We start from the raw sequence: 115,343 nt of genomic DNA, 5'->3' as shown, positions 1-115,343 counted from the left end.
TCGGCGCGCAGCGCGGCTTTCCCGCCTTCGGTTCCCTCGCCGTTGAGCAGCCCGCGCAGCAGGCCGAGATGCATGGCGCAGCTGACTTCCGGGTGGGATCGCGCCAGGTCGCGGACCGGGCAGGTGTGTAGCCGGATCGCGCATTCGCGCCGGCCCTCGCCGGTGTCGGTCGCTTCGACGACCTCCGGGCCGAAGCCCATGCGCTCGAAGATTGAGGCGATCCGGTCGGCGGAGCCGTCGACGCCGGGTTCGGCCGCCGTCCCGGCCGGCTCGAGGGAATCGGAGGCTCCGGCGTCGGCCAAGATTCTGTCGGCCCAGCGTCGGCCGGCCCGTTCGGCGCGCTGCCGGCGCTCGGCGGCGGTGTCGCCGAGTTCCATCGCGAGGATCTCGGCGAGGCTGCGGTAATCCAAGCGTTCGCGCACGGCGACATAGCCGGTGCGGGGGCGTCCGACGCCGTCGCGCTTGATCCGGGTGCGAGCGACGGAACCGTCCTCGCACAGTGCGTCGAGGTGGAAGCGCACCGTGGTGACATGCAAGCCCATCTGTGCGGCGATCTCGCTGGCGTCCACCGCGGCGGCGGCGCAGCTGACCAGCCGCAGCACCCGATCCCGCTGCTCGTTACGTGGCAACCGCTGACTGCGGTTGGCACCGCGCCGCGGGCCGGACGGGACGTGCATCGGTGTGCCTCTCTTTGCGAAGTTATCTGCAAATTTAATGGAACGAATTCATTGATACCACCCATGGCGGTTCAAAATTGCTCGGCCGATAGGCTGCGGCCGCCCGGGTGAGTAACCGGTAACGTCCCTCGGGTGCTGCTGACCTCGCTGGACACCGATACCGACGATATCGCCGATGCGGTGCGCATCGACAACACCGTGCTTAGCCGAGCCGACCTGAGGGCTGCCTCGGCCGCGGTGCTCGAAGACCTCGGCGGGGTGGGGCGGATCGCGGTGCTGGCCACCCCGACGGCGGCGACGGTGCTCGCGGTCGCCGGCTGCATGCTCGCCGGGGTGCCGGTGGTGCCGGTCCCCGCCGACGTCGGCGTCGCCGAACGCGCCCACATCCTGCGTGACTCGGGCGCGCAGGCCTGGTTGGGGGAGCGGCCCGACGATCCCGCCGGACTACCGCACGTTCCCACCCGGCACGGCGCCGGATCGTCGAGCCTCGCTGAACCGCCGGACGAAGACGACACCGCATTGGTGATCTACACCTCCGGCACCACCGGGCCGCCCAAGGGCGTGCAGTTGAGCCGGCGTGCGCTGGCGGCGGACCTCGACGCGCTGGCGCAGGCCTGGCAGTGGACTCCCGAGGACGTGCTGGTGCACGGCCTGCCGATGTATCACGTGCACGGTCTGGTGCTGGGCCTGCTGGGATCGCTGCGGGTCGGCAACCGGTTCGTGCACACCGGCAAGCCGACCCCGCAGGGCTACGCGGCCGCCGGCGGTTCGCTGTATTTCGGGGTGCCAACCGTGTGGTCGCGGGTGGTGGCCGACCCCGCCTCCGCCGGCGCGCTGCGGCCGGCCCGGCTGCTGGTGTCGGGCAGCGCGGCGCTCCCGGTTCCGGTGTTCGAGCGACTGCACGCGCTCACCGGCCACGCACCCATCGAACGGTACGGCAGCACCGAATCGCTGATCACGCTGAGCACCCGCGTCGACGGTGAGCGCAGGCCCGGCTGGGTGGGCCTGCCGCTGCAGGGGGTGCAGACCCGGCTCGTCGGCGAGGACGGCGGACCGGTGCCGCACGACGGAGAGACCATCGGGCGACTCGCGGTGCGTGGACCGACCCTGTTCGACGGGTACCTCAACCTGCCGGAGGCGACCGCGGCGGCCTTCGACGCCGACGGCTGGTACCGGACCGGGGATGTCGCGGTCGTCGACGCCGACGGAATGCACCGGATCGTCGGCCGCGAATCGGTCGACCTGATCAAGTCCGGAGGCTTCCGGGTCGGCGCCGGCGAGATCGAGACCGCCCTGCTCGGCCATCCCGGGGTGGCCGAGGTGGCCGTCGTCGGAGTGCCCGATGACGACCTGGGCCAGCGCATCGTCGCGTATGTGGTCGCCTCCCCGGACGGCGGGGCGCAACCCGATGACCTGATCGAGTATGTGGCCCAACAGCTCTCGGCGCACAAGCGGCCGCGCGAGGTGCGGATGGTGGATGCGCTGCCGCGCAACGCATTGGGAAAGGTACTCAAGAAAGCATTGCTGACGTAGGCTCGCGCTTGCGCGAACCGAGACCAGAAGGGTGGGCTGTGATTGTGAAGCCTGTGCGGCGATTCAGTCTCGCGGTAGTCGGCGTCCCTGCCGCGGTCCTCGTTGCGGGGATGTTGCTGCTCGGCGGGTGTTCGTCCGTCAGTCAGGTCATCAACAAGGGGGGTGACACCACCTGCGGAGAGTTCAACAGCCACAACGAGGAGAAGCAGCGCTCGGAAGTCTCCAAGATGCTCAAGGACAAGAAGGGCAATGAGCCGTCCAACATGGAGCTTTCGGCGACGCGGGTGGCGGTCAGCGCCTACTGCAAGACCATCGGCAAAGACAGCGACAAGATCAGCAACGCGATGCTGTAGCGCGCCCTAATTGGCGTGCAGGTCCTCGTTGAGCGCGATGCCCTGACCGTCGCGGGCGACCACCTCGACCGCACCGGTCTGCGAGTTGCGGCGGAACAGCAGGTTGTTGCCGCCGGCCAGGTCGCGGGCCTTGGCCGTGCTGCCGTCGGGCAGGGTGACCTTGGTGCCGGCGGTCACATAGAGCCCGGCCTCGATCACGCAGTCGTCGCCCAGCGGAATGCCCAGCCCGGCGTTCGCCCCCAGCAGGCAGCGCTTGCCGATCGAAATCACCTGGGTCCCACCGCCGGACAACGTACCCATGATGGATGCGCCGCCACCGACGTCGGAGCCGTCGCCGACGACCACCCCGGCCGAGATGCGGCCCTCGACCATCGAGGCGCCCAGTGTGCCGGCGTTGAAGTTGACGAATCCCTCGTGCATCACCGTGGTGCCCGGCGCCAGGTGGGCGCCGAGTCGCACCCGGTCGGCGTCGGCGATGCGCACGCCCGAGGGCAACACGTAGTCGACCATGCGCGGGAACTTGTCCACCCCGTAGACGGTCACCGGGCCACGCCGGCGCAACCGGGCCCGCGTCGACTCGAATCCCTCGACGGCGCACGGGCCGTAACTGGTCCACACCACGTTGGTCAGCACCCCGAACAGGCCGTCGGCGTTGAGTCCGTGCGGTGCGACCAGGCGGTGGGAGAGCAGGTGCAGCCGCAGGTAGGCGTCGTAGGCGTCGACGGCCTTGTCGGCGAGCGAACCGATCACGGTGTGCACCGCCACCGTCTCGGTGCCGCGGTCCTCGTCACGCCCGAGCAACCCGGCCAGTTCGGCGGGCACGTCGTCCCCGGCGAGGCGGGTAGTTCCGGGTTCGCCCGAGCCGCCCAACCCCGGTGCGGGAAACCAGGTGTCGAGCACCGATCCGTCTGCGGCCAGCGTCGCCACTCCGACGCCCGAAGCTCCAGTCACGCCGGTCAGGCTACTTTCCCCCCGCGAGCAGACGCAAAGTCGCGTGCTCACGTCCCCGGCGGTGCGACTCTGTGTCTGCTCGGCGTGGGAAAGGCACCCACTAGGCTGGGTCCGTGCTGGACCTGCGCTCCGACCCGATCGCGCTGACCGCGGCGCTGGTCGACATCCCCAGCGAGTCGCGGCACGAAGCGCGGATCGCCGACGAGGTGGAGGCCGCGCTGCGGGGGCAGACCTCCGGGTTCGAGATCGTCCGCGACGGCGACGCGGTGCTGGCCCGAACCCGGCTGGGGCGACCCACCCGGGTCCTGCTGGCCGGCCACCTGGACACCGTGCCGGCGGCCGGCAACCTGCCCAGCCGGCGCTCGACCGGGCCCGAAGGCGACGTGCTGCACGGCTGCGGCACCGTCGACATGAAATCCGGCGTCGCGGTCTTCCTGCACCTGGCCGCCACCGTCACCGCGCCGGCCCACGATCTGACCTGCGTCTTCTACGACTGCGAGGAGATCGACGCGGCGGCCAACGGGCTGGGCCGCATCGAACGCAACCTGCCGGACTGGCTGGCGGCCGACCTCGCCATCCTGGGTGAGCCCACCGGCGGCTACATCGAGGCCGGCTGTCAGGGCACGCTGCGGGTCGTCATCGCCGCGGCGGGCACCCGAGCGCATTCGGCGCGGTCCTGGCTGGGCGACAACGCCATCCACAAACTGGGGGCGGTGCTGGACCGGCTCGCAACCTACCGGCCGCGCGACGTCGACATCGACGGCTGCGTCTACCGCGAGGGACTCTCGGCGGTGCGCATCGACGGCGGAGTGGCCGGCAATGTGATTCCCGACGCCGCCGGCGTCACGGTGAACTTCCGCTTCGCGCCGGACCGCACACCCGAGGAGGCGCTGGCCCACGTGCGGGACGTGTTCGACGGCCTGGACGTGACGATCGAGCAGACCGACGGCGCCGCCGGCGCCCTGCCGGGGCTCACCGCGCCCGCGGCGGCAGCGCTGGTGGCGGCCGCCGGGGGACAGGTGCGGGCCAAGTACGGCTGGACCGACGTCTCACGGTTCGCCGCCCGCGGCATTCCCGCGGTCAACTACGGCCCCGGTGACCCCAATCTGGCGCACTGCGTCGACGAGCGGGTGCCGGTCGAGCAGATCAGCAGGGTGACCGAGTTGCTGCGCGGCTTCCTCAGCCCCTGAGCCGGTCCAGCGCGGTTCGGCCGAAAGCGCAGTCGACCTCGCCGCACAGCCGGCTCAACGGGTCGACGGCCCGGGCGTCGCCGAGTTGGGCGGCCACGTCCCACGCCTGCAGTGCCACCGCCGACTGGCCGGTGCGCTCGGCCATCCGGGCGGCCTCTCGGGCTGCGGCGATCGCCCCATGCTGATCGCGCATGCCGGCCCGCTGCCAGGCCCGCGCCATACCCAGCTCCGGAGCGAACAGCGCGGATTTGGTTCCGTGTCGGGACTCGGCGCGGCTCAATGCTTTTGCCGCGCCGGCGATGTCGGACTGACGAGACAGCGCGGTGGCCAGCAGTGTCAGCGACAGTGGGCCCCACGAATACCCGGTGCGCTCCAGGGTGGCCGCGGCAGGTCCCAGTAGCCGTGTCGCGGCGTCGAATTCGCCGGCCGCGATCAACGCCTTCGCCACCAGCACCTCACCGATCGCCCGCCCGGGCTGGGCCAGTTCGGCGAAATCGGTGAACTGGTGGGCGAGTTCGCGCGCCTCGGTGAGCTGTCCGGTCATCAGCAGCACGGTGATCTCGGCCAGCCCGATGGTGAACCGGAGCAGCCCGGGATGCTCGGCGTCCAGTGCGCGGCGCGCCAGCGGGCCGACGGCATCGAATCGTCCGGCCCGCGCCGCGCACAGCGCCGCGGCGCTGCCGGCCCAGGCCACCGCCATGTCGTCGGCGGCCGGATCGGCCAGCACCGCGGCGGCGGCCTCCGCGGCCCGGCCGATATTGCCGGCGTTCATCGCGAAGGTCGCGCCGAGCGCGTCCAGGGTGATGCGCGGGCTTGCGCCGGTGAGGCGGCCCCGGGTGGCGGCCAGGAACGCGGTGGCGCGTTCGGGTTCGCCCAGCATGAAGAACTGATTGGCGGCCCGCGGCAGCGCCCAGGCCATCAGCTCCGGTTCGGTCAACCCGGCCGGGTCGACCGCCGACAGCACGGCGTCGGCGTCTCGCCCGCGGCCCTGCCAGGCCAGCGCATGCGCCAGCGCCAGCCGGGCCGGCAGGCCGCCGGAGCGCTCCAAGGCGCTGCGGGCCAGCCGCTCACCCAGTTCCAGGTCGCCGAGCCGCAGCGCCTGTTGTGCCGCGTCCACCACCTGCTCGGCGGGCTGCGGCGCGTCGCTGTCGGCGGCCAGCGCCGCCAGCCGCAGCTGCTCGCCGACGTGTTCGCACGGCCGGTCCGCCAGGACGGTGACCACTTCGGTCCGCACCCGGCGGGCGGCGGGGCCGTCGCGGCCGCCAAGGGCCTGGAGGGCCCGCTCGGCGAACAGCGGGTGGGCGGTGTAGACCACCGGGTCGGGCCCGTGGCCACCGCGGCTGCGGGTCTCCAGCACGCCCAGCTCCTCGGCCTGGGCGATCGCGTCGGCGCCGGCCAGCCGGGTCAGCTCGGTCAACGCCAGCGGCTCCAGGACGGCGAGGTAGTCCAGTGCCGACCGGGCGGGGGCCGGCAACGCGGCCAGGAAGGCTTCGATATCAGCGACGTCGTGGCCGCCTTGGGTCGCCTCGTCCGGCGCGGTGATGTCGATACGGTCCAGCAGCTCGTCGCCCCACAGCGCGACGATGGGCGGCGGGGCCGCCGGCGACGCGTCGGCGCGCCCGGTGATGATCATGCGCGCCGCACCGGCCAGCGCCAGCTGGTAGACCAGCGTCGCCGAGAGGATGTCGAGCTGATGCGCGTCGTCGACGACCAGCAGCAATTCGCCCCCGTCAGGGCCCGCCCCGGCCAGTGAGTCCCGCGCCGCTCGCAGCAGCGCGGCCGGCTTGCCGATGTCGGCGACCCGGATCAGATGGCTCAGCGCGCCGAACGGCACCGTGCGTTCGGCCGGGGTGCCGATCACCCAGCGGGTCTGCGTCGCCGGGTGCCGGCGCACGCGCTCCTCGGCGGCCAGCCGGGCCAGCGTGGACTTGCCGCAGCCGTCCGGGCCGAGCACCACCGCGCCCGCGCGCGTGCCGTCCGCGTCAAGCGCTTCGGTCAGCCGGTGCAGGGCGGCCGAGTGCTCGGGGACGTTCCACCGGATCGGCATCGCGGAGATTTTACGGTCTGGGCCACTTGCCGGATAGCCTTTCGGATGTGCGGTGCAGCGAATGGGCGGTCTGTGTCTACTGCGCCTCCGGCCCGACCGACCCGGCCCTGCTGGCGCTGGCCGCCAAGGTCGGTGCGGCGATCGCCGAACGGGGCTGGACGCTGGTGTGGGGCGGCGGCAACATCTCGGCGATGGGCGCGCTGGCGGTGGCCGTCCGTCAGCACGGCGGCCGCACCGTCGGGGTGATCCCCAAGGCGCTGCTGCACCGCGAGGTGGCCGACGTGGAATCCGACGAGCTGATCGTCACCGACACCATGCGGGAGCGCAAGCAGGTCATGGACGACCGCGCCGACGCGTTCCTGACCCTGCCCGGCGGGATCGGCACGCTGGAGGAACTGTTCGAAACCTGGACCGGCCGGTATCTGGGCCTGCACGACAAACCGGTGGTCCTGCTGGATCCCGACGGCCACTACGACGGGCTGTGGAACTGGCTGTCCGGGCTGATCGACGCGGGCTTCGTGTCCCGGCGCGCGATGGACCGGTTGCTGGTGGTCGACGACCTGGAGGCGGCGCTGGCCGCCTGCTCACCCGGTACCGCCGGTGTCGATTAGGCTGTGCTGTCGCAGGGCGACCCGCTGTGCCCCGCCCCGCCGCGCTTGCGATCGCCCTGGGTAGTCGCGAGGCGGCCCCGTCCACCGATTTCAGCGAGGCAAGGGGATAGCGTGTCCGATCACAACGCCGGCGCGGCCACCCGGGTGGGGCTCACCGACATCGTGACCCGGTTGCCGGGGCTGGTCGCCGACGCGCCGGCGATCCTGCGCGGGGTGCGGACCGGGCTGCTGGCCCGGCCCACCTCCAAGGCGTCGATCGGCAAGGTATTCCAGGAGCGCGCCGCGAAGTTCGGCGACCGAATCTTCATCCGGTTCGGCGACCAGCGGCTGACCTACCGCGAGGCCAACGAGACCGTCAACCGCTATGCCGCGGTACTGGCCGCCCGCGGCGTCGGCCACGGCGACGTCGTCGGGATCATGCTGCGCAACTCGCCCAACGCGGTGTTGATGATGCTGGCCGTCGCCAAATGCGGTGCGGTCGCCGGCATGGTCAACTACCACCAGCGTGGCGACGTGTTGGCGCACAGCCTGGGCCTGCTGGGCGCCAAGCTGCTGGTCTCGGAGTCGGATCTTGTCGATGCCGTGCACGACAGCGGCGCGCCGGATCAGCCGGAGACCATCGAGGAGCTCGAGCGGCTGGCCGCCACCGCACCCGCCGGCAACCCGGCGTCGGTGTCGGCGGTGCTGGCCAAGGACACCGCGTTCTACATCTTCACCTCGGGCACCACCGGCTATCCCAAGGCCAGCGTGATGACCCACTACCGGTGGCTGCGGGCGCTGGCCGCGTTCGGCGGACTCGGGCTGCGGCTGCGCGGCAGCGACACCCTGTACTGCTGCCTGCCGCTGTACCACAACAATGCACTGACGGTCGCGGTCTCATCGGTGCTCAACGCCGGGGCGACCCTGGCGCTGGGCCGCTCGTTCTCGGCGTCGCGGTTCTGGGACGAGGTGATCGAGTACCAGGCGACGGCCTTCGTCTACATCGGCGAGGTCTGCCGCTACCTGCTCAACCAGCCGGCCAAGCCCACCGACCGGACCCACCGGGTGCGGGTGATCTGCGGCAACGGCCTGCGGCCGGAGATCTGGGACGAGTTCGCCCGCCGGTTCGGGATCAAACGGATCTGCGAGTTCTACGCCGCCAGCGAGGGCAACACCGCGTTCCTCAACGTGCTCAACGTGCCGCGCAGTGTCGGGCTCTACCCGATGCCGCTGGCCTACGTCGAATACGACCCCGACACCGGCCGGCCGCTGCGCGGTGACGACGGCTGGGTGCGGCGGGTCCCGTCCGGGCAGCCCGGCCTGCTGCTCTCCCCGGTGAACAGGCTGTCCCCGTTCGACGGCTACACCGACCCGGAGGCCACCGAGAAGAAGCTGGTGCGCAACGCATTCAAGGACGGTGACTGCTGGTTCAACACCGGCGACCTGATGAGCCCGCAGGGCATGGGGCACGCCGCGTTCGCCGACCGGCTCGGCGACACGTTCCGGTGGAAGGGCGAGAACGTGGCCACCACTCAGGTCGAAGCCGCCCTGAGCGCCGACCAGTCGGTCGAGGAATGCGCGGTCTACGGGGTCGAGGTGCGAGACACCGGTGGCCGGGCCGGGATGGCCGCGATCAAACTGCGCGACGGGGCGAGCTTCGACGGCCGCTCTCTGGCTGAGGTGGTCTGTGACCGGTTGCCGCTGTACGCGGTACCGCTGTTCGTGCGGCTGGTGGAGTCGATGGAGCACACCACGACGTTCAAGAGCCGCAAGGTGGAGTTGCGCGAGCAGGGATACGGCGCCGGCGGCAGCGGCATCGAGGACCCGCTGTATGTGCTGGCCGGCTGCGACGAGGGCTATGTGCCCTTCTACGACGACTATCCCGCTGAAGTGGCGGCGGGCAAGCGACCGCGGAGCTGACGCGGCAGCCCGGCCACGCGGGCGGTGAACAGGGGCGCATCATCACCGGGCACGATAGAGCAGTGCAGTCCACCCTCTGCGGTCGTCCGGTGGCGGCCGATCGCGCGCTGATCATGGCGATCGTCAACCGCACCCCGGACTCCTTCTACGACGCGGGCGCCACCTTCAGCGACGAGGCGGCCAAGTCCGCCGTGCACCGGGCGGTGGCCGACGGTGCCGACGTCATCGACGTCGGCGGGGTCAAAGCCGGGCCGGGAGAGTCCGTCGATGCCGACGCCGAGACCGCCCGGGTGGTTCCCTTCATCGAGTGGCTGCGCAGCGCCTACCCGGATCAGCTGATCAGCGTCGACACCTGGCGTTCGGAGGTGGCCAAACGCGCTTGCGCCGCCGGTGCCGACCTGATCAACGACACCTGGGGCGGAGTCGACCCGGCGCTGCCGGCGATCGCCGCGGAGTTCGGAACCGGCCTGGTGTGTTCGCACACCGGCGGCGCCGCACCCCGTACCCGCCCGTTCCGGGTGGCCTACGGCACCTCCGTCGACGGGGTGGTGGACGCGGTGATCGCGGAGGTCACCGGGGCCGCCGAGCGGGCGGTCGCGGAGGGAGTGGCGCCCGAGCGGATCCTGATCGACCCCACCCATGATTTCGGCAAGAACACCTTCCACGGGCTAGCGTTGTTGCGACACACGGAGAAGCTGGTCGCTACCGGGTGGCCGGTACTGATGGCGCTCTCCAACAAAGACTTCATCGGGGAGACTCTCGGTGTGGGTCTGACCGAACGGCTGGAGGGAACGCTGGCGGCCACCGCGCTGGCGGCGGCCGCCGGAGCCCGGATGTTTCGGGTACACGAGGTCGGGCCGACCCGGCGCGTGCTGGAGATGGTGGCTTCGATCCAGGGCGTGCGGGCCCCGACCCGCACAGTAAGGGGACTCGCATGACCGACCTGGCCGACCAGGGTCTGGACTCCCTGCTGGGCGGGACCCGGCTGGCGGAGCGCACCTGGAGCCGTCCGGACTGGACGGTCGCCGAACTGGTCGCCGCCAAGGCCGGCCGCACCATCTCGGTGGTGCTGCCCGCGTTGAACGAGCAGGCGACCATCGAATCGGTCATCGACAGCATCACCGGCCTCGTCGACAACCTGGTCGACGAACTGATCGTGCTGGACTCCGGTTCCACCGACGACACCGAGATCCGGTCCATCGCCGCCGGCGCCCGTGTCGTCAGCCGCGAACAGGCGGTTCCGGAGGTGCCGCCGCAGCCCGGCAAGGGCGAAGCCCTGTGGCGGTCCCTGGCCGCGACCAGCGGCGACATCGTGGTGTTCGTGGACTCCGACCTCATCGACCCCGACCCGATGTTCGTCCCGAACCTGGTCGGGCCCCTGCTCATCGGTGACGGCATCCACCTGGTCAAGGGTTTCTACCGGCGGCCGCTGAAGGTCAACGGCACCGAGGACGCCACCGGCGGTGGCCGGGTCACCGAGCTGGTCGCCCGCCCGCTGCTGACCGCGCTGCGACCCGAGCTGGGAACCGTGCTGCAGCCGTTGGGCGGCGAGTACGCCGGCAGCCGCGAACTGTTGGCGTCGGTGCCGTTCGCGCCCGGTTACGGGGTGGAGATCGGGCTGCTGATCGACACCTACGACCGGTTGGGGATCGACGCGATCGCGCAGGTCAATCTGGGCGTGCGGGCCCACCGCAACCGACCGCTGGCCGAGCTGGCCGTGATGAGCCGCCAGGTCGTGGCAACCCTGCTGTCGCGGTGCGGCGTCCCCGACTCCGGCGTCGGGCTCACCCAGTTCTTCGCCGACGGCCCGGACGGCATGGACTACGTGCCGCACACCACGCCGCTGTCGCTGGTGGACCGGCCGCCGATGAACACGCTGCGCCAGCGCTGACCCGCTCGTGCCGGCAGGCGCGAACCCGCGGAATGAGGCACCATCGATGCCGTGACATTGGTGTTGCTCTATCTCGTCGTGCTCGTCCTCACCGCACTGCTGCTGTTCGGGGTGGCCAGCGTGCTGTTCGGCCGGGGTGAGCAGTTGCCGCCGCTGCCCCGGGCGACGACGGCGACCATGCTGCCCGCCTCCGGGGTCACCGGCGCCGACGTCGAGGCGGTCAAGTTCTCCCAGGTGCTGCGCGGCTATAACACCGGCGAGGTCGATTGGGTGCTGGAGCGGCTCGGCGCCGAGCTCGACCAGCTGCGCGGGGAGCTCGCCGCGGCACAGGCCCACGCCGGGAACCCGTCGGGGTCGACGTGAGCAGCCCGTCCGAGGACGGCCTGGTCCGCTGCGGCTGGTCCGACGGCTCGGCGCTGTACCGCGACTACCACGACCGGGAGTGGGGGCGTCCGGTGCGCGAGACGACCGCGCTGTTCGAGCGGATCAGCCTGGAAGCCTTCCAGAGCGGGCTTTCGTGGCTGGTGATCCTGCGCAAGCGGGAGAACTTCCGGCGCGCGTTCGCCGATTTCGACGTCGAGACCGTCGCGCGCTACACCGACACCGACGTGGCCCGGCTGATGGACGACGCCGGCATCGTGCGCAACCGGGCCAAGATCGAGGCGACGATCGCCAACGCGCGGGCGACGATCGGCCTGGGATCCACCGATTTGGCGGAGCTGTTGTGGTCATTCGCGCCGCCGCCGCGTCCCCGCCCGGTGGATCTATCGGCAATTCCGGCCGTCACGCCGGAATCGACGGCGATGGCGCGCGAATTGAAACGGCGCGGGTTTCGATTCGTCGGACCCACGACCGCGTACGCGTTGATGCAGGCCACGGGCATGGTTGACGACCATCTCGAGACGTGTTGGGTGCGGCCGGCGACGGAAAAAATCCACTAAAATTCGGCTCCGGAAACGGGTCTTGTGCACGCGGCGTCGCCGATAGGGGAGAATGGCGGAGTGAATTTGCAGTTCGATGCCGGACGCTGCGACCGCGGTGCACTGCCGGCGCAGATCAAAGGCACGGCCGGTGGGCTGGTACCTGGAGGGAGCACTCGATGGCGGCGATGAAGCCCCGGACCGGTGACGGTCCGCTGGAAGCGACCAAAGAGGGGCGCGGCATCGTGATGCGGGTACCACTTGAAGGTGGCGGACGGCTGGTCGTCGAGTTGACTCCGGACGAGGCCGCCGCGCTCGGCGACGAACTCAAGGCCGTCACCAGCTGACCCGGGTTCGGCTAGCCGCCCACCTGGCGATAGATCGCCAGGGTCTGCTCGGCCACCCGGGCCCACGAGAAGATCTCGACGCACCGGAGTCTGCCGGCGTCGCCGTAACGCCGTGCCCGGCCCGGGTCGCTGATCAGCGCGTTGACCGCCTCGGCGAGGCCGGCGCGAAAACCTTCCGGGTCAGTGGCGTCGTAGTGCACCAGCGAACCGGTGACGCCGTCGGTCACCACCTCCGGTATGCCACCGACGTCGGACGCCACCACCGCGGTAGCGCAGGCCATCGCCTCGAGGTTCACTATGCCCAGCGGTTCGTACACCGATGGGCAGACGAACACTGTTGCCGCCGAAAGTAATTCGCGGATCTGGCGCGCCGGCAGGGTTTCCTGGATCCAGAACACGCCGCTGCGGTTAGCGGCCAGGTCGGCGACCGCGGTGCTCACCTCGGCGGCGATCTCGGGTGTGTCGGGAGCGCCGGCACACAGCACCAGCTGGGCATCGGGGTGGAACCGGCGCGCGGCGGCCACCAGATGGGCCACCCCCTTCTGCCGGGTGATCCGCCCGACGAAGGCCACCATCGGCCGGTCCGGGTCGACGCCGAGGTCGGCCAGCATCGACGACTCGGAGCCGGCCGGCTGCGGACACCACACATCGGTGTCGATGCCGCTGTGGATGATGTGCACGCGGTCGGGCCGCAGGTCCGGATAGACCCGCAGCAGGTCGTCGCGCATCGCCGAACTGACCGCGATCACGGCGTCGGCGCCCGTGGTCCCGAGCTGCTCCGCCCAGGCCGACACCCGATAGCCGCCGCCGAGCTGCTCGGCCTTCCAGGGCCGCAGCGGTTCCAACGAATGCGCGGTCAGCACATGCGGGATGTCGTAGAGGAGGGCCGCCAGGCGGCCGGCCAGGGCGGTGTACCAGGTGTGCGAGTGCGCCACGTCGGCCGTGCCGACGGCGTCGGCCATCGTCAGGTCGGCCGACAGTGTGCCCAGTGCCGGATTCGCGTCTCGCAGCGCCGGATCCGGCTGGTGCGCCTGCGCGCCCGGTCGGGGCGCCCCCATGCAATGCACGTCGACGTGACACAGCCGCCGCAGCGCTTCGACCAGGTTCGTGACATGGACGCCCGCGCCACCGTAGATCTCCGGGGGGTATTCCCGGGTCAGCATCGCCACCCGCATAACCCGCACGGTAGCGGTCGCGGGCCGCCGGGTGCGCGGCGGATGACCCGGCAAGCTGTGGAGAACTTTTCAATCATGCGTTCCGGCTGGCAGGGTGCCGAAGCGGCCGATAGGTTTGGGGCTATGAGGGAATTGCCGCACGTGCTGGGCATCGTCCTGGCCGGTGGGGAGGGCAAGCGGCTGCACCCGCTGACCGCGGACCGGGCCAAGCCGGCGGTTCCCTTCGGGGGCGCCTACCGGTTGATCGATTTCGTGTTGTCGAATCTGGTCAACGCGCGCTACCTGCGGATCTGTGTTCTGACGCAGTACAAGTCGCATTCGCTGGACCGGCACATCTCGCAGAACTGGCGACTGAGCGGCCTGGCCGGGGAGTACATCACCCCGGTGCCGGCGCAGCAGCGGCTCGGGCCGCGCTGGTACACCGGGTCCGCCGACGCCATCTATCAGTCGCTGAACCTGATCTTCGACGAAGACCCGGACTACATCGTGGTTTTCGGGGCCGACCACGTGTACCGGATGGACCCCGAACAGATGGTGCGCTTCCACATCGACAGCGGGGCCGGCGCGACGGTCGCCGGCATCCGGGTGCCGCGCGCCGAGGCGTCGTCGTTCGGCTGCATCGACGCCGACGACTCCGGACGGATCCGCCAATTTCTGGAGAAGCCGGCGAATCCGCCCGGTACGCCCGACGATCCGGACAGCGCGTTCGTGTCGATGGGCAACTACATCTTCACCACCAAGGTGCTGATCGACGCGATCCGCGCCGACGCCGACGACGACCACTCCGACCACGACATGGGGGGCGACATCATTCCCCGCCTGGTCACCGACGGGATGGCCGCCGTCTACGACTTCTCCGACAACGAGGTGCCGGGAGCCACCGAGCGTGACCGCGGTTACTGGCGCGACGTGGGAACCCTCGACGCGTTCTATGACGCCCACATGGACCTGGTGTCGGCGCACCCGATCTTCAATCTGTACAACAAGCGCTGGCCGATCCACGGCGCGACGGAGAACCTGGCGCCGGCGAAGTTCGTCAACGGCGGATCGGCGCAGGAGTCGGTGGTGGGCGCGGGCAGTGTCATCTCGGCCGGCTCGGTGCGCAACTCGGTGTTGTCGTCGAACGTCGTGATCGACGACGGCGCGATCGTGGAGGACAGCGTCATCATGCCCGGCACCCGGGTCGGGCGCGGGGCGGTGGTGCGGCACGCGATCCTGGACAAGAACGTCGTGGTCGGCCCCGGCGAGATGATCGGCGTCGATCTGGAGAAGGACCGCGAGCGGTTCTCGATCAGTGCCGGCGGAGTGGTCGCGGTCGGCAAGGGCGTGTGGATCTAGCGGGTCGCTGCCCCGGGGCTAGAACGGTTCCTCGGCGCCGCCGGGATTGCAGCCGTTGGCCAACAGGCTCAGGGTGCTGACCACCGGGCGCCACGGCTCCAGATTCCAACTGGTCTTGCCGGGCTGGATGAACTCGGCGAACTGCCAGTGGCACAGGAACTGTTCGCGCATGCCCGATGTGTTGGCGTCGGGGTTACGCTTCACCACTTCCGACCAGGCTTGCTCGCCCTGGCGCAGGGTGCCGGGCTCGCCGGCCTCGGTCCGGCCGGTGTCGGTCGGATAGACCCGCAGGCTGGTCCCGTCTTCGTAGGTCACCCACTGGGTGTGCTCGACGTAGGGCGACGCGCTGATGCCCGCGGCGCCCAGCCAGCCACCCGAGCCGCCGAGTCCGCCGGTACCGCCCTCGCCGCCGATACCGCCGTCGCCGCCGCGGCCGAACAACAGCCCGCCCGCACCGCCGCCGCCCCCGGAGCCTCCATCGCCCGCCGGGGCGTCCGCAGCACCGGCCCCGCCGTCGCCGCCGGCACCGCCCGCACCGCCGGCGCCCATGAACCAGCCGCCGGCACCACCGGTGCCGCCGTCGCCGCCGTCGAGCCCGATAGCGCCCACGCCGCCGGTCCCGCCGGTTCCGCCGGTGCCCATGAACCAGCCGCCGGCACCGCCGTCGCCGCCGGCCGCGCCGGCCGCGCCCAGGCCACCCGCCCCGCCGTGGCCGAGGAACCCTGCGTCGCCGCCGACACCGCCCGCCCCGTCGACACCGGCGAGGCCGGCTCCGCCGTTGCCGAACAGGAACCCGCCGTCGCCGGCGTCGCCGAACCACCCCCACTGCCCGAACAGGCTGGTGTTGACGCCGTCGAAGCCGTCGATGCCGTCGCCGATCAGGTCCCGGCCGAACAGCGCGACGAACGGTGCATTGATCAAACCGGTGCTCAGCTCCCCGAACGGACTGGTGATCCACTCGTGCAGCGGGCCGTAGATCAGCTGGTCCAGCCACGCGGCGGCGTCGAGGGATTGGTTGGGCCCCGGCAATGCCAAGACCGCGTCGATGCCGGCGGAGAGCAGGCCGCTCGTGCCCGGATCGAGCTGCGCCACCCAGGCCTGCGCCAGCTCCATCAAACCGCCCAACTCGATTCCCGCCGGCGTGCTGACGGCTGCCATCGGCTCGGCCAGGTCGAACCCCCAGTCCCAGTCCGCCTGCGCGGCGGGGGCACTCATCCCCGGCGCGACGGCGAGCAGGGCGGCGGTGCCCAGCACGGCCGGGGACAGCGTCGGGATACCGTGGCCTCGCCGGGGTGCGCGCATGGCTCGACCAGCCTCCCTAAGTCACATCGACCGGCCATAATTTGACAGCCTGTGCTCAGGGAACTGTAAGCCAATCGTGCCGAAAGTGGAATTCTGTCCACCGATTACCAGAGATGGGGCACCAAACGGTAGCGAATCCGCTGGGTGTACTCGCGGTAGCCGCTGAGCTCTTCGGTGAGCAACCGCTCCTCGTCGCGGATGCGCAGCACCAGCGCGGCCACTCCCGGCAGCAGGAAGATCAGCCCCCAGTAGGAACCGAGAGCCAGCGGGGTCCCGACCATCATGATGACGTTGCCGGTGTACATCGGGTGTCGCACCAGCCCGTACAAACCCGTCGAGACCAGCGTCTGGCCGGATTCCACGGTGACGTTGGCGGCCGCGTAGCCGTTCTGGATGATCACCAACATGGCGATGCCCAGCCCGATCGCCACCAGGAGGTCGCCGAGCAGACACACCGCCGTCGGCACCGGAGACCATCCGAAGCGGTGATCCATCGCGCTGAGCACGAACATCGCCGGGAAGCAGATGAATAGGGCGGTGATGACGATCCGTTGCAACGTCCGGGCCTCGGCCATCGGCCCGGCGCGCAGCCGCCGATCCAGCGCGGCCGGATTGGTGCGCATCAGGTAGACGCTGGGAATCCAGGTGGACACCGCGAACACCACGAGGAATACCCAGGCCTGCCAGTAGTTCAGGGTCCCGGCGGGTACGAACAGCAGGGCACCGAATGCGATCAATCCCAAAAAGGCTGAAATGGCTCCTTTGCCAACAGTTTTCACCTTCGCCTCCTCATATCTGCAGGTCTCTGCGACGGAATGCCAGGCCGCCCAGGCCGATCAGCGCGGCATCGATCGCCACCAGCACCACCAGCGGCACGACGCTGAAGCCGCCGGCACCGACCAGCGGGATGTGGGTGAACGGCTCGAGGTCGAGGACCCACTGCGGCAGCCCGGAGATCGTGCCGAGCAGATACAGCGCGACGAACCCGATCAGCACCGCCCACGCGGCGGGCGCGAATCGGGGGGCGAGACCGAACAGCGCCACCGCCACGGCCGCAGGCAACCAGATCGCCGGCAACTGCACGGCGGCACTGCCGACCACGGTGGCCCACGGTCCGCCGACGTCGCCGACCGCAACGCCGTAGACCGTGCCAGCCACCACGCCGGCGGCCAGGATCGCGATCGCCGATCCGGCCAGCGCGATCACCAGATGGCTTGCCAGCCAACGGTCTCGGCCCAGCGCACCCGCGAGCAGGGTCTCGGCGCGCCCGGCAGCCTCCTCCTGCTGCAGCCGCAGCACCAGCGACACCGCGAAAGCGGCCGCCACCATCCCCAGCATGCTGAACGCCACCGCGACGAACGCCTGCTCCAGAGCCTCCGTTCCGCCCAGCCGGACGACGATGTCACGCGCGCTGTCGCTGCCGACCTCGGCGCCGATGCCGTGTACCACGCTGCCGACCAGCACCCCGTAGAGCACCAGGGCGGTCGTCCACAGCAGCAGCGAACCGCGATCGAGCCGCCAGGCCAATCCGAACGCCCCGGCCAGCGTCGGCGCCGCACGGCGCGGCCCCGGGCGGTCGGGCAGCAGCCCCGCGCCGACATCCCGGCGGGCGGCCAGCCGGTAGGCCAGCCAGGTGAGCGCCGCCGTGGCGGTCAGGTGTAGCAGCAGCACCCACCAGCGGTCACCGGCGTAAGGACGTACCTGTAGCGACCAGCCGAGCGGTGAGAGCCAGGACAGCGAGCCGGACCCGGCGTCCCCGACCGCCCGCAGCGTGAAGGCGGCGGCAAGCACGCCGAACGCGGCGCCCCGGGCGAACCGGGCGCCGGGCGACAGCTGCGCCGCCACCGCGGCCACCGCGGTGAACACCAGCCCGGAGCAGGCCAGCGCGGCCCCGAACGCCCACGACCCGGCCGCCGGAACGTCGGTGGTGAGCAGGCCTGCCGCACCGATGGCACCGGTGGCCGCCGATGCCCCGAAGGCCAGCAGCAGCGCACCGGTCAGTCCGGCGTGGCGGCCCACCGCGGTCGAGTCGAGCAGCTCGGTGCGCCCGGTCTCCTCGTCGGCGCGGGTGTGCCGGATGACGGTCAGGATCACCGCCACCGCGATGAGCAGATGGAAGATCCCGGCCTTCCAGACCCCCACCGCGCCGAGGGTGTCGTTGTAGACCTGGCCGTACACCGCTCGCTGCGCCGGACTGGCCATGATGGTCGCGGCCAAACCGGCGCGGTCGGCGGGGGTGGGGTAGATGGCCTCGATGCTGGCGATGTAGACGCCGGCCAGCGGCAGCGACAGCAGCAACACCCAGAGCGGCAAAACGACCCGGTCGCGGCGCAGATAGAGCCGAAGCATGCCCAGGGTGCCCGACAGCTCCGAGCTGCGCCCAAACGGCCGGGAGGCCGGATTCGCTTGATGGACAACGGTGTTGGTCATGTCCGCACCGTGTCATAGTGCCGCAGGAACAGCTCTTCGAGCGTCGGTGGGCGGCTGGTGAGACTGCGCACTCCGGCCGCACCGAGCACGGCGATGAGCTCACCGAGGCTGGCGCTGTCGACCTGCGCGTGCAGGACGGTGCCGTTGTAGTGCACGTCGGCCACCCCCGGTATGCGGGTGAGATCGCCGGGATCGCGCATCAGGTCGGCTTGGATCGAGGTGCGGTGCAGGTGGCGCAGTGAATCCAGTGAGCCGCTCTCGACGACGCGGCCGCCCCGGATGATCGTCACCCGCTGGCACAGTGCCTCGGTCTCGGCCAGGATATGGCTGGACAGCAGGACGGTGGCCCCGCGCCGGCTTGCCTCGGCGACGCATTGCTGGAATACGTTCTCCATCAACGGGTCCAGGCCGCTGCTGGGCTCGTCGAGCAGCAGCAGCCGGGCGTGCGAGGAGAACGCTGAGATCAGGGAGACCTTCTGGCGGTTGCCCTTCGAATACGTGCGGGCCTTCTTGCTCGGGTCCAGGTCGAAGCGTTCGATCAACTCGTCGCGCCGCCGTTCGTCGATTCCGCCACGCATCCGGGCGAGCAGGTCGATGATCTCGCCACCGGACAGCGATGGCCACAGCGTGACATCGCCTGGCACATAGGCGATCTCACGGTGAAGATCGACCGCGTCGGTCCACGGGTCGCCGCCGAGCAGGCGGACCGTTCCGCCGTCGGCCCTGATCAGGCCGAGCAGGATGCGGATGGTGGTCGACTTGCCGGCGCCGTTCGGGCCGAGGAAGCCGTGGACCTCGCCGCCGTGCACCGTCAGGTCCAACCCGTCTAGCGCCTTGACCTGACCGAAATGCTTTTCCAGTCCGCGGATTTCGATGGCCGGCCAGTGGTTGTCAGGTCGCATTCGTTCCCCCGTGTTCGGCTTCTTCTCGGAAGGCGTCGTACATGGTGCGGTCGGTCAGCAGTCCCTCGGTGTACAGCTCGAGTGCGGGCAGGACCATGTCGCGGGCGTAGTCGCGCAACACGGCGCGCAGGTCCATCGGGTTGTCGTGCATCTGCAGGTACAGCAGGAATCCGCCGCCACCGGTGATGGCCATGTATTTCGCCCTGGCCCTGGGGTCGCGGCTGGGTTTGAGGGTGCCGGCACGTACGCCCTCGTCGAGGTAGCCCTCGGCGTTGTCGACCATCCGGCGCCACAGCGTGTTGGCCAGTTCGCCGCCGGACTGCATGGTGCGGACCAGGTAGGCCATCAGCGATGCGTAGGACTCGATCTCGGCCATCGCGGCGAACCAGGTGGCCGGATCCGCCGAGCGCATCGCCTCGGACTTGCTGCTGCGGATCTCCTCGGCGACGAACTCGTCGCAGGCCCGGCGCAGTCCTTCTTTGGAGCCGAAGTGGTGGATGACCAGCGCGGCGCTGACTCCGGCGGCTTCGGCGATCGCCCGGATGCTCACACCGAAGCCGTGCCGGCCGAATTGCTCGATCGCCGCGTCACGGATCTTCGCGCTGGCCGTCAGGTCGACTGAACGCATGTTCAAGATGCTAAACACGCGTTCAGTCGTCGTCAAGCGTTTCGCCCCACCACCGCGAGCGCCCCCTACCGCGAGAGGGCGTGTTTGTGCGTCAGATCGCGGCGTGTCGCGTACCACCGCGCACGCTCGCGAATCGGGACGGTCAGTCGCGGACGGCGGCCAGCAGCCCATCGCCCAGCGGGATCAGCGCCGGGGTCAGGCGCTCGTCCTCGGCGATCAACCGGGCCGCCTCACGCACCGCGACCACCTCGGCGTCGTTGGCCGTCGGGTCTCCCGCTCGGCCGCCCAGGGCCGCCCGGTGCAGCACGACCACCCCGCCGGGCCGTAGCAGGCGCACCGCCTCCGCCACGTATTCGGGCTGGTCGATCGGGTCGGCGTCGACGAAAACCAGGTCGTAGGACTCGTCGGCGAGACGGGTCAGCACCTCCTGGGCTCGGCCGCTGATGAACCGGGTCCGCGACGGGCCGATGCCGGCGTCGCCGAATGCCTGCTTGGCGGTGCGCTGGTGTTCGGGCTCGATGTCGATAGTGGTCAGGACACCGTCTTCGCCCATGCCCGACAGCAGCCAGAGTCCGCTGACGCCGGCACCGGTCCCGACCTCGACCACCGCCTTGCCGCCGCTGAGCTTGGTCAGCAGGCTCAGCAACGCGCCGACCGCCGCGCTGATCGATGCGACGCCGATCTCACCGGCCCGGTCGCGGGCGGCGGTCAGAACCGCGTCTTCGGACATCGAGCCCTCGGCGTGCGCCACGAGGGCATCCGCCCGGCTGTGCGGCGGCTGCGGCCCGGAAGTGTCGTCGGTGCTGGCCATGTGCGCAGCGTAGGACAAAGCCGCGGACGGCGGTGTGGAGGCTCGCCCGCGCGACACGCCCGGGACGCAGCCCGTGTCCGAACCGTTATGCGGATCCAACGCCGCACCGTGCGGCGCATTCGAACACAAGTTCACAGTCGACGTTCAGGGCCGACACAGAGCTGGCACACCGCGATACGTAACGGTAGCGGCATGGAACGAGGTAGGAACCGGCCTCGAGACGCTCGGAATACGAGGGGCCCGGCGCACGTTGACCGCGATATCACGCTGTCGTCGCCTGACGGCTGCCCGGATACGGAGGACGTCACCATAACCACCTTGCTGCCCCCGGTCGCCATGTCGCACCCGACCACGCACTCGGACCGCTACTCCGACACCGAATGGGTCGAGCCGTCCGACGAGCCGCAGGGCACCGCGGTGTTCGACGCCACCGGGGACGTGGCGGCGATGCCGTCGTGGGACGAGCTGGTGCGCCAGCACGCCGACCGGGTGTACCGGCTGGCCTACCGCCTGTCCGGAAACCAGCAGGACGCCGAGGATCTGACCCAGGAGACCTTCATCCGGGTGTTCCGTTCACTGCACAACTATCAGCCCGGGACCTTCGAGGGCTGGCTGCACCGGATCACCACCAACCTGTTCCTGGACATGGTGCGCCGGCGTGGCCGGGTTCGGGTGGAGGCCCTGCCGGAGGACTACGACCGGGTGCCGGCCGACGAGCCCGACCCCGAGCAGATCTACCACGACGCACGGCTCGATCCCGACCTGCAGGCGGCGTTGGACTCGTTGGCGCCGGAGTTCCGGGCGGCCGTCGTGCTGTGTGACATCGAGGGCCTGTCGTACGAGGAGGTCGGCGCCACCCTCGGGGTGAAGCTGGGCACCGTGCGCAGCCGTATCCACCGGGGTCGCCAGGCGCTGCGCGAGTACCTCGCCGACCGCGCCGGCCAGCGTGATCGTGCCGCCTTCGGCGGTGTCGCGGCCGGCTGAGTCCGCTCGCCGACCCCCGGTTGCCGCGTGCGCGCCTCACATCGCGCTACATTCTTATAAGGACGATTCTTATTAGGCATGTTTGCGGTGTAGCCGCCAGGCGCGTGCCCGTGTGACGGAAGGGGTCCGGTGGTGACGGAACGAGGAGGTGTCTTCCGTCGCGCATTCTCCTGGCTTCCCGCGCAGTTCGCCTCGCAGAGTGACGCGCCGGTCGGTGCCCCTCGCCAGTTCGGGTCCACCGAGCACCTCTGCAGCGAAGCGATCGCCGCCTACGTCGACGGCGAGTTGCGGATGAACGCCCACCTGCGCGCCGCCCACCACCTGTCGTTGTGTCCCGACTGCGCCGCCGAAGTGGAGTATCAGGGCCGGGCCCGCTCGGCGCTGCGGGATTCGCATCCGATCCGGATCCCCTCCGCCCTGCTCGGCCTGCTGGCCCAGATCCCCGACTGTCCGGCCGACTGCCCACCCGATGAGCCCACCACGCAGCTGCCCGCCCGGTTCGCCGACCGCAAACCGCAGGATCGCCGCAAACGTCGGTAAGGTGGATGCGATGCGGCGCCAGCGCCGGAGTTGCGGCGCCTGGAAGCCGATGCGGGACCGGAAGAGGAATAGGTGAGCTCCAACAACGAGAACGCCGGCGGTAACCGCCTGGCGCCGCGGCCTGTCTACCGGCCCCCCGTGGACAACGCCTCCCAGAAGGCCTTCGGCCGGCCCGACGGCGTGCCGGGATCGTTCATCCCGGCCGAGGTGCGGCCCAAGAAATACCGCGAGCAGGGCGAGTACACCCCGCGCGACCTACCACCCGACCCGGTGCTCAGGGAGGCGTTCGGCCGTCCCTTCGGTGCCGGCCCCTCGCTGCAGCGCCATCCCGCCGATGCCGGCGCGATGGAGCGCAACGGCAAGCCGGACGGGTTCACCGAGACCGACGACCCGTGGCGTGACCCGGCCGCGGGCGCCGCGCTGGGTGCGCCCGCCGTCGTCCCGCCGCCGCCGCGGGCCCCCGGTGACGTGGGCGGCCGGCTCGGCGTGCGTGAGGTGCTGTTCGGTGACCGGGTCTCCTACCGCGCACTGGCCACACTGGCCGCGATCGCGCTGGCCATCGGCATAGTCGGCGGCTGGGTCGGGCGAACCACCGCGCAGGTCGTCGAGGCGTTCACCACCTCGAAGGTGACACTGTCCACCAAGGGCAACGCCGAGGAGCCGGCCGGGCGGTTCGCCAAGGTCGCCGAGGCGGTCGCCAATTCGGTGGTGACCATCGAGTCCGTCAGCGACGACCAGGGCATGCAGGGCTCCGGCGTGGTCATCGACGGCAAGGGCTACATCGTCACCAACAACCACGTCATCTCCGAAGCGGCCAACAATCCCAGCAAGTTCAAGACCACCGTGGTGTTCAACGACGGCAAAGAGGTGCTGGCCAACCTGGTGGGACGCGACCCGAAGACCGACCTGGCCGTGCTCAAGGTCGACAACGTCGACAACCTGAGCGTGGCCCGTCTCGGCGACTCCGACAAGATCCGGGTCGGCGACGAGGTGATCGCGGCGGGAGCCCCGCTGGGGCTGCGCAGCACGGTGACCCACGGCATCATCAGCGCCGTGCACCGGCCGGTTCCGCTGTCCGGCGAGGACTCCGACACCGACACCGTCATCGACGCGGTGCAGACCGACGCCTCGATCAACCACGGCAACTCCGGGGGCCCGCTGATCGACATGGACTCCCAGGTCGTCGGGATCAACACGGCCGGAAAATCCTTGTCCGACAGCGCCAGTGGTCTCGGTTTCGCGATTCCGGTCAACGAGATGAAGACGGTGGCCGAAGCGCTGATCAAAGACGGCAAGATCGTCCACGCCACGCTGGGCGTGAGCGCCCGCTCGGTCAGCAACGCCATCGCCTCGGGCGCGCAGATCGCCAACGTCAAGGTGGGCAGCCCCGCGGAGAAGGGCGGCATCCTGGAGAACGACGTGGTGGTCAAGATCGGTGACCGCACCGTCGCCAACGCCGACGAATTCGTCGTGGCGGTGCGCCAGTTGACCATCGGCAAGGAAGCGCCCGTCGAGGTGGTCCGCGACGGCCGCCACGTCACGCTGAACGTGACCCCCACCGGCGACGGCTAGCTGCTCGGCTGATGTTCGCCAATGTCGGCTGGGGGGAGATGCTGGTCCTCGTGGTGGTCGGGTTGGTGATCCTGGGCCCGGAGCGGTTGCCCGGGGCGATCCGATGGACCGCGAACGCGTTGCGGCAGGCCCGCGAATACGTCACCAACGCCACCGATCAGCTGCGCGACGAGATCGGTCCGGAGTTCGACGACTTGCGCGCGCCGCTGAGCGAATTGCAGAAGCTCCGCGGGATGACGCCGCGGGCCGCGCTGACCAAGCACCTGCTCGACGGGGATGATTCGTTGTTCACCGCGGTCGGTTCACTGGCCCAGGATCCGCGCTCCGCTCCGGCCGCGGCCCTCAAGCCGGTTCCCAAGCTCATGCCCGGGGCGCCCGCTCCGTTCGACGCCGACGCGACCTGACCCGCTTAGCTCAGCGCTGGGTGTTGCCGGTGTTCAGGCCCAGCGACATCCCGACCAGCCCACGTCCCCGGGTGGCCAGCTGATCGGCGACCCGGCGCAGCTCCTTGCCGGCCACGGAGTCGGGCGTGAGCACCACCGGCGCCCCGGAGTCCCCGCCGGTCACCATCTCGCTGTCGATCGGCACCTGACCCAGCAGCGGCACGTCACGGCCCATCGCGCGGGTCAGCCGCTCGGCGACCCGCGCACCGCCGCCCTCGCCGAACAGGTGCATGGTGGACCCGTCGGGCATGGCCAGCCCGGCCATGTTCTCCACCACGCCGACAACCTGCTGGCGGGTCTGCAGGGCGATCGCGCCGGCACGCTCGGCCACCTCCGCGGCCGCCTGCTGCGGGGTGGTCACCACCAAAATCTCGGCCGGGGGCACCAACTGGGCCACCGAAATGGCGATGTCGCCCGTTCCCGGCGGCAGGTCGAGCAGCAGCACATCCAGGTCGCCCCAGTAGACGTCGGCGAGGAACTGCTGCAACGCCCGGTGCAGCATCGGGCCGCGCCAGACCACCGGTGTGTTGCCCTTGGTGAACATCGCGATCGAGATCACCTTCACGCCGTATCCGATCGGCGGCATGATCATCGAGTCGACCTGCGTGGGCAGCGCGGTGACACCCATCATCCGCGGCACCGAGTGGCCGTAGATGTCGGCGTCGAGCACCCCCACCGACATGCCGCGTTCGGCCAGTGCGACGGCGAGATTGACTGTGACACTGGACTTTCCGACACCGCCCTTGCCCGAGGCGATCGCGTACACCTTGGTCAGCGAGCCCGGTTGGGCGAACGGGATGACCGGCTCCTTGGCGTCGCCGCGCAGCTGTTTGCGCAGTTCGGCGCGCTGTTCGTCGCTGAAGACGTCCAGGGTCACCTTGACCGGTCCGGTGCCAGGCACATCGTTGACCGCCCGGGTCACCATGTTGGTGATCTCGGTCTTCATCGGACAGCCGGAGATGGTCAGGTAGATCGTGACGTGCACGCTGTGGTCGTCGGCGATCTCGATGCTCTTGACCATGCCGAGCTCGGTGATCGGACGCTGAATGTCGGGGTCCAACACGGTGCCCAGCGCGGCGTAGATCGCGTCGTGCAGGGCTGCGGTGTCGTCTTGTGTCTTGGACATCAAGGACGAGTCTAAGGCAGTGCGCGGCAGCACCCGACCGCGCGCTCGGTCAGGCCGGCGGCGCCTCCGGCGGCGCGGCTGTGGGGGCCTGAGCCGGTGCCGGGGCGGGGGCCGCAGGCGCCAGGGGCGCCGACTCATCCGCGGGCGGCGCGTTGGGGGCGGGTGGGGTCTCCGGCGGAGCGACCGGGGCCTCAGCCGGCGGAACGGCATTGGGTGGCGCGGCGGGGGCGGACCCGGCCTGGGGCTCGAGGCAGATCATCCGACAGGCGGCCGAGGGACGCGGTAGCTGCGGTTCGGAGGAGTTCATCCACGACGGGGCCCAGGGCATATTGGCCAGCTGGGATTCCATGCTCGACTGCCCCAGATCTATCAGCGCGGAGCCGGCGGTCCGCTGGACCGGGGGAGACATCCCGTGCAGACTCAGCGATTCCGGCCCGAGGCCCTCCGGATGCTCCAAATGCTCGAGGTGCAGGTCGGCGATCGGCGGTGCCGGCCCGATGATCGGTGGCAGATCCACCGGAGCCACCCCGGTGGCGTAGGCCGCCGCCCAGCCCATCACGTTCTCGGCGTAGGCCATCGAGTTGTTGTAGCGCAGGATCGCGGTCAGGACCTGCGACTGCTCTCGCAGGTTGAGCCCGCCGCTGCACAGGTAGCGCGCCGCCGCCAGCGTCGCGTCGTAGACGTTCTGCGGGTCCGCCCTGCCGTCGCCGTCGCCGTCGGCGGCGTAGCGCGACCAGGTTCCGGGCAGAAACTGCATCGGCCCGATGGCGCGGGCGTAGACCACCCGCCCGGGGGCACTGCTGGCCACGATGACTTCGTTGCCCGGAAGCGAACCGTCCAGCGTCGGCCCGTAGATCGGCTGCAGCACGGTGCCGCGCGCGTCGGTGGCGCCGCCGTTGGCGTGCGCCGATTCGATCCGGCCGATGCCGGCCAGCAGATTCCAGCTGATCCCGCATTCGGGGGCGGCGACCGCCATCTGATGTTCGGCGTTGCGGTAGGCCGCCAGCGCCGTCTTGGGGATGCCCAACGTGCCCGGCGCGTAGACGACGGCTGCCGGCGGCGCCGACGGGGCGCCCGCCGCCACGTGCAGGTTCGGTTGCGCACGCGGCACCGCGACGACGGAGGGGCCCGAGGAGCCGGTGTTCACCGCGGCCGCCAGCGGGGTCACTGCGGCGCTGCGCAGCGGAAGCGAGGTCGACGGCGAGCGTGGCGTTGCGCCCACGGCGCCGGCGAACACCAGCGGGGTGATGAACGTCAGGCCGAACGCGGGTCGTAGCGCAGCGCGGACTGCCCGCCGGCATCTGGCCGCGCGGGACAGGTGCTCGGCTGCGCCGCCCCCTGTAGGCACTCGACCGCCCCTTGTCCGCCTAGCTACAGCAGTGGTAGAGCCTTGGTGAAGCCGCGTCGGCTTCGTGAACTAGGTCACCATACCCAACACCGGCCGCGCGGGTGCCGGTTATGCGCGCCCGTCGCGGGGCAATACCGGTCGGCCGGTGGCGGACTCCGAGGCGGCGGGGTCGGGCTCGGCGCGCAGGTCCTCGAGCAGCTCCCGGACCCGCTCGAGTTCGTGGTGCAGGTAGTCGCGGGTGGCGACCTCGCCGACCGCCAACCGCAGCGACGCCAGTTCCCGGGCCAGATACTCGGTGTCGGCCTTGGTCTGCGCGGCCCGGCGGCGGTCTTCGTCGAGGCTGACCCGGTCGCGGTTCTCCTGCCGGTTCTGGGCCAGCAGGATCAACGGGGCGGCGTAGGCGGCCTGGGTGGAGAACGCCAGGTTGAGCAGGATGAACGGGTACGGGTCCCAGCGCAGGCTGACCGCGTAGACGTTCAGCACGATCCACCCCACCACCAGCAGGGTCTGGATGGCCAGGTAGCGCCCGGTGCCGAAGAACCGCGCCACCGACTCGGTGAACCGGCCCAGGGCGTCGGGATCCATCCGCAGGCCGGGGAGCCGTGAGGTGCGCGGCGTGGAGAGCCGCTGCGATGACGAGCGGTCGGTCACGACGGCCTCCCGGCGAGTTTCGGCCCCAGGTCCGGCTCGGGGGTTTCGCGCCAGTCATGGGGTAGCAGGTGATCCAGCACGTCGTCGACGGTGACCGCCCCCAGCAGGTGATTCTGCTCGTCGAGCACCGGACCGCAGACCAGGTTGTAGGCCGCGAAATAGCGGGTCAGCTCCGCCAGTGACACTTCCGGGTTCAGCGCCGGCAGGTCGGAGTCGACGATCCCGCCGATGAGCTCGGCCGGCGGCACCCGCAGCAGCCGCTGCAGCGGCACGCAGCCCAGGTAATGGCCGGTCGGGGTGGCGGTCGGGGGGCGTGTGACGAACACCAGCGACGCCAACGCGGGGGTCAGGTCGGGGTCGCGAACCCGGGCCAGCGCCTCGGCGACGGAGGTGTCGGCGGTCAGCACCACCGGGTTGGAGGTCATCAACCCGCCGGCGGTGTCGGGGGAGTGCTCCAGCAGCCGGCGGACCGGATCGGAATCGTCGGGGTCCATCCGCGCCAGCAGCAGCTCTGCGTCGCTGGGATTCATCGCACCCAGCAGGTCGGCGGCGTCGTCGGGATCCATCTCCTCCAGCACGTCGGCCGCGCGTTCGGTGCCCAGCTGGCCCAGCACCGTGGCCTGCCGCTCCTCCGGCAGCTCCTGCAGGATGTCGGCCAGCCGCGCGTTGTCCAGCGCGTGGATCACCTCATAGCGGCGCTTGGGCGGCAGCTCGCGGATGGCGTCGGCCACTTCGATCGGACGCCAGCCCTCGAACTGCTGCAGCAACTGCGCCACGCCCTGTCCGGGCATGGCCAGTGCGGACGGGGTCAGGCCCTGCACGTTGTGCCAGTCCACGATGTGTACGGCGGCGCGCCGGCCCAGTCGCCGGGAGTGCCGCACCGCGATTCGCGTCACCAGCCAGTCGCGGGTGCGGCTCTGCTCGAGGGCAAGGTCGGTGATCGTCACGTCGACGCCGGCCAGCTCCGGCAGCTCGGGATCGGTGACCCGGACCTTGGTGTCGAGGACCTGCCCCAGCGCCAATACCTCGCCGGGCCGCTGGTCGAACTTGCGCAGCGACACCGTTCCGGTGTTGAGGGTGACCGCGTTGGGCTCGATCGACGCGACCCGCAGGATCGGCACGAAGATACGTCTGCGGGTGGGCAGTTCGACGACGAGTCCCAGGACACGCGGCTGCTGACGCACGATGCTGAGACTGAGCACGACGTCGCGAACCCGTCCGACGGATTCACCGAAAGGGCCCAGCACCAGCATCCGCGCGAGCCGCGCTGCGTAAACCCTGTTGCTCGACGCCATGGTTGAAAGGGTAGGAGTGTTTAGGTGACCAACGCATATCGCCCCCGCCGTACCTGCCTGTCGGTACCGGGCAGCAGCCAGAAGATGATCGACAAGGCCAAGGGCCTGCCCGCCGACGAGGTCTTCCTCGATTTGGAGGATGCCGTCGCCCCGGCCGCCAAGGAGCAGGCCCGGGCCCGGGTGGCCGAAGCGCTCACGGCACCGGATTGGACGGCGCCGCTGCTGGGCGTGCGGGTCAACGACTGGACCACGCCGTGGACTCATGCCGACCTGATCGAGGTGATCTCGGCCGTCGGGGCAGCCGGTGCCCGGCTCGACGTCGTCGTGCTGCCGAAGGTGTCGGACGCCTCGCATGTGCAGGCGCTCGATCTGCTGCTCACCCAACTGGAGACCGTCCACGGGCTGCCGGCCGGACAGATCGGCATCGACGCGCAGATCGAGGACGCCCGCGGCCTGACCAACATCACTGCGATCGCCGCCGCACCCCGGGTGCAGGCGCTGGTGCTGGGACCGGCCGATCTGATGGCCAGCCTCAACACCCGCACCCTGGAGGTCGGTGAGCAGCCCGAGGGTTACACCGAGGGCGACGCCTACCACCACGTGCTGATGACGATCCTGGTGGCCGCACGCGCCCACGGGATCGCCGCCGTCGACGGGCCCTACCTGAAGGTTCGCGACGTCGAGGCGTTCCGGCGGGTGGCCGGGCGCTCCGCGGCGCTCGGGTACGACGGCAAATGGGTGCTGCACCCCGACCAGATCGCGGCCGGCAACGAGATCTTCAGCCCGAGGCAGGACGAGTACGACCACGCGGAGTTGATCCTGGAGGCCTACGCCTGGCACACCTCGCATGCCGGCGGCGCCCGCGGTGCGGTGATGCTCGGTGACGAGATGCTCGACGAGGCCAGCCGCAAGATGGCGTTGGTGGTGGCCGGCAAGGGCCGGGCGGCCGGCATGCGCCGTGCGGCGCCGCCGTTCGAGCCGCCGGCCTAGGCGATCGCCGGCGCGGGCCGGATCAGTGCAGGGCGACCATCGCGAGGATGAACGAGAGAACCACCGCGGCAGCGCCGACGGCGGTACCGGCCACCGCGATGCCATGGCCGGCCTCACCGGTGCGTTTGATCTGGCTCAGCGCAACGACACCCAGCACGGCGCCGACCAGCGCCAGCGGCCAGAACAGCAGGCCGAGCAGTGCGACCACCAGGGAGCTGACCGCCAAGACGTTGGTCTTCTGCGGCTGGCCCGGATTGAAGTAGCCGCCCGGATACGGCGTGCCGTAGCCGTTGCCCGGTGCGTAGCCCGGTGGGGGGCCGTAGCCGGGCGGGTAACCGGGTGGTGCGCTGTAGCCCGGGTACTCACCCGGTGCGCCGTAGCCCGGGGGCGGCGGATAGCCGCCGGAGGGTGCGTCGAATCGGGGCGGATAACCGCCTGCCGATGGGGGCGGGGGGAATCCGGCCGGTGGCGGGGGCGGTGGATATCCGCCCTGCGGGTAACCGGGTGAGGGAGGATAACCATCGAAGCCCGACGGATAGGGCCAGCCGCCCTGTTCAGGCCCGGACGCGCCCGGGCCGGCCCAGGGGTGATCGGCATTGGCTCGTGGATTCTCGCCAGAATCCTCGCCGGGAGCTGTCATGCTGTTCAACCTAGCGGATGCGTCGTGACCCGAGACCTGCCCGCGGTGCCTGTCGGCCATCCCGGAGGCTCCCGGAGCGAGGAGAGAGAAACCCCATGACTAGCCCCTTTCAGTCCGGACCGACTCCCGATCCGCTCGGCGCGGCGGCGGCAGCCCCGGGTCGGCGCGACGTGGGCCGGCTGCCCACGCCGCCCAAAGGCTGGCCGATCGGGTCCTATCCGACCTACGCCGAGGCGCAGCGCGCGGTGGACTACCTGTCGGATCAACAGTTCCCGGTGCACCAGGTGACGATCGTCGGGGTCGACCTGATGCAGGTCGAACGGGTCACCGGTCGGCTCACCTGGCCCAAGGTGCTCGGCGGCGGGGTGCTGACCGGGGCCTGGCTGGGCCTGTTCATCGGCCTGGTGTTGGGGATCTTCAGCGCCAATCCGACTCAGGCGCTGGTGACCGGCCTGATCGCCGGGGTGTTCTTCGGATTGATCACGTCGTCGGTCCCCTATGCGATGGCCCGTGGCACAAGGGATTTCAGCTCCACCATGCAATTGGTCGCGGGTCGCTACGACGTGCTGTGTGATCCGCAGAGTGCCGAGCAGGGCCGAGACCTGTTGGCGAAGCTGACGCTCTGAGGGCCTTGTTGCGCAGCCCGGTCGGACGGCCTTACCGTTTTGGCACCAAGCGGCAACGGGAGGCGGGTGGCGTGGCGAGTCGGCGCGGTCGCGTACGGCGGCTGGGGGCGGCTGCGCTGGCGGTGCTGACCGCCGTTTCGGCCGGAGCGTCCTGCGGCTCGGCCGGGCAGGCCGGCGACGGCCTGGTGATCAGCGTGTACACCCCGGCCAACGACACCGCCACGTTCCGTGCCATCGCCCGGCGCTGCACCGAACAGGCCGGTGGCCGTTACCGAGTCGAGCAGTTCAGCCTGCCGCGGGCCGCCGACGACCAGCGTCTGCAACTGGCCCGCCGGCTCACCGGCAACGACCGCAGCCTGGACGTGATGGGGCTGGATGTGGTGTGGACCGCCGAGTTCGCCGAGGCCGGCTGGGCGTTGCCGCTGTCGGCCGATCCGGCCGGTCAGGCCGAGGCCGACGCCGAGGCCGACACTTTGCCGGGTCCGCTGGCGACAGCCCGCTGGCGAGGGCGGCTCTATGCGGCCCCGGTCATCACCAACACTCAATTGCTTTGGTATCGACCGGATTTGATGAGCACTGCGCCCTCGACCTGGGACGGGATGGTTGCCGAGGCGGCGCGGCTGCACGCCGCCGGCGAGCCGAGCTGGATCGCGGTGCAGGCCAAGCAGTACGAGGGCCTGGTGGTGTGGTTCAACACCCTGCTGGCCAGCGCCGGGGGGCGCGTGCTCGCCGACGACGGCAAGACGGTCACCTTGACCGACACCGCCGAGCACCGGGCCGCCACCGTCGCGGCACTGCGGATCATGCAGGCGGTGGCGTCCGCCCCGGGTGCTGATCCATCGATCACCCAGAGCGACGAGGGCACCGCCCGGCTGGCCTTTGAGCAGGGCAGGGCGGCCCTGGAGGTCAACTGGCCGTTCGTGCTGCCGTCCATGCTGGAGAACGCGGTCAAGGGCGGGGTCGGGTTCCTGCCGCTGGACCGGCGTCCGGATCTGGCCGGCAGCATCGACGGTGTCGGTTCGTTCGCGCCCAGCGACGAGCAGTACCGGATCGCCTACGAGGCCAGCCGCACGGTGCTCGGGTTCGCGCCGTACCCGGCGGTGATGCCGGGCCACCCGGCCAAGGTGACCCTCGGCGGGCTGAACCTGGCGGTGGCCAGGACCACCCGGCACCGCGCGGAGGCGTTCGAAGCGGTGCGGTGCCTGCGCGACGCGGCCAACCAGAAGTACGTCGCGATCGAAGGAGGCCTGCCCGCCGTGCGCGCCTCGGTGTACTCCGATCCGCAGTTCCAGCAGAAATACCCGCACCACAACCTGATTCGCGACCAACTCACCAACGCCGCGGTGCGTCCGGCGACACCGGTCTATCAGGCGGTGTCGACCCGGATATCGGCGACGCTGGCGCCCATCACCGCCATCGACCCGGAGCGCACCGCCGACGAACTGGCCGTGCAGGTGCGCAAAGCCATCGACGGCAAGGGGCTCATCCCGTGACTTCCGGCATGGATGACGTCAGGTCGCAGCGGCGACTGGCCGTGGCGCTCGTCGCCCCGGCGGTGATCCTGATGCTGGCGGTGACGGCCTATCCGATCGGCTACGCGCTCTGGCTGAGCCTGCTGCGCTACAACCTGGCCACTCCAAACGACACCGCGTTCGTCGGCCTGGCCAACTACCAGACCACCCTGACCGACTCCTACTGGTGGACCGCCTTCGCGGTGACGCTGGGCATCACGGTGATCTCGGTGGCCATCGAGTTCGTGCTGGGTCTGGCGCTGGCACTGGTGATGCACCGCAGCATGTTCGCCAAGGGGATGGTGCGCACCGCGGTGCTGGTGCCCTACGGCATCGTGACGGTGGCCGCCGCCTACAGCTGGTACTACGCCTGGACGCCGGGCACCGGCTACCTGGCGAACCTGTTGCCGGCCGGCAGCGCGCCGCTGACCCACCAGCTGCCTTCGCTGGGGATCGTGGTGCTCGCCGAGGTGTGGAAGACGACGCCGTTCATGGCGCTGCTGCTGCTGGCCGGATTGGCCCTGGTCCCCGAGGATTTGCTCAAGGCGGCGCAGGTCGACGGCGCCGGCGCCTGGCGGCGGCTGGTCATGGTGATCCTGCCGATGATGAAACCCGCCATTCTGGTGGCCCTGTTGTTCCGCACGCTGGACGCGTTCCGGATCTTCGACAACATCTACGTGCTGACCAACGGCTCCAATAACACCGGCTCGGTCTCGATCCTGGGCTATGACAACCTGTTCAAGGGCTTCAACGTGGGGTTGGGCTCGGCGATCTCGGTGCTGATCTTCGTCTGTGTGGCACTGATCGCCTTCGTGTTCGTCAAGGTGTTCGGGGCCGCGGCGCCGGGATCGGGTCAGAAATGACTGATGTTCGCCGCCGCGCGGCCTGGCTGATCATCGACCTGGCGGTGGTGGTCTACGCGCTGGTGCCGGTGCTGTGGATCCTGTCGCTGTCACTGAAGCCGACGTCGACGGTCAAGGACGGCAAGCTGATTCCGTCGTCGGTGACCTTGGACAACTATCGCGGCATCTTCGCCGGGGACGTGTTCGGCTCGGCGCTGGTCAACTCCGTCGGCATCGGGCTGATCACCACGGTGATCGCGGTGGTGATCGGCGCGATGGCCGCCTACGCGGTGGCGAGGCTGGACTTCGGGGGCAAGCGGCTGCTGGTCGGCGCGGCGCTGCTGATCGCGATGTTCCCCCAGATATCGCTGGTGACACCGATTTTCAACATCGAGCGGGCGACCGGCTTGTTCGACACCTGGCCGGGCCTGATCATCCCCTACATCACCTTTGCGCTGCCGCTGGCGATCTACACGCTCTCGGCGTTCTTCTCCGAGATTCCCTGGGATCTGGAGAAGGCCGCCAAGATGGACGGGGCGACCCCCGGCCAGGCGTTCCGCAAGGTGATCGCGCCGCTGGCGGCGCCGGGAATCGTCACCGCGGCGATCCTGGTGTTCATCTTCGCCTGGAACGACCTGCTGTTGGCGTTGTCGCTGACGGCGACCAAAGCCTCGGTAACCGCGCCGGTGGCGATCGCCAACTTCACCGGCAGTTCGCAATTCGAGGAGCCGACCGGGTCTATCGCCGCGGGTGCGATGGTGATCACGGTGCCGATCATCATCTTTGTTCTAATCTTCCAACGACGGATCGTGGCGGGACTGACTTCCGGCGCGGTGAAGGGATAGGCCGATGGCTGAGATCGAACTTCTCCACATCACCAAGAGCTACCCCGATGGCGCGGTTGCCGTGAAGGACCTGTCTTTGAGCATCGCCGACGGGGAGTTCATCATCCTGGTGGGGCCGTCGGGCTGCGGAAAATCCACCACGCTGAACATGATCGCGGGTCTGGAGGAGATCACCTCGGGGGAGTTGCGCATCGGCGGCGAACGGGTCAACGAGCGCGCGCCCAAGGACCGCGACATCGCGATGGTGTTCCAGTCCTACGCCCTCTACCCGCACATGACGGTGCGGGGAAACATCGCGTTCCCGCTGACCCTGGCCAAGATGAAGAAAGCGCAGATCGCCGAGAAAGTAGCCGAGGTCGCCAAAATCCTTGACCTGACCGACTTTCTGGACCGTAAGCCATCGCAGTTGTCGGGCGGGCAGCGTCAGCGGGTGGCCATGGGGCGTGCGATCGTGCGGCACCCCAAGGCTTTCCTGATGGACGAGCCGCTGTCGAACCTGGACGCCAAGCTGCGAGTGCAGATGCGCAGCGAGATCGCCCGGTTGCAGCGGCGGCTGGGCACCACCACCGTCTACGTCACCCACGACCAGACCGAGGCGATGACGCTCGGCGACCGGGTGGTGGTGATGCACGGCGGGATCGCGCAGCAGATCGGCACCCCCGACGAGCTCTACGAGCGGCCCGCGAACCTGTTCGTCGCAGGATTCGTCGGCTCGCCGGCGATGAACTTCTTTCCCGGCACACTGACCCCGACCGGCGCGCGACTGCCGATCGGTGAGGTCCCGCTGACCGCGGAGGTCCGTGAGGCGATCGGCCGGCACCGGCAGCCGCACGGCAACGACGTCGTCATCGGGGTGCGCCCCGAGCATCTCGGTGACGCCGGGCTGCTCGACGACGCCCAGCGTCGCCGGGCGGTGACATTCGGGGCCCGCGTCGACCTGGTCGAATCTCTCGGCGCCGACAAGTACCTGTACTTCACGCCGAACGAGCCGGCCGATACGTCGGCCGAAACCGAGCTGGTGGCCAGGGTTCCCGCCGCGTCGAAGGCGGCCGGAGGGCAGCCGATCGAGCTGGCTCTGGACCCCACCCAAGTGGTGGTGTTCGACGCCGAGTCCGGGGTGAACCTCAGCGTCGCCCCGGCCGGCCGGTGACCCGCCGGTGAGTGACGATCTGGACCGGGTGCGGCAACACCTGCGGGCGCACTTCACCGGGGCGGGCGTCGCCTCCGAGCCCGATGCCGCGCGCGTGACGTTCCTGGGTGTCGAGCCCATCGAGGTGTTGCGGTTCGGTCCCGGCCCCGACCGGTTGGTGCACTACGTCTCGGTGGGTTGCTCGCGGCATCCGATGGGGGATCCCGGCCAGATTCTGGCCGATCCGGTGCACGGTCCCCGCGGGGAAGTGGTTCTGCGTCTGCGTATTTCGGGCTCCGATACCGGGCTGGCCCGCAGTCTCGCCGCGGTGGCGGCCGCGCCCGCGGTGGAGGGGGTGGTGTTGGCGCCCGACGCGCTGATGGACCTCGGCGGGCCGCTGTGGAGCCGGCAGTCGGGGGCGGTGCCGTTCACCGCGATGCTGCTGAGTCAGAGTGACATCGCCGAGTTGCCCCTGGAGCAGCCGCGTGAGCCGGTGCAATTCTTCTCGGCCACCCCGATCACCGCGACCGAGGCGGCCTGGGTGCGGCTCAAGGGGGCTGATGCGATGCGGGAGGCCTGGCGGGCCGACGGGGTGGACGTGTTCGACCCCGACCGTCCCGCCTCCCAGCCCCGCTGAGCCTTCTCGGCGAGCAGACACAGAATCGCACTGTAGGGAGCCATTTCGTGCGATTCTGCGTCTGCTCGCGGCTAAAAGGACCCGCTCAGAGCCAGCCGTTGCGGCGGAACGCTCGGTAGAGCAGCATGCTGATCGCGCCCATGGCCGCCAGCACCGCCGGGTAACTGAAGGTCCAGTGCAGTGCCGGCATGTGGTCGAAGTTCATCCCGTAGATCCCGGCGATCATGGTGGGGACGGCGATGATGCCCGCCCAGGCCGACATCTTGCGCATGTCGGTGTTCTGCTGCATGCCCACCCGCGCGAGCGCCGCCTGCACCAGCGAGCTGAGCATCTCGTCGTAGCTGGCGATCTGCTCGGCGGCGCGGGTCTGGTGGTCGCCGACGTCGCGCAGATAGCGCCGCACCTCCTTGGAGATCAGGTCCTTGTAGTCGGTCTGCATCCGCTGGAACGGAACCGACAGTGGTGCGACCGCGCGCCGCAGCTCGACGACTTCGCGTTTGATCTGGTAGATCGGTTCGACGTCGGTGCGGGTGCCGGGGGCGAACGCCACCTCCTCGATGGTGTCGATGTCGCTTTCCATGAGGTTGGTCACCTCGACGTAGCGGTCGACCACGTAGTCGGCGATGGCGTGCATCACCGCGTACGGGCCCAATCGCAGATGCTCGGGGTCGGCGTCCATGCGTTTGCGGACATCGGACAGGCCGCCGTGTTCGCCGTGGCGGACGGTGATGACGAAGTTCTTGCCGACGAAGATCATGATCTCGCCGGTCTCGACGATCTGGCGCGGCAGCACCACCGATTCGTGCGGGACGTAGTTGACGGTTTTGAGCACCAGGAACAGGGTCTCGTCATAGCGCTCCAGCTTGGGCCGCTGGTGGGCGTGTACGGCGTCCTCGACCGTCAGTTCGTGCAGGTCGAAGGTGGCCGCCACCGCCTGCATCTGGCGCTCGTCGGGCTCGTGCAGGCCCACCCAGACGAAGGCGTCGCGGCCATTCGCCGCGATCTCGCGCACCTTGGCCATCGCCCCGGCCGGGGTGAACTCGCCGGGGACCCGGTCGCCCTCGGCGTAGACGCCGCAGTCGACCAATACCCGGGGAACCGGGTCGCGCAACGCCGTCATGGCGCCTCCCTCCCGGCACACGTGCCGGTGAAATGCTACGCGCCCGGGCCCAAAATGACCGGTCAGCGCGGTTCGGCCGGGGTCCGGAGTTTTCGTGCCGTCGACGGTGCGCTAGTTTCGACCCGGACCAAACCCAGACCAAGCCGAACCCGTTCGAGGAGCACTTGACGTGAGCAAAACCCCACTCAAGGTGGCCGTCACCGGCGCCGCCGGCCAGATCGGCTACAGCCTGCTGTTCCGCCTGGCCAGTGGCTCGCTGCTGGGCCCCGACCGGCCGATCGAACTGCGGTTGCTGGAGATCGAGCCCGCACTCAAGGCGCTCGAGGGCGTGGTCATGGAGCTCGACGACTGCGCGTTCCCGCTGCTGTCCGGGGTGCAGATCGGCTCGGACGCGAACAAGATCTTCGACGGCGCCAACCTGGCGCTGCTGGTCGGCGCCCGCCCGCGTGGCCCGGGTATGGAGCGCAGCGACCTGCTGGAGGCCAACGGTGCGATCTTCACCGCGCAGGGCAAGGCGCTCAACGCGGTTGCGGCCTCCGACATCCGCATCGGGGTGACCGGTAACCCGGCCAACACCAACGCGCTGATCGCGATGAGCAACGCCCCCGACATCCCCAAGGAGCGCTTCTCGGCGCTGACCCGCCTGGACCACAACAGGGCCATCTCCCAGCTGGCCGCAAAGACCGGCGCCAAGGTCACCGACGTCAAGAAGATGACGATCTGGGGCAACCACTCGGCCAGCCAGTACCCGGACATCTTCCACGCCGAGGTCGGTGGGCGTAACGCCGCCGAGGTCGTCGGTGACCAGGCCTGGATCGAGAACGACTTCATCCCCACCGTCGCCAAGCGCGGTGCGGCGATCATCGACGCGCGTGGTGCTTCGTCGGCCGCTTCGGCGGCCTCGGCCACCGTCGACGCCGCCCGGGACTGGCTGCTGGGCAGCGCCGACGGGGACTGGGTGTCGATGGCGGTGGTCTCCGACGGCTCCTACGGGGTTCCGGAGGGCCTGATCTCCTCGTTCCCGGTCACCACGAAGAACGGCGACTGGAGCATCGTGGGTGGCCTGGAGATCGACGACTTCTCCCGCGGCCGGATCGACGCCTCGACCGCGGAGCTGGCCGAGGAACGCGAGGCGGTCACCGGGCTGGGGCTGATCTAGCCGCGTTAGGCCCGGCGGGCGACCTCCTGGGCGAGCTGTAGTCGGGAGGTCAGCCCGAGCTTGGTGTAGACGTGCGTGAGGTGCGTCTGCACGGTGCGTGGGGAGACGAACAGCCGGGCGGCAATGTCTTTGTTCGGCAGTCCTTCACTGACCAGCCGGGCCACATCGAGCTCGGACGGGGTGAGCGAGGCCCAGCCGCTGCTGGGGCGTTTGCGTTCACCGCGCCCACGCAGGGCGTAGCCGATGGCCTCCGCGGTGGACAGCGCGGCGCCCTCGGCCCAGGCGGCGTCAAAATCGTTGTCGTCCATCGACTCCCGCAGCGCGGTCAGCCAGGCATCGCAATCGGCGTCATGGATTGTGAATCGGACGGCGCCGGTGCGTTGCCGGATGCCTTCCGCGGCGCCGAACAGCCGGGCAGCCTCTCTGCGGCTGTCGGCGCGAGAGGCGGTGGCGGCGGCCAGACACTCGAAGACTTCGGGGACCCCGATTTCCGCCTTGATCTCGGCGGCGATCGCGAGTGCTTCATAGAGGTCGCGTTCGGCCCGCTCGGGTTCACTTTCGGCGATCGCAACACGCGCGCGGGGAACGAGTCCCATGAGCCGGTACCACCCGGTCGTTGCGGCGATGCCGTCGTCGGCCCACTGCCGCGCCGCAGGCAGGTCGCCTAGCGCCAAAGCCGTTTCGGCTCTGCACCAGCGGAAGATGGCCGCAATCTGGTGGTAGGTGCCGATGTGATGCCACATCCGCTCTTGCGCGGTGGTAGCTGCCGCTGCGTCACCACTGGCCAGCGCCGCGAGTCCCGTTGCCATATGGGCGACTCCCTCGTGCACGGGACTGAGCTCGGCGCCGGTCCCAACGAGCGCGTTCAGCGCGTCTAGGGTTTGGCTCGCCTCGCCGCGGAATATCGACGCCAGGGCCAAGTCCTGCAGGCCGAGGAACCGGTTGAGCAGGTCGCCGGCGCGGTCCGCTTCCACGATCATTTGGTGACAGCGCGCGATCTCCCCGGCCAGGTTGCCCTGCAGGTAGCTCGCCATCCCTTGCCAGTTGCGGCAGTACCGCGAGTTAAACTGGTCGCCAATGGAATCCGCCAGTGTGCGGCCCTCCTCACCGCTCGCGTAGGCCGCGACCAGGTCACCGCCCACGGCGGCTGCGTATGTCTGCCACCCCAGGATTTGACTCAGCCTCCACAAGTCGCCCACCGCGCGGGCAAGCTCGACCGCTTCGGCGAAATACGGTCGCGCCACCTCCGCGTTGTAGGCGGCAATAGCGACGCAGGCGGTGAGCGCTCTGGCGAGCAGCGCCGGATCCCCGATCTCCCGGGCGATCGCCACCGCCTCCTCGGCTTGCTCAGGGTGGTCCAACGTAAGGCCCCACGCGTTGAGAAGTGCGTCATCGGCCAGCGCACGCGCGCGCACCGGGCGGGCCACCTCAGCGCCATCGGCGTCATGTGGCCCAAGGACGGCGTCGAACCAGGCTCCGCCTTCCACGATGCGGCCGCGGGTGAGCCACAGCGGTAGCAGCGAGGACGCCAGGGCCAACGCCTGCTCGACTTCACCGCTCTCGTGGCTCCACGCGAAGGCGGCGCGGAGGTTGTCGATTTCGGCCTCGGTCTGCTCGAGCAGCTGATCGTGGCCCCCGCGGCTCGGATGGTCGAGCCCCGCAGCAATTGCCGTGTAATGGTCGCGGTGACGGGTGCGTACGGCATCGGCCTCGCCGGACTCGGCGAGCTTTCCCAGCGCGTATTGGCGCACCATTTCCAGCAGCCGGTACCGCGTTCGGCCCGTTGTGTTTTCGGCGACTACGAGTGATTTGTCAACCAGCAGGGCAAGCAGGTCGAGGATCTGGTGGGCCTTCAGGTCATCGTCGGCGGCCACGCTCTGCGCGGCGGTGAGGTCGAAGCCACTCATGAAGACGGCCAATCGCCGGAACAATACGCGCTCGGGCTCGGTGAGCAGGGTGTGTGACCAGTCGACCGAGGCGTGCAGCGTCTGCTGGCGTCGGACAGCCCGCCGGGAGCCGCCGGTCAGCAGCCGGAAACGATCGTGCAAGCCGTCCAGGATCTCGTCGAGTGATAGCGACCGTACCCGCGCCGCGGCCAGTTCGATGGCCAGTGGCATGCCGTCGAGGCGACGGCAGATCTCTACGACCGTGCCGGTGTTGTCGTCGCTGAGGTCCACATCTGGCCGGGCGCGTCGCGCCCGGTCGGCAAACAGCTCGATGGCCTCATCGGTCAGTGACAGAGACGGGACCCGCCAGATCAACTCGCCGTCCACACCGATCGGCTCCCGGCTGGTCGCCAGCAGCGTCAGCGCGGGACAAGTGCCGAGCAAGTCGACGATAAGTGCTGCGCAGGCGTCCAGGAGGTGTTCGCAGTTGTCCAGCACCACCAGCGTGTGCCGCTCGCCGATGAACCGGATGAGCGTGTCCATGGTGGACCGGCCCGGTTGGTCGGGCAGACCCAGCGAACGAGCCGCCACAACAGGCACCAGATCCGGTTCGGTGATCGGCGCGAGGTCGACATACCAGGCCCCGTCGCCGAACGTGTCGGCTAGTTGGGACGCGACGTGGATCGCCAGTCGCGTTTTGCCGGCCCCGCCCGCGCCGGTCAACGTGACGAGCCGGTTGGCGGCGAGTAGCCCACACACGTCGGTGATTTGCGCCGCCCGTCCGATGAATGCCGTTAGCTGCATCGGAAGATGCTGTGTGCTAACGGGTTTCGCTACTCGCAGCGGCGGGAACTCGTTGCATATGTCGGGGTGACAGAGCTGCACCACCCGTTCCGGGCGGGGTACGCCACGCAGCGGATAGCAGCCCAGCTCGATCAGCCAGGCATCGGCGGGAAGCCAGTCGAGCACCAGCGCTTCGGCAGCTCCGGAAAGAACGGTCTGGCCGCCGTGCGCCAGATCGCGGATACGCGCGGTGCGGTTGATGGTGGGGCCGACGTAATTGCCCTCGCCGCGGAGCTGTATCTCACCGCTGTGCAGGCCGACGCGCAGCCGGATCGGCGCCAACGGCGCCCGCTGCAGATCCAGCGCGCACCCGACCGCGTCGCTGGCCCGGGCGAACGCCAGCACGAAGCTATCGCCCTCGCCCTGCTCCACCGGTCGGACGCCCTGGTAGGTGGCAACCAGTTCCGCCAGGGCGCGATCCAGCCGTGCCACCGCCGCCGTCATCTCATCTGGCTGGGATTCCCACAACCGCGTGGAGCCTTCGACGTCGGCCAAAAGCAACGTCACCGTTCCGGTCGGCAGTTCGCTCACGCCCACCTCGCTCCACTTCATCAGCGGCGTGTCAACGCGTTCGCTCATGTTAGCCAGCATGCGGTCACCGGGAACGGCAAAACATCAGCACAAATGCGTAGATTCGGCGAATCTACGACCCCGCGCCCGGAGATCTACGCGTCCTGACCGATGGTTTTGCCTTCGGAGCCTCCGATAGTCGATTTCACCCCAATCGAAGGAGGCCATCATGTCCGCTACCGCCTACGCGGGCCACCGCCCCGGCGTCTTCGACGCCGACCTGCCAGTGCTGGCCTATGACCACCTGCACGACCCCGACGAGGCGCACAGGCTCATCGCTCAGGCTCGTCGGCAAGCGCCACTCGCGGTCGGGCCGCATGGCCCCGAGATCCTCAGCTATGAGCTGGTGCACACAGTGCTGCGCGACCCTCGGTTTGCCACCGCCCGCGGGCTGGGCTTGGACCTGCAGGGCATCACGTCGGGACCACTGTGGGACCGGGCAGTTCGAAACATCCTGAGCCTCGACGGTGAGCAGCATCACCGTCTGCGCCGGTTGGTGTCCAAGGCTTTCTCGCCACGCTCCGCCGCGCGACTGCGGTCGCTGATCACCGATGTCATCACCGACTTGGTTGAACTGCTTGCCGATAGTGGCCGCTGCGACGTGGTCGCCGACATCGCCCGGCGATACCCGACACCGATCATTTGCGCGCTGCTGGGCGCCCCGCGCGAGGACTGGCAACTGTTCTCAAACTGGATCGATGACATCAAGAAGATCTTCGACTGGAATGTCGGAAACGATGCTCCGGACATCCTGGCGGCCTGGGAGAACCTCGATACCTATCTCGAGAAGATGGTCGTCGCGCGGCGGGCGAACCTGACCGATGACCTGATCTCCGACCTGATCCGGGTAGAAGACGACGGCGACCGACTCGCTCACGCCGAATTGGTGATGCTCGCGGCGACCCTGTTGGGCGCAGGCACCGACACCACGCGCAACCAGTTGGCTGCCGCCGTCCAGGCCCTGTGTGATCACCCCGATCAATGGGCAGAACTTGCCGAACGCCCCGAACTGGCCCCGCACGCCGTCGAGGAACTCATGCGTTACTACCCCGTGGTCTTTGGCACCGTGCGCAGGGCCGTTGACGACGTCGAACTCGGCGGGGTCATCATTCCCGCCGGCACCCTCGTCGTCGCGAACATCGCAGCCGCCAACCGGGACCCGGAGGTGTACACCGAACCCAGCCGGCTGGACCTCGCCCGCAGTGACGCGCCGGTGATACTGACCTTCGGCGGCGGTGTGCACTACTGCCTCGGGGCCCATCTGTCCCGTCTGGAACTGACGGAGGCGCTGCGCGTCATCACCCGTTATATGCCAAACCCACGGCGGACCGGCCCAGCGCCCTGGAAAGCCATCACCGGAATCACCGGACCGACCACCCTGCCTATCGAATTCGGCCCCGGACGTTGAGCTGTCCGGTGGCCCAGCCCGGCCGACCAGAGGGGTTGAGACCGAGCACAGTACCCTGGACTATCGATGTCTGAGAACTCGCCTGCCACGCAGAACGCCCCGATCGTCATCGGAGACGAAGAGATCTTCGAAGCCCACCAGGGTGGAAAGATCTCCGTCGAGCTGAAGGCGCCGTTGGACAGCCAGCGCGCCCTGTCGATCGCCTACACGCCCGGGGTGGCGCAGGTCAGTCGCGCCATCGCGGCCGACCACACGCTGGCGGCCCGCTACACCTGGGCGCACCGGCTGGTGGCGGTGGTCAGCGATGGCACCTCGGTGCTCGGGTTGGGTGACCTCGGGCCGTCGGCATCGCTGCCGGTGATGGAGGGCAAGGCCGCGCTGTTCAAGACGTTCGCCGGCCTGGACTCCATTCCCATTGTGCTGGACACCAAGGACCCCGACGAGATCGTGGAGACGCTGGTGCGCCTGCGTCCGTCGTTCGGGGCGGTCAACCTGGAGGACATCTCCGCCCCGCGCTGCTTCGAGATCGAGCGCCGGGTGATCGAAGCCCTGGACTGCCCGGTGATGCACGACGATCAGCACGGCACGGCGATCGTGGCGCTGGCGGCGCTGATGGGTGCGGCCAAGGTGCTCGGTCGGGACATCTCGTCGCTTCGGGTGGTGGTCTCCGGTGCCGGCGCGGCCGGGGTGGCCTGCGCCAACATCCTGCTGTCGGTGGGCATCTCGGAGATGATCGTGCTGGATTCACAGGGTGTACTGCACCAGGACCGCACCGATATGAACATCGTCAAGGCCGAGCTGGCCCAGCGCACCAACCCCGGCGGCCGCACCGGCGGCCTGGCCGAGGCTCTCGCCGGCGCCGACGTGTTCCTGGGGGCCTCCGGAGGAGTGGTGCCCGAGGAGCTGATCGCGTCGATGAACCCCGGCGGTGTGGTGTTCGCGCTGTCCAACCCCGACCCGGAGATCCACCCCGACCTGGCCGCCAAGTACGCGGCGGTGGTGGCGACCGGCCGCAGCGATTTCCCCAATCAGATCAACAACGTGCTGGCCTTCCCCGGGGTGTTCCGCGGTGCACTGGACGCCGGTGCGCAGCGGATCACCGAGGCGATGAAATTGGCTGCCGCCGAGGCGATTTACTCCGTTGTCGCCGACGACCTGGCACCGGACCGTATCGTGCCCAGTCCGCTGGATCCCCGGGTCGAGCCGGCCGTAGCGGCCGCTGTCGCGGCGGCCGCCGACTCCGCGTCGTAGAGCGCACGGTGCCCCGGCGACATCACCTGCGCCGCCTGGCGCTTGGATGGGCGGCCGTGCTGATCGCCGGTTGCGCTGCCCACCAGGGGCCGTCGCCGCTGAGTGTGGGGACATCGCCGGACCCGCAGTCGCAGGTTCTCGCCCACCTGTACGCGAGTGCCCTGCGTGGCGCCGGCACCGCGGTGCGTATCGCACCCCTGGCCGACCCGGTCGCCGGACTCGACGCCGGGGAGTTCACCGTCGTTCCCGGTTTCACCGGCCGCTTCCTGGCGATGTTCGCCCGCGATTCTGCGGCCCGCTCCGACCGGAGTGTCTATTGGGCGTTGGCCGGCGCGCTGCCGGAGGGCCTCGCGGTCGGTGACTACGCCATGAGCGCCGAGGACAAGCCCACGCTGGCCGTCACGAAGGCGACGGCGACCGCGTGGGGCGGCACCGACCTGCGCGCGCTGGTCCGCCACTGCGCCGGGCTGGCCGTGGGCGGTGTCGCCGGTGGGCACGCCCCCACGGCAATCGGCCGGTGCGTCCTGCCGAAACCGCGCGAATTCCCCGATGAGGCAGCGATGTTCGCGGCACTGCACAGCCGTCAGATCACAGCGGCGTGGACCAGCACCGCCGATCCCGACGTGCCCGATGGTGCCGTGTTGCTCACCGATACCCGCCCGGCACTGGTGCGCGCCGAGAATGTGGTGCCGCTGTATCGCCGGAATGAGCTGAGCGAAGCCCAACTGCTGGCGATCAACCAGGTGGCCGGGGTGCTGGACACCGAGGCCCTGATCGACATGCGCCGCCAAGTCGAGGGCGGCGCCGACCCGCAGGTGGTCGTGGACGCCTTCTTAGACGAACATCCGCTCGGGAGATAGCGCGGTCACCGGGGCCCGAGCCTGGGGATGACGAAGGCGAACAGCCGCTGGTATCCCGAGCCCAAGACGCGCACGAGCAGGTCGAGGACCTTGGCGTCCTTGCCGATGAGCACGCGAGCCCGGTTCTTGCTGACCCCTTCGAGGATCACTCGGGCGGCTTCTTCGGCGGTGGTGGCGGCCAACTTCCGGTCGAAGAACTCGGCCAACGCGGCGGCGTCCAGCCCCTCGGCGACGGTGGCGTTGCGGGCGATCGCGGTCTTGATGCCACCCGGGTGCACGGTGGTGACCTTGACCGGGTGACCGGAGATGGCCATCTCCTGACGCAGTGCCTCGGTGAAGCCGCGGACGGCGAATTTCGCCGCGTTGTAGGCGCCCTGGCCCGGAGTCGACAGCAGCCCGAACAAGCTCGAGATGTTGATGACGTGGCCGTCGCCGGAGGCGATCAGGTGCGGCAGGAAGGCCTTCGTGCCGTTGACCACGCCCCAGAAGTCGACGTCCATCACCCGCTCGATGTCCTTGAACTGGCTGACCTCGATATTGCCGCTGTAGGCGATACCGGCGTTGTTGTAGATCTGGTTGACCTTGCCGAAGTGGTCCTTGACCTCATCGGCGTAGGCCAGGAACGCCTCCCGCTCGGTGACGTCGAGGCGGTCGGCCTTGACCCGCACGCCCAGCGCGGTCACACGTCGCTCGGTCTGGGCCAGACCCTCGGTGTCGACGTCGCTGATGGCCAGCTGCGCGCCCGCGCGGGCCAGCTCGACGGCCAGCGCCTGGCCGATACCCGAACCGGCACCGGTGACGACGGTGACTTTCCCGGCAAATCCCTGCATGTGCTCTCCCCGCGCTCGGTTACCACTCGAGCCTATCCGGTACCGCCGGTACTGCCTTCAGGGGCCGGGTGCACCGCCCCGCGAGCGTGCACAGTTGTACGTCGTAACCGGCGTGTCGCCGTACAGACACGCACGCTCGCGGAAAGGGCGGGGGAGGGGGCGCTCAGCCGAACGCCTCGTCGATGATCTCCTGCTGCTCGACGGCGTGCACCTTCGACGAACCCGACGACGGCGCCGACATCGCCCGCCGCGAGATGCGCTTGATCCCGGTCAGCTTGTCGGGCAACAATTCCGGCAGCTCCAGACCGAACCGTGGCCACGCCCCCTGGTTGGCCGGCTCCTCCTGCACCCAGAAGAACTGCTTCGCATTCGGGTAGCGGTCCAGCGTCGCGCCCAGCCTTCGCTTGGGCAGCGGGGCCAGCTGCTCGACCCGCACGATCGCCACGTCGTCGCGTCCGTCCTTGGCCTTGCGGGCGGCCAGCTCGTAGTAGAGCTTTCCGCTGGTCAGCAGGATCCGGGTGACGTTGCCGCGGTCGCCCTCGCCGTCGCCGTAGGTGGGCTCTTCGAGCACCGACCGGAACTTGACGTCGGTGAAGTCCTTGATGTCGCTGATCACCGCCTTGTTGCGCAGCATCGACTTCGGGGTGAACACGATCAGCGGCCGCTGGATCCCGTCGAGGGCGTGCCGACGCAGCAGGTGGAAGTAGTTCGACGGGGTCGAGGGTATCGCGATGGTCATCGAACCCTCGGCCCACAACTGCAGGAAACGCTCGATGCGCCCGGAGGTGTGGTCGGGGCCCTGACCCTCATGGCCGTGCGGCAGCAGCAGCACCACGTTGGACAGTTGGCCCCACTTGGCCTCACCGGAGCTGATGAACTCGTCGATGATCGACTGTGCCCCGTTGACGAAGTCGCCGAACTGCGCCTCCCACAGCACCAGGGCCTCGGGGTTGCCGACGGTGTAGCCGTACTCGAAGCCGACCGCGGCGAACTCCGACAACGGCGAGTCGTAGACCAGGAACTTGCCCCCGCTGGGGGCGCCGTCGGGGGTGGTGGCCAGCAGCTGCAACGGGCTGAACTCCGCGCCGTTGGTGTGGTCGAAGATCACCGAGTGCCGCTGGGAGAAGGTGCCGCGGCGGGTGTCCTGCCCGGACAGCCGGACCAGTTTGCCCTCGGCCACCAGCGAACCCAGCGCCAGCAGTTCGGCGAAGGCCCAGTCGACCTTGCCCTCGTAGGCCATCTCCCGGCGGCGCTCCAACACCGGAAGCACCCGGGGGTGCACGGTGAAGCCGTCGGGGATCGCCATGAACGCGTCACCGATGCGCGACAGCATCGCCTTGTCCACCGCGGTGTTCAGCCCGCGGGGCACCTGCTGTTCGGACTCCACCGACTCGCTGGGCAGCGCGGCGTGCTTCTCCAGTTCGCGGATCTCGTTGAACACCCGCTCCAGCTGACCGTGGTAGTCGCGCAGCGCGTCCTCGGCCTCCTTCATCGAGATGTCGCCGCGGCCGATGAGGTCTTCGGTGTAGCTCTTGCGGACCCCGCGCTTGGTGCCGATCACGTCGTACATGTAGGGGTTGGTCATCGAGGGGTCGTCGCCCTCGTTGTGCCCCCGGCGGCGGTAGCACAGCATGTCGATGACGACGTCCTTGTGGAACTTCTGCCGGAAGTCCACCGCCAACCGGGCCACCCAGTCGCAGGCCTCCGGGTCGTCGCCGTTGACGTGGAAGATCGGTGCGCCGATCATCTTGGCGACATCGGTGCAGTATTCGCTGGACCGGGAGTGGTCCGGCGCGGTGGTGAACCCGATCTGGTTGTTGACGATGATGTGGATGGTGCCGCCGACCCGGTAGCCGGGCAGCAGCGCCATATTCAGCGTCTCGGCCACCACGCCCTGGCCGGCGAACGCGGCGTCACCGTGCAGCATCATCGGCACCACCGAGAAGCCGGCGTCGGCGGTGCCCTTGTCCAGCAGGTCCTGACGGGCCCGGACCAGTCCTTCCAGCACCGGGTCGACGGCCTCCAGGTGCGACGGGTTGGCGGTCAGCGACACCTGAATGTCGTTGTCGCCGAACATCTGCAGGTACACCCCGGTGGCGCCGAGGTGATATTTGACGTCGCCGGATCCGTGCGCCTCAGCCGGGTTGAGGTTGCCCTCGAATTCGGTGAAGATCTGCGAGTAGGGCTTGCCGACGATGTTGGCCAGCACGTTGAGCCGGCCGCGGTGCGGCATACCGATGACGACCTCGTCGAGCCCGTGTTCGGCGCACTGGTCGATTGCCGCATCCATCATCGGGATGACGGTCTCGGCGCCCTCCAGCGAGAAGCGCTTCTGCCCGACGTACTTGGTCTGCAGGAAGCTCTCGAACGCCTCAGCGGCGTTGAGCTTGCTCAGAATGTATTTCTGCTGCGCCACAGTCGGTTTGATGTGCTTGACCTCGATGCGCTCCTGCAGCCACTGCTGCTGTTCGGGCTCGAGGATGTGGGTGTACTCCACGCCGACGTGACGGCAATAGGCGTCGCGCAGCACCGAGAGGATCTCGCGCAGCCGGCGGAAATCGCCGCCGGGCAGACCCTCGACCTTGAATTCCCGATCCAGGTCCCACAGCGTCAGGCCGTGGGTCAGCACGTCCAGGTCGGGGTGGCTGCGGAAGCGGGTGTTGTCCAGCCGCAGCGGGTCGATGTCGGCCATCAGGTGGCCGCGGTTGCGGTAGGCGGCGATCAGCTCGACGACGCGGGCGTTCTTGTCGACGATCGTGTCCGGGTTGTCGGTGCGCCACCGGATGGGCTCATAGGGGATGGACAGTTCGAAGAAGATCTCGTCCCAGAAGGCGTCGGAGAGCAGCATCTCGTGCACGGTCCGCAGGAAGTCGCCCGATTCGGCGCCCTGGATGATGCGGTGGTCATACGTCGAGGTCAAGGTGATCAGCTTGCCCACACCGAGTTCGGCGATGCGCTGCTCGCTCGCCCCCTGGAATTCGGCGGGGTACTCCATGGCCCCGACGCCGATGATCGCGCCCTGGCCGGCCATCAGCCGGGGCACCGAATGCACGGTGCCGATGGTTCCGGGGTTGGTCAGCGAGATCGTCACGCCGGCGAAGTCCTCGGCGGTCAGCTTGCCGTCCCGGGCACGGCGCACGATGTCTTCGTAGGCGGCGACGAACTGCGCGAAGCGCAGGGATTCGGCGCCCTTGATGGCAGCCACCACGAGCGAGCGCTTGCCGCCGGCGCCCTGCAGGTCGATGGCCAGCCCCAGGTTGGTGTGAGCCGGGGTGACCGAGCTGGGCTTGCCGTCGACCTCGGCGAAGTGGCGGTTCATGTTGGGGAACTGCTTGACCGCCTGCACGATCGCGTAGCCCAGCAGGTGGGTGAACGAGATCTTGCCGCCACGGGTCCGCTTGAGCTGATTGTTGATGACGACGCGGTTGTCGATCATCAGCTTGGCCGGCACGGCGCGCACGCTGGTTGCCGTCGGCACCGCCAGCGAGCTGGACATGTTCTTGACTACCGCTGCGGCCGCCCCGCGCAACACCTGCACCTCGGAGTCGGCGGCCGGAGCCGGGCCCGCGGACTGGGCGGGCTTGGCCGCCGTGGCGGGTGCAGCCTTCGCCGGGGCGGGCTGCGCCTGGGCTGCTGGGGCTGGGGTGGGCGGGGCAGGGGGTGTTGGTGCAGCCGGCGGGGGTGCGGGCGTGGGCGAAGGCGAGCCTCCGTCGAGGCTCGCTGAACCGCCGGGCTTGTAGTCGACCAGGAAGTCGTGCCAGCTCGGATCCACCGACGACGGATCGTCGCGGAACTTGCGGTACATCTCCTCGACTAGCCATTCGTTCTGACCGAAGGGTGAACTCACACCGCTCACGACTGCTTCTCGCCTCGATTCCTGGTCGTCCGGCGAGGCATGTGCGCCGCGCCCGCCTGCCTCATAAAGGCTATCCCCTCCCGGTTATTCCGCCAGGCTCGCCGCCGAATGTCCTACGGCCCTGATCAGGCCGAGGGTTGCGCGGGGCTGGCCGGAGAGTCAGGGTTGTCATGCAGCGCCGGGAGTAGATGCAAGGTGACCGGCCAGCGGTCGGCGGCCGGGCCGAACGCCTTGCGGGCGTTGCCGACGATCTTCTTGCCCATCATGCGGTTGCCCAGGGCCCCGATCACCGCGCCCAGGCCCACCGGCAACAACTTGCCGAACGCCAGGGCCCCGCGCCGCAGGGTGAAACGCTTGACGAAGTACCGCAGCAACCGCGAGTTCAGCTCCGACACCGCCGGCAGCGGCACCGCGGCGGTGCCCTCGGTGAGCCACGCGCCGCTGGTGCGGCCCGCGCCGAGCAACTCGGCCATCGCACCCTTGCCCTTGTCACCGACCAGTACCGCCAGCACCAGGGCGCGGCGTCGTTCCCGGTTGTCGACCGGAATACCGTGCACCTCGGCAACGGAGAGCACGAAGAACGCGGTTGCCTCCAGGAAGACGGCGGTCTCCCCGGCGATCGCCGACAGCGCGAGCAGCGTGCCGATCGCCGGCACCGCGGCGGTGGCGCCCACCGCGGCACCGCTGGCCGTCGCCGCCGCCAGGTACCGCTTCTCCAGCTTCGTCACCACCTGCGCGGGGCTGGTGCCGGGCTCGCTGTGGCGCAGGCGCTCCACGTAGGCGCGCACGGCCGGGCCCTGCACCCGCTCACTGCGCTCGATGACCCGGGACAGCGCCCGGGCCACCATGCTCGGCTTCTCACCGCCGGGAGCCGGCAACAGTTCCTGCGCCGGCCGCCGCCGTCGAAAGATGCCCATGGTTGCCTCCGTTCCGGTCGCTGTTGTTCAGGCTAACGCCCCGACGGGGGTTTACCCGCTTCAACGGCGCAGCAGCCGTCCGGCAGCGAATCACCGCGTCGGCGCTGCGAAGTTGTTCAAGACAAAATCTGTCCGTAGCGTCGCACCAAGTGGCTTCACACCCGGAACCGCAGAGCGCAGCGAGGGGAGGGTCGGCGCTTGTGAGCACCGCGAGCAGCCGGACTCGAACCGGCGACGACGCGAGACGCGCCGGCCCTGAGCGCCTCGCGGCCGGGCGGTCGGCCGGTCCGGTGGATTCGACCAATCCGTGGAACGCGCTGTGGGCGATGATGCTCGGTTTCTTCGTGATCCTGGTGGATTCCACGATCGTGGCCGTCGCCAATCCCAGCATCATGGCGGCGCTCGACGTCGGCTACGACACGGTGATCTGGGTGACCAGTGCCTACCTGCTGGGCTACGCGGTGCCGCTGCTGGTCGCCGGACGGCTCGGCGACCGGTTCGGCCCGAAGAATCTCTACCTGATCGGGCTGGCGGTGTTCACCGGCGCCTCGCTGTGGTGCGGTCTGGCCGGCGGCATCGCGATGCTGATCGTCGCGCGCGCGGTGCAGGGCGTCGGCGCCGCGCTGCTGACGCCGCAGACCCTGTCGGTGATCACCCGGACGTTCCCCGCCGACCGGCGCGGCGTGGCGATGAGCGTGTGGGGTGCGACTGCCGGTGTCGCGACGCTGGTCGGACCGCTGGCCGGTGGGGTGCTGGTGGACCGGCTCGGCTGGGAGTGGATCTTCTTCGTCAACGTTCCGATCGGTGTCCTCGGCCTGGTCCTGGCGTTCCTGCTGATCCCCGAGCTGCCCGTCCACCGGCATCGGTTCGACCTGCTCGGGGTGGCGCTGTCGGGGATCGGGATGTTCCTCGTCGTGTTCGCCCTGCAGGAAGGCGAGTCGCAGGGGTGGGCGCCGTGGATCTGGGCGGTGATCGTCGGGGGCGTCGGCTGCCTGGCGCTCTTCGTCTACTGGCAGGCGGTCACCGCCGGCGAGCCGTTGGTCCCCCTGCACATCTTCCGTGACCTCGACTTCGGCCTGGCCAACGTCGGGGTGGCCGTGATCGGCTGCGCGGCCACCGCGATGGTGCTGCCGGTGATGTTCTACGCACAGGCGGTGTGCGGGATGTCACCGACCCGGTCGGCGTTGCTGACCGCGCCGATGGCGATCGCGACCGGCGTGCTCGCCCCGTTGGTCGGCAGGATCGTCGACCGGGCCCACCCCCGCTCGGTGGTCGGGTTCGGCTTCGCGGTGCTGGCGATCGCGTTGACCTGGCTGTCGATCGAGATGACGCCCACCACCGCGGTTTGGCGACTCCTGCTGCCGTTCGCGGGGGTCGGCGTCGGGATGGCGTTCATCTGGTCGCCGCTGGCGGCAACCGCCACCCGTAACCTCCCGCCGCACCTGGCCGGCGCCGGCTCGGGGGTCTACAACGCGACCCGCCAGATCGGAGCCGTGCTGGGCAGCGCCGGGATGGCCGCGTTCATGACGTCGCGGATCTCCGCCAACCTGCCACCGCTGCCGGGTGGCTCGCACCCCGGGGCGCGACAGCTGCCCGAGTTCCTGCACGAGCCGTTCGCCGCGGCGATGTCGGAGGCGACGCTGCTGCCCGCCTTCGTCGCCCTGTTCGGCGTGGCCGCCGCGCTGTTCATGGTCGGCATCGTCATCCCTCCGGCCCGCCGGGCACCGCGGCTGATCGACCGCCCCGACGACCCGGACGATTTCAACGACCTCGACGAACTCGACGACGGGGGCCGGGTCGCTGGTGCGCTTGTGCTGGAACGCGTCAGCCTGCCCCGCCACTTCGGAGCGCTGCGCGCGCCCCGCCAAGTCGACGACGACGAGCCTACCGAGCTGATCCCGATCGTCGCCCCGAGCGAGCCGGAAGCCCGCCCTCAGCCTCGCCGGCTGGTCCGGCGTGACGATCCCGTCACCGAGCCGCTGACCGTCGAATTGCCGCCGGTGACGGCCGGGGAGCCGGAACGGGAGCTGCGACCGGTGAGCCGCAACGGCTTTCACGTCGATGCCGGTCATCACTTCCGTCCGATCGCCGACGGGAAGCCGGTGCCCGACGTGCTGGCCAAGTTCGGCATCACCGGTAAGGGCCCGGCGCGCCGCAACCGGCACTACCGGGAGGACCCCGACGACACCGATCCCCTCGGGCGGCGCCCCCACCGCGACAATTAGTGCCGGGTCGCGGCTAGCGGGTGGTGGTGCCGATGATCTCCACCCCGGTGCCGTTCCAACGGAACTTGACCAGGCCGCTCAACCCGGCGATGCCGCTGGCGTTCTTCAGAGCCACCGTGTCCGCGGTGCAGTGGGCGAGGTCGATCCCGCTGAACCCGTAGGTGTCGCGCACGGATTGGGGAACGAACACTCCGCGATGGAACAGCACCGCGCGGGTGCCGGGGCGTTCGGCGTTGGTGTTGGCCTTGACGATCACCGCCGACAGGTCGGAACACTCGCTGTAATTGCCGGCGACCGGTTCCGGGCTCCACGGCTGGCCGCTGCGCGGGTCTGGGGGCAGCTCCGAGACGGCCTTGGCGATCGCCGGGGCGGCCAGGTTGACCGCGCACGGGTCAGCGGGCCCCGGGCTGGTGCCCGTCGGCGACGCGGTCGTGGTGGGAGCACCGCCGGTTGCGGCGGGAGGAATGGTGTTCTGCGGTGTCTTGGCGACGGTGGAATCGCCCGAACTGCAACCGGCCAGCAGCGCCACGGACAGCGCGCCGACCACGGCCAACGGTCTAGCGGCGGCGAACACACCGGGCACCGTACCGTCGCACCGGCGACAACTCCGGGAGGCGCGGCCGACCACCCATGCCGGTTGTCTCGAGGATGGTTCCTGCTTCGGGGGCGCTCCTCGCCCGGATTCGGGCCTCAATCGTCACGATCCACTGCGGCAATAGGTAGGCCTGGTTGCCCGTAGACTGCTAGACGCCATGAGCTCCCCTGATACCCCTCCCGGGTCCGATTCCCACCCACCCGCCGCGACCTTTGCTGACCTGCAGATCCACCCTTCGGTGCTGCAGGCCGTCGCCGACGTCGGCTACGAGACGCCCTCGGCGATTCAGGCCGCCACCATCCCGGCGTTGCTGGCCGGCTCCGACGTGGTCGGCTTGGCCCAGACCGGTACCGGCAAGACCGCGGCGTTCGCCATTCCGATCCTGTCCCGCATCGACACCGCCAGCAAGGCCACCCAGGCGCTGGTGCTCGCACCCACCCGGGAGCTGGCCCTACAGGTCGCCGAGGCGTTCGGGCGTTACGGCGCGCATCTGCCGCGGGTCAACGTTCTGCCGATCTACGGTGGCGCGTCCTACACGGTGCAGCTGTCCGGGCTCAAACGCGGCGCCCAGGTGGTGGTCGGCACCCCGGGCCGGGTCATCGACCATCTGGAACGCGGCAGCCTGGACCTGTCGCACCTGGACTATCTGGTGCTCGACGAGGCCGACGAGATGCTGGCCATGGGTTTCGCCGAGGATGTCGAGCGCATTCTGGCCGACACCCCGGAATACAAGCAGGTGGCGCTGTTCTCGGCGACGATGCCGTCGGCGATTCGCCGGATCACCACCCGCTACCTGCATGACCCGGTCGAAGTCACCGTCGAGGCGAAAACCACCACGGCGGAGAACATCTCCCAGCGTTACATCGAGGTCGCCGGTCCCCGCAAGATGGATGCCCTGACCCGGGTGCTCGAAGTCGAGTCCTTCGAGGCGATGATCGTGTTCGTCCGCACCAAGCAGGCCACCGAGGAGGTCGCCGAAAAGCTGCGCTCCCGAGGGTTTTCCGCGTCGGCGATCAACGGCGACATCGCCCAGGTGCAGCGCGAGCGGACCATCGCCGCGCTGAAGAACGGCAACGTCGACATCCTGGTGGCCACCGATGTCGCGGCCCGCGGCCTGGATGTCGAGCGCATCTCACACGTGGTCAACTACGACATCCCGCACGACACCGAGGCTTACGTGCACCGCATCGGCCGCACCGGGCGGGCCGGGCGGTCGGGGGCCGCGCTGCTGTTCGTCAGCCCCCGGGAACGCCACCTGCTCAAGGCGATCGAGAGGGCGACCCGCCAGAAGCTCACCGAGTCGGCGTTGCCCACGGTCGAGGACGTCAACGCCCAGCGGGTGGCGAAGTTCGCCGACTCGATCACCGCCACCGTCAGCGCACCCGGCACCGATGTGTTCCGCAGCCTGGTCGAGGAGTACAGCCGCGAACACAACGTTCCGATGGCCGACATCGCCGCCGCCCTGGCGTTGCAGGCCCGCGACGGCGAGGCGTTCCTGATGGAACCCGAACCGCCTGCGGCCGAACGTCGTTCGCGGGAGAAGTTCGACCGGCCCGATCGCAAGGATGGCCGCAAGGGCGCTCCGAAAGAGGGATTCGCCACCTACCGGATCGCGGTCGGCAAGCGGCACAAGGTCGCCCCGGGCGCGATCGTCGGGGCACTGGCCAACGAGGGCGGCCTGCACCGCAGCGACTTCGGCAACATCAGCATCAGGGTGGACCACTCGCTGGTGGAACTGCCCGCCAAGCTGTCGGGCAAAACGCTCAAGGCGCTGGAACACACCCGCATCCAGGGCCAGTTGATCAATCTGCGCCGCGAGCGCCCGTCCGGCAGGCCCGACCGCCACGGCGACGGGGGGACGCACCGGAAACGGATGGGATGACGCTGCCGTCCGAGGAGGTCGCCCAGGGCGGGCTGGAGCAGGTCGCCCACGTCGATCGGGTCGCCTCGCTGACCGGTGTGCGCGCGGTGGCCGCGATCCTGGTCGTCGGCACCCACGCGGCCTACACCACCGGCAAGTACACCCACGGCTACGCCGGTCTGCTGGGTTCCCGGATGGAGATCGGGGTACCGATCTTCTTCGTGCTCTCCGGTTTTCTGTTGTTCCGGCCCTGGGTGCGCGCCACCGCTTTTCGCCGCCCGGCGCCCTCGGTGCGCCGCTACGCCTGGCACCGGGTGCGGCGCATCATGCCCGCCTACGTCGTCACCGTGGCGCTGGCCTACCTGATCTACCACTTCCGCACCGCCGGCCCGAACCCCGGCCACAACTGGATCGGGTTGCTGCGCAACCTGACCCTGACCCAGATCTACACCGACAACTACATGTTCGGCTATCTGCACCAGGGCCTCACCCAGATGTGGAGCCTCGCGGTGGAGGTCGCCTTCTACGTGGTGCTGCCGGGGCTGGCCTATCTCACGCTGGTCTGGCTGTGCCGGCGACAGTGGCGACCGGTGCGCCTGCTGGCCGGGTTGGCGGCGGTGGCGGCGATCACCCCGGCCTGGCTGATTCTGGTGCACGCAGGCGACTTTCTGCCCGACGGCGCCCGGCTGTGGCTGCCGACCTACCTGGTCTGGTTCGTCGGGGGAATGGTCCTGGCGGTGCTGCAGGCGATGGGGGTGCGCTGCTACGGCTTCGTGGCCGTTCCGCTGGCGCTGATCTGTTATGTCATCGCGTCCACGCCGATCGCCGGGGAACCCACCACCTCACCGGCCAAACTCTCCGAGGCACTGGTCAAGGCGGGCTTCTATGCCGTCATCGCCGCACTGGCGGTGGCGCCGCTGGCGCTGGGCAACGAGGGCTGGTACGCGCGACTGCTGGCCAGCAGGCCGATGGTGTGGCTGGGGGAGATCTCCTACGAGATCTTCCTGGTCCACCTGGTGCTGATGGAGGTGGTGATGGTGGAGGTACTGCGCGCACCGGTCTACACCGGTTCGATGCTCAACCTGTTCGTCGTCACCATGGTGGTCACCATCCCGGTGTCCTGGCTGCTGCACCGGTTCACCCGGGTCCGGTGATACCGGGTGAGCGGACGCCGGACGGTGTGACGACCGGGACCACGAACTGCATCAGCATCGCCCGCTCGTCGTCGGCGTCGTGGCCCGGAAAGCTCAGCAGTGACGTCATCACCCGCACCACCCAGCGGGCGCGCTGCTGTACCGCCTCGGTGTCGCCGGTCTCCAGCGCCGACAGGAACGTGGTGACCATCGCGGTGATGAGCTCGGAGCGCTCGGCCATCGCCGCACCGATCGGCGGCCCGGTCTCGGCGAACCACGACGCCAGTGCCGGGTTGCTCCGCACCAGCGCCAGCGACTCGGTGATCCCGGTGACCAGCCGCTGGGCCGGATCGTCGACACCGGCCAGCCGCTGGGTCAACTCGTGATAGAGCGTGTTGGCCCAGCGGTGTACGTAGGCGGTGTAGAGCGCGTCGCGGCTGTCGAAGTAGCGGTACAGCGTGGCGCGCGAACACCCCGCGGTGCGGGCGATTTCATGCATGCCGACCGAGCCGGGGTCATGCTGGGCGAACAGCTTCTCGGCCGCGTCGAGGATCTTCTCGGCCGCCAGCTCGCCGCGCTGATCCGACAGCCAGGCCCGCCCGGCCATCATGACCCGATGGTGAAGGGCACCGACAGCGGCCGGCGCACGTAACCGCCGCCGGCCCAGCGGATCCCGGCCTCGTCGACCGTGTAGTTCGGGCAGCGGGCAAGCAGTTCCTCCAGCGCCACCCGCGCCTGCATGCGTGCGGCCTGGTTGCCGATGCAGTGATGCGCGCCGTAGCTGAAGGTGAGGATCTGGTGCGGCTTGCGCAACACGTTCAGTTCTGCGGCGTCGGGCCCGAAGTGTCGTTCGTCGCGGTTGGCCGAACCGTAGAGCAGCAATACCTTGCGGCCCGCCGGAATGGTGGTGTCGCCGATGGTCACGTCGCGGGTGGTGGTGCGGGCCAGCCCCTGCACCGGCGAGGTCAACCGCAGCAGCTCCTCGACGGCGTCGCGGATCAACTCCGGCTTGTCCACCAGCAACTGACGCTGGTCGGGGGACCGTTGCAGCAATTGCACTGAGCCGCCCAGCATTCCGGTTGTGGTGTCGTTGCCGCCGGTGACCATGGTGAAAGTGAATGCCAGCACCGACAGCAGCCCTTTGATGTCGCCGTCGTCACCCACCCCGGCGGCTACCAGGTGCGAGACTGTGTCGTCGCCGGGTTCGGTGCGACGGCGTTCGATGAGCTCGGTGAAGTAGCCCATCATCTGCCCGATCGCGTCACCGGCCGAGGCGACGCCGTCTTGGCTGACGGTGGCCGCGACGATCGCGTCGGTCCAGCCGTCGAACTGGGCCCGGTCCTGCTCGGGCACCCCCAGGTAGTGTGCGACGACCATCGACGGCAGCGGCTTGAACAGGTCGACGACGATATCCCCGGTGCCGCCCTCGGCCTCCAGCCGCTCGAGGCATTGCACCACGAACTCGCGCACCTTCGGCTCCAGCAACTCCACCTGCCGCGGCATGAAGCCGCGGGCCACGAGCTTGCGGAACTCGGTGTGCACCGGCGGATCCTGCATCACCATCGGCGGGTTGTCGGCCAGGCCGATCATCTCCAGCTCGCCGTAGTTGACGGTCAGTCCCTGCGCCGAGGAGAAGGTCTCGTGGTCGGCGGCGGCCGCCCAGATGTCGGCATGCCGGGACAGCACGTAGTAGTCCTGGCCGGGGGCGTTCGCCGGGACCACGTGATGGACCGGGTCGTGATCGCGCAGCGCGGAGTACATCGGCCAGGGGTTGGGCCAGGTGTCGGCGTTGCACAGCTCGAACTTCGGATGAGACACAGCAGTCGTCATGTCTCATTGATATGACACAACGTACCGACTGTCAATCCCCGGGGCGTCGGCAGGTTCCCGGCCCGGGGGGCGTGGCGACGCCGGTCAGATCCCCGCACCCGGATTCAGAATGTTCAGCGGGTCCAGCGCCGCCTTGACCCGTTGGTTCAGCGCCATCGCCTCGGGGCCCAGCTGCTCGGCCAGCCACGGCCGCTTCAGCCGCCCGACCCCGTGCTCGCCGGTGATGGTGCCGCCCAGGGCGATCGCCAGATTCATGATCTCGCCGTAGGCGGCCTCGGCGCGGCGGACCTCGTCGGGATCGTTCGGGTCGTGCACGATCAGCGGGTGGGTGTTGCCGTCACCGGCGTGGGCGATCACCGCGATCATCACCCGGTGATCGGCGGCGATCTTCTCGATCCCGGTGATCAGCTCGCCCAGCTGTGGCAGCGGCACGCCCACGTCCTCGAGCAGTAGCGGCCCCTTGGCCTCGACGGCCGGGATGCAGAACCGCCGGGCCGCCACGAAGCCTTCGGCCTCGACCGGGTCGTCGGTGGAGAACACGTCCTTGGCGCCGTGCTCGGTGAACACCCGGGCCATCAGCTCGATGTCGTCCGCGCCGGCGTGGCCCCGCTCATCGGAGGCCGCCACCAGCATGGCGGCGGCGTCGCGGTCGAGCCCCATCCGCAGTTGGTCCTCGACGGCGTTGATCGCCGCGGCGTCCATGAACTCCAGCATCGACGGGCGCAGCCGCCCGGAGACGTCGAGCACCGCCTCGGCTGCGGCGGCCACCGAGTCGAAGGTGGCCACCACCACCGCGGACTTGGGCTGGGCCGGCAGCAGTCGCAAGGTCACCTCGGTGATCACCCCGAGGGTGCCCTCGCTGCCGACGAACAGCTTGGTCAACGACAGTCCGGCAACGTCTTTCAGGCGCGGCCCGCCCAGGCGCACCGCGGTGCCGTCGGCCAGCACCACCTGCAGGCCCAGCACGTAGTCGGTGGTGACGCCGTATTTGACACAGCACAGCCCGCCGGCGTTGGTGGCGATGTTGCCGCCGATGCTGCAGATCTCGAACGACGACGGGTCCGGGGGATACCACAGCCCGTGTTCGGCGACGGCCTTCTTCACCTCGGCGTTGAACAGGCCGGGCTGGCAGACCGCGGTGCGGGTGACGGGGTCGACGGTGATGTCGCGCATCTTCTCGGTGCTCAGCACGATCCCGCCGTCGATCGCGGTGGCGCCACCGGAAAGTCCGGTGCCCGCGCCCCGGGTCACCACCGGCACCCGGTGCTCGGCGGCCCAGCGCAGGACCGTCTGCACTTCCTCGGTGCGCAGCGGACGCACCACCGCCAGCGGTTGGCCCGCCAGCGGATCCAGCGCGTTGTCCTGGCGGTAGCCCGCGGTGATCGTCGGATCGGTGACCACCATCCCGTCGGGCAGGTCGGCGATCAACTGGGCCAGGGCATCGGAATCCACGCACGCGATCCTACGGAGCTGCGGCGGCCTGCCGCGTCGCTACGGGTCGACGGTGAACTGCTGCTCGCCGTGGGCTGAGCCGCTCGGCTCGCCCTGCAGGTCGACGATGTAGGTGTAGGTGCCGGGTTTAGTGAGCTGAAAATTCCAGCCGCCGCCCCCGTCGCAGGTCGCCAGTCGCTGCTTTCGCGCCAGCACGACGCCGCCACCGCTGTCGAGGACCTTCGTCTGCTCGGTGCAGTACGAAAACAGGCCCTTTCCGTCAGCGGTCTTCCAGCGCAAGCCCAAATCGACCCAGAAAGTGCCGTCGTGCTTGGTCTTGCTGAGCTGGAAATGGTTGGGCGCCAACTCAACTCCGGTATCACCGGGGTTGGTGCGCGAGTGGAACACGCTCAACTGCAAGGTGCCTGTACTCGGGGCCGGAGCGGTGGGGCCCTGGCCGTTGAGAGTGAACTGCAGGTGGTTCTTGCCGGTCACCTCGCCGATCGCTCCGGCGATGTTGGCGAAGAACTGGTCAGGCAGGGTGGTCACCAGCGACAGTGCCACACCGGTCCGGTGCACCACATCGCCCAGATACCCAGGATCGGCGCCCGCTGCGCCGCTGATAGGCCTGCCGGCGGCTCCGATCCCGGCCAGCAGGCATTGGGCGACGTTGCCGTACTGATCGCGGGCTTGGTAGGCGTCTTTGGGGAGCTGCAGGGCGTTCATCGCGGTCAGCGCGCAGTCCCAGGCCGACCGGCTGTTCTGGAACACCGTGACCAGTTGGTCGCCATCGATACCCAGCATCCCGAGTCCGGTCAGGATCGAATTCAATTGCAGCGCCACCGGATTGACATCGGCGTTGATGGTGGCGCTGGTGGTGCCGACCGGAAGTGCGAGCTGGCCGCCGGCGCGGGGTGTGAGCAGCCCGTTCTTGTCGCTGAACAGCCACACCGCGAGCTGGTCGTTGCTGTTCAAGGGTGTCGGATTGGTGAAGGCTCCGGGAGGCGAGGACGTGATCCCGTAGAACTGGCTACTGCTGTTGACGAAGTCGACGCCGACGCCGCCGTCGCTGGGGTCGCGCAGGCAGCCGGTCACCGGCGCGTCGGCGCTGGACGCGCTGAGCGTGTAGGAGATCGATCCGATGGTCAGTTGGCTGCCACCCGCACAGGCCGGGCTGGAGTTGGTGCCGGGCAGCAGCACACCCCGGATGGTGTCGACCACCTTGCCCAGGTCCGCGGCGACGACCTGAAAAAACGACAGGTGGTCGGTGGTCGCGCTCACCGTGCGGGTCGCCGGATCCCAGGTAGCCGGTATCAGGTCGATCACCGACCCGTCGGCGCCGGAGCCCGAGTGGATGACCGGTTTCACCGAATTGCTGAACGCCCCGGCAAGCTCCGGATGGGCGGACAGGTCGAACCGCAGCTCGATCGGCTGCTTGGGCTGCAGCCCTGAGCCCAGCGTGATCGACGCAGGTGCACTGGCGGCCACCGCGGCCGCAAATGGTTTGCCCTCGGTGTCTGGGCCACCCGAGATCGTCAGCGGCACACCGGGATCACTGACACCGGCCGGTGCGGTTGCGGTAACCCGCATCCCGTTCAGGGTGATCTCGACGCTCGCCCCGTCGGGGCCGATCACCGCCGACGGCGACACCGTCGGCGAGGGGGACGATGAAACGGTCGGCGTCGCCATCGACTCGGCCACCCGGTTCCCCGACGAGCAACCGGTCAGCCCGGAGGCAAGCAACACGACTGTCAGCGCGACATGACCGCTGTACCTGCGCATTCCGGGAGTGTAATGGCGGCGCTGGGATTTCAGCGGCGGATCAGCCGGCGTCGAACAGTGACGTGGCACCCTGCGCGATCAGCTCGGACATGTTCGCCCACTGCTGGGCGGCCTGCTCACCCAGCTCCGTCGGCCAGGCGTTGGTGGCGGTCAGGATCGTGGTGGCCAGGTCGTCGCGGGCATTGAGCAGGCCGGCGATGATGCCGCTGTTCGGGTCGAGCAGTGCGTCGCTCAGCAGCGAGCCGGACGTCCCGGGAAGCAGCAGCGACAGCAGCGATTGTGCTGCGGCCAGCTGGAACGGCAGGCTGACATCGCTCCACAGCAGCGGCAGGTTGTTGGCCACCGCGGTCAGGCTGCCGAACGGATCGCTCGTGATCCCGTGCCAGACGGCGTCCCAGTCCGGGCTCAGTGCGTCGGTGAACCGCAGCGCCAGCGGTGTGACCGGCTCCTCGCCGAAGACCGACGCGAAGTTGTCGTCACCGATGAGCCCCTTGAGCCCGGAGAACAGCACTTCCTGGATCAGCCAGCTGGGTTGGGCGTGCATCCGGGACACGTCCAGGGCGTAGTCATAGGACAGCACCCGCTGGGTCATGTCGGCGGCGTACTCGGCCGCGCTGACGGTCGGGGTGTCACCGGGCAGGTATTGGGCCACGTCGGCCACCGGCACCACCTGGGTGGTCACCTCCAGACCGGTCGGATCGGTTCCGGCGGCGAGGTTCTCGAACCGGGCGAAGATCTCCCCGTTGGGGATGCCTCCGGTGTCCAGCCAATTCGCCACGCCGGGATTGGTGGCGCTGATCACGTAGTAGGTGTAGCCGTCAGCGGCTTGAAACGCCGTGGTGTTGTTCAGGGTGGTCTGGGCCAGCGTGAACGGCAGTGCCGCGCCGTAGACGTTCATCAGCTCGATGCCGCTGTAGGCGGAGTCCACCTCCGGCACCTTCACGATCAGCGCCTCGCCGGCGTCCAAGTCGAAGTTCCCCGCGGAGACGTCCGCGCTTGGCAGACCCGTGGCGAACAGGCTCGTCTCGGTGGCCAGCGGGCTCATGGTGTTGGCGGGCTGCTCGATCCCGGCGATCTGGGCCAGTCCCATGTTCTGGGTGTTGAACGGCCCGGCGATCTTGGCGAAGGCACTGAACAGCAGGGTCAGCGCGTCGTCGATCGAGCTGATCTTCGGTGGCGTCACCGTGTCGTCACTGGGAAAGAATCCGCCCTCGGGGATGGCGAAGAACGGCGGGCAATCGGCCACGCAGTGGATGCTGATATTGCTGGGCCCTTTCGCCCAGTCTCCCAACACATCCCGGACCAGCAGCGAGGCGGCCCCCTGGATGGTGGCGCTGTCGTCGTCGATGAAGTTGACCGCACCGCTGGGCGCGTCGGGCCCGATGTAGACGGTGAACGTGCCGTCGGGGTTGACCACCAGATTGGTGCCGAGTTCCAGGCTCTCCTTGCTGACGGCCTGCGAACCGGTGATCTGCTCGGTGGCGATCGCGAACGCCTCGGTGCCACCGCCGAGCGTGCCGGTGAGCTCATAGGTCGCGCCCGGGGCCAGGCCCGCGGTCGCGTGGTAGTAGATGTCGGGGGTGAAGAACTGGAAGTACTGCCGCGGATTGGCGGCGTCACCGGCCATCACTTCGGGCGACTGGAAAAACCATCCGTCGAACAGCTCGGTCACCCGTGAGACCCCGGCCATGAGCAATTCGTAGTTCGTGTTCTGCAGCCCCGTCATCAGCATGGCGACGCCGTCGGGTGTCGCGAAGGGCAGTGCCGCGTCGTCGGCGGCGGCCTGCTTCATCACGTCGAGCAGGGCATCGATCGCCTGTTGCACCTCGGCCGAGACCGATGTCAACGCCACCGGCAATGAGCGTGCCAGGCGGGCCGGCTGGATCGGGCTCGCCGCGGTGCCGACGACCACCGCCGTCGCCAGCCCGGCCGCACACAGCGCACGGCTACACCGGTCCCCCCGGGGTACTTCACGTCGTCCGGCGGCCATGACCGGCTCCTCTCCGGCAATATGACAATTATTTGCCATATGAACGACAACTGAAAATACGATGAGACGGGACGCTACCGCTGGCCGAACGTCAGCGCAAGGGTCCGGGCCGGCGCCGTACGATCGGTGATTTCCCGCGAAGCCAGGGATAAGGAGGGCGATGGGCGGCCGAGATGACGACCAGCGGGTGGGCTCGCCGCCTACCGATCGGGTCGTCGCCGTCGTGGGGTTATTGGCTGCTCAGTCACAGCCCAGTTCGGTCGCCTCGATCGCCTCGCGGTTGGAGTTGAACCGTGCCACGGTGACGTCGATCCTGCTGGCACTGGAGCGGGCGGGATGGGCGGCCCGCCGCGATGATCGCAAGTACACCCTGGGCCCCGGGCTGATCGGCATCGCCGACACGGTCCGTCGACTCTGGCCGCTGTCGACCGAGAGCGCGCACGTGATCGAGCAGATGGCGGAGCGGGCCGGCTGCGGAGCGGGGCTCGCGCTGGTGGGGGCCGCCGAGCTGAGTTTTCTGACCCTGGTGCGCGGCCGCGGCCGCATCCCGGCCGGGGTCGGGGTCGGCGTCCGGCTGCCGCTGATCGCTCCCGTCGGCGCCACCGTCATCGCCCACCGCGATGCGCAGGCGCGACAGGCGTGGCTGGCCTCGGCACATGGGGTCGGCCCCGACCTGCTCGACGACGTGCTGGCCCAGGTACGGCAGAACGGCGTCGTGGTGTTCGGCCTGGGCGGTCCGGGCCTGGAGGCGCTCGACGTGCTGGCCGAGGTGGTCGATCTGCTGGCGGAGCATCCCCGCCGGGTCGCGCTGCGGCAGCGGGTCTTCGAGCTGCTCACAGGTGTGAACGGAAACCCCTATACCGCAGAACAACTCGCCACCACGCAGCCGTTGTCGGTGAGCTATCTGGCCGCGCCGGTGTTCGACAAGGGCGAGCCCACTTACGAATTGCAGCTGGGCCCGCTGCGACGAGACGTGAGCGCCGCCGAACGGGACCGCTACATCCGCGAGATCCGGTCGACAGCCCAACAGCTCTCGACGTAGTCGTTTCTCATCGCGCGGCACCCGGCAGGATGGTGCCATGCTCAACCACCCGCGCACCGGTCAGCCGTTCGCCTCCCCGGTGCCGCCCGGCACCGGCTGGCCCGGTGACCCGGCCACCCGGGAGACCCCGCAGGCGCCGGACGCCGCCCGGGTGACGCACTTGGCCGGCCAAGCCGGCTCGATCCCCGAACTGGACGCGTTGATCAGCGTCTGCCGGGCCTGCCCGCGGTTGGTGACCTGGCGCGAAGAGGTGGCCGTCACCAAACGGAAATCCTTTGCCGACCAACCCTATTGGGGACGTCCGGTGCCCGGCTGGGGCTCGCCGACGCCGAAGATCGTCGTGGTCGGGTTGGCGCCCGCCGCCAACGGCGCCAACCGGACCGGTCGGATGTTCACCGGCGACCGCTCCGGTGACCAGCTCTACGCCGCATTGCACCGGGCCGGCCTGGTCAACCAGCCGACCAGCGTCGACGCCGCCGATGGGTTGCAGACGAACACGATCCGGATCATCGCCCCGGTCCGCTGCGCCCCGCCGGACAATTCGCCGACGACGGTCGAGCGCAACACCTGCGCGCCGTGGATCGACGCCGAATGGCGGTTGATCGCCCCGCACGTCCGGGTGGTCGTGGCACTCGGCGGCTTCGCCTGGCAGATAGCGCTGCGGGTGGCCACCGATCAGCCGCCCAAGCCCAAGCCGAAGTTCGGCCACGGCGCTCTGGCCGAACTGAGCCCCACGTTGCGACTGCTGGGCTGCTATCACCCCAGCCAGCAGAACATGTTCACCGGACGGCTGACGCCGGCGATGCTCGACGACATCTTCGGCCGGGCGGCGGAGCTGGCGGGACTATCCGGCTGAGTGGCCGCGTTGACTATCGACGTGCGCCTATCCGTTCTTGATCTCGTGCCCGTCCGTACCGACCAGACCAGCGCCGACGCGCTGGCCGCCACGGTGCGGCTGGCCCAGACCGCCGACCGGCTCGGTTTCACCCGCTACTGGGTGGCCGAGCACCACAACATGCCCTCGGTCGGGGCCACCAGCCCGCCGGTGCTGCTCGCCTACCTGGCCGCCCAGACCGCTCGGGTGCGGCTCGGGTCCGGCGGGGTGATGCTGCCCAACCACGCCCCGCTGGCCGTCGCCGAACAGTTCGCGCTGCTGGAGGCCGCCGCGCCGGGGCGGATCGACCTGGGCATCGGCCGGGCGCCCGGTTCGGATCCGGTCACCTCGTTCATGCTGCGCGGCGGCAGGGAAGGCGCGGCCGAGCGAGAAATCCAAAATTTCCCCGACTATCTCGATCAGGTGCGGGCGATGATGAGCAGTCGCGGCGTGCAGGTCCAGCTACGCGACGGGGACTACCTGCTCAAGGCCACCCCGGCCGCGGTCGGCGAGCCGCGGCTGTGGCTGTTGGGGTCGAGCATGTATTCGGCGCGGCTGGCCGCGGCCAAGGGCCTGCCCTACGTCTTCGCCCATCACTTCTCCGGCCACGGCACCGAAGAGGCATTGGCCTACTATCGGGAGCATTTCACCCCGAGCGAGGTGTGCTCCGAACCGACGACGTTCCTCACAGTCAACGCGTCGGTCGCCGAAACCCGTGATGAGGCAACGGCATTGATGCTGCCGAATCTGCAGATGATGGCCCGGCTGCGGACCGGGCGACCGCTGGGAGCGGTCGACCTCGTCGAGGACGCCCAGGCGGCCCGGGTGTCCGATCAGGAGCAGCGCATCATCGACAGCGGGCTGCAGCGCGCGGTGGTCGGCGCGCCCGCCGAAGCGGCCGAGGCGCTCAAGGCGCTGGCCGAGGACTTCGACGTCGACGAGGTGATGGTCAACCCGGTGGCGTCGGCGCGGCGCGGCACCGACCCGGCGACCGCGCCCGGGCGCGAGCGGACCCTGGAACTGCTCGCCAAGGAACTGTTCTAGCGGTCGAAGATCGTCGACCCGAAACCGCTGGGGCGGTAATCGATGTAGATCGGGTTCTCCGAGAACGGGAAGTAGCCGCTGTTCATCGAGGTGTTCGACCAGACCCACGGGCTGTTCGTCGAGGTGGTCGTGTAGGAGTACAGCAGAGTCTGACCATCGGACGTGTACACCGAGATCTGGGTGCCGACCGGCAGTTGCGAGCCGATCCCGGCGCTGGGAACCAGCCACTGCGGGACGCTGCCGAACATGCCGCCGGAGTCGATCGACGTGGAAACCGCCTGCGGCACACCGCCGTTGATCGACACCATGGTGTCCACGAACGGGGAGCCCGGAAGTGACAGCTCCGGGTCGAGCTGGTTGGGGCCGAACACCACCTCGCCTCGGGTGGCGTCGACGAGCACACCCTGGTTGAGCGCGCCGGGCAACGCCGAGATGATCGTCGAGGTTCCCGAGAAACCGTTGTTCGGCCCGATGCCCAGCACCCCGACGATGCCGTACTGGTTGAAGTAGCTGGTCATCAGAGCGGTCGATGCCGGGTCGACGATATTGACCGCGGTGGGGTCGGTGACCAGACCATCGGGGCAGACGCCCGCCTTGTCGCAGAAGCCGACCGTGGTGTCGTAGGTGTGGTAGCCGTAGGACTGATTGCCCAGTCCGGCGTAGCTCGCACTGCCGGAAAAGACCGAGTCTCCCAGGCCCTGGCTGTTGCCCAGGATCGTCAACCCGGTGGAACCGGTGTCGATCTGCACCGCGACCGGTGGGCCGCCGTTGAGGGAGATGTAGACGATCGGGCTGATCCCGCCGCTTTGCAGATACAGCGGGATGGACGCGTTGACCAGGCCGTCCGGGCCGCCGGTGGCCCCATCGGCAGCCGACCCCGAGCCGTCACCGCCGGCACCCCCGGCGCCGTTGGCCCCGGTGCTGCCGACCGTCCCGCCGTAGCCGCCCACTCCGCCGTCGCCGCCGTCGCCGCCCTTGGCCCCGGCGCCGCCGGCGGCCACGTTGCCCGCGGCACCTCCGGCGCCGCCGTCGCCGGCCGCGCCGCCGTGCACGTTCGTCGAGGCCAGGGTGGCGGTGCCTCCGTTACCTCCGTCGCCGCCGTGGCCGCCCGCACCGGCGTTGCCGCCGGCGCCAGCACCGGCACCCGAACCGCCCGCTCCGCCGACACCGGCGTTGCCGCCGTCGCCTCCGGAGCCGCCGTTGCCGCCGCTGGAGCCCTGCGAGTAGAAGCTGCCGCTGCCGTCTCCGCCGTCTCCGCCGGAACCTCCCACACCACCGTTCCCGCCGGCGCCGCCGGTGAATCCGGCCGCACCGATCCCGCCGGAACCACCGGCTCCCGCACCGCCGCCCTCGCCGCCGGCGCCGCCGATCCCGACCGGTGCCTTGTTGATTCCGGGTTGGGCGAAAGCGCCGGTGCCGGGGGCTCCGCCGTCTCCGGCCGTCCCGCCGTTGCCGCCGTTGCCGCCGGTGCCGCCCGCACTGGCCAGCCCGGTGCCGCCGGTGCCACCACCGCCGCCGGTCCCGCCGCCACCACCGGCGCCGCCGTCGCCGTTGGTGCCGAAACGCCCGTGCTCGCCCAGGGCGGCGTTGCCCTGGTAGGACAAGCCACCGGCGCCGCCCTGGCCGCCGCTGCCGCCGCTGCCGCCGTCGAAGCCGGCGTTGGGGCCCGCGGCGCCGTGGTCACCGAGGCCGCCGTTGCCGCCGACGCCACCCGCCCCGCCGTCGCCGCCGCTGCCGTATTGCACGTTGTTGGGCGCGTCCACGGTGGCGATGCCATTGCCGCCGCCGTTACCGCCGGCCCCGCCCGTGCCGCCCGCGCCGCCGTTACCGGTGCCGGCGCCGTGCGCGCTGGCACTGCTGCCGCCGGCCCCACCGGCCCCGCCCAGCCCACCGTTGCCGCCGCTGCCGGGCAGGGTGGCGCCGGCGGGCTGGCCCGATTGGTCCAGGCCGCGGCCGCCGTTGCCGGCCGCGCCGCCGTTGCCGCCGTCGCCGCCGTTGCCGTCGCCGAGGGAGTTGCCGCCGGCGCCGCCGGCCCCGCCGTTGCCGCCATCACCGGCGTTGCCGCCGAAGAGGCCGGCGACGCCGTTCCTGCCGGTCGCCCCGTTGCCGCCGTTGCCGCCGTTGCCGCCGTTGCCGTGGGCGCTGCCGGTCCCGCCGTCGCCGCCCTTGCCGCCGCTGGCGCCGGCGGTGGTGGGGCTGTAGCCGTTGCCGCCGTTGCCGCCGTCACCGGCATGGCCGGTCGGGGCCGCCCCGGCCGCACCCGTCGCCCCGGCGGTCGAACCCGCCCGCCGGTACCACCGGAGCCGCCGGCCCCGGCGTTGCCGCCGTTGCCGCCCCGGCCGCCGTCGACGTGGGAGGCGCTGCCGTTGCCGCCTCGGCCGCCGGCGCCCGGATCGCCGCCGGTGCCGCCGGTGCCGCCGGTTCCGCCCGCGCCCTGCTGGCCCACGGTTCCGTGGGTGGCGGTGCCTCCCGCGCCGCCGGTCCCGCCGGTGCCGCCGGTGCCGCCGCGGCCACCGTCACCGCCGTTGCCGCCGGCGCCGCCGGCCACGCCGCTGGCCGTACCGTCGGTTCCGTTGCCGCCGGTCCCGCCGGTCCCGCCGACGCCGCCCGTCCCGCCGCGCCCGCCGTTGCCGCCGAGCGCTCCACCGGCCCCGCCGGTTCCGCCCGCGCCGCCGCTGCCGCCCTGGCCACCGTCCTGCCCGGTGGCACCGGTCCCGGAGGCGTCGCTGCCGTCGGCCCCGAGCCCGCCCTGGCCGCCCGCGCCGCCGTTGCCGCCGTCGCCGTACGCGCCGCCGTTGCCGCCGTGACCGCCGGCCCCGCCGGCTCCGGTAGCGGCGTCAAAGCCGGCTCCGCCGTTGCCGCCGTTGCCGCCGCTGTGGGCGGCCAAGCCGGCGGCCCCGGCAACGCCGTCCACACCGGTCCCGGCCAGCCCGCCGACCCCTGCCGCGCCGCCCGCGCCGCCGCCTCCGGCCAGACCCGGGTCGCCGCCATTGCCACCGGCCCCGCCGTCGGGGTGGACGGCCGTGCCGGCCGCCCCGACTCCGCCGGTTCCGCCCAGGCCGGCGGCACCGCCGCGACCGCCGTCCCCGCCGCTGCCGTTCTCACCCGCCGTGCCGTGCGCCGATGCGCCGCCGGCTCCACCGGCGCCGCCCACGCCGCCGGATCCGCCGTTGCCGCCATCGCCGGCGTCGCCGCCGGTGCCTGCGTTGCTCGCGAAGTCCCCGGCCTGCCCGTCGGCGCCGGCCTGGCCCGCTCCGCCGGTCCCGCCGGACCCGCCGGCGCCGCCACGCCCGCCATCACCGAATTGCGCTGAGAGGCTGGCTCCGCCGGCCCCGCCGGCACCACCCATACCGCCGGTGGCGCCCACGGCTCCGGAGCCGCCGGCGCCGCCGGCACCGCCGGCCCCGCCACTGCCGAAGAACCAGGCCAGCGCGTCGCCGCCGTCTCCGCCGGCGCCGCCGGCACCGCCCAGCACACCCTCGCCGCCGGCACCTCCGGCGCCGCCGTTGCCCATGAACCAGCCGCCGGCCCCGCCGATGCCTCCTGCGGCACCGGCTCCGCCGTCACCGCCGGCCCCGCCGTCACCGAACATTCCGGCCGCGCCGCCGTTGCCGCCGGCGAGACCGGCCAGGGTTTGGTCATATCCGTCGCCGCCGTCACCGAACCACAGGCCGCCGGCGCCGCCGTGGGGGTTGTCCGCGGTCCCGTCGATCCCGTTGCCGATGAGATACGACCCGGCGAGCTGGTTGATGGTGGTGTCGATCTGAATGCCCAGCGGGCTGGTGATCCAGGTCTGAACCTGGTCGTGCAGCGCGGTGTAGAGGTCCATGCCGAACAGGTCGGAGGCGTCGAGCGGCTCCGCGCCGGCGGCCAGGCCCGCGGTCGGGGCGAACAGCTCGACCAGCCAGTCCAGGTCTACGTCGGCGTGCGCCGGTGGCGCCGGGGAAAGGGGGCTGAGTCCGAATGCTCCGCCGATGGCTCCGGCGGCGACGAAGGCCCCGACCGCGGCGCGTGCCCCGCGCCGGCGAGTCGAGCGCGGATTACGTCGTCGGCTCATCGCCCCACCTTGTCTGGATCGAGGGCGAACCCTGCTCGGCAGCCCACGCGCAGAAGCGTGGTCAAGCCAAAGTACTACCTAAGCAGGCGCTTAACAACGGACAAGTGGTTTCCGCAGGAAGAAAGTCGACCGGTTAAGTGGACGCCGCGGGTGTGAGCACCACGACCGGGATCGGCCGAGCAGTGCGTCGCTGGTAGGCCTCGTAGCGATCCGCATTGTTGGCGTTGACGATCCGCCACATCCGGGCGTAGTCCGGGTCGTCGGGCAGCACCGCCCGCGCGGAGACGGGCAACCGTTTGGGCCCGACGTTGATCTCGACGTCGGGGTGTGGCTTGAGGTTGTGATACCAGCCGGGGGAGCGGGGCGCACCGCCCATCGACGCGACGATCAGGTAGTCGTCGCCATCGCGGGCGTAGGACAGGGTCGAGGTGCGGGCCCGACCGGTCTTGGCGCCGACGGTGTGCAACATCAAGCTGGGAGGCAGGCCCGGCAGCCGGTGGCCGACGCGGCCGTTGGTCCAGCGGTAGATCAGGTCGTGGAGGCCGAGCACGCGGACGCCCACTTTTTCGATCAACGGGAGATGGTCCATTGCTTCAGTCTGACGGCGCGGTGCCGGCATCCGCCAGTGCCGCCCGCAAGATCTGCCCGGTCTGCTCCCGATCCGGGTCGCGGCGCACCAGCATCCCCTTGGCGAACGACAGCTTGTCCCCGCTGCGGCGCGGTACCACGTGCAGGTGGATGTGGAACACGCTCTGAAAGGCCGCCCGCCCGTCGTTGATCGCCAAGTTGTTGCCGTCGGCGTGCAGTCCGGAGGCCCGCGCCGCGCGGGCGATCCGCTGGCCGACCGCGAGCATGCCGGCCAGTGTCTCGGCCGGGGTGTCGGTCAGGTCCACGCTGTGCCGCTTGGGGATCACCAGCGTGTGGCCGCGGGTGAACGGCCGGATGTCGAGGAACGCCAGGTAGTCGTCGTCTTCGTAGATCCGGACGGCCGGGGCGGCACCGGCAACCACAGCACAGAACACACAAGACACCCCCGCCACGTTAGCCGTTTAGCGCCACCGTCATCGTCTCGATCGCCCGGTCCAGGATCGCCCGGGTGGTGCCGAAGTTCAGCCGGGCGAATCCCGGGCCGCCACCGAACGGGATGCCCGGGCTCAGCGCTACCCGCGCGTGGCCCAGCAGGTACTCGGCCGGTTCGGCGGGCAATCCCAGCGCCCGGAAGTCCAGCCACGCCAGGTAGGTGGCCTGCGGGTGGCTGACCCGAACCCCCGGCACCGCCTCCGGAAGCACACGGCTGAGGTGATCGCGGTTGGCCCGCAGGTAGACCAGCAGACGGTCCAGCCAGTCGCCGCCGTCGGTGTAGGCGGCGATGTTGGCCCGGATGCCGACGGTGGAGGCGCCCATGGTGTGCATCATGTTGATCCGGTCCCAGGCGTCGGCGTCGCGCTGGTTGGACAACATCACCTGGGCGCACATCAGGCCGGGCAGGTTCCAGCCCTTGGACGCCGACATCAGCGTGACGACGGTGTCGGCGGCGACGTCGGACACCGAGGCGGCCGCGACGTGCGGGCGGTCGTAGACCAGCGGGGCGTGGATCTCGTCGGCGATCACCCGGGCGCCGTGGTGGGCGGCGATCTCCACGATCGCGCGCAGCTCCTCGGCGGTGAACGCGGTGCCCAGCGGATTGTTCGGGTTGCACAGGATCAGCGACCCCGCACCGGCGCTGAACGCCGCGTCCAGCGCATCCAGATCGATCAGGTAGCGACCGGAATCATCTTGTGTCATCGGGATTTCCACCCGCTGACGGCCGGAGACCAGCAGCAGGTCGAAGAACGGCATGTAGGCCGGGACCGGCAGCACCACCGGGCTCTCCGGGCGGGTGAGGAAACCGATGACCACCTCCATGCCCTTGAGCACGTCGGGCACCACCCGCACCCATTCCGGGCGGGCGGCCCAGCCGTAGCGCCGCTCGCACCAGCGTGCCGCCGCCACCGGCAGCGCATCGGACCCGAACGCCGGGTAGCCGAACTCCTCGGCGGCCACGCAGGCGCGTATACCGTCCAGCACCGCCGGCGCGGTGGGGAAATCCATCTCGGCGATCCACAGCGGCAACACGTCCGGCTCGAAGTGGTTCCACTTGATCGTCCCGCGGGCGCGGAGTTGGTCGTCGGTCAGCGCATCGAAGACTTCAGCCACCCCGACAGTCTGCCGGGAGATACGTTTGCGTCGTGGCTGATCCCAAGATCGAGGAATTGCTCGACGGGCTGGATGGCGCCGCGCGCGCCGAACGCGCCGAATTGATCGAATGGCTGCTAGGACAGGGCATCACCACTGATGAGATTCGTGGGAACGTCTCGCCGATGCTGTTGGCGTCGCGACGACTGGTCGGCGACGACGGCATGTACGTGTCGGCCCGCGAGATCAGCGAATCCACCGGGGTCGATCTCGAGCAGTTGCAGCGGCTGCAGCGGGCGGTCGGGCTGCCCTGGGTCGAGGATCCGGACGCCCCGGTGCAGATGCGTGCCGACGCCAGCATCGCCGTGCATGCGCGCCGCTTCATCGAGGCCGGTATCGGCCCCGAGCAGGCGCTGCAGACCGCACGCGTGCTGGCCGACGGTCTGGCGCACACCGCCGAGTTCATGCGCTTCACCGTGTTGTCGGCGATCGGCGAGCCGGGCGTCACCGAGCTGCAGATCGCGCAGCGGTCGCGGGACCTGGTGGCGGGGCTGGCGCCGATGCTGGGCCCCTTCGTCCAGGACATGCTGATGATGCAGCTGCGCCATCAGCTCGACATCGACGCCGTGACCGCCGTGGAGCGCATGGCCGGCGCACCGCTGCCGGGGGCGCGGCAGATCACCGTGGCGTTTGCCGACCTGGTCGGGTTCACCCGACTCGGGGAGATGGTGCCGCCCGAGGAGCTGGTCCAGCTCGCCGAACGTCTGACTGTGCTGGGCCGTGAGATCGCCGTCCCGCCGGTGCGATTCATCAAGACCATCGGCGACGCGGTGATGTTCGTCTGCCCGGAGCCGGCGCCCATGGTCGATGCGGTGCTGCGGCTGATCGAGGCCGCCGAGGCCGACGGCGAGCTGCCGCGGCTGCGCGCCGGTATCGCCGCGGGGGAGGCGGTGAGCCGGGTCGGGGACTGGTTCGGCAGCCCGGTGAATCTCGCCAGTCGGGTGACCGGGGTGGCGCGGCCCGGCACGGTGCTGGTCGCCGGGCCGGTGCAGGCCGCGCTCGCCGACGACGATGCGTTCCGCTGGTCGTTCGCGGGAGCGCGGCACCTCAAGGGCATCAAGGGTGAGGTGAGCGTGTACCGGGTCCGGCACCGCGGCGAGGGTTCCGAGAGCTGACGGTCCAATGCCGACCGTCCCGGGGACTAACGGCCCTGTCGAGCGGGCCGCCCCCCGGGGAACCTGTGAGGTGAGGTGGAGGTGAGTCATGGTGGACACATTGGTGAAGCCCGAAGTAGTGGCCGAAGCGGTGCGATTGGCATGCCGCGCGCCGTCGCTGCACAACAGCCAGCCCTGGCGGTGGGTGGCTGAGCCCGGCCGGCTGGACCTGTTCCTGGATCCGAACCGCGCGGTGCACGGCGATCAATCCGCGCGTGAGGCGCTGATCAGTTGCGGGGCGGTGCTTGATCACCTGCGGGTGGCGATGGACGTAGCCGGATGGACGGCCGAGGTGCAGCGGTTCCCGGATCCGCAGCGACCCGAGCATCTGGCCTCGATGGGCTTCACCGCTGCCGAGCGGGTCAGCGATATCCAGCGATACCGCGCCAACGCGATCCTGATGCGACGTACCGACCGGTTGCCGTTCTTTGCCCCGAGTGCCTGGGAGCCGTTCGAGGCCGTGCTGCACAGCAGTGTCGACGATCCGGTGCGGTTGTGCGTGCTGGCCGACGACGTGCGTTCCCAACTCGCGGAGACCTCTCAGGTCACCGAGGCGCTGAGGCTCTATGACTCGTCGTATCACGCCGAAATAAGCTGGTGGACAGCACCGTTCGAGGTCTCGGACGGGATTCCGCAGAGCGCGCTGGTCTCGGCCGCGGAGAGCGACCGGGTCGACATCGGCCGGAGCTTCCCGGTCACCCACAACCGGGAGCGGCGTATCGAGGTCGGTGACGACCACTCGAAGATCGTGCTGCTGTCCACCGCCAGCGACGCGCCGGAAGATGCGCTGGCCTGCGGTGAGGCACTCTCGACCGTGCTGCTGGAGTGCACGATGGCCGGTCTGGCCAGCTGCCCGGTCACGCATCTGACGGAGGTGCCGGCCGGGCGGGCGATGCTCGCCGGGCTGGCCGGGCGTGATGACCTGCCGCAGGTGCTGATCCGGGTCGGTGGCGCACCGGCGCTGGAGCAGGTGCCGCCGCCGACGCCGCGACGTCCGCTGGCCGATGTGCTGCAGCTGAAATATTGAGCGGCGGAACACAATGGGGCAGGCCCGGCTGACGTGGGGAGCGTCTTACACTTCCTGCGCGGCTGGCTTTCATCCACTGGGCCAGCTCTTCGGTTCGGTCAGTTCCGGGCCTGCTTCGCGGTCGAATCTACGCCGGTGACCACCGGTCAGCAATGGCTGATTCGGACCTAATTCTTCGGGTCCGTTGGTCACGGTATTCACTTGTGTCACTGTGGTTTTGCTTGTGGATGGATTCGGTGGGTTGTCGGGGTGCGCCGCTATGATTAGCACATGTGTTCGAACAGTCGGGACGAGGTCGTCGAGGTCTTCGACGCGCTGACCGCCGGGCTGGACCGGGCGCTGGAACTGGACTTCGAGGTGTTGACGCCGCGGGAGTGCGTGGCGTTGTTGCGGCGTTGCGAGGTGCTGCGGCGCCGGCTGCCCGCCGTGGAGCACCCTCTGGTGAATCGGCTGGCGGCGGCCGATCCCGACGAGCTGGGCGGCAAGGCACGCTGGGTGCTCGCCGACGAACTGCATCTGACTCGCGGGGAGGCTGGGCGGCGCATCACCGAAGCCGCCGAACTCGGGCCGCGACGCAGCCTGACCGGTGAGCCGCTGGACCCGGTGCGCCCGGTGGTGGCCACCGCCCAACGGAACGGGGAGATCGGGGCCGCGCATATCGCGGTGATCCGCTCCTTTTTCACCTACCTGCCCGACGACATCGACACCACCACCCTGGCCCGCGCCGAAGCAGAACTGACCGAGCTGGCCGCCGGCTACCGGCCCGATCAACTGGCCACCCTGGCCCACCGCATGGCCGATCACCTACACCCCGACGGCAACTACACCGACGAGCAACGCGCCAAACGCCGCAGCCTGGTGTTGGGCCCCCAAGACCGCGACGGCATGAGCCCGATCAGTGGCTACCTGGACCCGCACGCGCGTGCCACCCTCGATGCGGTGCTGGCCCGCTGGGCCGCCCCGGGCATGTGCAACCCCGACGACCCCACCCCCTGCGTAGCCGGCACGCCGACCCAGGCCCAGATCGACGCCGATGCCCGCAGCGCACCGCAACGCAACCACGACGCCCTGACCGCCATGGCACGTGCCCTGCTGGCCTCCGGAGACCTCGGCCAGCACAATGGGCTGCCGGCCACCATCATCGTCTCGACCACTTTGGCTGATCTGCAGGCCGGTACCGGTAAAGCCCACACCGGCGGCGGCACCTGGCTACCCATACGCGACGTCATCGCGATGGCCTCCCACGCCCATCACTACCTACGCATCTATGACGGCGCCACAGAACTCGCGTTGTTCCACACCAAACGCCTGGCCTCACCCGGGCAGCGCATCGTGCTCTATGCCAAAGAACGAGGTTGTAGCCACCCCGGCTGCCCCATCGGGGGCTACTACTGCGAAGTCCACCACGACACCGACTACGCGCGCACCGGGCGCACCAACATCAACGAACTGAGCCTGCGCTGCGGCCCCCACCACCAACTCATCACCTCACACGGCTGGAAAACCCGCAAAACCCACAACGGCACCACCGAAACCCTGCCCCCACCCCACCTCGACCACGGCCAACCCCGCACCAACCACTACCACCACCCCGAAAAACTACTGCGCGACAACGACTCCAGCGAAGACGACGACGAAGATCCGTAACCCGAGGATCACAGATCAATTGCCCTCGGCCATCGCCCAGTACGCCCCCCGGCGGCCAGCAACTCGGTGTGGGTGCCCTGCTCGACGATGCGGCCGGCCTGCATCACCAGGATCAGGTCCGCGTCGCGGATCGTCGAAAGTCGGTGGGCGATGATGAAGCTGGTGCGGTCCCTGCGCAATTCGCGCGTCGCCCGCTGAATGAGCAGTTCGGTGCGGGTGTCCACCGAGCTGGTCGCCTCGTCGAGGATCAGTAGTTGCGGGCGGGCCAGGAACGCCCGGGCGATCGTGATCAGCTGCTTCTCTCCGGCACTGATCCCCGCCCCGTCGTCGCTGACCCTGGTGGCGTAACCGTCCGGAAGCGCCTCGGCGAACCGGTCGACGTGCGCGGCGCGGGCGGCCGCCAGCACCTCGTCTTCCGATGCGTCGGGCCGTCCGTAGCCGATGTTGTCGGCGATCGTCCCGGTGAACAGCCAGGTGTCCTGCAACACCATCCCGATCGAGGAGCGCAGCGCCGAGCGGTCCACCGAGGTGATGTCGACGCCGTCGATCAGGATCTGCCCACGCTCCACGTCGTAGAACCGCATCAGCAGGTTGACCAAGGTGGTCTTGCCCGCCCCGGTCGGCCCGACGATCGCCACCGTGGTGCCCGGCTCGACGGTCAGCGACAGGTCCTCGATCACCGGAACCCCGGGCCGGTAGCCGAAACTGACGTCGCGGAACTCGACTCGCCCGCGCGGCCCGGAACCATTGAGCGACAGTGGTACCGCGGGGGCCGGTGGCTCCTCGGGCTCGTCGAGGAAGGCGAAGACCCGCTCGGCGCTGGCCGCCCCGGACTGCAGCGTGTTGTACATCGCCGCGAGGTTGCCCAACGGCTGGTTGAACTGGCGGACGTAGGCGATGAACGCCTGGATGCTGCCCAGGGTGATCTGACCGGTGGCTACTTGGAAACCGCCGATCACCGCAACCGCGACATAGCCCAGGTTGGCGATCACCCCGGTCGCCGGTGCCACCAGGCCGGAGAGGAACTGGGCGCCGAACCCGGCCCGGTACAGCTCGTCGTTGCACTCGTCGAAGCGCTGCTGCGCCCAGTCCCGGTGACCGAAGGTGCGGATCAGGGTGAAGCCGCTGTAGGTCTCCTCCAGGTGGGCGTTGAGCCGTCCGGTGGCCGCCCACTGCGCGGCGAACAGTCGCTGCGAGCGCCGGGTGATCGCCCGTACCGCCAGCAGCGACACCGGAACGCCGAGCAGCGTGATCGCGGCCAGCAGCGGCGAGATGGACAGCATCATCGCCAGCACCACCAGCACGGTCAGCACCGAGGAGAACAGTTGGCTGATCGTCATCGACACCGACGTCGCGGTGTTGTCGACGTCGTTGGTGACCCGGCTCAGCAGTTCGCCGCGGCGCTGGGTGTCGAAGTAGCGCAGCGGCAGCCGGTGCAACTTGTCCTCGACGTCGCGGCGCAGCGTGCGCAGGGTGCGTTGCAGGATCACGTTGAGCAGCCGCGCCTGGGTCCAGACCATCAGCGCGGCAACCAGATACAAACTCATCGCCAGGGCCAGCGTGCGCGCGACCGCGGCGAAGTCGACGCCGGCGCCCGGCACCACGGCCATCCCGGACAGCATGTCGGCATAGGTGCCCCGACCCGCGGCGCGGGCGGCCTCGACGGCCTGCTGCTTGGTCATGCCCGACGGCAGGCCGCGGCCGATCACCCCGTTGAAAATCAGATCGGTGGCATGGCCGAGGATCCGCGGGCCGGCCACCCCGATCGCGATGCCGCCCAGCGACAGCGCGATCACCGCGGCGATCAACCGACGCTGCGGGCCCATCCGCCGCACCAGCCGCATCGCGGTCACCGAGAAGTCGGTGGGCCGCGCGGTCGAATCCATCACCGGGGCCGTCACGGCAGCCCTCCGGCCATCACTGACTGGGATTCGGCGAACTCGGCGTAGGTAGGACACTCGGCCAGCAACTGCTGATGGGTGCCCGCACCGACCACCTGCCCGTCATCGATGACGATCACCTGATCGGCCTGCACCACCGTCGAGATCCGCTGCGCCACAATGATCACCGTCGCATCGGCGGCCACCTCGCGCAGTGCCGCCCGCACCGCGGCGTCGGTGCGGGTGTCCAGTGCGGAGAACGCGTCGTCGAACAGATAGATCGACGGCCGGCGGATCACGGCCCGGGCGATCGCCAGCCGTTGCCGCTGCCCACCGGACAGGTTGATCCCGCCCTGGGCCACCGGCATCGCCAGCCCGTCGGGGTGCGCGGTCACGAAATCGTCGGCGGCCGCCACCCGCAACGCCTCCCACATCTGCTCGTCGCTGACCTCGGCGCCCGCCGGGGCGCCGTAGCGCAGGTTGTCGGCGACGGTCCCGGAGAACAGGTAGCCGCGTTGCGGCACCAGCCCGATACCCGACCACAGCTCTTCGGGGTCGCGGTCGCGCACGTCGACGCCGTCGATGAGCACCGCGCCGTCGGTCACGTCGCGCAGCCGGCAGATCAGCGACACCAGGGTGGACTTTCCCGACCCGGTGGAGCCGACCACCGCGGTGGTGGAGCCGGGCCGGGCGGTCAGCGACACGTCCTGCAGCACCGCCCGGTCGGCGCCGGGATAGGCGAAGCCGACCCCGGCCAGCCGGACCTCGCCGGTGGCGGCCGACGGTGTCACCGGGTTCACCGGGGTGCTCAGCGCCGGCTCGGTGGACAGCACCTCGGTGATCCGCTCGGCGCATACCGCGGCGCGCGGCAGGATCGCCACGACCATGGTGGCCATCAACACCGCCATCAGGATCTGCATGAAATAGGACAGGAACGCGATCAGTGAACCGACCTGCATCTGCCCGGCGTCGATGCGCAGCCCGCCGAACCAGATCAGCGCGACGCTGGAGGCGTTGATGATCAGCGTGGTGGCCGGCAGCATCAGCGCCTGCAGGTTGCCGACGGTCATCGAGGTGTCCGACAGTGCCGTGTTGGCGCGGGCGAACCGGTCCTGCTCGTGGGTTTCCCGGGCGAAGGCGCGGATGACCCGGATCCCGGTGAGCTGATCACGCAGCACCCGGTTGATGTTGTCGATCAGCATCTGCATCCGGCGGAACAACGGCAGCATCCGCACCACGATCGCGTAGTTGGCCCCCGCCAGTACCGGTACGGCCACCGCCAGCAGCCAGGACAGTCCGACATCCTGGTGCAGCGCCATCAGCAGCCCACCGATGCTCATGATCGGCGCGGCGACCAGCACCGTCGTCCCCAGTTGCACCACCAGCTGGATCTGGCGGACGTCGTTGGTGGTGCGGGTCAGCAGCGTCGGCGTGCCGAATCGGGTGGTCTCGCGCTCGGAGAAGCCGATCACCCGGTTAAACACCGCCCGGCGCAGATCCCGGCCGAAGCCGGTCCCGGTCCGCGCGCCGAAGTAGACCGCCGCGATTGCGCACAGCACCTGCAGGCCGGTGACCGCCAGCATCACCGCACCCAGCCGGGTGATGACGGCGGTGTCGCCGCGCACCACCCCGTCGTCGATGATCGAGGCGTTGACGGTCGGCAGGTACAACGAGGACAGGGTGCTGATCAGCTGCAGGGTCATCACCGCCGCGACCGGCCAGCGGTACGGCCTGAGGTAGCAGCGCAGCAGCGCCAGGAGCATGGGCTTACTGTCGCACATCCGTGCGGGCCGCATGCGGTGGTGACAGTGCCGGGGCGACACAAACCGACTGGTCACCCGGTGTGTCGTGGTTGCCCGGCGGTGGTGCCGCTACAGTGCATCGTGTGCGGCTCAAACTGACGGTCCCGGCCCTGGCGGTCGCTACCGTGATTCCGATGCTCGCCGGGTGTTCCGACTCCGGCTCGACCGAAGCCCAGTCCGGCGAGTCCTCGGCGACCAAGTCCGACCAGAGCACTCACGGGCCGTCCTTCCCGCAGTGCGGGGGCATCAGCGACGAGACCGTCACCAACCTGACCCGGGTGTCGGGGCTGGTCAACACCGCGCAGAACTCGGTGGGCTGCCAGTGGCTGGCCCGCGGCGGGATCATGGGACCGCACTTCTCCTTCTCCTGGTATCGCGGCAGCCCGATCGGGCGCGAGCGCAAGACCGAGGAGGTGTCGCGCACGTCGGTGGAGGACATCAACATCGACGGCCACAGTGGCTTCATCGCGATCGGCACCGCCCCGACCATGGGCGACAACCTGTGCGAGATCGGCATCCAGTTCAAGGACGACTTCATCGAGTGGTCGGTGAGTTTCGCCCAGAAGCCGTTCCCGGACCCGTGCGACGTCGCCAAAGAGCTGACCCGCCAGTCGATTGCGAACTCCAAATGACCCGCCGGATTCTGGCCGTTCTCGGGGCGCTGGCCGTGCTGATCGCGCCAACCGCCTGCTCCCGTGAGGTGGGCGGCACCGCGGTCAAGGCGGGCTCCGGGGATACCCAGCGCAACAACAACTCCGAGCGGCAGTACCCCAATCTGCTCAAGGAGTGCGAGGTGCTGACCACCGACATCCTGGCCAAGACGGTGGGGGCGGACCCGCTGGACATCCAGAGCACCTTCGTCGGCGCGATCTGCCGCTGGCAGGCGGCCAACCCGGCCGGGCTGATCGACATCACCCGGTTCTGGTTCGAGCAGGGCAGCTTGGACAACGAGCGCAAGGTCGCCGAGTTCCTGCAGTATCAGATCGAGAACAAGACGATCGTGGGCGTGCCGTCGATCGTGATGCGCCCCGCGGACCCGAACGGCTCGTGCGGAGTCGCTAGCGACGCCGCCGGCGTGGTCGGCTGGTGGGTGAACCCGCAGGCTCCGGGGATCGACGCGTGCGAGCAGGCGATCAAGCTGATGGAATTGACGCTCGCGACGAACTCGTAGCGGGACAGGGCGGACCTCAGCCAGGGATGCCGACGCTTTCGCTTTGAACCAGGTGGTTCGAAGTGATGGTTCCTATTGCGGCCCAGACTATCTCGCTGACCAGCGGGATTCACAAGGGGCGGTCGTTGCCGAAGGGTGTTCGCGCACCCACGGATCGGCGAGTGGGCGAGACAAGCGAGCAACGCACCGGGCAACCGTTTCCGGGTTTGAACGGGCGGTTACCGCATCCCCATACCGATTCCAGGACAACGGGCCTGCTGGCGGCTAGAGTCACCGTCTGGTAGCTGTCAGATTCACTGTCGTTGCGCAGGTTTGACTCCCAAGGAGAGGGCAAGGATGATGCGTCACCGTCTTCTGATCGCCATCGTCGTGAGTGCGGCGACTGCCGGTGTGGCAGTCGCCCCGGTGGCCATGGCCGACCCGCCCTACAAGAATTGCTCCGAAGCCCACGCGGATGGCCGGTACAACATCACCCAAGACGATCCCGCCTATTCGTCGAAGCTCGACCGCGACGGTGACGGGCTCGCCTGCGAACCAAAGCGCTGAGTCCGGCCCCGAGCGCCACATGCGCGGGGCCGATCAGCGCGGCACGTGAAAGTCCACCAGGGCTGCTGTCCCGAGTTCCAAGTCCGCCCAACCGCCGTTGACGTGCAGCACGGCGATCCCCGAGGTCGGGAATTTCTCTGAGATCTGCTGGGCAACAGCGGCATCGGTTCCCGGTGCGCCGGCCAACCCGAGGGCGACGCTCGACATGGCCGGTTCGTGGCCGATCACCAGCAGGGTGTGCACGTCGTCGCCGACGGTGTTGATCGTCGCGATCACGGTTCCGGGCGCGGCCTCGTAGAGGTCGTCGAGATAGCGCACCGGTGCGCTTACCCCGGTCTGCTCGAGGGTCTGCCGGGTGCGAGTCGCCGTCGAACACAGCACCGCGTCGATCTCGGGGTTCCGGGCGCGCAACCAGTCGCCGGCCAGCCCGGCCTCCCGGATTCCGCGCTTGGCCAGCGGGCGTTCATGGTCGGCCGCCCCGGGCGGATAGTCCGACTTGGCGTGCCGAAGCAGGATCAAGGTGCGGGTGCTCACCGGTCCCAGGGTAGGGGCCGTCGTATCCCGGCATCCCTGCTGATGCTGAAGTGCCGGGTGAGACGTGCGGGATGGGGTTGTCCGCCGGGCGTTGAGACCTGCCGAGCAAGGTCCGCGGGCTTGTCGGTGACCGGCCATACACTCGCGATGCCCGGCCGACAGCCGGCGGAAAGGGACGGGACCGACATGCGATTCGTGCACACCGCCGACTGGCAGCTCGGCATGACCCGGCACTTCCTGGCCGGCGACGCCCAGCCGCGCTACTCGGCGGCCCGGCGCGACGCGGTGGCCGGCCTCGGCGCGCTGGCGGCCGAGACCGGAGCGGAGTTCGTCGTCGTCGCCGGGGACGTGTTCGAAGACAATCAACTCGCCCCCGAGGTCATCAGCCAGTCCCTGGAAGCCATGCGCACCATCGGAATCCCGGTCTACCTCTTACCCGGAAACCACGATCCGCTGGATGCCGCATCGGTCTACACCAGCGCGTTGTTCACCGCAGAGTGCCCCGACAACGTCGTCGTGCTCGACACCGCGGGCGTGCATCGGGTGCGCCCCGGTCTGGAGATCGTCGCCGCGCCGTGGCGATCCAAACGGCCCACCACCGACCTGGCGAGCGCCGTGCTTGACGGCCTGCCCGCCGACGGCACCATCCGGGTCCTGGTTGCCCACGGCGGCGTCGACGCGCTGGACCCCGACCCGAACAACCCCGCGCTGATTCGGCTGGCGGCCCTGCAGGACGCCCTGGACCGCGGCGCGATCCACTATGTCGCGCTGGGGGACAAGCACTCCCGCACCCAGGTGGGGGCAACCGGACGCATCTGGTATTCCGGATCGCCGGAGCCGACCAACTTCGACGACATCGAATCCGATCCCGGCCACGTGCTGGTGGTCGATATCGACGAGACCGACGGCGCCGTGAGCGTCGACTCCCGACACGTCGGCCGGTGGCGTTTCCTGACACTGCACCGCCAGCTCGACACCGGCCGTGACGTCACCGACCTGGACATCAACCTCGACCAGTTGCCGGACAAGGAACGCACGGTGGTCCAGCTGGCCCTGACGGGTTCGCTCAGCGTCACCGACCGGGCCGCTCTCGATGTCTGCCTGGACCGCTATTCGCGGCTGTTCGCCTGGGTGGGCACCTGGAAGCGTCATACCCACCTGGTGGTGGTTCCCGCCGACGGCGAATTCTCCGATTTGGGAATCGGCGGTTTCGCCGCCGACGCGGTCGAGGAACTGGTCGCCGCCGCGCGCGCGGACGACACCGGCGCTGCCGAGGATGCCCAAGCCGCGCTGGCGCTGCTGCTGCGCCTGGTCGATCGGGGGGTGGCATGAGACTGCACCGGTTGGCGCTGACCAACTACCGCGGCGTGGCGCATCGGGAGATCGACTTCCCCGACCACGGCGTGGTGGTGGTGTGCGGCGCCAACGAGATCGGCAAGTCCTCGATGATCGAGGCGCTGGACCTGTTGCTGGAGTCCAAGGACCGCTCCGCCAAAAAAGACGTCAAACAGGTCAAGCCGACTCACGCTGACGTCGGCGCCGAGGTCACCGCGGAGATCAGCACCGGCCCGTACCGTTTCGTCTATCACAAACGCTTCCACAAGGCGCCCCGGACGCAATTGACCATTCTGGAGCCGCGCCGCGAGCAGCTCACCGGCGACGAGGCCCACGAACGAGTCCGCGCGATGCTGGACGAGACCATGGACACCGGCCTGTGGCAGGCGCAGCGAGTGCTGCAGGCGGCCTCGACCGTGGCGGTGGACTTGTCCGGATGCGATGCGCTGTCGAGGGCGCTGGACGTCGCCGCCGGTGACACCGCGAGCCCCAGCGGAACCGAGCCGCTGCTGATCGAGCGGATCGATGCCGAGTACGCGCGCTACTTCACCGCGACCGGACGCCCCACCGGCGAGTGGGCGAGCGCCATCGCCGCACTGGCCGACGCCGACGCCGAGGTGGCGCGGTGCGCCGAGCTGCTCGCCGAAGTGGACGAGCGGGTGCACCGGCATGCCGAGCTGTCCGAGCAGTTGGCGAGGTTGACCGAGGAGCAGGCCGCCGCCGATGCCCGGCACAGCGCCGCGCAGGCCGCCGGCGCGGCGATCGCCGACTTGCGCAGCCGGCTTCGCGATGCGCAGTTGGTGGCTACCGCGGCCGAAGCGACCGGCTCCGCGACCGGCTCCGCTCAGGCCGAGCGGCAGCGGCTGCGCGACGACCTCGAATCCCGCGCGGCCGCGATAGCCCTGTTGGACACCGAGATCGGCGACGCCGCCCAGGCGCAGGCCACCGTCGAGGCCGAAGCCACCGCGGCAGAGGCCGCCGCGGCCGGCGCCGCACACGCGCTGGCCGCCGCCACCGAACGCGCTGTTTCCGCCCGCCGGGTCGTCGACCAACTCGCCGCCCGCGACGAGGCGGACCGGCTGGCCGCCCGGCTCGAGCGCCTCGACGCCACCGAGGACCAGCTTGCCCAGGTGGCGGCGGAGCTGGCGCAGATCGTGGTGACCGAGCCGATGCTGCGCCGGGTCGAAGACGCGGTCGCGGCCTGCGACCGCACCGAGGCGTCGCTGGCCGCGATCTCGGCGACCCTGGAATTCACCGCGGTCGCCGACATCGATCTGGTGATCGCCGGCGAGCACACCCCGCTGTCCGCCGGCCAGAGCTGGTCGGCCACTGTCACCGACGGCATTGAGGTCGGCCTGCCCGGCCTGCTCAGCGTGCGTGTTCGGCCCGGCGACAGTGCACGGGAGGCCAGCACCAAACATGCTGCGGCACAGGCCGAGCTGGCCAACGCTCTGGCAGCAGCGGGAGTGACCGAGCTGGCGCAGGCACGTCACGCCGATCAGCGGCGCCGCGAACTAGAGGGCAGCCGCGACCAATTGATCGCCGCGCAGGCAGCGTTGCGCGGCGACGACGACGTCGCAGAACTGCGCGCCCGGCTAGCGCGGCTGCGCGGCGAGCACGGCGAGATCCCCGCCGGGATCACACCCGAACAGGCCCGCGCCGACCGTGACGCGGCCGAGGCGCTGCGGGTGCAGGCCGACACCGACTGCGAAGTCGTGCGCCAAGCAGCTCAGGAGGCTGCTGCGCGTCGCACGGAGGCGGCCACCCGGCTGACGCTGCTGCGTGGCAAAGTGGCGACGCAGCGTGGCGAGCTGGAGACGGTCAGCCAGCGTCTTGCCGCGCAGCGGGCAACGGTCAGCGATGACGACCTGGCAGCCGGCGCCGAGGCCGACATGCAGGCCGTGCGCACCGCGCAGCAGCGGGTGGCCGAGTTGACCGAACAGTTGGGCGCCGCGGCGCCCGACGCGGTCGACGCCGAACTCGCCGCTGCGCAGACCGCGGCCCAGGAACTTGATGCCCGGCACACTGAGACCGCCCGCGCGCTGCACGAGGTGGAGGTCGAACTCGCGGTGTTCGGGACCCAGGGTCGCCGGGGTCAGCTCGACGCCGCACGGACCGCGCGGGAACACGTCGCGGCCGAACATGATCGGATCGGCCGGCGGGCGCGCGCGGCGGCCCTGCTGCGGTCTACGATGAACCGCCACCGAGACGACACCCGCCGCCGCTACGTCGAACCGTTCCGCGCCGAGATCCAGCGGCTCGGCGCGAAGGTGTTCGGCGACGACTTCGAAGTCGACGTCGACACCGACCTGAAGATCTGCACGCGCACCCTCGACGGTCGCACCGTGCCCTACGAGTCACTGTCCGGTGGCGCCAAGGAACAGCTGGGCATCCTGACCCGACTGGCCGGGGCGGCGCTGGTGGCCAAGGAGGACAGCGTCCCGGTGGTGATCGACGACGCGCTGGGCTTCACCGACCCGGACCGGCTGGAGAAGATGGGTGCGGTGTTCGACGCGGTCGGTTCGCACGGCCAGGTTATCGTGTTGACCTGCAGCCCGGACCGCTACGGCAGCGTCAAGGATGCCCACCGCATCGACTTGAGTGCGTGACCATTTCGGCACGCTGTGACCGCGGTGCCATTGTGCGCCGAACGTGTACCCAGTGCGAAAAAATCGCGGGATCGTCGCTGTCAGTACACGTTCGGCAAAGAAGAAGACCGCGTCAGTCCTTCATGAAGCCGATCACCGTGTAGTCCAGATCCGCCAGGCCCGGCGCGCCGAAGTTCGCCAGCGAACTGCGCACCGCCACATTGCCGGTGGTCTGGATCAGCGGCAGGCTGAACCCCTCGGCCCACAGCAGCGCGTCGACCTCGTTGGCCCTGGCGCGGGCCACCGCCGGGTCCAGCGCCTCCAGGGTCTCCTCGATCTTCGCGTCGATCTCCGGGCTGCCGATCTTGCCGAAGTTGGCCTCCCCGTAGGACGCCGAGATCTGCGTCAGCCCGGCCAGCGGGAAAGCATCACCCACCCAACTGAACTGGGCGATGTCGAAGTCGCCGACATTGACGTAGTCGGTGAAGAAGCCGCCGCCGGCCTTGGAGTCGAGCTGCAGCTTGACCCCGATCTGGGCCAGATTGTGCTGGGCCACCTGAGCGAACTGCCGGGTGCTCGACGCGTCGTAGAACAGGTGCCGGATCACCAGCGGGCGCCCGTCCTTCTCCCGGAACTTCCCGTGCAGTTTCCAACCCAGTTCGTCGAGCTCGCGCGCGGCGCGCTGCGGGTCGTAGGCCACCACCGCGGAGTTGTCCTGGTAGCCCTCCTGGCCGGCGACGTAGATGTGGTTGTTCAGCGGCACCGGGTCGGCGGTCAGCCCGCGCTGGGTCACCTTGGCAATCGTGGTCCGGTCGATACCGCGCATGACCGCCAGCCGCAGCGCCTTGTCGGACAGGATCGCCCCCGGCGCCCCGTTGAAGGTGAAGTGATTCCAGGCCGGCGTCGGTGCCCGGCGGATCGCGATCCCCTCGGTGCGCCGCGCGATCGTCAGCTGGTCCAGGGTGGCCACCCCGGTGGCGTCGATGGTGTGGTTCTGCAGCGCCGGCATCCGCGCGGACTCGTCGAGCACCAGGTAGGTGATGGTGTCCAGCTTCGGGCGCTTGCCCCACCAGGCAGGATTGCGCACCAACGTGATTCGCTGGCTGGTGCGGTCCAGCGACGAGAGCATGAACGGCCCCGCCGACGGCCCCGGCCGGCTCAGCTGTGCCTTGTTGAAGGTGTCCGGGTCGGCGGTCATGCTCTTGGGCAGCAGCATCGAGTTGCCGGCGAACATGCCCCGCCACTCCGCGTAGGGCTTGGCGAACCGCACCACGGCCTGGCGGTCGTCGACGCCGCGGGTCACCGAGGCGACCCGTTCGGCGCCGTTGGTGGTCGCGATCGCATAGCCGGGATCGTCGCCGCTGGTGGCATGGATCTGGCTGGCGATGTCGGTCCAGGACAGCGGGGTCCCGTCGCTCCACTTGGCTTTCGGGTTGATGGTGTAGGTGACTACCTGCGGGTTGGTGCCGGTCAGCTCCACGCTGGTGAAGTAATCGGGGTCCACCGTCGCCGAGCCGTCGGGTCCGATGATGAAGGCCCGCGGCATGGTGGCCTTGAGCATGGCGGCGTTCTCGGCGAGGTTGCCGTCGATGTGCAGCGGGTTGAAATTCGGCGGGAACTGGCTCATCGACAACCGCAGGTTGCCGCCGTCGCGCAGGCTGGCCGGGTCCTGCGGGTTGATGTCGCTGGCGGTGCCGACCGCGGAGATGCCTTCCGGGGCGGTGATGTCGACCGCCGCGCACCCGCTCAGGGCCAGCCCGACAGCGATTACCAACGCCGCCACCCCGTTGACTCTGCGCCCACCAGGCGTTCTTCTCGCACAACTCCCTGGTGAGCGCAGAGTCAACGTCGGATTCATGAGTTCACCACCGGTTGCGGCACGGCGGTCAACAAGCGGCGCGTGTAGTCGTGCTGCGGGTCACCGAAAACCTGATCCGCCTCGCCCTGTTCAACGATTTCCCCGCCGAACATCACCGCCACGTGGTGCGCCAGATGCTTGACCACCGACAGGTCGTGTGACACGAACAGATACGACAGCCCGAACTGCTGCTGCAGGTCCAGCAGCAGGTTGATGATGCCGGCCTGGATCGACACATCCAGCGCGGACACCGGTTCGTCGAGCGCGAGGATCTTCGGCTGCAATGCCAGCGCGCGGGCGATACCGATCCGCTGCTTCTGGCCGCCGGAGAACTCCGACGGATACCGTGCGGCGTCGCTGCGTCGCAGCCCGACCAGCTCCAGCAGCTCAGCCACCCGGGCATGCGTCGTTGACTTGTCGGAGCCGTTGGCGCGCAAGGGCTCCGCGAGCACCTCGAAGACCGGCAGCCGCGGGTCCAGCGAGGCGACCGGATCCTGGAACACCACCTGCAGATCCCGCCGTAGGGCGCGGCGGCCCTCGCGCTTGAGGGTGGCGACGTCGGTGCCGAGCACCTCGATCGAACCTGACTGCGGCGCCGACAGTTCCAGGATCTGATGCAGCGTAGTGGATTTACCGGATCCGGACTCGCCGACGATCGCCAACGTGCGGCCTTGCTCCAATGTGAAGCTCACGCCGGAGACCGCGCGGACCTCGCCGACGTTGCGGCGCAGCACGCCCTTGGTCAGCGGGTAGGTCTTGACCAGGTCACGCACCCGCACCACGGTGGGGGAATCACCGGGCTCGGATACGGCAACAGCGGTGCGAACGCCATAGATGTCAGCGGCGCTGCGCTCGCCCACCTGATCGGTGTGGATGCAGGCGGCGGAATGCTCAGGCCCGACCATCAGCAGCGCCGGCTCCTGTGCCCGGCACTCGTCGGTGACCAGCGGGCAGCGCGGCGCGAACGGGCAGCCGGGCTCGACACCGGCCGAAGACGGCGGTGCGCCCGGAATCGGCACCAGCCGGGTGCCCTGCGGTGCGTCCAGGCGCGGCACCGAACCCAACAGCCCCACCGTGTAAGGCATTTTGCGTCGGCGGTACAGCGCTTCGACCGGCGCGGCTTCCACCACCCGCCCGGCGTACATCACCAGTGCCCGGTCGGCGAACTCGGCGACCACCCCGAGGTCGTGGGTGATGATCAGCACCCCGGCGCCGGTCACGTCGCGTGCGGTCTTGAGCACCTCAAGGATCTGGGCCTGCACGGTGACATCCAGCGCGGTGGTGGGCTCGTCGCAGATCAGCAGGTCGGGGTCACACGAGATGGCGATCGCGATCACCACCCGCTGGCGTTCCCCGCCGGACAGCTCATGGGGGAACGCCCGCGCCCGCTCCTGTGGCCGGGAGATCCCGACCAGCTCCAGCAGTTCCACGGCACGCCGCCGGGCTGCGGCCCGACCAATCCGGGGATTGTGCACCTCGATGGCCTCGGCGATCTGATCCCCGACGGTGTAGACGGGCGTCAACGCCGACATCGGGTCCTGGAACACCATTCCGATCGAGGCGCCGCGGAACTTCGACATCGCCGTGTCGCCCAGGCCGATCAGCTCGGTGCCCGAAAGGCGCACCGACCCGGACACCCGGGCGTGCTCGGGCAGCAACCCCATCACCGCCATGGCCGCCGCGGACTTGCCGGAGCCGGACTCGCCGACCATCGCCACCACTTCACCCGGGGCGACCCGATAGCTGATACCGCGCACCGCGTGCACCGCCTCGGCGCCGGCGCCGAACGTCACGGTCAGGTCGGTCACTTCCAACAGGGCACTCATCCGCGGCCCCGCAAACTCGCGGCGTCGGGGTCCAGGGCGTCGCGCAGGCCATCCCCAGCGAGGTTGGCGCAGACCAGGATCGTGATCAGCACCCCGGCCGGAAACAGGAACACCCACGGAAAGGTGATCGCCGAGGCGGTGCCGTCGGCGATCAAGGTGCCCAGTGAGACGTCCGGCGGTTGAATGCCGAAACCCAGGTAGCTCAAGCCGGTTTCGGCCAGGATCGCCACCGCGACGTTGAGTGCGGTGTCGATGATCAGGATCGACGCCACGTTCGGCACGATGTGGTCGATGATGATGCGCCGGCTGGAGACGCCCATATACCGTGCGGCCCGGATGAATTCACGTTCGCGCAGGCTCATCGTCAGCCCGCGCACCATCCGGGCGCTGATCATCCAGCTGAATCCGGCCAGCAGCAGCACCAGTAGCGCGATGTTGCCGCTGTTCTTGGTGCGCGGGGTGATGATCGCGATCAGGATGAACGCCGGCACCACCAGCAGCAGGTCCACCAGCCACATCAGCATCCGGTCTCGCCAGCCGCCGAAATACCCCGAGATCGCCCCCACCGTCGCGGCGATCACCGTAGAGATCAGCGCCACGCACACCCCGATCAGCATGGACTTCTGCATGCCGCGCAAAATCTGGGCCAGCAGATCTTGGCCCAAAGCGTTGGTGCCCAGCCAATGTCGAGCCCCCGGCGGAACCAGCAGCGCGTCGTAGTCCAGGTCGGTGTAGGAGTAGGGCAGCAGGCCCGGCAGCGCGTAGCAGCCGACGAACATCACCGCCAGCAGCGCCAGCGCACCCACCGCGGTACGGCTGCGCAGGAAGCGGCGCAGCACCAGGGTGCGCCGGGAGGCGAACTCGATCTCGGCGGTCATGACACTCGCACCCGGGGATCGAGCAGCGCATAGATCACGTCGGAGAGCAGCCCGGCGGCCAACACCACCGCACCGGAGAACACTGTGATCGCCGCGACGATATTGGTGTCCTGGGTCGCCACGCCCTGGACCACCCATTCGCCCATGCCGTGCCAGCCGAAGATCTTCTCCACGAACACCGCCCCGGTGACCAGCCCGGCCACCCCGTAGGCGAACAGTGTCGCCATCGGAATCAGCGCTGTGCGCAGCCCGTGTTTGAACAGCGCACGCCGGCGCGTCAAACCCTTGGCGCGTGCGGTGCGGATGAAGTCCTGGCCCAGCACGTCGAGCATCGCGTTGCGCTGATAGCGGCTGAAGCTGGCCGCGGCGCCCAGCGCCAGGGTCAGCGACGGCAACACCAGGTGTTGCAGGCGGTCGGCCAGGCCCGGCCAGAAGCCGGTGACCAGCCCCGGCGAGGTCTCGCCGGTGTAGTCGAACAGTTGCGCGCCCAGGGCCCAGTTCACCCGCAGCGCGCTCAGGATCACCAGGTTGGCCAGCACGAAGGTCGGCACCGACAACACCAGCAGCGCCGCGAGGGTGATCACCCGATCGGAGAACCGGTACTGGCGTACCGCCCCCCAGGCACCGGCCACCACGCCGATGACGGTGCCGGCCAGCGAGCCGACGACCAGCAGCCGCAGGCTGACCCCGATGCGCCGCCCCAGTTCCCCCGAGACCGGCTGGCCGGTGACGGTGACGCCGAAATCGCCGCGGACGGCGTGCGAGGCCCAATGCGCGTAACGCAGCGGAATGGGCTTATCCAGGCCCAGTTCAGCGGCCTTGGCGTCGATGACGGCCTGCGGGGGACGGGGATTGCGCTGCATCAAGGAGTCCAGCGGGGCGAACGCCAGCGAGGTCAGGCAGAACGTCAGGAACGATGCCAGGCCCAGCAGCACCAGGTAGTTCAGCGCCCGGCCGGCCAGGAACCGCATCACGGCGCGGCCTCGCAGACGTGCGGCATCAGCACAGGGTAGAGGGTGGGCGGCGCCGTCCGGGTGAGCCGGGGGAGACGCTTGGCGCAACGCAATGATTCCGATGATTTTTATCCGTTGATTCCCGGGGAACTTTTATTAGGCTCGGCATGCGGACTGCGACAGATGGAGAAACCCTGTGACCGTTACCGACGACTACCTGGCCAACAACGCGGAGTATGCGAAGACCTTCGAAGGTCCGCTGCCCATGCCGCCGAGCAAGCACGTCGCGATCGTCGCCTGCATGGACGCCCGGCTCGACGTGTATCGCGCGTTGGGCATCAATGAAGGCGAAGCGCACGCGATCCGCAACGCCGGGGGCGTGATCAGCGACGACGCGATCCGGTCGCTGGCGATCAGCCAGCGCCTGCTGGGCACCCGCGAGATCATCCTGATCCACCACACCGACTGCGGGATGCTCACCTTCACCGACGACGAGTTCAAGCGCTCGATTCTGGAGGAGACCGGCATCCGGCCCGGCTGGGCGCCCGAGGCGTTCCCGGACCCGGCCGAGGACGTCAAGCAGTCGTTGCGCAGGGTCAAGGCCAGCCCATTCATCACGGCGACCACGTCGTTGCGCGGGTTCGTCTTCGACGTCGCCACCGGAAAGCTCGGCGAAGTCACCCTCTGACCTCCCCGCCCCCTCACCCTCTGACCTCCCCGCGAGCGTGCGTGTTTGCCCGCCGACACGCCGAAATTCGCGTGCAACTATGCACCCTCGCGGGGAAGCCGGGATCACATCGCGGGGAAGCCTGGATCACATTGACAGCACCCCGAGCGCCTGGTTATATACCCGGCTATAACCATTAATCTGGTAAATCTCACCAAGATTATCGGATATCCCGGCAAGGACATCATGACCAGTAACATCACCGCGCCGCCGGCCGCCGCCACGGCCGGGCAGTATCAGCTGACGCACCTGCGCACCCTGGAAGCCGAGGCCATCCACATCATCCGCGAGGTGGCCGCGGAGTTCGAGCGGCCGGTGCTGCTGTTTTCCGGCGGCAAGGACTCCATCGTCATGCTGCATTTGGCGGTGAAGGCGTTCGCGCCGGGCCGGCTGCCGTTCCCGGTGATGCACGTCGACACCGGCCACAACTTCGAGGAGGTCATCGCCGCGCGCGATGAGCTCGTCGAGCGGACCGGGGTCCGACTGGTGGTGGCTTCGGTGCAAGACGACATCGATGCGGGTCGGGTGGTCGATGACGGACCGTCGCGTAACCCTCTGCAGACCGTCACCCTGCTGCGGGCGATCCGCGAGAACAAGTTCGACGCGGCGTTCGGCGGCGCCCGGCGCGATGAGGAGAAGGCGCGCGCCAAGGAGCGGGTGTTCAGCTTCCGTGACGAGTTCGGCCAGTGGGACCCCAAGGCGCAACGGCCCGAGCTGTGGAACCTCTACAACGGGCGGCACCGCTCCGGCGAGCACATCCGGGTGTTCCCGCTGTCGAACTGGACCGAATTCGACATCTGGTCCTACATCGGCGCCGAGGAAATCACCTTGCCGTCAATCTATTTCGCGCACCAGCGCAAAGTCTTCCGGCGTGACGGGATGTTGCTGGCCGACCACGAATTCCTGCGGCCCGCCGAGGGTGAGGAGGTGTTCGAGACCTCGGTGCGTTTCCGCACCGTCGGCGACGTCACCTGCACCGGTTGCGTGGAGTCGACGGCGGCGACCGTCGAGCAGGTGATCGACGAGACCGCGCTGTCTCGGCTGACCGAGCGCGGAGCCACCCGTGCCGATGACCGTATCTCCGAAGCAGGCATGGAGGACCGCAAGAGGCAGGGGTATTTCTGATGGCTGCGGCAACCACGCTGCTTCGTATCGCGACGGCCGGATCGGTCGACGACGGCAAGTCGACCCTGATCGGGCGGCTGTTGTTCGACTCCAAGGCCGTCATGGAAGACCAGCTGGCCTCGGTGGAGCGCACCTCCCGCGAGCGCGGCCACGACTACACCGACCTGGCCCTGGTCACCGACGGCCTGCGCGCCGAGCGTGAGCAGGGCATCACCATCGATGTCGCCTACCGCTACTTCGCCACGCCCAAGCGGAAATTCATCATCGCCGACACGCCCGGGCACATTCAGTACACCCGCAACATGGTGACCGGCGCCTCGACCGCACAGCTGGCGATCGTGCTGGTCGACGCGCGGCACGGTCTGCAGGAGCAGTCGCGCCGGCACACCTTCCTGGCGTCGCTGCTGGGCATCCGGCACATCGTGCTCGCGGTCAACAAGATGGACCTGATCGACTGGGACGCCGAACAATTCGAGGCGATCCGCGACGACTTCCATTCGTTCGCCACCCGCCTGGACGTACACGACGTGACGACCATCCCGATCTCGGCGCTGCTCGGCGACAACGTGGTGACCAAGTCTGACAAGGCCCCCTACTACGAGGGTCCGGCACTGCTGTCGCACCTCGAAGACGTCTACATCGCCGGTGACCGCAACCTGGTCGACGTGCGCTTCCCGGTGCAGTACGTGATCCGCCCGCAGACCCACGAACACGCCGACCACCGCAGCTACGCCGGCACGGTCGCCAGCGGTGTACTGCGTCCCGGTGACGACGTGGTGGTGCTGCCGTCCGGGAAACCGAGCCGGGTCGCCGCGATCGAGGGCCCCAATGGTGCGGTGGGCGAAGCGTTTCCGCCGATGGCGGTCTCGGTCATGCTCGAGGACGACATCGACATCTCCCGTGGCGACATGATCGCCCGCACCAACAACCAGCCGCGCGTCGCCCAAGACTTCGACGCCACGGTGTGCTGGATGGCCGACGGTGCGACGCTGCAGCCGGGCAACGACTACGTCATCAAGCACACCACCCGCACCACCCGGGTGAGGGTGATGGCGTTGGACTACCGCCTCGACGTCAACACCCTGCACCGCGACAAGGACGCCGGGGAGTTGAAGCTCAACGAGCTCGGACGTGTCTCGCTGCGCGCGCAGGTGCCGTTGATGCTCGATGAGTTCAGCCACAACGATGCCACCGGTTCGTTCATCCTCATCGACCAGGGCACCAACGGAACCGTGGCGGCCGGGATGGTGCTGCGTGACGTGTCGGGCCGCGCAGCCAGCCCGAACACGGTGCGCCACGAGTCTCTGGTCACCGCGACGGACCGGTTGTCGAAGGGCCGCACGGTGTGGTTGACCGGACTGTCCGGCGCCGGCAAGTCGTCGGTGGCCATGCGGGTCGAGCAGCTGCTACTCGAAAGAGGTACGCCCGCCTACGTTCTCGACGGCGACAACCTGCGGCACGGGCTCAACGCCGACCTCGGGTTCTCGATGGCCGACCGCGCCGAGAACCTGCGCCGGCTGGCGCACGTGGCGACCCTGCTGGCCGATTCCGGGCAGATCGTGCTGGTGCCGGCGATCAGCCCGCTGATCGAACACCGCCAGCTGGCCCGCCAGGTGCACACCGACGCCGGGTTCGACTTCATCGAGGTGTTCTGCGACACCCCGCTGGAGGAATGCGAGCAGCGAGACCCCAAGGGGCTGTACGCAAAAGCCCGCGCGGGCCTGATCACCCACTTCACTGGCATCGACAGCCCGTACCAGCGGCCGCGCAACCCGGACGTGCGGTTGAGCCCGCAGGACAGCGTCGACGCGCAGGCCCGCCAGGTCATCGCCGCGATCGATGCCCGACGGTGAACGATCACCAGCTGGCCGCCCAGCTCGCCGCTGAGGCGGGCCGGTTGCTGCTGGGCGTCCGCGAAGAGCTGGCCGACGCGCCACAGGCGGAGCGGAAAGCGGTTGGCGACAAGCGCTCTCACGACTACCTGATGACCGCGCTGGGCGCCGAACGCCCGGACGACGCAGTGCTGTCCGAGGAGGGCGCCGATGACCCGGTGCGGCTGCAGGCCGAGCGGGTGTGGATCGTCGACCCGCTGGACGGCACCCGCGAATTCTCCGAACCCGACCGTGACGACTGGGCCGTGCACGTCGCGCTGTGGCAGGCCGGAGAACTGACTGCCGGCGCGATCGCCCTGCCCGCCCGCGGCATCACCCTGGCCACCCCGACCGTGTCCGCCCCACCCGAACACTCCGGGCCGCCTCGCATCGCGGTGTCGCGCAGCCGGCCCCCGGCGCTCGCCGAAACCGTCCGCGACCGCCTCGACGGCGTGCTGGTGCCGATGGGCTCGGCGGGAGTGAAGGTCGCCGCCGTCATCCAGGGCATCGCCGATGTCTACGTGCACGCCGGCGGGCAGTACGAGTGGGACTCGGCCGCCCCGGTGGCCGTCGCCCGCGCCGCCGGCCTGCACACCTCGCGCATCGACGGCTCACCGCTGGCCTACAACCGGCCCGATCCACTGCTGCCCGACCTGGTGGTGTGCCGCCCCGAATACGCCCGCACGGTGCTCGCCGCGATCGGCTGACATCGCCGGAATCCGGCCGGATGGCAGAATCCCCAGGATGCGGATGTCGGCCAAGGCGGAATATGCGGTGCGCGCGATGGTTCAGCTTGCCACCGCCGAGCCCGGCACGCTGGTCAAGACCGACGACATAGCGGCTGCTCAAGGTATCCCAGCGCAGTTCCTCGTCGACATCCTGTCCGATCTGCGCACCGACCGACTGGTGCGCAGCCAGCGCGGGCGCGACGGCGGCTACGAACTGGCCCGCCCGGCCATCGAGATCAGCGTCGCCGACGTGTTGCGCTGCATCGACGGCCCACTGGCCAGTGTCCGCGACATCGGGCTGGGCGACCTACCCTACTCAGGCCCGACCGCGGCGTTGACCGACGTGTGGCGGGCGCTGCGGGCCAGCATGCGTTCGGTGCTCGAGCAGACCAGCCTGGCCGACGTGGCCTCGGGGGAACTGCCCGCGCACGTCGCGGAATTCGCCGCGGACTACCGCACCCAGGAGCGCCAGCGCGGCCACGGCAGCTGATTCGGCGGTCCGGCTTCGCCTCTCCTTCGTCGAGCCTCGCTAACCGCCGGGGGCTGAGTGCTACGAACCCGAGCCGTACGGGCGGGTGAGGATCTCCATCGCGTGGCCGCTGGGGTCGCGGAAATACACGCCGCGGCCGCCGTCGCGGCGGTTGATCTCGCCGGGGTGCCCACCGCGCGGGTCCGCCCAGTGCTCTATGCCGCGCGAGGAGATCTTGCCGTAGATGGCGTCGAAGTCGTCCTCGGAGACCAGGAATGCGTAATGCTGCGGCCGGATCTCCTCGCTGTCGGGTACGTCGGCGTAATCGAGGCTGGCGTCGTGATCGAGCCCGACGACCATGAAGTGGCCGAACGGCTGCGGGTCGGGCAGGCCGAACAGCTCTGCCAGGAAGGCAGCGGAGGCGTGTTTGTCGTGGGCGGCGACGATCGTGTGATTGAAGGAAATGCTCATTCCTCCAGTGTCGGTCCCGGGTGTCGTCCATGCCACAATCTCGGGCATGCAGGTGGGAATGACCATGCCCGTAATGGAGCCGAATCTGGACGCCACGCTGCTGCGGGACTGGGCGTGCGCGATTGATGAAGGGCCGTTCGCATCGCTGGCCTGGGGCGAGCGGATCGCCTTCACCAACCCCGACAGCCTGACCCTGCTGGGGGCGCTGGCGGCGTGGACCGAGCGGGTGCGCTTGGTGACGACGGTGATCGTTCCGCAACTGCACGATCCGGTCATGCTGGCCAAGGCGCTGGCCACTGCGGACCTGCTGAGTGGCGGGCGGCTCACCGTCGGCGTCGGTGTGGGCGGCCGTCACGAGGACTACTGCGCGGTGGGCGCTGATCCGGCGACGCAGACGATGCGGGACCTGGCCGAGCGGGTCGCGATCATGAAGCGGATCTGGGCGGGGGAGAAGCTCACCGAGTCGGTGCTGCCGGTCGGGCCGGCGCCGGCGCAGCCCGGCGGCCCGCCGCTGGTGGTCGGCACCATCGGCCCCAAAACTCTGCGCAGCGCGGCGACCTGGGCCGAGGGCCTGGCCGGCATCACGATGGACCTCGATGTGGCCAAGCAGAACGAGCTCTTCGATGTCGCCCGGCAGGCGTGGCAGCAGGCCGGCAAGGCGAAGCCGTACCTGGCGACCTCGTTCTGGTTCGCGCTGGGCGAGCGCGACGCCGCGCGCGACCAGGTGCGCGAGCATCTGCTGCGCTACATGAACTGGATTCCCGCCGAATACGTCGAGGCGATGGCCCCAACCACCGGCTGGGCCGGCAGCGAGGACGAGCTTCTCGACCTGCTGCGCAGCTTCCAGGCGGTGGGTGCCGACGAGATCCACCTGATTCCGACCAGTTCCGACCGTGACCAGCTGCGGCGCGCCGCGGAGGTGGTCGCCGAGTTCCGCCGCTGAGCCCGCACGCCGCCCTGCGGAGCTGTTGCGACACGGTCACGGAAGCGTCTCTATCACCATCTCACTAGTCACAACCGTCTCACCAGCAACTATCGTCACAGCAGGCGAGGCCCGGAGCGGTCCCGGAAAGGTGTGACATGTCGGCGACGCGTCGGATCGTCTCGGCAGCGATGGTGCCGGCGATCGTGCTCGGGACGGTGCTCGCCACCGAGTTCGCACCACCGGCGATGGCGGCGACCTGCAACGCGCCCGAGGCCAACATCGACCCCCCGCCGGGTTCGCCGACGACCGGGGCCGGTCAGATGCCGAGCGGGCGGCGGCCCCGCGGCACCAACGATCAAGCGCCACTGCCCAAACTGGGCCCGCTGATCGCCGCGCTGATCAACCCCAACGGCACCATAAAACAGCAGGCCGCGGTGGTGCCCCCGGCGCCGGTCCCGGACGGTCAGGTCGCGCCGAACGCCGCCCAACCGGTTCAGCCCGTTCCGAACGCCGGCGCCGATCCGGGGCTGTCGACCGCCGATGCCGCCGGGGCGATCGCGGGTTCCCAGACGTCGCTGGTGGAGTGGATGACCGGGCCCAACAGCCCCAACCAAACCCTGCAACGCTTCGGCATCTCCGGCACCGACCTCGGAATCCCCTGGGACAACGGCGATCCCGCCAATCGCCAGGTCCTCTACGCGTTCGGTGACACCTTCGGGTACTGCCGCATTCAAGGCAAGCAGTGGCGGCAGAACGTGCTGTTCCGCAGTCCGGACAACAATCTGGCCGACGGGATCACCGTGGGGCCAGGTGCCGTCGGCAACAGATACTCGGGTTCGCCACTGCGCCAAGCGAACTTCTCCAAGCAGATCCTGCCCGCCGTCCAACTGGCTCCGCACCAGGAGGGCATGATCCCCACCGCCGCCATCGGGATCGCCGGCAACCAGTACATGAACTTCATGTCCATCAAGCAGTGGGGCCGCGACGGCGAATGGTCCACCAACTACTCGGCGATCGCGGTCTCCAACGACAACGGCGAAACGTGGGGGGTATACCCGGGGACGGTGCGTTCGACGGCGCCGGAGAACGTGCCCCGGGCGCGCTTCGTCCCCGGTAACGAGAAATTCCAGCAGGGTGCCTTCCTGCGCGGGGGCGACGGTTACCTGTACGCCTACGGAACCCCCCCTGGTCGCGGCGGCTCGGCGTTTCTGTCGCGGGTGCCCGAGCGCGCGATCCCCGACCTCACGAAGTACCAGTACTGGAATGGCGACAGCGGATCGTGGGTGCCGGCCAACCCGGCTGCGGCCACCCCGGTGATCCCTGGACCGGTGGGTGAGATGTCGGTGCAGTACAACACCTACTTGCGGCAGTACCTGGCCCTGTACGGAAACGGCGGCAACGACGTGGTGGCCCGGACCGCTCCCACGCCGCAAGGTCCGTGGAGCGCCGAGCAGACCCTGATTCCCACCGGCCAGATTCCCGGCGGCATCTATGCGCCCTACCTGCACCCCTGGTCGACGGGCAAAGAGGTGTACTTCACGTTGTCGCTGTGGAACGCCTACGACGTGATGCTGATGCGCACGGTGCTGGGCTGAGCCGGCCGGGACGGCCACCACATGCGTTCGCCGAGCAGGCTCATGGCCGCGGGAACCAGATAGGTGCGGACGACGGTGATGTCGAGCAGAAGGCCGATACCGACCGTGGAACCGATCTGGACAAGGTTGAGGACCGTTCCGCTGGTGAGCGCGAACATGGTGATCGCGAAGACGATCCCGGCAGTGGTGATGACACTGCCGGTGCTGCCGAACCCCCGGATGATTCCGCTGACCACGCCGCTGTGGGACTCTTCTCGGATTCGTGCGGCGAACAGCATGCTGTAGTCGGCGCCGACGGCGACCAGCGCCATGAACGAGACCGGCAGCACCGACCAGTCCACGTCGATGCCGATGAGGTGTTGCCAGATCAAGGTGGACACCCCGGCCGCGGAGGCGAAGGACAACACCACGGCTGCGATCATCACCAGCGGTGCCACAAGGCTGCGCAACATGACGATCAACACCAGTAGCACGGCGATGACAGCGACCACGCCGAACAGTGCGAAGTCTCGCCAGGTTTGATCGATGTGTCCCTGCGACAGCGATGCCAAGCCCGTGGTCTCGATGCCGGCGTTCTGCAGCACGGTCCCGGTGGCGGCGTTGCGCGCGGTCTCGACGATCCGGGGTACTGCGTGTAACGCCTGCGACGAGTAGGGATTCACGGCCCATACCGCCAGCATCCGTGCGGTACGTCCGTCCGGTGAGATGAGCAACTTCTGACCGGCGGTGAACCGCGGATCGTGCTGTGCCTGCGGAGGGAGGTAGAAGCCCCGACCGGCGCCGTCGGTGGTGTTCGCCGACAGTCCCTGCAGATACTGCGTCGCCCGGCTAAGTCCGTCGCTGAGTTCCCCGGTGAGCTCGACCATGGTGTCGGTGCCGGCTTTGACCTGGTTGAGTCCGTCGTGGAGTCGCCCGATGCCGCTGGCGAGTTCCTCGATCCCGGCGGTCAGGGCGTTAAGGTCCCTGCGTGCCTGCTCGGGGGTGCGAGAGCCGAGTTGGTCGAGCAACGAACGTAAGCCGTTGGCGGTGTCGCGCAGGTCGGGCAGGACCGACAGCGCGCTGGCTACGGCGTTGTCGGGGACGATCGGGGCCACCATCTGGGCGGCGGTGATCGCGGTCAGTGCGGCACCGCCAGTGGCATCGTTGAGTTCGTCGAATGCCGCGCGGGCACGAATACACCCCGGGTCACTTGCGCACATCGGCGACGCGGTCGGGGTAGTCAGCGGATCGAACACCGCGTGCAACCCCGTTGTCGATGCGGCGATCTTGTCGCGGCCGCTGTCGATCTCAGCGGCGACGGCGTCAAGGGCCGCGGTTGCGGTCGAGACGTTGTGCACCAGCGTCGCGACATCGAGTGAACCATCGGAGATCACTGACACCAGTCGGTTCGCCGATTCCAGTGTGCTCAGCAGGGTCCGGGCCAAGGTGACCACCTGGTGGGCGCCGGTGGTCAGTTGCGGGATACGTGCAGCCGCATCACCGGATCCGTCGCGCAGTTGAGTGACTCCCGAAGCCAGGAACCGTAATTCGGGCAATGCGGTCCCTACCCTGCGGTCCGCTTCGGCGAGGCCGTCGGCGACCCGTGCGGTCTGAAACCCCACGGCCGTTTCGGCTAAGGGTTTTCCGTCAGGGCGCGTGATCGAGCGGACGTAGGCGATCTCGGGTAGGTTGCCGACCGCCCTGGCGATCAGGTCCAGGGCGGCCAGGTCGCTGGTATTGCGCATATCGTGGTCGGCTCGGACGACGATGAATTCCGGGGCGGCTTCGTTGACTCCCCAGTGGCGGTATACCCGTTCGTATCCGCGTTTGCTGTCGGTGCTGCGCAGTTGCATGGCGTTCTCGTCGATATTCGGCCGGAACGTGAGCAGCACCGAACTGGTCGCGATGAGGAACGCCAGTGAAGCCGCGGCCAGCGCCGGGGCGTGGCGCACGATGGTGGCGCCACGCCGACGCCAGGCGCGCTCGTTGAGAGCTCGCGGTTCGGCATATCCGTGCCGGCCCCACAGCCCGACCAGCGCCGGGGTCAGAGTCAAGCTGACGGCGGCCGTGATCGCGATGGCCAGTGTGATAGGCGGGCCGGCGGTGCGGAACATTCCCACCTTGGTGAAGATCATCGCCATTCCGGCACCGGCGATGGTCAGCGCCGAGGCGATGATGATGGCGGCGGTGCGCGACCCGGAGCGGGCCACTGCGTCGTCGACGGGCACCGCCCTGCGTCGGCCCTCGTGGTAGTTGGCCAGGAGGAAGATCGCGTAGTCGGTGCCCGCGCCCAAGACCATGGCGGTGGCCAGCGCGATCGTGAAATTCGAGATCGACAGCAGTTCCCGGGCGCCCAGCCATGAAACGACCGGGCGCGCAACGGCCAGGGAGATGCCCACCGTCAGCATCGGAATCAACGCTGTCGCAAGCGATCGATACACCGCCAGCAGCATCACGGTGATCAATAGCAGTGAGACCGCGGTGATGATCAGTAGCGAGGTATCGATTGCGGAGAACAGATCCGACAGCGTCGGCGATGGGCCGGTGAAGTTCACCTCAAGGCCGTCCGGGCGCGCCAACCCGGTGATCTCGGCACGGATATTCTCCGTTGATTGGTGTGCGCGGGTCGAACCCACATCACCGATGGTGGCCAGCAGTAGGTGCAGTGACTTGCCATCCGGGCTCATTCCCAAGCCGCCGAGTCCGGGGTTGCTGAAGGTGTCCATCACGTAGGCGACGTCGTCCTTGTCGGCGACCAATCGCTGCACCAGTTCGTGGTAATACTCGAAATCGGCGCCGTCCAGGGCGCGTTCGCTGGAAAGCACGATGCTGCCGACGGCCGTTGAGGCCGGAACACCGAACTCTTGCGACATGTGACGCAGTGTCTCGGTAGCCGCGTTCTCCGGGATGAACGGGGCGGAATGCTCGGCAACCGTGTGTTCCAGCTGTGGCACAAGCATATTCAGTGCGCCGGCGCCGATCAGCCAGGCGGTGAGGACCCACCAGGCGTGCCGTGCGGCGAACCGCGAGACGCTGCCGAAAAACTTGAGTTCATGGTTGTGCGCCACGGTTATCCCCCGATCGTGTGGTGCCCACGGATTCGGTCATGGTCGTTCTCGTTGCTCGCAATCGACCCATTCGAGATATGCGGACCCGTTGACGTGGTTGCCGCACCAGCTTCCGTCGTAGCTGTACGCACCCGAATAGCCGCGGCCGTGGCCGAAGCGAAGGGGAGCGTCGACGGTGCCGGTAATGGAGCCGATCTCGCGATCCCGGTCGCGGATGGTCCAGCGGAACCGGCGCGGGACGCGCATGGCGCGGCCCATCGGATCGACTTCGGGTTCGCCGTATTCGAGGACTGCGAAATGGGTGTCGGTATGGACGACGGCCGGCCGGTCGGTCGAGCGCACCTGGGCCAGCCGGCAGGCGGAGGCGCCGGAAGCACGGACGTCGGTGAGCAAGAGCTGGGTGCCGTCGGGCAGCACGAGGATCTGGTAGGTGAAGAAATCGACCGGCAGGCGAGCCGCCGCCGGAAGGGGGCGCGAAGTCAGCGCTTGCGGGCTGATGCAACGGGCGTATTCCACGGTCCCGATTCCCGATACCGGAATTCTTGCGGTTCCGTCCTCCAGTGTGCCGCTGTAGGGGGCCAGCAGACTGAAATGGTCGTAGATCGGAGTTTTCACGAAATAGGAGACCTGCGGGGTGGCGTCGAACTCGAGCTCGACCCCGAAGGTGTCATAGGTGCCGCGCACCCGATACCGGGGGTGATCGACATGGACCTGCAGATCCTCGCCCCAGCGCAGCGAGGACCCGTCGGCGGCGAACCGGCATTCGTTGTGGGCGTCGTAGGCGCGGTAGTGATGATGGTTTCCCGCTGCGGTCGACGAGAAGACGGTCGTGTTGTCCCGGGCATCGGCTGGGGCGAACACACCGTTGTCGAAGATCACGGTGCCGGTGTTTCCGATCAGCGTCATGGTGTTGACGTAGCGATACGGCTGCGGCAGATCGGCGACGAAGAATCCGTAATGGGTCCAGGCCCATCGGCGACTGTCCAGCTCGGGGCGCATCTGGGCGGCCTGGGTGAACGGTTGCACCGAGGCCGTAAGCCGGCGATCCAGCAGCGGCAGCACCCGGCGGACGAGGCCGCGCCCGGCGGCGTCGAGCACTCGGCTTCGTCGGTCCGGCACGGCGGCGCTCACTGCGCGCCCGACCGGTCTCCGATCCGCGGTAGCGGCATCACGTTGAGTAACCCGGACATGCAAACCCCCTGAAGTGACCTGGCGGTAACATTGGCATTCGTGCACGTCCCGGTCAAAGTGATAGCTCTCACATCGCTAGGGTTGCCGGGGTGGCGAATCACCGTAGTGGAACCAAGGGCGTTCCGCGCGAGGTGCGGGAGACGGCGATATTGGACGCTGCCGGTGAGGAATTCGAACGACGGGGGTATGCCGGCGCAGTGGTCGGATCGATCGCGGCGCGTGTCAACGTCTCGAAAACCCTGGTGCTCAGCTATTTCGGATCCAAAGAGGGTGTGTACATAGCGTGCGTGCGCCGCGCGGGCAGGTCGCTGACCGACGCGATCGGCGGCGCCATGACAGCGTCCGGCACCGTCGAGTCGGGGGAGCGATCCGAGACGCCCGTGAGTGTGGCGAGCGAAACACGGGTGTTGGCCGCGATTTTCCAGTGCTTGGCTCGCCGGCCCAGCGACTGGCCGGTGCTTTACGACCGGACCGTGCCTGCCGGGCCCGCTCGCGATGCGGCCCGTGAACAACGACGTGCTTTGCGCCAGCAGGCTGCCGAGGGCGTGGCATCGGCCCTGGCCGGCCTCGGGGTCACCGACCCGCAGGACCTGTCGGCAATCACGTTGGTCTGGGAGAACGTGGTCTCGGCGCTGGTCGCCTGGTGGCGGCAGAACCCCGGCGAGAGCGCTGCCGACATGACTGCGCGCTCACAGCGGATCTTCGCGGCCATTCACCGCTTGTCGTCGTGACCTGACCGGGCCGAACCCGGTGGGATCAGGCGTCGAGCACCGCGCGCAACGCCGCACCCACCTCGGCGATCACGCCCGGGGTGTAGCCGGGGATGTGCATGGTCACCCCGCCCACGCCGGCATCAAGGACCTTGGTCTTGATCTGCTCGGCGAGCGATTCCGGACTGCCGGCCACCATCCGCTGACTCATCTCGGCGGGGATTTGGGCGGCGCTGACGTTCGGGCCGGCCAGCGCCGTGAGCAGCATGGTGGTCTCCAGAGTGGCCGGGTCGCGGCCGATCTCCTCACAGCTGCGGCGGACGGCGTCCACCTTCGCGGGCAGCTCGTCGAATCCGGTGATGAGGTTGAGGTGATCGAAGTGGCGTGCCGCCAGCGGGATCGTCTTCTTCTCGCCGCTGCCGCCGATCAGTAGCGGAATATGGTCGCGGAAGCGGGGTTCGGCCATCGCCTCGCGGGTGCGATACCACTTGCCCTCGACCGTCGGCCGCTCACCTTCGAGCATCGGCAGGATGATCTGCAGCGCCTCGTCGAGCCGGTTGAACCGGTCGGTGAAGGTACCGAACTCGAAACCCAACTGGTCGTGTTCGAGCTCGAACCACCCGGTGCCGATACCCAGGATCGCCCGGCCGGAACTGACCACGTCCAGCGTGGTGATGATCTTGGCCAGCAGGGCCGGGTTGCGGTAGGTGTTGCCGGTGACCAGCGTGCCCAGCTGGACGTGCTCGGTCGCGGTCGCTAATGCCCCCAGGGCTGTGTACGCCTCGAGCATCGGCTGGTCGGGGGAGCCCAGTACGGGCAGTTGATAGAAGTGGTCCATCAGGAAGACCGCGTCGAAGCCGGCGGCTTCGGCCTCTTGGGCTTGGGCGATAACGGTGGGGAACAGCTTTGAAATGTCGGTGCCGTAGGAGAAGTTGGGGATCTGGAAGCCAAGTCGAATCGTCACGGGAACGACCCTAGGGGCGACGAACGCTTACCGGAGGTGATTCTGCTATCCGCGAAGGGCGGAATCAGTCGGTCAACTTTCGAATCGTTGCTGCGTCGCTGGTGCGCGGCTTGAAATGGTGGCTTTGAAATGGGGTTGCGCCGGGCGATCAACGGCTGAACGGGCAGGCACCACGAAGGCGCAAATGCGCACGCCGGTCAGAACGGGGTGACCGGTGTGTCCTCGCTGATGTCGGGGAAGGCGGGCAATTCCGCGCGGGCGCGGCCCGCGCCGGTCACTGCGGCGCCGAGGGGGCGCGGCGATGGCCAACATTCGCCCTAGCGCAGCTACTGCCCGAGGGCGCTGATCACCAGGACCGGCGCTTGTTCCGCGAGAAATGCCTTCGATCTGATCTTTGTGGACGAAAACGCTTCGTCCAGTGCGCTACTGGTGAGGTAGCCGCCAGCGGGTAGTGCACCGGCCAGCGTTTCCCATACGTCGGGCGGCACCGTTGTTGGGGCAGGGTGGTAGCGCGCCTTCAAATCGGCAACAGTCGTAGATTTCAGTTCCACGATGGAGTCGAGCCAGTAAGTTGACGGCCCAGGAACTCGTTGGTCTCCCATGTCCCCGCTCACCCATGACACCGCAACCGGTGATCCCAATGCAGGGAACCGCTTTGTCAACGGCTCCAGATCATGGCGTATCGGATTGGGTGAGTGCTTGGTTGCGATGGTCCCCACCGCTGCCTCCCTACCTTGAGCGTCACGGGTGTGCGGCGTACATGCCACAATGTTCAGAGACGCGACCAGTACGGCTGCCGCTCCCACTCCTTGGATGTACGTAAGCCTTCTCATGGCATCCTGGCCGATCCAGTGCTGCGGTCGTTGATGGGGAACTGAATGCCGCCTGAACTGCCGAAACCGTCCACCCGATCCTCCCTTCCGGGATTGAATGCTGGCACGTTTCCTGTCTGCGTGGCCGGCGGGTTACCCAAATCCCAGGTAACCGTTCGGGTGACTTCCCCCGGTTGGCAACACAGCGGTATACCGCCATCGCCACGATCGCAGTAAGCGCGTAAAGTATTGGGGCGCAGGTGATTATATGGATCAGCCGGGGACATCTGGTTCTTGTAATCCGTCTGGCACTTCACCATTTGGCCACTTCGTGGTTTCATCGTGAACAGCACCTTGGAAGTTGACTCGAATGAATTCGGCCTGCGCAGACCTAGGGCGATTTCCGCCAGAGAACCTTGTGCCGCGGAGGTCAGCATCGCGAAAAGTTACGTCTTCAAGATGTATCCACAATGTGGCCTTCCGCAACGTCGCCTTTCTAAAATTGGCTCCCACCATTTTCGAACTTCCAAACGACGCGCCGGTGAGGTCGGATTCGGCGAACTGGGCACGAGGTAGGGACGTACCCACGATCAAAGCGTTCTGCATCTCACAGTTGCCAAACTCAACTGGGGGTTGCCGTTTGTCGCCAATCGCGTCTTCTGCGTGGGCGTAGTACAGTTGTACTCGCGGTAACTTCGAGCCCGTGAATTCAGCTCCCGTCAACGTAGTTCGCCTCATATTCGCGTCGGACAGGTCGGTGTTGACGAGGAGTGCATGTGTGAGGTTCACGGTTTCCAGGTTGGCTGCGCTCAGGTCGATATCTTCGAGGTTGAATCCCGATAGATCCGCGCCAGAGAGATCCAGTTTGCACGACTTCCAATTGTTGAAGTCGTCGGTGTTGGTGACGGGACGGTGCGAGCGAATCAGTGCGACAATGGTTTTCCGTACTTCCAGGTCTTGCGGCGAGTCACCTGTTTTCAGCATACCGCCATCGGAAATCTCGATCTGCTGGCGTGGGCTCCGCAGCTGCGCGCACAGGAGGTCAATGCACACTTGGCGTTCTCTGTCGTTATCGAACATATGCCAGTCGTCCGCGAGCGCCGCGAGGGCGTATGCCCCGGCGTGACGGACTGCATGGCTGCTTGACCCTAGTTGCTCGGCGATGGTGGTGAATCGGTCCCGTAGTTCCCGCTCGCGATCGTCAATCCTTCGGGACGTTTCGAGCTGGTGACGTTTGAGATCGAGGTCGTACTTGTCAGAGTCGAGCATGAACTGCCGTGCAGCTGTCTGCTGAGCTTCGATCGATACCTCGTGGGCGCGCTCTGCTGTGTCTTGACGGCGGTATGCGACCAATGCGGCACCCCCGATGCCAATGATTGCCAGGATTGTGGCGGTGGTTCGCGCTGCGTCGAATATCTCTGTGCCGTCGACGTGAGAGAAGAAGGCCCGCCAGCCGTTAGGGTCGCGCCACGGTGCTGGCTGGTCACTGAGAAGCCAAGCCAGCCAGACGAAGAGGGCGACACCTAGAGCAGTTACGATGAACGTACCGATGCTCACGAGCGCGACAAGTGGAATTCGGCGGGGTTTGGATGGTGTCGGGAGTGCTTCAGTACTCCGCGCTGCACCTTGTCTGTTCGCACGAAACCGCTTGAGCCAATAGCTGATTAGGGCTCCGAAGCCGACCAGAGCTACCCACAGCAGCACGGTGCCCATGTGAACTCATTCCTCTGCTAGCTGATCGGTTTCGCTCAATCGGATGGCGAGCGCGCCGACAACGTGCACCATCATCCAGGCGTCGCTCATATTGATGTCGGGGTTACCCGTGTGCGCCTCCCCCTCACCCCGCGTGGCCGATACCCAGTCGACTGTTTTGGCGATGGCCTCCGTAAGCGGAGTGTCGCTGCCCTTCAGCAGGCCCTTGCTGCGCGCCGACTTCAGCAGCGGGCCAAGCGCATTGCCTGTGCAACCGAGCGCCAGCAGCACGTCCTGCAAAGCCGTCGCCGCGTCGGTGATCGCATCACCAGCATCGCGGTTGCGTAGCTCTTTCAGCGCCTTTTGATATGCGGTCTCTGCACCCGCGAATCGCGGCTGGCTATGCAGGAGATACAACGTTGGCTCGACCACTGCGTTGTGCATTTCCTGCGAATCGATTTCGATGAGGCGACTGTTTTGATGCAGATGGAATGCGACGACATGCGCCTCGAATATCCGATTAACATCGGCTCTGAATCTCTCTGGCGCATCGAGCGCCGGAGCAAGCCGGTGCTCCGGATACGGAACAGCTCCTGTGTCTTTAAGGATCTCCGCGAACTTTTGCAGAATCTCGTGCTCAGCCTCAATCAGCGAGAGCAGGTGATCGTTCGGACACACGGTTCCCGGACGCATGTGCTGCGGTGACGGATCGTCAGCAAGGGACCTTAGCGTTCGGCGCTTGATCCATGAGTGGATCTCGTCTCTCTCGTCTTGATTGAGGGAAACAATCGCGTCCTGCCATGCAGCGAATAGTTTGACGCGAACGGCGGTGTCGAGCTCCTCGGTCCATTGCGTAGCGCCGGTCGCGAGCGCTGCGGCTTGCGCTTCGCGCCGCAAACGCTCTGCGTACAGCTCGTGCTGGTACTCCACATGCCGAGCCTGCCAGGGTGGAGCGGACGGCCGGGGGATGCTCAAAAGGTGTGTCGGGCGTGGCTAGCCAGCAACGTCAGCAGCGACGACGTTAGGGCACCCTTGGGGCACAACGAGCAGCCACCCCGGCCTAAAATAGCCCCTGACCTGTGATAACTGTGGTGCCCCCGGCAGGATTCGAACCTGCGGCCTTCTGCTCCGGAGGCAGACGCTCTATCCCCTGAGCTACGGGGGCGCACGTACTACGGCGCCATGTGGGCTTTGACAGACTAGCGCATGAAAGTCGATGCCCAAGAACCGGACGGATTCGGGTCCTGACCACGTCAGACCATAGGATGGAGCCTCGTGACCCCCGCCGATCTGGCCGAATTGCTCAAGACCACCGCCGCCGCGGTGCTGGCCGAGCACGACCTGGACCCCGCCGCGCTGCCCGCGGCGGTCACCGTCGAGCGGCCGCGCAACCCCGAGCACGGCGATTACGCCACCAACCTGGCCCTGCAGCTGGGCAAGAAGGTCGGCGTCAACCCCCGTGAGCTGGCCGGTTGGCTGGCCGCCGCGCTGGCCGACGCCGACGGTATCGCCTCGGCCGAAACTGCCGGTCCCGGCTTCGTCAACATCCGCCTGGACGCCTCGGCGCAGGGCACCATCGTGGCCAACATCGTGGACGCCGGCCCCGGCTACGGCCACTCGACCGAGTTCGACGGGCTCAACGTCAACCTGGAGTTCGTCTCGGCCAACCCCACCGGCCCCATCCACATCGGCGGTACCCGATGGGCGGCGGTCGGTGATGCGCTGGGCCGGTTGCTGTCCACCCAGGGTGCGGCGGTGACCCGCGAGTACTACTTCAACGACCACGGCGCCCAGATCGACCGGTTCGCCAACTCGCTGATCGCCGCCGCCAAGGGCGAACCGGCCCCCGAGGACGGCTACGCCGGCGCCTACATCGCCGATATCGCGGCACAAATCCAGGCCAAGATGCCCGACGCGCTGAACAGTCCCGACGCGCAGGAGACGTTCCGCTCCATCGGCGTGGACCTGATGTTCACCCACATCAAAGAGTCGCTGCACGAGTTCGGCACCGACTTCGACGTCTACACCCACGAAGACTCGATGCACACCTCCGGCCGCGTCGAACAGGCCATCGAGCGGTTGCGGGCCAACGGCAACATCTATGAGAAAGACGGCGCCACCTGGCTGCGCACCAGCGCCTACGGCGATGACAAGGACCGCGTCGTGATCAAAAGCGACGGCAAACCCGCCTACATCGCCGGCGACCTGGCCTACTACCTGGACAAGCGCGAGCGCGGCTTCAACCTGTGCATCTACATGCTCGGCGCCGACCACCACGGCTACATCGCCCGGCTCAAGGCCGCCGCGGCGGCCTTCGGCGACGACCCGGCCACCGTCGAGGTGCTGATCGGCCAGATGGTCAACCTGGTGCGCGACGGCCAACCGGTCAAGATGAGCAAGCGGGCCGGCACCGTGATCACCCTCGACGACCTGGTCGAGGCCATCGGCGTGGACGCCGCCCGCTACAGCCTGATCCGCTCCTCGGTGGATACTCCGATCGACATCGACCTGGCGCTGTGGTCCTCGGCGAGCAACGAAAACCCGGTCTACTACGTGCAATACGCGCACGCGCGGCTCTGCGCGTTGGCCCGCAATGCCGCCGAACTCGGCATGGGCCCCGACACGGCCAATCTCGGGTTGCTCACCCACGACAAAGAGGGCGCGCTGATCCGCAGCCTGGGGGAGTTCCCCCGGGTGCTGAAAACCGCTGCCGCGCTGCGTGAACCGCACCGGGTGTGCCGGTATCTGGAAGACCTCGCCGGTGACTACCACCGGTTCTACGACAGCTGCCGGGTATTGCCGCAGGGCGACGAGCAGCCCGGTGATCTGCACACCGCGCGGCTGGCGCTGTGCCAGGCCACCCGCCAGGTGGTCGCCAACGGCCTGGGCATCCTGGGTGTGAGCGCACCGGAGCGGATGTGAACGTCCACCCCGCCGGGCCGCGCCACGCCGAGGAGATTCACCACGACGGTCTGCCGCCGCGGCCGCAAACCGCGCAGCAGCTGCTGGAGTTGGCGCCGAATGTGTGGCCGCGCAACGCCGTTCGCGGCGACGACGGCGTGGTGCGGATCGCCGGAGTGACCCTCACCGACCTGGCGCAGCAGTACGGCACCCCGCTGTTCGTCATCGACGAGGACGACTTCCGCAGCCGTTGCCGCGAGATCGCCGAGGCGTTCGGCGGGGGCGACAACGTGCACTACGCCGCCAAGGCCTTCCTGTGCAGTGAGATAGCCCGCTGGATCGACCAGGAGGGCCTGGGCCTGGACGTCGCCACCGGGGGAGAGCTGGCGGTCGCGTTGCACGCCGGCTTCCCGGCGGAGCGGATCACGGTGCACGGCAACAACAAATCGGTCGCAGAACTCGAGGCTGCGGTCAAGGCCGGGGTCGGTTACATCGTGCTCGACTCGATGATCGAGATCGACCGGCTCGAGGCGGTCGCTGCTGAGGCCGGCGTCACCCAGGACGTGCTGGTCCGGGTCACCGTCGGCGTGGAGGCCCACACCCACGAATTCATCTCGACCGCCCACGAAGACCAGAAGTTCGGTCTGTCACTGGCCAGCGGGGCGGCGATGGACGCCGTGCGGCGGGTGTTCTCCGCCGACCATCTGCGGCTGATCGGCCTGCACAGCCACATCGGTTCGCAGATCTTCGATGTGGCCGGCTTCGAATTGGCCGCCCACCGGGTCATCGGACTGCTGCGCGACGTCGTCGCCGAGTTCGGTGTCGACAAGACCGCGCAGTTGTCCGTCGTCGACCTGGGCGGAGGACTGGGCATTTGCTATCAGCCGCAGGACGACCCGCCGCCGATGGCCGACCTCGCCGCGAAACTCACCGCGATCGTGCGTGAGGAGTCCGCCGCCGTCGGTCTGCCCACACCGACTTTGGTCGTCGAACCCGGCCGTGCCATCGCCGGGCCGGGCACCGTCACGCTCTATGAGGTCGGCACCGTCAAAGACGTCGACATCAGCGCCACCGCCCTGCGTCGCTATGTCAGCGTCGACGGCGGCATGAGCGACAACATCCGCCCCGCGCTCTATGACGCACGCTATGACGTCCGGCTGGTGTCGCGGACCGGAGATGCCGGCCCGCTGCCGGCGCGCATCGTCGGCAAGCACTGCGAGACCGGCGACATCATCGTCCGCGACACCTGGGTGCCCGAGGACCTGGCTCCCGGCGATCTGGTCGCCGTGGCCGCCACCGGCGCCTACTGCTACTCGATGTCGAGCCGCTACAACCTGCTCACCCGTCCGGCGGTGGTGGCGGTGCGCGACGGGAAGGCTCGCCTTATGCTGCGCCGGGAAACCGTCGATGACCTGATCAGCCTGGAGGTGAGGTAAGCGTGTCCGATTCCGTGAGTCCGGTGGGCGTCGCCGTCCTCGGGTTGGGCAACGTCGGCAGCGAGGTCGTCCGCATCATCGAGGCCAGCGCTGACGACCTGGCCGCCCGGATCGGCGCTCCGCTGGTGCTGCGCGGCGTCGGCGTGCGCCGGGTGGCGGCTGACCGCGGCGTGCCGGTCGAGTTGCTCACCGACGACGTCGACAACCTGGTATCGCGCAGCGACGTCGACATCGTCGTGGAGTTGATGGGCCCGATCGAGCCCGCCCGCAAAGCGATCCTGGGGGCGATCACGCACGGCAAATCGGTCGTCACCGCCAACAAGGCCCTGCTGTCCCGGTCCACCGGGGCGCTGGCCGAGGCCGCCGAGACCGCGCGCGTGGACATGTATTTCGAGGCCAGTGTCGCCGGCGCGATCCCGGTGATCCGGCCGCTGACCCAGTCGCTGGCCGGTGACACCGTGCTGCGGGTGGCCGGCATCGTCAACGGCACCACCAATTACATCCTGTCCGAGATGGACTCCACCGGCGCCGACTACGCCAGCGCCCTGGCCGACGCGAGCGCGCTGGGCTATGCCGAGGCCGACCCCACCGCCGACGTGGAGGGCTACGACGCCGCCGCCAAGGCCGCGATCCTGGCATCGATCGCCTTTCACACCCGGGTGACCGCCGACGACGTCTACCGCGAGGGCATTTCCAATATCACCCCCGAGGACTTCACCGCGGCACGCGCACTGGGCTGCACGATCAAACTGTTGGCGATCTGCGAACGCATCATCACACGTGACGGCCAACAGCGGGTTTCGGCTCGCGTCTACCCGGCGCTGGTGCCGCTCGAGCACCCGCTGGCCACCGTCAACGGCGCTTTCAACGCCGTGGTGGTCGAGGCGGAGGCGGCCGGCCGGCTGATGTTCTACGGGCAGGGCGCCGGCGGTGCGCCGACCGCCTCGGCCGTCATGGGCGATCTGGTGATGGCCGCCCGTAACCGGGTGCAGGGCGGTCGCGGGCCGCGCGAGTCCAAATACGCCCAACTGGCCATCGCGCCGATCGGCGATGTCCAGACCCGCTACTACGTGAGCATGGACGTCGCCGACAAACCGGGTGTGTTGTCCACGGTGGCAGCCGAATTCGCCGCCCACGCGGTGAGTATCGCCGAGGTGCGCCAGGAAGGCGTGTCCGACGACGAGGGCCAACTGATCGGCGCCCGGATCGTGGTGGTCACCCACCGGGCGGCCGAATCGGCGCTGTCGGAAACCGTTGCGGCGCTGGCCGAACTGGATGCGGTCCAGCAGGTCGCCAGCGTGCTACGACTGGAAGGAACAGACCAGTGAGCTCCACCCGGACACCGAGTACCCGGCCTACCCATCAAAATTGGCCGGGCCTGATCGGCGCCTACCGCGATCGGCTTCCGGTCGGGGATGACTGGACGCCGATCACCCTGCACGAGGGCGGCACCCCGCTGATCCATGCCAAGCGGATCTCCGAACAGATCGGGTGCACAGTGCACCTGAAAGTGGAGGGGCTCAACCCGACCGGTTCCTTCAAGGACCGCGGGATGACGATGGCGGTCACCGACGCGGTCGCCCGCGGCCAGCAGGTGGTGCTGTGCGCCTCGACCGGGAACACCTCGGCCTCGGCGGCGGCCTACGCGGCTCGGGCCGGCATCACCTGCGCGGTGCTGATCCCGCAGGGCAAGATCGCGATGGGCAAACTGGCGCAGGCGGTCATGCACGGCGCCAAGATCATCCAGATCGACGGCAACTTCGACGACTGCCTGGAGCTGGCCCGCAAGATGGCCACCGACTTCCCGGCCATCTCCCTGGTGAACTCGGTCAACCCGGTGCGCATTGAGGGCCAGAAGACGGCGGCTTTCGAGATCGTCGATGTGCTGGGCACCGCACCTGACATCCACTCGCTGCCGGTCGGCAATGCCGGCAACATCACCGCGTACTGGAAGGGCTACCGCGAGTACCACGCCGACGGCCTGACCGAGAAGCTGCCGAAGATGCTGGGGACCCAGGCCGCCGGTGCGGCGCCGCTGGTGCTCGGGGAGCCGGTCAAGAACCCGGAGACCATCGCCACCGCGATCCGCATCGGCTCGCCGGCCTCGTGGTCGCAGGCCGTCGAAGCGCAGCAGGACTCCGGTGGCCGATTCCTGGCTGCCACGGATGATGAGATTCTGGCCGCCTACCACCTGGTGGCGCAGTCCGAGGGCGTCTTCGTCGAGCCGGCGTCGGCGGCCAGCATCGCCGGGCTGCTCAAATCGGCGCAGGACGGCTGGGTGCCGCGCGGCTCGACCATCGTGTGCACGGTCACCGGAAACGGACTCAAGGACCCCGACACCGCGCTGCGGGACCTGCCCGAGGTCACCGCGGTTCCCGTCGACGCGGCCACGGTGGTCGCCGAATTGGGGCTGGCCTAGTGGTCCAACTGTTGCCGAGCGGGTTGACGGCCAGCGTCGCGGTGGCGGCGTCGAGCGCCAACCTGGGCCCCGGCTTCG

General features: G+C 69.0%; 97 protein-coding genes, 1 tRNA gene and 1 pseudogene (2 of these 99 cut by a window edge). 53 read left to right on the top strand and 46 right to left on the bottom strand.

Annotated elements, in window-relative coordinates; all coding sequences use genetic code 11:
* On the bottom strand, positions 1-677 hold the 5' portion of the coding sequence (locus G6N23_RS14590) for a helix-turn-helix transcriptional regulator (protein ID WP_085262388.1). The gene continues 55 nt to the left of window position 1, outside the view; 677 of the gene's 732 nt are visible here — the first part of the coding sequence; its start codon is at positions 675-677; the stop codon falls past the left edge of the window.
* Between the two features lie 132 nt (positions 678-809).
* Here G6N23_RS14590 and G6N23_RS14585 point away from each other — a divergent pair, with 132 nt between their 5' ends.
* Complete coding sequence (locus G6N23_RS14585; protein WP_085262387.1) at positions 810-2,210, top strand: acyl-CoA synthetase; 1,401 nt, start codon at positions 810-812, stop codon at positions 2,208-2,210.
* Positions 2,211-2,320: 110 nt separating this feature from the next.
* The gene (locus tag G6N23_RS14580; protein ID WP_085262386.1) at positions 2,321-2,563 is read left to right on the top strand and encodes a hypothetical protein; all 243 of its coding nucleotides are present in this window, start codon (positions 2,321-2,323) and stop codon (positions 2,561-2,563) included.
* A 6-nt stretch (positions 2,564-2,569) separates the two neighbouring features.
* Here G6N23_RS14580 and dapD read toward each other — a convergent pair whose 3' ends face one another.
* Complete coding sequence (gene dapD / locus G6N23_RS14575) at positions 2,570-3,523, bottom strand: 2,3,4,5-tetrahydropyridine-2,6-dicarboxylate N-succinyltransferase (RefSeq protein WP_095174150.1); 954 nt, start codon at positions 3,521-3,523, stop codon at positions 2,570-2,572.
* 104 nt (positions 3,524-3,627) lie between these two features.
* On the opposite strand from dapD, the gene dapE reads away from it, so the two are divergent.
* On the top strand, positions 3,628-4,704 hold the full coding sequence (gene dapE / locus G6N23_RS14570; RefSeq protein WP_085262384.1) for a succinyl-diaminopimelate desuccinylase: 1,077 nt from the start codon (positions 3,628-3,630) through the stop codon (positions 4,702-4,704).
* On the opposite strand, the gene G6N23_RS14565 is transcribed toward dapE, so the two are convergent.
* On the bottom strand, positions 4,694-6,751 hold the full coding sequence (locus tag G6N23_RS14565) for a P-loop NTPase family protein (protein ID WP_085262383.1): 2,058 nt from the start codon (positions 6,749-6,751) through the stop codon (positions 4,694-4,696). The genes dapE and G6N23_RS14565 overlap by 11 nt on opposite strands.
* A gap of 47 nt (positions 6,752-6,798) precedes the next feature.
* Here G6N23_RS14565 and G6N23_RS14560 point away from each other — a divergent pair, with 47 nt between their 5' ends.
* The 7 genes from G6N23_RS14560 to G6N23_RS14530 all read left to right on the top strand — a co-directional run bounded on the left by G6N23_RS14560 (position 6,799) and on the right by G6N23_RS14530 (position 12,419).
* Positions 6,799-7,362 (top strand): cytokinin riboside 5'-monophosphate phosphoribohydrolase, encoded by a 564-nt coding sequence (locus tag G6N23_RS14560; protein WP_085262382.1) that lies wholly within the window; start codon positions 6,799-6,801, stop codon positions 7,360-7,362.
* 111 nt (positions 7,363-7,473) lie between these two features.
* Complete coding sequence (fadD6, locus tag G6N23_RS14555) at positions 7,474-9,261, top strand: long-chain-acyl-CoA synthetase FadD6 (RefSeq protein ID WP_085262381.1); 1,788 nt, start codon at positions 7,474-7,476, stop codon at positions 9,259-9,261.
* Positions 9,262-9,374: 113 nt separating this feature from the next.
* Entirely contained in the window at positions 9,375-10,199 is an 825-nt protein-coding gene (folP, locus tag G6N23_RS14550) for a dihydropteroate synthase (RefSeq protein WP_234808720.1), read from the top strand.
* Positions 10,196-11,152, top strand: a complete 957-nt coding sequence (locus G6N23_RS14545; RefSeq protein WP_085262379.1) for a glucosyl-3-phosphoglycerate synthase — start codon at positions 10,196-10,198, stop codon at positions 11,150-11,152. Before folP ends, G6N23_RS14545 begins: the two co-directional genes overlap by 4 nt.
* A 51-nt stretch (positions 11,153-11,203) precedes the next feature.
* Positions 11,204-11,515 (top strand): DivIVA domain-containing protein, encoded by a 312-nt coding sequence (locus G6N23_RS14540; protein ID WP_085262378.1) that lies wholly within the window; start codon positions 11,204-11,206, stop codon positions 11,513-11,515.
* Positions 11,512-12,093, top strand: a complete 582-nt coding sequence (locus G6N23_RS14535) for a DNA-3-methyladenine glycosylase I (protein ID WP_085262377.1) — start codon at positions 11,512-11,514, stop codon at positions 12,091-12,093. The genes G6N23_RS14540 and G6N23_RS14535 overlap by 4 nt, the downstream gene beginning before the upstream one ends.
* A gap of 158 nt (positions 12,094-12,251) precedes the next feature.
* A complete protein-coding gene (locus G6N23_RS14530; protein ID WP_003885506.1) occupies positions 12,252-12,419 on the top strand; it encodes a DUF3117 domain-containing protein in 168 nt (55 codons plus the stop codon).
* Between the two features lie 11 nt (positions 12,420-12,430).
* Here G6N23_RS14530 and glgA read toward each other — a convergent pair whose 3' ends face one another.
* On the bottom strand, positions 12,431-13,594 hold the full coding sequence (gene glgA / locus G6N23_RS14525; protein ID WP_085262376.1) for a glycogen synthase: 1,164 nt from the start codon (positions 13,592-13,594) through the stop codon (positions 12,431-12,433).
* Positions 13,595-13,717: 123 nt separating this feature from the next.
* Between glgA and glgC the strand changes: the two genes are divergently transcribed.
* Positions 13,718-14,932 (top strand): glucose-1-phosphate adenylyltransferase, encoded by a 1,215-nt coding sequence (gene glgC / locus G6N23_RS14520; protein WP_085262375.1) that lies wholly within the window; start codon positions 13,718-13,720, stop codon positions 14,930-14,932.
* A gap of 18 nt (positions 14,933-14,950) precedes the next feature.
* Here glgC and G6N23_RS22715 read toward each other — a convergent pair whose 3' ends face one another.
* The 6 genes from G6N23_RS22715 to G6N23_RS14490 form a co-directional block, all read right to left on the bottom strand.
* Positions 14,951-16,234, bottom strand: coding sequence for a DUF2599 domain-containing protein (locus G6N23_RS22715; RefSeq protein ID WP_085262374.1), 1,284 nt, complete (start codon positions 16,232-16,234; stop codon positions 14,951-14,953).
* Between the two features lie 104 nt (positions 16,235-16,338).
* A complete protein-coding gene (locus tag G6N23_RS14510) occupies positions 16,339-16,977 on the bottom strand; it encodes a methyltransferase family protein (RefSeq protein WP_372508892.1) in 639 nt (212 codons plus the stop codon).
* Between the two features lie 46 nt (positions 16,978-17,023).
* Positions 17,024-18,664 carry an ABC transporter permease gene (locus G6N23_RS14505; RefSeq protein WP_173675009.1) on the bottom strand — a complete coding sequence of 547 codons (1,641 nt, stop codon included), beginning with the start codon at positions 18,662-18,664 and terminating at the stop codon, positions 17,024-17,026.
* Positions 18,661-19,566: an ABC transporter ATP-binding protein gene (locus G6N23_RS14500; RefSeq protein WP_085262372.1), complete on the bottom strand. Its 906-nt coding sequence runs from the start codon at positions 19,564-19,566 to the stop codon at positions 18,661-18,663. The genes G6N23_RS14505 and G6N23_RS14500 overlap by 4 nt, the downstream gene beginning before the upstream one ends.
* The gene (locus tag G6N23_RS14495; protein WP_085262371.1) at positions 19,556-20,194 is read right to left on the bottom strand and encodes a TetR/AcrR family transcriptional regulator; all 639 of its coding nucleotides are present in this window, start codon (positions 20,192-20,194) and stop codon (positions 19,556-19,558) included. The genes G6N23_RS14500 and G6N23_RS14495 overlap by 11 nt, the downstream gene beginning before the upstream one ends.
* A gap of 142 nt (positions 20,195-20,336) precedes the next feature.
* Entirely contained in the window at positions 20,337-21,005 is a 669-nt protein-coding gene (locus tag G6N23_RS14490) for an O-methyltransferase (RefSeq protein WP_085262370.1), read from the bottom strand.
* 192 nt (positions 21,006-21,197) lie between these two features.
* Between G6N23_RS14490 and sigE the strand changes: the two genes are divergently transcribed.
* The 4 genes from sigE (at position 21,198) to tatB (ending at position 24,505) form a co-directional block, all read left to right on the top strand.
* Positions 21,198-21,989, top strand: a complete 792-nt coding sequence (sigE, locus tag G6N23_RS14485) for an RNA polymerase sigma factor SigE (RefSeq protein ID WP_085262369.1) — start codon at positions 21,198-21,200, stop codon at positions 21,987-21,989.
* A gap of 132 nt (positions 21,990-22,121) precedes the next feature.
* Positions 22,122-22,529 carry an anti-sigma E factor RseA gene (gene rseA / locus G6N23_RS14480; RefSeq protein ID WP_085262622.1) on the top strand — a complete coding sequence of 136 codons (408 nt, stop codon included), beginning with the start codon at positions 22,122-22,124 and terminating at the stop codon, positions 22,527-22,529.
* 72 nt (positions 22,530-22,601) lie between these two features.
* Positions 22,602-24,101, top strand: coding sequence for a serine protease HtrA (gene htrA, locus G6N23_RS14475; protein WP_085262368.1), 1,500 nt, complete (start codon positions 22,602-22,604; stop codon positions 24,099-24,101).
* A gap of 11 nt (positions 24,102-24,112) precedes the next feature.
* The gene (tatB, locus tag G6N23_RS14470; RefSeq protein ID WP_085262367.1) at positions 24,113-24,505 is read left to right on the top strand and encodes a Sec-independent protein translocase protein TatB; all 393 of its coding nucleotides are present in this window, start codon (positions 24,113-24,115) and stop codon (positions 24,503-24,505) included.
* Between the two features lie 10 nt (positions 24,506-24,515).
* Here tatB and G6N23_RS14465 read toward each other — a convergent pair whose 3' ends face one another.
* From G6N23_RS14465 to G6N23_RS14450, 4 genes are all read right to left on the bottom strand, one after another.
* Positions 24,516-25,670: an Mrp/NBP35 family ATP-binding protein gene (locus tag G6N23_RS14465; RefSeq protein ID WP_085262366.1), complete on the bottom strand. Its 1,155-nt coding sequence runs from the start codon at positions 25,668-25,670 to the stop codon at positions 24,516-24,518.
* A gap of 49 nt (positions 25,671-25,719) precedes the next feature.
* The gene (locus tag G6N23_RS14460) at positions 25,720-27,018 is read right to left on the bottom strand and encodes a lytic transglycosylase domain-containing protein (RefSeq protein ID WP_085262365.1); all 1,299 of its coding nucleotides are present in this window, start codon (positions 27,016-27,018) and stop codon (positions 25,720-25,722) included.
* A gap of 108 nt (positions 27,019-27,126) precedes the next feature.
* Complete coding sequence (locus tag G6N23_RS14455; RefSeq protein WP_085262364.1) at positions 27,127-27,669, bottom strand: DUF1003 domain-containing protein; 543 nt, start codon at positions 27,667-27,669, stop codon at positions 27,127-27,129.
* Entirely contained in the window at positions 27,666-28,964 is a 1,299-nt protein-coding gene (locus G6N23_RS14450) for a magnesium transporter MgtE N-terminal domain-containing protein (protein WP_085262363.1), read from the bottom strand. The genes G6N23_RS14455 and G6N23_RS14450 overlap by 4 nt, the downstream gene beginning before the upstream one ends.
* 24 nt (positions 28,965-28,988) lie before the next feature.
* On the opposite strand from G6N23_RS14450, the gene G6N23_RS14445 reads away from it, so the two are divergent.
* A complete protein-coding gene (locus tag G6N23_RS14445; RefSeq protein ID WP_085262362.1) occupies positions 28,989-29,954 on the top strand; it encodes an HpcH/HpaI aldolase/citrate lyase family protein in 966 nt (321 codons plus the stop codon).
* 22 nt (positions 29,955-29,976) lie between these two features.
* Here G6N23_RS14445 and G6N23_RS14440 read toward each other — a convergent pair whose 3' ends face one another.
* Positions 29,977-30,594, bottom strand: a complete 618-nt coding sequence (locus tag G6N23_RS14440; RefSeq protein ID WP_157997514.1) for a DUF4190 domain-containing protein — start codon at positions 30,592-30,594, stop codon at positions 29,977-29,979.
* Positions 30,595-30,689: 95 nt separating this feature from the next.
* On the opposite strand from G6N23_RS14440, the gene G6N23_RS14435 reads away from it, so the two are divergent.
* The 6 genes from G6N23_RS14435 to G6N23_RS14410 all read left to right on the top strand — a co-directional run bounded on the left by G6N23_RS14435 (position 30,690) and on the right by G6N23_RS14410 (position 36,184).
* Positions 30,690-31,220, top strand: a complete 531-nt coding sequence (locus G6N23_RS14435) for a YflT domain-containing protein (RefSeq protein ID WP_085261249.1) — start codon at positions 30,690-30,692, stop codon at positions 31,218-31,220.
* 71 nt (positions 31,221-31,291) lie between these two features.
* Positions 31,292-32,713 carry an ABC transporter substrate-binding protein gene (locus tag G6N23_RS14430; protein ID WP_085261248.1) on the top strand — a complete coding sequence of 474 codons (1,422 nt, stop codon included), beginning with the start codon at positions 31,292-31,294 and terminating at the stop codon, positions 32,711-32,713.
* Between the two features lie 8 nt (positions 32,714-32,721).
* Positions 32,722-33,594 carry a carbohydrate ABC transporter permease gene (locus G6N23_RS14425; RefSeq protein ID WP_085261247.1) on the top strand — a complete coding sequence of 291 codons (873 nt, stop codon included), beginning with the start codon at positions 32,722-32,724 and terminating at the stop codon, positions 33,592-33,594.
* Entirely contained in the window at positions 33,591-34,418 is an 828-nt protein-coding gene (locus tag G6N23_RS14420; protein WP_085261246.1) for a carbohydrate ABC transporter permease, read from the top strand. The genes G6N23_RS14425 and G6N23_RS14420 overlap by 4 nt, the downstream gene beginning before the upstream one ends.
* A 4-nt stretch (positions 34,419-34,422) precedes the next feature.
* Entirely contained in the window at positions 34,423-35,568 is a 1,146-nt protein-coding gene (locus G6N23_RS14415) for an ABC transporter ATP-binding protein (protein ID WP_085261245.1), read from the top strand.
* A gap of 7 nt (positions 35,569-35,575) precedes the next feature.
* A complete protein-coding gene (locus tag G6N23_RS14410; protein ID WP_085261244.1) occupies positions 35,576-36,184 on the top strand; it encodes a suppressor of fused domain protein in 609 nt (202 codons plus the stop codon).
* 85 nt (positions 36,185-36,269) lie between these two features.
* Here G6N23_RS14410 and corA read toward each other — a convergent pair whose 3' ends face one another.
* A complete protein-coding gene (corA, locus tag G6N23_RS14405; protein WP_085261243.1) occupies positions 36,270-37,304 on the bottom strand; it encodes a magnesium/cobalt transporter CorA in 1,035 nt (344 codons plus the stop codon).
* 169 nt (positions 37,305-37,473) lie between these two features.
* Here corA and G6N23_RS14400 point away from each other — a divergent pair, with 169 nt between their 5' ends.
* Positions 37,474-38,463: a malate dehydrogenase gene (locus tag G6N23_RS14400; RefSeq protein WP_085261242.1), complete on the top strand. Its 990-nt coding sequence runs from the start codon at positions 37,474-37,476 to the stop codon at positions 38,461-38,463.
* Between the two features lie 5 nt (positions 38,464-38,468).
* Here G6N23_RS14400 and G6N23_RS14395 read toward each other — a convergent pair whose 3' ends face one another.
* Positions 38,469-41,783, bottom strand: coding sequence for a LuxR family transcriptional regulator (locus G6N23_RS14395; RefSeq protein WP_085261241.1), 3,315 nt, complete (start codon positions 41,781-41,783; stop codon positions 38,469-38,471).
* Positions 41,784-41,931: 148 nt separating this feature from the next.
* On the opposite strand from G6N23_RS14395, the gene G6N23_RS14390 reads away from it, so the two are divergent.
* From G6N23_RS14390 to G6N23_RS14380, 3 genes are all read left to right on the top strand, one after another.
* Positions 41,932-43,170, top strand: coding sequence for a cytochrome P450 (locus G6N23_RS14390; protein WP_085261240.1), 1,239 nt, complete (start codon positions 41,932-41,934; stop codon positions 43,168-43,170).
* A gap of 66 nt (positions 43,171-43,236) precedes the next feature.
* Entirely contained in the window at positions 43,237-44,421 is a 1,185-nt protein-coding gene (locus G6N23_RS14385; RefSeq protein ID WP_085261239.1) for an NAD(P)-dependent malic enzyme, read from the top strand.
* 26 nt (positions 44,422-44,447) lie between these two features.
* Positions 44,448-45,281, top strand: coding sequence for a glycine betaine ABC transporter substrate-binding protein (locus G6N23_RS14380; RefSeq protein WP_372508893.1), 834 nt, complete (start codon positions 44,448-44,450; stop codon positions 45,279-45,281).
* Positions 45,282-45,286: 5 nt separating this feature from the next.
* Here G6N23_RS14380 and G6N23_RS14375 read toward each other — a convergent pair whose 3' ends face one another.
* From G6N23_RS14375 to G6N23_RS14365, 3 genes are all read right to left on the bottom strand, one after another.
* The gene (locus G6N23_RS14375; RefSeq protein ID WP_085261237.1) at positions 45,287-46,111 is read right to left on the bottom strand and encodes an SDR family NAD(P)-dependent oxidoreductase; all 825 of its coding nucleotides are present in this window, start codon (positions 46,109-46,111) and stop codon (positions 45,287-45,289) included.
* A 163-nt stretch (positions 46,112-46,274) separates the two neighbouring features.
* A complete protein-coding gene (locus G6N23_RS14370; RefSeq protein ID WP_095173772.1) occupies positions 46,275-49,967 on the bottom strand; it encodes a multifunctional oxoglutarate decarboxylase/oxoglutarate dehydrogenase thiamine pyrophosphate-binding subunit/dihydrolipoyllysine-residue succinyltransferase subunit in 3,693 nt (1,230 codons plus the stop codon).
* Between the two features lie 125 nt (positions 49,968-50,092).
* Positions 50,093-50,884 (bottom strand): hypothetical protein, encoded by a 792-nt coding sequence (locus G6N23_RS14365; protein ID WP_085261250.1) that lies wholly within the window; start codon positions 50,882-50,884, stop codon positions 50,093-50,095.
* Between the two features lie 200 nt (positions 50,885-51,084).
* Between G6N23_RS14365 and G6N23_RS14360 the strand changes: the two genes are divergently transcribed.
* Entirely contained in the window at positions 51,085-53,109 is a 2,025-nt protein-coding gene (locus G6N23_RS14360; RefSeq protein WP_407938340.1) for an MFS transporter, read from the top strand.
* A gap of 13 nt (positions 53,110-53,122) precedes the next feature.
* Here the strand turns inward: G6N23_RS14360 and G6N23_RS14355 are convergent, their stop codons facing one another.
* Positions 53,123-53,692: an LppP/LprE family lipoprotein gene (locus tag G6N23_RS14355; RefSeq protein ID WP_085261251.1), complete on the bottom strand. Its 570-nt coding sequence runs from the start codon at positions 53,690-53,692 to the stop codon at positions 53,123-53,125.
* A gap of 169 nt (positions 53,693-53,861) precedes the next feature.
* Here G6N23_RS14355 and G6N23_RS14350 point away from each other — a divergent pair, with 169 nt between their 5' ends.
* Both G6N23_RS14350 and G6N23_RS14345 read left to right on the top strand, forming a co-directional pair.
* Entirely contained in the window at positions 53,862-55,586 is a 1,725-nt protein-coding gene (locus G6N23_RS14350; RefSeq protein ID WP_085261252.1) for a DEAD/DEAH box helicase, read from the top strand.
* Complete coding sequence (locus tag G6N23_RS14345; protein ID WP_085261253.1) at positions 55,583-56,719, top strand: acyltransferase family protein; 1,137 nt, start codon at positions 55,583-55,585, stop codon at positions 56,717-56,719. Before G6N23_RS14350 ends, G6N23_RS14345 begins: the two co-directional genes overlap by 4 nt.
* Here the strand turns inward: G6N23_RS14345 and G6N23_RS14340 are convergent.
* From G6N23_RS14340 to G6N23_RS14320, 5 genes are all read right to left on the bottom strand, one after another.
* Positions 56,703-57,305 (bottom strand): TetR/AcrR family transcriptional regulator, encoded by a 603-nt coding sequence (locus G6N23_RS14340; protein WP_085261254.1) that lies wholly within the window; start codon positions 57,303-57,305, stop codon positions 56,703-56,705. The genes G6N23_RS14345 and G6N23_RS14340 overlap by 17 nt on opposite strands.
* Entirely contained in the window at positions 57,305-58,528 is a 1,224-nt protein-coding gene (locus tag G6N23_RS14335) for a cytochrome P450 (protein WP_085261255.1), read from the bottom strand. The genes G6N23_RS14340 and G6N23_RS14335 overlap by 1 nt, the downstream gene beginning before the upstream one ends.
* Positions 58,529-58,612: 84 nt before the next feature.
* Positions 58,613-59,980 (bottom strand): FAD-binding oxidoreductase, encoded by a 1,368-nt coding sequence (locus G6N23_RS14330; RefSeq protein ID WP_085261256.1) that lies wholly within the window; start codon positions 59,978-59,980, stop codon positions 58,613-58,615.
* Between the two features lie 39 nt (positions 59,981-60,019).
* The gene (locus tag G6N23_RS14325; RefSeq protein WP_133055487.1) at positions 60,020-61,741 is read right to left on the bottom strand and encodes a hypothetical protein; all 1,722 of its coding nucleotides are present in this window, start codon (positions 61,739-61,741) and stop codon (positions 60,020-60,022) included.
* Between the two features lie 40 nt (positions 61,742-61,781).
* Complete coding sequence (locus G6N23_RS14320; protein WP_085261258.1) at positions 61,782-63,731, bottom strand: hypothetical protein; 1,950 nt, start codon at positions 63,729-63,731, stop codon at positions 61,782-61,784.
* A 160-nt stretch (positions 63,732-63,891) separates the two neighbouring features.
* On the opposite strand from G6N23_RS14320, the gene G6N23_RS14315 reads away from it, so the two are divergent.
* Genes G6N23_RS14315 through G6N23_RS14305 form a run of 3 tightly spaced genes read left to right on the top strand, consistent with a single transcriptional unit; the run spans position 63,892 to position 66,691 of the window.
* Positions 63,892-64,773: a helix-turn-helix domain-containing protein gene (locus G6N23_RS14315; protein WP_085261259.1), complete on the top strand. Its 882-nt coding sequence runs from the start codon at positions 63,892-63,894 to the stop codon at positions 64,771-64,773.
* A 37-nt stretch (positions 64,774-64,810) separates the two neighbouring features.
* Positions 64,811-65,629: a uracil-DNA glycosylase gene (locus G6N23_RS14310; protein WP_085261260.1), complete on the top strand. Its 819-nt coding sequence runs from the start codon at positions 64,811-64,813 to the stop codon at positions 65,627-65,629.
* A 21-nt stretch (positions 65,630-65,650) separates the two neighbouring features.
* Positions 65,651-66,691 carry an LLM class flavin-dependent oxidoreductase gene (locus G6N23_RS14305; protein WP_085261266.1) on the top strand — a complete coding sequence of 347 codons (1,041 nt, stop codon included), beginning with the start codon at positions 65,651-65,653 and terminating at the stop codon, positions 66,689-66,691.
* Here G6N23_RS14305 and G6N23_RS22745 read toward each other — a convergent pair.
* The 5 genes from G6N23_RS22745 to G6N23_RS14275 all read right to left on the bottom strand — a co-directional run bounded on the left by G6N23_RS22745 (position 66,688) and on the right by G6N23_RS14275 (position 72,944).
* Positions 66,688-67,470, bottom strand: coding sequence for a PecA family PE domain-processing aspartic protease (locus G6N23_RS22745; RefSeq protein WP_235687143.1), 783 nt, complete (start codon positions 67,468-67,470; stop codon positions 66,688-66,690). The two genes, G6N23_RS14305 and G6N23_RS22745, sit on opposite strands and share 4 nt — an antisense overlap.
* Positions 67,410-70,520: a PGRS repeat-containing protein gene (locus G6N23_RS22740; RefSeq protein ID WP_456320102.1), complete on the bottom strand. Its 3,111-nt coding sequence runs from the start codon at positions 70,518-70,520 to the stop codon at positions 67,410-67,412. The genes G6N23_RS22745 and G6N23_RS22740 overlap by 61 nt, the downstream gene beginning before the upstream one ends.
* 361 nt (positions 70,521-70,881) lie before the next feature.
* Positions 70,882-71,337, bottom strand: coding sequence for a nitroreductase family deazaflavin-dependent oxidoreductase (locus G6N23_RS14285; RefSeq protein WP_085261261.1), 456 nt, complete (start codon positions 71,335-71,337; stop codon positions 70,882-70,884).
* A 4-nt stretch (positions 71,338-71,341) separates the two neighbouring features.
* On the bottom strand, positions 71,342-71,779 hold the full coding sequence (locus tag G6N23_RS14280; protein ID WP_085261268.1) for an HIT family protein: 438 nt from the start codon (positions 71,777-71,779) through the stop codon (positions 71,342-71,344).
* A gap of 10 nt (positions 71,780-71,789) precedes the next feature.
* A complete protein-coding gene (locus G6N23_RS14275; protein WP_085261262.1) occupies positions 71,790-72,944 on the bottom strand; it encodes a MalY/PatB family protein in 1,155 nt (384 codons plus the stop codon).
* Positions 72,945-72,976: 32 nt separating this feature from the next.
* On the opposite strand from G6N23_RS14275, the gene G6N23_RS14270 reads away from it, so the two are divergent.
* The 3 genes from G6N23_RS14270 to G6N23_RS14260 all read left to right on the top strand — a co-directional run bounded on the left by G6N23_RS14270 (position 72,977) and on the right by G6N23_RS14260 (position 76,811).
* Positions 72,977-74,098 carry an adenylate/guanylate cyclase domain-containing protein gene (locus G6N23_RS14270; protein WP_085261263.1) on the top strand — a complete coding sequence of 374 codons (1,122 nt, stop codon included), beginning with the start codon at positions 72,977-72,979 and terminating at the stop codon, positions 74,096-74,098.
* Positions 74,099-74,186: 88 nt separating this feature from the next.
* Positions 74,187-75,164, top strand: coding sequence for an Acg family FMN-binding oxidoreductase (locus G6N23_RS14265; protein ID WP_085261264.1), 978 nt, complete (start codon positions 74,187-74,189; stop codon positions 75,162-75,164).
* A gap of 270 nt (positions 75,165-75,434) precedes the next feature.
* The gene (locus tag G6N23_RS14260; protein WP_095173776.1) at positions 75,435-76,811 is read left to right on the top strand and encodes an HNH endonuclease signature motif containing protein; all 1,377 of its coding nucleotides are present in this window, start codon (positions 75,435-75,437) and stop codon (positions 76,809-76,811) included.
* A gap of 15 nt (positions 76,812-76,826) precedes the next feature.
* On the opposite strand, the pseudogene G6N23_RS14255 reads toward G6N23_RS14260, so the two are convergent.
* A pseudogene (locus tag G6N23_RS14255) lies at positions 76,827-78,697 on the bottom strand (ABC transporter ATP-binding protein).
* A gap of 11 nt (positions 78,698-78,708) precedes the next feature.
* Positions 78,709-80,454, bottom strand: coding sequence for an ABC transporter ATP-binding protein (locus G6N23_RS14250; protein ID WP_173675010.1), 1,746 nt, complete (start codon positions 80,452-80,454; stop codon positions 78,709-78,711).
* Between the two features lie 173 nt (positions 80,455-80,627).
* Here G6N23_RS14250 and G6N23_RS14245 point away from each other — a divergent pair, with 173 nt between their 5' ends.
* The 3 genes from G6N23_RS14245 to G6N23_RS14235 all read left to right on the top strand — a co-directional run bounded on the left by G6N23_RS14245 (position 80,628) and on the right by G6N23_RS14235 (position 82,210).
* Positions 80,628-81,125, top strand: coding sequence for a DUF3558 domain-containing protein (locus tag G6N23_RS14245; protein ID WP_085261921.1), 498 nt, complete (start codon positions 80,628-80,630; stop codon positions 81,123-81,125).
* Complete coding sequence (locus G6N23_RS14240; protein WP_085261918.1) at positions 81,122-81,664, top strand: DUF3558 domain-containing protein; 543 nt, start codon at positions 81,122-81,124, stop codon at positions 81,662-81,664. Before G6N23_RS14245 ends, G6N23_RS14240 begins: the two co-directional genes overlap by 4 nt.
* 339 nt (positions 81,665-82,003) lie before the next feature.
* Positions 82,004-82,210 (top strand): excalibur calcium-binding domain-containing protein, encoded by a 207-nt coding sequence (locus tag G6N23_RS14235; protein ID WP_095174153.1) that lies wholly within the window; start codon positions 82,004-82,006, stop codon positions 82,208-82,210.
* 33 nt (positions 82,211-82,243) lie between these two features.
* Here G6N23_RS14235 and G6N23_RS14230 read toward each other — a convergent pair whose 3' ends face one another.
* The gene (locus tag G6N23_RS14230; RefSeq protein WP_234808676.1) at positions 82,244-82,744 is read right to left on the bottom strand and encodes a SixA phosphatase family protein; all 501 of its coding nucleotides are present in this window, start codon (positions 82,742-82,744) and stop codon (positions 82,244-82,246) included.
* A gap of 186 nt (positions 82,745-82,930) precedes the next feature.
* Between G6N23_RS14230 and G6N23_RS14225 the strand changes: the two genes are divergently transcribed.
* Both G6N23_RS14225 and G6N23_RS14220 read left to right on the top strand, forming a co-directional pair.
* The gene (locus G6N23_RS14225) at positions 82,931-84,076 is read left to right on the top strand and encodes a metallophosphoesterase family protein (RefSeq protein WP_085261915.1); all 1,146 of its coding nucleotides are present in this window, start codon (positions 82,931-82,933) and stop codon (positions 84,074-84,076) included.
* Positions 84,073-86,688, top strand: coding sequence for an AAA family ATPase (locus G6N23_RS14220; protein WP_085261914.1), 2,616 nt, complete (start codon positions 84,073-84,075; stop codon positions 86,686-86,688). Before G6N23_RS14225 ends, G6N23_RS14220 begins: the two co-directional genes overlap by 4 nt.
* Positions 86,689-86,800: 112 nt before the next feature.
* On the opposite strand, the gene G6N23_RS14215 is transcribed toward G6N23_RS14220, so the two are convergent.
* Genes G6N23_RS14215 through G6N23_RS14200 form a run of 4 tightly spaced genes read right to left on the bottom strand, consistent with a single transcriptional unit; the run spans position 86,801 to position 92,203 of the window.
* Positions 86,801-88,525, bottom strand: coding sequence for an oligopeptide ABC transporter substrate-binding protein OppA (locus G6N23_RS14215; protein ID WP_372509052.1), 1,725 nt, complete (start codon positions 88,523-88,525; stop codon positions 86,801-86,803).
* A complete protein-coding gene (locus G6N23_RS14210) occupies positions 88,522-90,351 on the bottom strand; it encodes an oligopeptide ABC transporter ATP-binding protein OppD (protein WP_085261913.1) in 1,830 nt (609 codons plus the stop codon). The genes G6N23_RS14215 and G6N23_RS14210 overlap by 4 nt, the downstream gene beginning before the upstream one ends.
* Entirely contained in the window at positions 90,348-91,229 is an 882-nt protein-coding gene (locus G6N23_RS14205; RefSeq protein ID WP_085261912.1) for an oligopeptide ABC transporter permease OppC, read from the bottom strand. The genes G6N23_RS14210 and G6N23_RS14205 overlap by 4 nt, the downstream gene beginning before the upstream one ends.
* Positions 91,226-92,203: an oligopeptide ABC transporter permease OppB gene (locus G6N23_RS14200; RefSeq protein WP_085261911.1), complete on the bottom strand. Its 978-nt coding sequence runs from the start codon at positions 92,201-92,203 to the stop codon at positions 91,226-91,228. Before G6N23_RS14200 ends, G6N23_RS14205 begins: the two co-directional genes overlap by 4 nt.
* Before the next feature lie 175 nt (positions 92,204-92,378).
* Between G6N23_RS14200 and G6N23_RS14195 the strand changes: the two genes are divergently transcribed.
* From G6N23_RS14195 to G6N23_RS14175, 5 genes are all read left to right on the top strand, one after another.
* A complete protein-coding gene (locus G6N23_RS14195; RefSeq protein WP_085261910.1) occupies positions 92,379-92,870 on the top strand; it encodes a beta-class carbonic anhydrase in 492 nt (163 codons plus the stop codon).
* Positions 92,871-93,095: 225 nt separating this feature from the next.
* A complete protein-coding gene (cysD, locus tag G6N23_RS14190; RefSeq protein WP_085261909.1) occupies positions 93,096-94,034 on the top strand; it encodes a sulfate adenylyltransferase subunit CysD in 939 nt (312 codons plus the stop codon).
* The gene (gene cysC / locus G6N23_RS14185; RefSeq protein ID WP_085261908.1) at positions 94,034-95,887 is read left to right on the top strand and encodes a sulfate adenylyltransferase subunit CysN; all 1,854 of its coding nucleotides are present in this window, start codon (positions 94,034-94,036) and stop codon (positions 95,885-95,887) included. Before cysD ends, cysC begins: the two co-directional genes overlap by 1 nt.
* A complete protein-coding gene (locus G6N23_RS14180) occupies positions 95,884-96,612 on the top strand; it encodes a 3'(2'),5'-bisphosphate nucleotidase CysQ (protein ID WP_085261907.1) in 729 nt (242 codons plus the stop codon). The genes cysC and G6N23_RS14180 overlap by 4 nt, the downstream gene beginning before the upstream one ends.
* A gap of 37 nt (positions 96,613-96,649) precedes the next feature.
* The gene (locus G6N23_RS14175) at positions 96,650-97,123 is read left to right on the top strand and encodes an Rrf2 family transcriptional regulator (RefSeq protein ID WP_085261906.1); all 474 of its coding nucleotides are present in this window, start codon (positions 96,650-96,652) and stop codon (positions 97,121-97,123) included.
* A gap of 60 nt (positions 97,124-97,183) precedes the next feature.
* Here G6N23_RS14175 and G6N23_RS14170 read toward each other — a convergent pair whose 3' ends face one another.
* Positions 97,184-97,573 carry a VOC family protein gene (locus tag G6N23_RS14170; RefSeq protein ID WP_085261905.1) on the bottom strand — a complete coding sequence of 130 codons (390 nt, stop codon included), beginning with the start codon at positions 97,571-97,573 and terminating at the stop codon, positions 97,184-97,186.
* 46 nt (positions 97,574-97,619) lie between these two features.
* On the opposite strand from G6N23_RS14170, the gene G6N23_RS14165 reads away from it, so the two are divergent.
* Positions 97,620-98,516 carry an LLM class flavin-dependent oxidoreductase gene (locus tag G6N23_RS14165; RefSeq protein ID WP_085261904.1) on the top strand — a complete coding sequence of 299 codons (897 nt, stop codon included), beginning with the start codon at positions 97,620-97,622 and terminating at the stop codon, positions 98,514-98,516.
* Between the two features lie 137 nt (positions 98,517-98,653).
* Complete coding sequence (locus G6N23_RS14160; protein ID WP_085261903.1) at positions 98,654-100,093, top strand: glycoside hydrolase family 183 protein; 1,440 nt, start codon at positions 98,654-98,656, stop codon at positions 100,091-100,093.
* On the opposite strand, the gene G6N23_RS14155 is transcribed toward G6N23_RS14160, so the two are convergent.
* Together G6N23_RS14155 and G6N23_RS14150 are read right to left on the bottom strand one after the other, a co-directional pair.
* On the bottom strand, positions 100,057-103,140 hold the full coding sequence (locus G6N23_RS14155; protein WP_085261902.1) for an MMPL family transporter: 3,084 nt from the start codon (positions 103,138-103,140) through the stop codon (positions 100,057-100,059). The genes G6N23_RS14160 and G6N23_RS14155 overlap by 37 nt on opposite strands.
* A 36-nt stretch (positions 103,141-103,176) precedes the next feature.
* A complete protein-coding gene (locus G6N23_RS14150; RefSeq protein WP_234808675.1) occupies positions 103,177-104,259 on the bottom strand; it encodes a DUF6670 family protein in 1,083 nt (360 codons plus the stop codon).
* Between the two features lie 161 nt (positions 104,260-104,420).
* Here G6N23_RS14150 and G6N23_RS14145 point away from each other — a divergent pair, with 161 nt between their 5' ends.
* Complete coding sequence (locus G6N23_RS14145; RefSeq protein ID WP_085261900.1) at positions 104,421-105,062, top strand: TetR/AcrR family transcriptional regulator; 642 nt, start codon at positions 104,421-104,423, stop codon at positions 105,060-105,062.
* 25 nt (positions 105,063-105,087) lie between these two features.
* Here the strand turns inward: G6N23_RS14145 and G6N23_RS14140 are convergent, their stop codons facing one another.
* The 5 genes from G6N23_RS14140 to G6N23_RS14120 form a co-directional block, all read right to left on the bottom strand.
* Positions 105,088-106,005, bottom strand: coding sequence for an LLM class F420-dependent oxidoreductase (locus G6N23_RS14140; RefSeq protein ID WP_085261899.1), 918 nt, complete (start codon positions 106,003-106,005; stop codon positions 105,088-105,090).
* 326 nt (positions 106,006-106,331) lie between these two features.
* Positions 106,332-106,724: a hypothetical protein gene (locus G6N23_RS14135; RefSeq protein WP_133055496.1), complete on the bottom strand. Its 393-nt coding sequence runs from the start codon at positions 106,722-106,724 to the stop codon at positions 106,332-106,334.
* Positions 106,725-107,090: 366 nt separating this feature from the next.
* Positions 107,091-108,530 (bottom strand): pentapeptide repeat-containing protein, encoded by a 1,440-nt coding sequence (locus tag G6N23_RS14130; RefSeq protein ID WP_085261898.1) that lies wholly within the window; start codon positions 108,528-108,530, stop codon positions 107,091-107,093.
* Between the two features lie 6 nt (positions 108,531-108,536).
* Complete coding sequence (locus G6N23_RS14125; protein ID WP_085261897.1) at positions 108,537-109,439, bottom strand: hypothetical protein; 903 nt, start codon at positions 109,437-109,439, stop codon at positions 108,537-108,539.
* Between the two features lie 159 nt (positions 109,440-109,598).
* Positions 109,599-109,674 (bottom strand) — tRNA-Arg (locus G6N23_RS14120).
* 110 nt (positions 109,675-109,784) lie between these two features.
* Here G6N23_RS14120 and argS point away from each other — a divergent pair.
* The 5 genes in view from argS to thrB are tightly spaced (at most 2 nt apart) and all read left to right on the top strand, a layout consistent with a single transcriptional unit that may run on beyond the window.
* A complete protein-coding gene (argS, locus tag G6N23_RS14115; RefSeq protein WP_085261896.1) occupies positions 109,785-111,431 on the top strand; it encodes an arginine--tRNA ligase in 1,647 nt (548 codons plus the stop codon).
* Positions 111,428-112,846 (top strand): diaminopimelate decarboxylase, encoded by a 1,419-nt coding sequence (gene lysA, locus G6N23_RS14110; protein WP_085261895.1) that lies wholly within the window; start codon positions 111,428-111,430, stop codon positions 112,844-112,846. The genes argS and lysA overlap by 4 nt, the downstream gene beginning before the upstream one ends.
* A 2-nt stretch (positions 112,847-112,848) precedes the next feature.
* Positions 112,849-114,174 (top strand): homoserine dehydrogenase, encoded by a 1,326-nt coding sequence (locus G6N23_RS14105; protein WP_085261894.1) that lies wholly within the window; start codon positions 112,849-112,851, stop codon positions 114,172-114,174.
* On the top strand, positions 114,171-115,265 hold the full coding sequence (thrC, locus tag G6N23_RS14100) for a threonine synthase (RefSeq protein WP_085261893.1): 1,095 nt from the start codon (positions 114,171-114,173) through the stop codon (positions 115,263-115,265). The genes G6N23_RS14105 and thrC overlap by 4 nt, the downstream gene beginning before the upstream one ends.
* On the top strand, positions 115,265-115,343 hold the start of the coding sequence (gene thrB / locus G6N23_RS14095) for a homoserine kinase (RefSeq protein ID WP_085261892.1). It continues 878 nt past the right edge of the window; only the first 79 of its 957 coding nucleotides appear in the window; it begins with the start codon at positions 115,265-115,267; its stop codon lies off the right edge, out of view. Before thrC ends, thrB begins: the two co-directional genes overlap by 1 nt.

This window comes from Mycolicibacter terrae, assembly GCF_010727125.1.
GTDB classification, from domain to species: Bacteria; Actinomycetota; Actinomycetes; order Mycobacteriales; family Mycobacteriaceae; genus Mycobacterium; species Mycobacterium terrae.
This window is presented reverse-complemented; position numbering and strand designations above follow the sequence as displayed.

Excerpts from the sequence above, each read along its gene's own strand:
- G6N23_RS14580 (WP_085262386.1), top strand. The coding sequence starts at position 2,321 with ATGTTGCTGCTCGGCGGGTGTTCGTCCGTCAGTCAGGTCATCAACAAG.
- G6N23_RS14565 (WP_085262383.1), bottom strand. The coding sequence starts at position 6,751 with ATGCCGATCCGGTGGAACGTCCCCGAGCACTCGGCCGCCCTGCACCGG.
- folP (WP_234808720.1), top strand. The coding sequence starts at position 9,375 with ATGGCGATCGTCAACCGCACCCCGGACTCCTTCTACGACGCGGGCGCC.
- G6N23_RS14545 (WP_085262379.1), top strand. The coding sequence starts at position 10,196 with ATGACCGACCTGGCCGACCAGGGTCTGGACTCCCTGCTGGGCGGGACC.
- G6N23_RS14530 (WP_003885506.1), top strand. The coding sequence starts at position 12,252 with ATGGCGGCGATGAAGCCCCGGACCGGTGACGGTCCGCTGGAAGCGACC.
- glgA (WP_085262376.1), bottom strand. The coding sequence starts at position 13,594 with ATGCGGGTGGCGATGCTGACCCGGGAATACCCCCCGGAGATCTACGGT.
- glgC (WP_085262375.1), top strand. The coding sequence starts at position 13,718 with ATGAGGGAATTGCCGCACGTGCTGGGCATCGTCCTGGCCGGTGGGGAG.
- G6N23_RS22715 (WP_085262374.1), bottom strand. The coding sequence starts at position 16,234 with ATGCGCGCACCCCGGCGAGGCCACGGTATCCCGACGCTGTCCCCGGCC.
- G6N23_RS14505 (WP_173675009.1), bottom strand. The coding sequence starts at position 18,664 with ATGACCAACACCGTTGTCCATCAAGCGAATCCGGCCTCCCGGCCGTTT.
- G6N23_RS14500 (WP_085262372.1), bottom strand. The coding sequence starts at position 19,566 with ATGCGACCTGACAACCACTGGCCGGCCATCGAAATCCGCGGACTGGAA.
- G6N23_RS14495 (WP_085262371.1), bottom strand. The coding sequence starts at position 20,194 with ATGCGTTCAGTCGACCTGACGGCCAGCGCGAAGATCCGTGACGCGGCG.
- G6N23_RS14490 (WP_085262370.1), bottom strand. The coding sequence starts at position 21,005 with ATGGCCAGCACCGACGACACTTCCGGGCCGCAGCCGCCGCACAGCCGG.
- sigE (WP_085262369.1), top strand. The coding sequence starts at position 21,198 with ATGGAACGAGGTAGGAACCGGCCTCGAGACGCTCGGAATACGAGGGGC.
- tatB (WP_085262367.1), top strand. The coding sequence starts at position 24,113 with ATGTTCGCCAATGTCGGCTGGGGGGAGATGCTGGTCCTCGTGGTGGTC.
- G6N23_RS14465 (WP_085262366.1), bottom strand. The coding sequence starts at position 25,670 with ATGTCCAAGACACAAGACGACACCGCAGCCCTGCACGACGCGATCTAC.
- G6N23_RS14450 (WP_085262363.1), bottom strand. The coding sequence starts at position 28,964 with ATGGCGTCGAGCAACAGGGTTTACGCAGCGCGGCTCGCGCGGATGCTG.
- G6N23_RS14440 (WP_157997514.1), bottom strand. The coding sequence starts at position 30,594 with ATGACAGCTCCCGGCGAGGATTCTGGCGAGAATCCACGAGCCAATGCC.
- G6N23_RS14435 (WP_085261249.1), top strand. The coding sequence starts at position 30,690 with ATGACTAGCCCCTTTCAGTCCGGACCGACTCCCGATCCGCTCGGCGCG.
- G6N23_RS14425 (WP_085261247.1), top strand. The coding sequence starts at position 32,722 with ATGGATGACGTCAGGTCGCAGCGGCGACTGGCCGTGGCGCTCGTCGCC.
- G6N23_RS14420 (WP_085261246.1), top strand. The coding sequence starts at position 33,591 with ATGACTGATGTTCGCCGCCGCGCGGCCTGGCTGATCATCGACCTGGCG.
- G6N23_RS14415 (WP_085261245.1), top strand. The coding sequence starts at position 34,423 with ATGGCTGAGATCGAACTTCTCCACATCACCAAGAGCTACCCCGATGGC.
- corA (WP_085261243.1), bottom strand. The coding sequence starts at position 37,304 with ATGACGGCGTTGCGCGACCCGGTTCCCCGGGTATTGGTCGACTGCGGC.
- G6N23_RS14395 (WP_085261241.1), bottom strand. The coding sequence starts at position 41,783 with ATGCTGGCTAACATGAGCGAACGCGTTGACACGCCGCTGATGAAGTGG.
- G6N23_RS14390 (WP_085261240.1), top strand. The coding sequence starts at position 41,932 with ATGTCCGCTACCGCCTACGCGGGCCACCGCCCCGGCGTCTTCGACGCC.
- G6N23_RS14385 (WP_085261239.1), top strand. The coding sequence starts at position 43,237 with ATGTCTGAGAACTCGCCTGCCACGCAGAACGCCCCGATCGTCATCGGA.
- G6N23_RS14375 (WP_085261237.1), bottom strand. The coding sequence starts at position 46,111 with ATGCAGGGATTTGCCGGGAAAGTCACCGTCGTCACCGGTGCCGGTTCG.
- G6N23_RS14365 (WP_085261250.1), bottom strand. The coding sequence starts at position 50,884 with ATGGGCATCTTTCGACGGCGGCGGCCGGCGCAGGAACTGTTGCCGGCT.
- G6N23_RS14350 (WP_085261252.1), top strand. The coding sequence starts at position 53,862 with ATGAGCTCCCCTGATACCCCTCCCGGGTCCGATTCCCACCCACCCGCC.
- G6N23_RS14345 (WP_085261253.1), top strand. The coding sequence starts at position 55,583 with ATGACGCTGCCGTCCGAGGAGGTCGCCCAGGGCGGGCTGGAGCAGGTC.
- G6N23_RS14340 (WP_085261254.1), bottom strand. The coding sequence starts at position 57,305 with ATGGCCGGGCGGGCCTGGCTGTCGGATCAGCGCGGCGAGCTGGCGGCC.
- G6N23_RS14335 (WP_085261255.1), bottom strand. The coding sequence starts at position 58,528 with ATGACGACTGCTGTGTCTCATCCGAAGTTCGAGCTGTGCAACGCCGAC.
- G6N23_RS14325 (WP_133055487.1), bottom strand. The coding sequence starts at position 61,741 with ATGCGCAGGTACAGCGGTCATGTCGCGCTGACAGTCGTGTTGCTTGCC.
- G6N23_RS14320 (WP_085261258.1), bottom strand. The coding sequence starts at position 63,731 with ATGGCCGCCGGACGACGTGAAGTACCCCGGGGGGACCGGTGTAGCCGT.
- G6N23_RS14315 (WP_085261259.1), top strand. The coding sequence starts at position 63,892 with ATGGGCGGCCGAGATGACGACCAGCGGGTGGGCTCGCCGCCTACCGAT.
- G6N23_RS14310 (WP_085261260.1), top strand. The coding sequence starts at position 64,811 with ATGCTCAACCACCCGCGCACCGGTCAGCCGTTCGCCTCCCCGGTGCCG.
- G6N23_RS22740 (WP_456320102.1), bottom strand. The coding sequence starts at position 70,520 with ATGGACCTCTACACCGCGCTGCACGACCAGGTTCAGACCTGGATCACC.
- G6N23_RS14285 (WP_085261261.1), bottom strand. The coding sequence starts at position 71,337 with ATGGACCATCTCCCGTTGATCGAAAAAGTGGGCGTCCGCGTGCTCGGC.
- G6N23_RS14265 (WP_085261264.1), top strand. The coding sequence starts at position 74,187 with ATGGTGGACACATTGGTGAAGCCCGAAGTAGTGGCCGAAGCGGTGCGA.
- G6N23_RS14260 (WP_095173776.1), top strand. The coding sequence starts at position 75,435 with ATGTGTTCGAACAGTCGGGACGAGGTCGTCGAGGTCTTCGACGCGCTG.
- G6N23_RS14250 (WP_173675010.1), bottom strand. The coding sequence starts at position 80,454 with ATGCTCCTGGCGCTGCTGCGCTGCTACCTCAGGCCGTACCGCTGGCCG.
- G6N23_RS14245 (WP_085261921.1), top strand. The coding sequence starts at position 80,628 with ATGCTCGCCGGGTGTTCCGACTCCGGCTCGACCGAAGCCCAGTCCGGC.
- G6N23_RS14240 (WP_085261918.1), top strand. The coding sequence starts at position 81,122 with ATGACCCGCCGGATTCTGGCCGTTCTCGGGGCGCTGGCCGTGCTGATC.
- G6N23_RS14235 (WP_095174153.1), top strand. The coding sequence starts at position 82,004 with ATGCGTCACCGTCTTCTGATCGCCATCGTCGTGAGTGCGGCGACTGCC.
- G6N23_RS14225 (WP_085261915.1), top strand. The coding sequence starts at position 82,931 with ATGCGATTCGTGCACACCGCCGACTGGCAGCTCGGCATGACCCGGCAC.
- G6N23_RS14220 (WP_085261914.1), top strand. The coding sequence starts at position 84,073 with ATGAGACTGCACCGGTTGGCGCTGACCAACTACCGCGGCGTGGCGCAT.
- G6N23_RS14215 (WP_372509052.1), bottom strand. The coding sequence starts at position 88,525 with ATGAATCCGACGTTGACTCTGCGCTCACCAGGGAGTTGTGCGAGAAGA.
- G6N23_RS14210 (WP_085261913.1), bottom strand. The coding sequence starts at position 90,351 with ATGAGTGCCCTGTTGGAAGTGACCGACCTGACCGTGACGTTCGGCGCC.
- G6N23_RS14205 (WP_085261912.1), bottom strand. The coding sequence starts at position 91,229 with ATGACCGCCGAGATCGAGTTCGCCTCCCGGCGCACCCTGGTGCTGCGC.
- cysD (WP_085261909.1), top strand. The coding sequence starts at position 93,096 with ATGACCAGTAACATCACCGCGCCGCCGGCCGCCGCCACGGCCGGGCAG.
- cysC (WP_085261908.1), top strand. The coding sequence starts at position 94,034 with ATGGCTGCGGCAACCACGCTGCTTCGTATCGCGACGGCCGGATCGGTC.
- G6N23_RS14175 (WP_085261906.1), top strand. The coding sequence starts at position 96,650 with ATGCGGATGTCGGCCAAGGCGGAATATGCGGTGCGCGCGATGGTTCAG.
- G6N23_RS14170 (WP_085261905.1), bottom strand. The coding sequence starts at position 97,573 with ATGAGCATTTCCTTCAATCACACGATCGTCGCCGCCCACGACAAACAC.
- G6N23_RS14165 (WP_085261904.1), top strand. The coding sequence starts at position 97,620 with ATGCAGGTGGGAATGACCATGCCCGTAATGGAGCCGAATCTGGACGCC.
- G6N23_RS14160 (WP_085261903.1), top strand. The coding sequence starts at position 98,654 with ATGTCGGCGACGCGTCGGATCGTCTCGGCAGCGATGGTGCCGGCGATC.
- G6N23_RS14130 (WP_085261898.1), bottom strand. The coding sequence starts at position 108,530 with ATGGGCACCGTGCTGCTGTGGGTAGCTCTGGTCGGCTTCGGAGCCCTA.